The organism is Nitrospira sp. (genome assembly GCA_024760545.1).
Lineage (GTDB): Bacteria > Nitrospirota > Nitrospiria > Nitrospirales > Nitrospiraceae > Nitrospira_D.
Genome location: CP060501.1, coordinates 3,966,019 through 4,081,361 on the forward strand (window position 1 = coordinate 3,966,019; position 115,343 = coordinate 4,081,361).

General features: G+C 55.4%; 107 protein-coding genes, 2 tRNA genes and 3 pseudogenes (2 of these 112 only partly in view). 63 read left to right on the forward strand and 49 right to left on the reverse strand.

The window, feature by feature from the left end:
* The 6 genes from H8K03_18705 to H8K03_18730 all read left to right on the forward strand — a co-directional run.
* Window positions 1-1,409, forward strand: partial view of a pyruvate, phosphate dikinase gene (locus H8K03_18705; protein ID UVT19791.1) — the 3' portion only. 1,390 nt of this gene lie to the left of the window's left edge; 1,409 of the gene's 2,799 nt are visible here — the last part of the coding sequence; its start codon lies off the left edge, out of view; it ends in the stop codon at window positions 1,407-1,409.
* Between the two features lie 26 nt (window positions 1,410-1,435).
* Window positions 1,436-2,524: a bifunctional diaminohydroxyphosphoribosylaminopyrimidine deaminase/5-amino-6-(5-phosphoribosylamino)uracil reductase RibD gene (gene ribD / locus H8K03_18710; protein UVT22544.1), complete on the forward strand. Its 1,089-nt coding sequence runs from the start codon at window positions 1,436-1,438 to the stop codon at window positions 2,522-2,524.
* Between the two features lie 14 nt (window positions 2,525-2,538).
* Entirely contained in the window at window positions 2,539-3,810 is a 1,272-nt protein-coding gene (locus H8K03_18715) for a hypothetical protein (protein UVT22545.1), read from the forward strand.
* Complete coding sequence (locus tag H8K03_18720; protein UVT19792.1) at window positions 3,807-4,622, forward strand: hypothetical protein; 816 nt, start codon at window positions 3,807-3,809, stop codon at window positions 4,620-4,622. Before H8K03_18715 ends, H8K03_18720 begins: the two co-directional genes overlap by 4 nt.
* The gene (locus H8K03_18725; GenBank protein ID UVT19793.1) at window positions 4,619-5,788 is read left to right on the forward strand and encodes an MFS transporter; all 1,170 of its coding nucleotides are present in this window, start codon (window positions 4,619-4,621) and stop codon (window positions 5,786-5,788) included. The genes H8K03_18720 and H8K03_18725 overlap by 4 nt, the downstream gene beginning before the upstream one ends.
* A 158-nt stretch (window positions 5,789-5,946) precedes the next feature.
* Window positions 5,947-6,600, forward strand: coding sequence for a riboflavin synthase (locus H8K03_18730; GenBank protein UVT19794.1), 654 nt, complete (start codon window positions 5,947-5,949; stop codon window positions 6,598-6,600).
* Between the two features lie 46 nt (window positions 6,601-6,646).
* Here the strand turns inward: H8K03_18730 and H8K03_18735 are convergent, their stop codons facing one another.
* Genes H8K03_18735 through acs form a run of 3 tightly spaced genes read right to left on the reverse strand, consistent with a single transcriptional unit; the run spans window position 6,647 to window position 9,289 of the window.
* Window positions 6,647-6,868: a hypothetical protein gene (locus H8K03_18735; GenBank protein UVT19795.1), complete on the reverse strand. Its 222-nt coding sequence runs from the start codon at window positions 6,866-6,868 to the stop codon at window positions 6,647-6,649.
* Between the two features lie 26 nt (window positions 6,869-6,894).
* The gene (locus H8K03_18740; GenBank protein UVT19796.1) at window positions 6,895-7,347 is read right to left on the reverse strand and encodes an IPT/TIG domain-containing protein; all 453 of its coding nucleotides are present in this window, start codon (window positions 7,345-7,347) and stop codon (window positions 6,895-6,897) included.
* A gap of 52 nt (window positions 7,348-7,399) precedes the next feature.
* Entirely contained in the window at window positions 7,400-9,289 is a 1,890-nt protein-coding gene (acs, locus tag H8K03_18745) for an acetate--CoA ligase (GenBank protein ID UVT19797.1), read from the reverse strand.
* 189 nt (window positions 9,290-9,478) lie between these two features.
* Here acs and H8K03_18750 point away from each other — a divergent pair, with 189 nt between their 5' ends.
* Entirely contained in the window at window positions 9,479-10,852 is a 1,374-nt protein-coding gene (locus H8K03_18750; GenBank protein UVT19798.1) for a caspase family protein, read from the forward strand.
* On the opposite strand, the gene H8K03_18755 is transcribed toward H8K03_18750, so the two are convergent.
* Window positions 10,849-11,019 carry a hypothetical protein gene (locus H8K03_18755; protein UVT19799.1) on the reverse strand — a complete coding sequence of 57 codons (171 nt, stop codon included), beginning with the start codon at window positions 11,017-11,019 and terminating at the stop codon, window positions 10,849-10,851. The two genes, H8K03_18750 and H8K03_18755, sit on opposite strands and share 4 nt — an antisense overlap.
* A 146-nt stretch (window positions 11,020-11,165) precedes the next feature.
* On the opposite strand from H8K03_18755, the gene H8K03_18760 reads away from it, so the two are divergent.
* Genes H8K03_18760 through H8K03_18785 form a run of 6 tightly spaced genes read left to right on the forward strand, consistent with a single transcriptional unit; the run spans window position 11,166 to window position 15,773 of the window.
* The gene (locus tag H8K03_18760) at window positions 11,166-11,732 is read left to right on the forward strand and encodes an LPP20 family lipoprotein (protein ID UVT19800.1); all 567 of its coding nucleotides are present in this window, start codon (window positions 11,166-11,168) and stop codon (window positions 11,730-11,732) included.
* Window positions 11,733-11,776: 44 nt separating this feature from the next.
* Window positions 11,777-12,385 (forward strand): penicillin-binding protein activator LpoB, encoded by a 609-nt coding sequence (locus H8K03_18765; protein ID UVT19801.1) that lies wholly within the window; start codon window positions 11,777-11,779, stop codon window positions 12,383-12,385.
* A gap of 15 nt (window positions 12,386-12,400) precedes the next feature.
* Window positions 12,401-13,888 carry a hypothetical protein gene (locus tag H8K03_18770; protein UVT19802.1) on the forward strand — a complete coding sequence of 496 codons (1,488 nt, stop codon included), beginning with the start codon at window positions 12,401-12,403 and terminating at the stop codon, window positions 13,886-13,888.
* Complete coding sequence (locus H8K03_18775; protein UVT19803.1) at window positions 13,885-15,024, forward strand: LPP20 family lipoprotein; 1,140 nt, start codon at window positions 13,885-13,887, stop codon at window positions 15,022-15,024. Before H8K03_18770 ends, H8K03_18775 begins: the two co-directional genes overlap by 4 nt.
* A gap of 31 nt (window positions 15,025-15,055) precedes the next feature.
* Entirely contained in the window at window positions 15,056-15,325 is a 270-nt protein-coding gene (locus tag H8K03_18780) for a hypothetical protein (GenBank protein ID UVT19804.1), read from the forward strand.
* 4 nt (window positions 15,326-15,329) lie between these two features.
* Window positions 15,330-15,773 (forward strand): type II toxin-antitoxin system VapC family toxin, encoded by a 444-nt coding sequence (locus H8K03_18785; protein ID UVT19805.1) that lies wholly within the window; start codon window positions 15,330-15,332, stop codon window positions 15,771-15,773.
* Between the two features lie 28 nt (window positions 15,774-15,801).
* Here the strand turns inward: H8K03_18785 and H8K03_18790 are convergent, their stop codons facing one another.
* The 5 genes from H8K03_18790 to H8K03_18810 form a co-directional block, all read right to left on the reverse strand.
* Entirely contained in the window at window positions 15,802-16,677 is an 876-nt protein-coding gene (locus H8K03_18790; protein ID UVT19806.1) for an HAD-IIB family hydrolase, read from the reverse strand.
* Window positions 16,678-16,682: 5 nt separating this feature from the next.
* Window positions 16,683-17,390, reverse strand: a complete 708-nt coding sequence (locus H8K03_18795) for a hypothetical protein (GenBank protein UVT19807.1) — start codon at window positions 17,388-17,390, stop codon at window positions 16,683-16,685.
* Window positions 17,387-18,712 (reverse strand): glycosyl transferase family 2, encoded by a 1,326-nt coding sequence (locus H8K03_18800; protein UVT19808.1) that lies wholly within the window; start codon window positions 18,710-18,712, stop codon window positions 17,387-17,389. The genes H8K03_18795 and H8K03_18800 overlap by 4 nt, the downstream gene beginning before the upstream one ends.
* The gene (locus H8K03_18805; GenBank protein UVT19809.1) at window positions 18,709-19,953 is read right to left on the reverse strand and encodes a glycosyl transferase; all 1,245 of its coding nucleotides are present in this window, start codon (window positions 19,951-19,953) and stop codon (window positions 18,709-18,711) included. The genes H8K03_18800 and H8K03_18805 overlap by 4 nt, the downstream gene beginning before the upstream one ends.
* 250 nt (window positions 19,954-20,203) lie before the next feature.
* Window positions 20,204-21,865, reverse strand: coding sequence for an alpha-keto acid decarboxylase family protein (locus tag H8K03_18810; protein UVT19810.1), 1,662 nt, complete (start codon window positions 21,863-21,865; stop codon window positions 20,204-20,206).
* A gap of 158 nt (window positions 21,866-22,023) precedes the next feature.
* Between H8K03_18810 and H8K03_18815 the strand changes: the two genes are divergently transcribed.
* Both H8K03_18815 and H8K03_18820 read left to right on the forward strand, forming a co-directional pair.
* Entirely contained in the window at window positions 22,024-23,199 is a 1,176-nt protein-coding gene (locus H8K03_18815) for a class I SAM-dependent rRNA methyltransferase (GenBank protein ID UVT19811.1), read from the forward strand.
* Window positions 23,200-23,441: 242 nt separating this feature from the next.
* A complete protein-coding gene (locus H8K03_18820; protein ID UVT19812.1) occupies window positions 23,442-24,272 on the forward strand; it encodes a hypothetical protein in 831 nt (276 codons plus the stop codon).
* Between the two features lie 76 nt (window positions 24,273-24,348).
* On the opposite strand, the gene H8K03_18825 is transcribed toward H8K03_18820, so the two are convergent.
* A complete protein-coding gene (locus tag H8K03_18825) occupies window positions 24,349-25,740 on the reverse strand; it encodes a hypothetical protein (protein UVT19813.1) in 1,392 nt (463 codons plus the stop codon).
* A gap of 412 nt (window positions 25,741-26,152) precedes the next feature.
* Here H8K03_18825 and H8K03_18830 point away from each other — a divergent pair, with 412 nt between their 5' ends.
* Complete coding sequence (locus H8K03_18830; protein UVT19814.1) at window positions 26,153-26,545, forward strand: hypothetical protein; 393 nt, start codon at window positions 26,153-26,155, stop codon at window positions 26,543-26,545.
* An 83-nt stretch (window positions 26,546-26,628) separates the two neighbouring features.
* On the forward strand, window positions 26,629-27,441 hold the full coding sequence (locus H8K03_18835; protein UVT19815.1) for an OBAP family protein: 813 nt from the start codon (window positions 26,629-26,631) through the stop codon (window positions 27,439-27,441).
* Between the two features lie 805 nt (window positions 27,442-28,246).
* Here H8K03_18835 and H8K03_18840 read toward each other — a convergent pair.
* The 6 genes and pseudogenes from H8K03_18840 to H8K03_18865 all read right to left on the reverse strand — a co-directional run bounded on the left by H8K03_18840 (window position 28,247) and on the right by H8K03_18865 (window position 37,272).
* Window positions 28,247-29,728, reverse strand: coding sequence for a molybdopterin-dependent oxidoreductase (locus H8K03_18840; protein ID UVT19816.1), 1,482 nt, complete (start codon window positions 29,726-29,728; stop codon window positions 28,247-28,249).
* A gap of 222 nt (window positions 29,729-29,950) precedes the next feature.
* Window positions 29,951-30,265, reverse strand: a complete 315-nt coding sequence (locus tag H8K03_18845; protein UVT19817.1) for a hypothetical protein — start codon at window positions 30,263-30,265, stop codon at window positions 29,951-29,953.
* 307 nt (window positions 30,266-30,572) lie between these two features.
* Entirely contained in the window at window positions 30,573-31,841 is a 1,269-nt protein-coding gene (locus tag H8K03_18850) for an efflux RND transporter periplasmic adaptor subunit (GenBank protein ID UVT19818.1), read from the reverse strand.
* Window positions 31,838-35,021, reverse strand: a pseudogene (locus H8K03_18855) (efflux RND transporter permease subunit). The gene H8K03_18850 and the pseudogene H8K03_18855 overlap by 4 nt, the downstream one beginning before the upstream one ends.
* Before the next feature lie 438 nt (window positions 35,022-35,459).
* Window positions 35,460-36,104 carry a response regulator transcription factor gene (locus tag H8K03_18860; GenBank protein ID UVT19819.1) on the reverse strand — a complete coding sequence of 215 codons (645 nt, stop codon included), beginning with the start codon at window positions 36,102-36,104 and terminating at the stop codon, window positions 35,460-35,462.
* Window positions 36,073-37,272, reverse strand: coding sequence for a sensor histidine kinase (locus H8K03_18865; GenBank protein ID UVT19820.1), 1,200 nt, complete (start codon window positions 37,270-37,272; stop codon window positions 36,073-36,075). The genes H8K03_18860 and H8K03_18865 overlap by 32 nt, the downstream gene beginning before the upstream one ends.
* 779 nt (window positions 37,273-38,051) lie before the next feature.
* Here H8K03_18865 and H8K03_18870 point away from each other — a divergent pair.
* Together H8K03_18870 and H8K03_18875 are read left to right on the forward strand one after the other, a co-directional pair.
* The gene (locus tag H8K03_18870) at window positions 38,052-38,963 is read left to right on the forward strand and encodes a hypothetical protein (GenBank protein UVT19821.1); all 912 of its coding nucleotides are present in this window, start codon (window positions 38,052-38,054) and stop codon (window positions 38,961-38,963) included.
* Window positions 38,964-39,475: 512 nt separating this feature from the next.
* Window positions 39,476-40,594, forward strand: coding sequence for an outer membrane beta-barrel protein (locus H8K03_18875; protein ID UVT19822.1), 1,119 nt, complete (start codon window positions 39,476-39,478; stop codon window positions 40,592-40,594).
* Window positions 40,595-40,687: 93 nt separating this feature from the next.
* Here the strand turns inward: H8K03_18875 and H8K03_18880 are convergent, their stop codons facing one another.
* From H8K03_18880 to H8K03_18895, 4 genes are all read right to left on the reverse strand, one after another.
* On the reverse strand, window positions 40,688-41,305 hold the full coding sequence (locus H8K03_18880) for a Slp family lipoprotein (GenBank protein UVT19823.1): 618 nt from the start codon (window positions 41,303-41,305) through the stop codon (window positions 40,688-40,690).
* Window positions 41,306-42,524: 1,219 nt separating this feature from the next.
* A complete protein-coding gene (locus H8K03_18885; GenBank protein UVT19824.1) occupies window positions 42,525-42,851 on the reverse strand; it encodes a hypothetical protein in 327 nt (108 codons plus the stop codon).
* A 1,540-nt stretch (window positions 42,852-44,391) separates the two neighbouring features.
* Window positions 44,392-44,634, reverse strand: coding sequence for a hypothetical protein (locus H8K03_18890; protein ID UVT19825.1), 243 nt, complete (start codon window positions 44,632-44,634; stop codon window positions 44,392-44,394).
* A gap of 249 nt (window positions 44,635-44,883) precedes the next feature.
* Window positions 44,884-45,111 (reverse strand): helix-turn-helix domain-containing protein, encoded by a 228-nt coding sequence (locus H8K03_18895; GenBank protein ID UVT19826.1) that lies wholly within the window; start codon window positions 45,109-45,111, stop codon window positions 44,884-44,886.
* A 120-nt stretch (window positions 45,112-45,231) separates the two neighbouring features.
* On the opposite strand from H8K03_18895, the gene H8K03_18900 reads away from it, so the two are divergent.
* On the forward strand, window positions 45,232-45,951 hold the full coding sequence (locus tag H8K03_18900) for a hypothetical protein (protein ID UVT19827.1): 720 nt from the start codon (window positions 45,232-45,234) through the stop codon (window positions 45,949-45,951).
* Between the two features lie 448 nt (window positions 45,952-46,399).
* Window positions 46,400-46,960, forward strand: a pseudogene (locus tag H8K03_18905) (site-specific integrase).
* A 136-nt stretch (window positions 46,961-47,096) separates the two neighbouring features.
* Here H8K03_18905 and H8K03_18910 read toward each other — a convergent pair.
* The 6 genes from H8K03_18910 to H8K03_18935 all read right to left on the reverse strand — a co-directional run bounded on the left by H8K03_18910 (window position 47,097) and on the right by H8K03_18935 (window position 52,959).
* Window positions 47,097-47,172 (reverse strand) — tRNA-Arg (locus tag H8K03_18910).
* 264 nt (window positions 47,173-47,436) lie between these two features.
* Window positions 47,437-47,673 carry a hypothetical protein gene (locus tag H8K03_18915; protein UVT19828.1) on the reverse strand — a complete coding sequence of 79 codons (237 nt, stop codon included), beginning with the start codon at window positions 47,671-47,673 and terminating at the stop codon, window positions 47,437-47,439.
* A gap of 362 nt (window positions 47,674-48,035) precedes the next feature.
* Window positions 48,036-48,230 carry a MoaD/ThiS family protein gene (locus H8K03_18920; protein ID UVT19829.1) on the reverse strand — a complete coding sequence of 65 codons (195 nt, stop codon included), beginning with the start codon at window positions 48,228-48,230 and terminating at the stop codon, window positions 48,036-48,038.
* 90 nt (window positions 48,231-48,320) lie between these two features.
* Window positions 48,321-49,649: an HD domain-containing protein gene (locus H8K03_18925; GenBank protein ID UVT22546.1), complete on the reverse strand. Its 1,329-nt coding sequence runs from the start codon at window positions 49,647-49,649 to the stop codon at window positions 48,321-48,323.
* A 54-nt stretch (window positions 49,650-49,703) separates the two neighbouring features.
* Complete coding sequence (gene galT / locus H8K03_18930) at window positions 49,704-50,708, reverse strand: galactose-1-phosphate uridylyltransferase (protein UVT19830.1); 1,005 nt, start codon at window positions 50,706-50,708, stop codon at window positions 49,704-49,706.
* A gap of 55 nt (window positions 50,709-50,763) precedes the next feature.
* Complete coding sequence (locus H8K03_18935; protein ID UVT19831.1) at window positions 50,764-52,959, reverse strand: glycoside hydrolase; 2,196 nt, start codon at window positions 52,957-52,959, stop codon at window positions 50,764-50,766.
* A gap of 102 nt (window positions 52,960-53,061) precedes the next feature.
* Here H8K03_18935 and vanZ point away from each other — a divergent pair, with 102 nt between their 5' ends.
* The 3 genes from vanZ (at window position 53,062) to H8K03_18950 (ending at window position 55,452) form a co-directional block, all read left to right on the forward strand.
* A complete protein-coding gene (gene vanZ / locus H8K03_18940; protein ID UVT19832.1) occupies window positions 53,062-53,463 on the forward strand; it encodes a VanZ family protein in 402 nt (133 codons plus the stop codon).
* Between the two features lie 80 nt (window positions 53,464-53,543).
* Window positions 53,544-54,647, forward strand: a complete 1,104-nt coding sequence (locus H8K03_18945) for a phosphotransferase (protein UVT19833.1) — start codon at window positions 53,544-53,546, stop codon at window positions 54,645-54,647.
* Between the two features lie 46 nt (window positions 54,648-54,693).
* On the forward strand, window positions 54,694-55,452 hold the full coding sequence (locus H8K03_18950) for an NDP-sugar synthase (GenBank protein UVT19834.1): 759 nt from the start codon (window positions 54,694-54,696) through the stop codon (window positions 55,450-55,452).
* A 57-nt stretch (window positions 55,453-55,509) separates the two neighbouring features.
* Here the strand turns inward: H8K03_18950 and H8K03_18955 are convergent, their stop codons facing one another.
* The 3 genes from H8K03_18955 to H8K03_18965 form a co-directional block, all read right to left on the reverse strand.
* On the reverse strand, window positions 55,510-56,874 hold the full coding sequence (locus H8K03_18955) for a sigma-54-dependent Fis family transcriptional regulator (GenBank protein ID UVT19835.1): 1,365 nt from the start codon (window positions 56,872-56,874) through the stop codon (window positions 55,510-55,512).
* Between the two features lie 110 nt (window positions 56,875-56,984).
* The gene (locus H8K03_18960; GenBank protein ID UVT19836.1) at window positions 56,985-58,310 is read right to left on the reverse strand and encodes a DUF1015 domain-containing protein; all 1,326 of its coding nucleotides are present in this window, start codon (window positions 58,308-58,310) and stop codon (window positions 56,985-56,987) included.
* Window positions 58,311-58,435: 125 nt separating this feature from the next.
* Window positions 58,436-59,440 (reverse strand): polyprenyl synthetase family protein, encoded by a 1,005-nt coding sequence (locus tag H8K03_18965; protein UVT19837.1) that lies wholly within the window; start codon window positions 59,438-59,440, stop codon window positions 58,436-58,438.
* A gap of 223 nt (window positions 59,441-59,663) precedes the next feature.
* Here H8K03_18965 and gltB point away from each other — a divergent pair, with 223 nt between their 5' ends.
* The 4 genes from gltB to H8K03_18985 all read left to right on the forward strand — a co-directional run bounded on the left by gltB (window position 59,664) and on the right by H8K03_18985 (window position 66,932).
* Window positions 59,664-64,181, forward strand: a complete 4,518-nt coding sequence (gene gltB / locus H8K03_18970) for a glutamate synthase large subunit (GenBank protein ID UVT19838.1) — start codon at window positions 59,664-59,666, stop codon at window positions 64,179-64,181.
* A gap of 222 nt (window positions 64,182-64,403) precedes the next feature.
* A complete protein-coding gene (locus H8K03_18975; GenBank protein ID UVT19839.1) occupies window positions 64,404-65,840 on the forward strand; it encodes a glutamate synthase subunit beta in 1,437 nt (478 codons plus the stop codon).
* A gap of 371 nt (window positions 65,841-66,211) precedes the next feature.
* Window positions 66,212-66,712: a nucleotidyltransferase gene (locus H8K03_18980; protein ID UVT19840.1), complete on the forward strand. Its 501-nt coding sequence runs from the start codon at window positions 66,212-66,214 to the stop codon at window positions 66,710-66,712.
* A gap of 1 nt (window position 66,713) precedes the next feature.
* Window positions 66,714-66,932: a hypothetical protein gene (locus tag H8K03_18985; GenBank protein ID UVT19841.1), complete on the forward strand. Its 219-nt coding sequence runs from the start codon at window positions 66,714-66,716 to the stop codon at window positions 66,930-66,932.
* A gap of 163 nt (window positions 66,933-67,095) precedes the next feature.
* On the opposite strand, the gene H8K03_18990 is transcribed toward H8K03_18985, so the two are convergent.
* Window positions 67,096-67,461, reverse strand: a complete 366-nt coding sequence (locus H8K03_18990) for a PilZ domain-containing protein (GenBank protein UVT19842.1) — start codon at window positions 67,459-67,461, stop codon at window positions 67,096-67,098.
* Between the two features lie 250 nt (window positions 67,462-67,711).
* On the opposite strand from H8K03_18990, the gene H8K03_18995 reads away from it, so the two are divergent.
* Window positions 67,712-67,921, forward strand: a complete 210-nt coding sequence (locus tag H8K03_18995; GenBank protein UVT19843.1) for a type II toxin-antitoxin system VapB family antitoxin — start codon at window positions 67,712-67,714, stop codon at window positions 67,919-67,921.
* Window positions 67,918-68,331, forward strand: coding sequence for a PIN domain nuclease (locus H8K03_19000; protein UVT19844.1), 414 nt, complete (start codon window positions 67,918-67,920; stop codon window positions 68,329-68,331). The genes H8K03_18995 and H8K03_19000 overlap by 4 nt, the downstream gene beginning before the upstream one ends.
* A gap of 13 nt (window positions 68,332-68,344) precedes the next feature.
* Here H8K03_19000 and H8K03_19005 read toward each other — a convergent pair whose 3' ends face one another.
* Both H8K03_19005 and H8K03_19010 read right to left on the reverse strand, forming a co-directional pair.
* On the reverse strand, window positions 68,345-68,509 hold the full coding sequence (locus H8K03_19005) for a hypothetical protein (protein ID UVT19845.1): 165 nt from the start codon (window positions 68,507-68,509) through the stop codon (window positions 68,345-68,347).
* A gap of 157 nt (window positions 68,510-68,666) precedes the next feature.
* Window positions 68,667-70,115, reverse strand: a complete 1,449-nt coding sequence (locus tag H8K03_19010) for a hypothetical protein (protein UVT19846.1) — start codon at window positions 70,113-70,115, stop codon at window positions 68,667-68,669.
* A 412-nt stretch (window positions 70,116-70,527) separates the two neighbouring features.
* Here H8K03_19010 and H8K03_19015 point away from each other — a divergent pair, with 412 nt between their 5' ends.
* Entirely contained in the window at window positions 70,528-71,085 is a 558-nt protein-coding gene (locus tag H8K03_19015) for a hypothetical protein (protein UVT19847.1), read from the forward strand.
* A 143-nt stretch (window positions 71,086-71,228) separates the two neighbouring features.
* Here the strand turns inward: H8K03_19015 and H8K03_19020 are convergent, their stop codons facing one another.
* The 3 genes from H8K03_19020 to sthA all read right to left on the reverse strand — a co-directional run bounded on the left by H8K03_19020 (window position 71,229) and on the right by sthA (window position 74,565).
* Window positions 71,229-72,233 carry a TIM44-like domain-containing protein gene (locus tag H8K03_19020; GenBank protein ID UVT19848.1) on the reverse strand — a complete coding sequence of 335 codons (1,005 nt, stop codon included), beginning with the start codon at window positions 72,231-72,233 and terminating at the stop codon, window positions 71,229-71,231.
* A 168-nt stretch (window positions 72,234-72,401) separates the two neighbouring features.
* The gene (locus H8K03_19025; GenBank protein UVT19849.1) at window positions 72,402-72,884 is read right to left on the reverse strand and encodes a YbaK/EbsC family protein; all 483 of its coding nucleotides are present in this window, start codon (window positions 72,882-72,884) and stop codon (window positions 72,402-72,404) included.
* 277 nt (window positions 72,885-73,161) lie between these two features.
* Window positions 73,162-74,565, reverse strand: coding sequence for a Si-specific NAD(P)(+) transhydrogenase (gene sthA, locus H8K03_19030; GenBank protein UVT19850.1), 1,404 nt, complete (start codon window positions 74,563-74,565; stop codon window positions 73,162-73,164).
* Window positions 74,566-74,762: 197 nt separating this feature from the next.
* Between sthA and H8K03_19035 the strand changes: the two genes are divergently transcribed.
* Window positions 74,763-75,197: a hypothetical protein gene (locus tag H8K03_19035; protein ID UVT19851.1), complete on the forward strand. Its 435-nt coding sequence runs from the start codon at window positions 74,763-74,765 to the stop codon at window positions 75,195-75,197.
* An 86-nt stretch (window positions 75,198-75,283) separates the two neighbouring features.
* The gene (locus H8K03_19040) at window positions 75,284-75,433 is read left to right on the forward strand and encodes a hypothetical protein (GenBank protein ID UVT19852.1); all 150 of its coding nucleotides are present in this window, start codon (window positions 75,284-75,286) and stop codon (window positions 75,431-75,433) included.
* A 72-nt stretch (window positions 75,434-75,505) separates the two neighbouring features.
* On the opposite strand, the gene H8K03_19045 is transcribed toward H8K03_19040, so the two are convergent.
* A complete protein-coding gene (locus H8K03_19045) occupies window positions 75,506-75,922 on the reverse strand; it encodes a hypothetical protein (protein UVT19853.1) in 417 nt (138 codons plus the stop codon).
* Window positions 75,923-76,235: 313 nt separating this feature from the next.
* Between H8K03_19045 and H8K03_19050 the strand changes: the two genes are divergently transcribed.
* The 7 genes from H8K03_19050 (at window position 76,236) to H8K03_19080 (ending at window position 82,335) form a co-directional block, all read left to right on the forward strand.
* Window positions 76,236-77,678, forward strand: coding sequence for a helix-turn-helix domain-containing protein (locus H8K03_19050; GenBank protein UVT19854.1), 1,443 nt, complete (start codon window positions 76,236-76,238; stop codon window positions 77,676-77,678).
* 2 nt (window positions 77,679-77,680) lie between these two features.
* Entirely contained in the window at window positions 77,681-78,196 is a 516-nt protein-coding gene (locus H8K03_19055) for a methylated-DNA--[protein]-cysteine S-methyltransferase (protein UVT19855.1), read from the forward strand.
* Window positions 78,197-78,262: 66 nt separating this feature from the next.
* Complete coding sequence (locus H8K03_19060) at window positions 78,263-78,730, forward strand: VOC family protein (GenBank protein ID UVT19856.1); 468 nt, start codon at window positions 78,263-78,265, stop codon at window positions 78,728-78,730.
* 447 nt (window positions 78,731-79,177) lie between these two features.
* Entirely contained in the window at window positions 79,178-79,495 is a 318-nt protein-coding gene (locus H8K03_19065) for a hypothetical protein (protein UVT19857.1), read from the forward strand.
* A 192-nt stretch (window positions 79,496-79,687) separates the two neighbouring features.
* On the forward strand, window positions 79,688-80,782 hold the full coding sequence (locus H8K03_19070) for a hypothetical protein (protein UVT19858.1): 1,095 nt from the start codon (window positions 79,688-79,690) through the stop codon (window positions 80,780-80,782).
* Window positions 80,783-80,911: 129 nt separating this feature from the next.
* Entirely contained in the window at window positions 80,912-81,811 is a 900-nt protein-coding gene (locus H8K03_19075) for a hypothetical protein (protein UVT19859.1), read from the forward strand.
* Window positions 81,763-82,335, forward strand: coding sequence for a hypothetical protein (locus H8K03_19080; GenBank protein ID UVT19860.1), 573 nt, complete (start codon window positions 81,763-81,765; stop codon window positions 82,333-82,335). The genes H8K03_19075 and H8K03_19080 overlap by 49 nt, the downstream gene beginning before the upstream one ends.
* Window positions 82,336-82,369: 34 nt before the next feature.
* On the opposite strand, the gene H8K03_19085 is transcribed toward H8K03_19080, so the two are convergent.
* On the reverse strand, window positions 82,370-82,831 hold the full coding sequence (locus H8K03_19085) for a helix-turn-helix transcriptional regulator (protein ID UVT22547.1): 462 nt from the start codon (window positions 82,829-82,831) through the stop codon (window positions 82,370-82,372).
* Between the two features lie 162 nt (window positions 82,832-82,993).
* Between H8K03_19085 and H8K03_19090 the strand changes: the two genes are divergently transcribed.
* The 5 genes from H8K03_19090 to H8K03_19110 all read left to right on the forward strand — a co-directional run bounded on the left by H8K03_19090 (window position 82,994) and on the right by H8K03_19110 (window position 90,061).
* The gene (locus H8K03_19090) at window positions 82,994-83,335 is read left to right on the forward strand and encodes a hypothetical protein (GenBank protein ID UVT19861.1); all 342 of its coding nucleotides are present in this window, start codon (window positions 82,994-82,996) and stop codon (window positions 83,333-83,335) included.
* Window positions 83,336-83,388: 53 nt separating this feature from the next.
* The gene (locus tag H8K03_19095; GenBank protein ID UVT19862.1) at window positions 83,389-84,237 is read left to right on the forward strand and encodes an RNA methyltransferase; all 849 of its coding nucleotides are present in this window, start codon (window positions 83,389-83,391) and stop codon (window positions 84,235-84,237) included.
* Window positions 84,238-84,420: 183 nt separating this feature from the next.
* Window positions 84,421-85,629 (forward strand): TolC family protein, encoded by a 1,209-nt coding sequence (locus H8K03_19100; GenBank protein ID UVT19863.1) that lies wholly within the window; start codon window positions 84,421-84,423, stop codon window positions 85,627-85,629.
* Window positions 85,626-86,840, forward strand: coding sequence for an efflux RND transporter periplasmic adaptor subunit (locus H8K03_19105; protein UVT19864.1), 1,215 nt, complete (start codon window positions 85,626-85,628; stop codon window positions 86,838-86,840). The genes H8K03_19100 and H8K03_19105 overlap by 4 nt, the downstream gene beginning before the upstream one ends.
* On the forward strand, window positions 86,840-90,061 hold the full coding sequence (locus H8K03_19110; GenBank protein UVT19865.1) for an efflux RND transporter permease subunit: 3,222 nt from the start codon (window positions 86,840-86,842) through the stop codon (window positions 90,059-90,061). The genes H8K03_19105 and H8K03_19110 overlap by 1 nt, the downstream gene beginning before the upstream one ends.
* A gap of 1,188 nt (window positions 90,062-91,249) precedes the next feature.
* Here the strand turns inward: H8K03_19110 and H8K03_19115 are convergent.
* Window positions 91,250-91,645, reverse strand: coding sequence for a hypothetical protein (locus H8K03_19115; protein ID UVT19866.1), 396 nt, complete (start codon window positions 91,643-91,645; stop codon window positions 91,250-91,252).
* Between the two features lie 982 nt (window positions 91,646-92,627).
* Here H8K03_19115 and H8K03_19120 point away from each other — a divergent pair.
* Together H8K03_19120 and H8K03_19125 are read left to right on the forward strand one after the other, a co-directional pair.
* Window positions 92,628-92,867, forward strand: coding sequence for a hypothetical protein (locus tag H8K03_19120; protein ID UVT19867.1), 240 nt, complete (start codon window positions 92,628-92,630; stop codon window positions 92,865-92,867).
* A gap of 229 nt (window positions 92,868-93,096) precedes the next feature.
* Complete coding sequence (locus H8K03_19125) at window positions 93,097-93,534, forward strand: hypothetical protein (protein UVT19868.1); 438 nt, start codon at window positions 93,097-93,099, stop codon at window positions 93,532-93,534.
* A gap of 234 nt (window positions 93,535-93,768) precedes the next feature.
* Here H8K03_19125 and H8K03_19130 read toward each other — a convergent pair whose 3' ends face one another.
* On the reverse strand, window positions 93,769-94,158 hold the full coding sequence (locus H8K03_19130) for a hypothetical protein (protein UVT19869.1): 390 nt from the start codon (window positions 94,156-94,158) through the stop codon (window positions 93,769-93,771).
* A gap of 1,237 nt (window positions 94,159-95,395) precedes the next feature.
* Here H8K03_19130 and H8K03_19135 point away from each other — a divergent pair.
* From H8K03_19135 to H8K03_19145, 3 genes are all read left to right on the forward strand, one after another.
* Entirely contained in the window at window positions 95,396-95,773 is a 378-nt protein-coding gene (locus H8K03_19135; protein ID UVT19870.1) for a helix-turn-helix transcriptional regulator, read from the forward strand.
* Entirely contained in the window at window positions 95,770-96,240 is a 471-nt protein-coding gene (locus H8K03_19140; GenBank protein ID UVT19871.1) for a glyoxalase/bleomycin resistance/dioxygenase family protein, read from the forward strand. Before H8K03_19135 ends, H8K03_19140 begins: the two co-directional genes overlap by 4 nt.
* Window positions 96,241-96,326: 86 nt before the next feature.
* Window positions 96,327-96,737: an arsenate reductase ArsC gene (locus H8K03_19145; GenBank protein ID UVT19872.1), complete on the forward strand. Its 411-nt coding sequence runs from the start codon at window positions 96,327-96,329 to the stop codon at window positions 96,735-96,737.
* A 77-nt stretch (window positions 96,738-96,814) separates the two neighbouring features.
* Here the strand turns inward: H8K03_19145 and H8K03_19150 are convergent, their stop codons facing one another.
* Window positions 96,815-97,054, reverse strand: a complete 240-nt coding sequence (locus H8K03_19150; GenBank protein ID UVT19873.1) for a hypothetical protein — start codon at window positions 97,052-97,054, stop codon at window positions 96,815-96,817.
* 907 nt (window positions 97,055-97,961) lie between these two features.
* On the opposite strand from H8K03_19150, the gene H8K03_19155 reads away from it, so the two are divergent.
* Window positions 97,962-98,183 carry a hypothetical protein gene (locus H8K03_19155; protein ID UVT19874.1) on the forward strand — a complete coding sequence of 74 codons (222 nt, stop codon included), beginning with the start codon at window positions 97,962-97,964 and terminating at the stop codon, window positions 98,181-98,183.
* A gap of 270 nt (window positions 98,184-98,453) precedes the next feature.
* Here the strand turns inward: H8K03_19155 and H8K03_19160 are convergent, their stop codons facing one another.
* Complete coding sequence (locus H8K03_19160; protein UVT19875.1) at window positions 98,454-98,765, reverse strand: hypothetical protein; 312 nt, start codon at window positions 98,763-98,765, stop codon at window positions 98,454-98,456.
* A gap of 479 nt (window positions 98,766-99,244) precedes the next feature.
* On the opposite strand from H8K03_19160, the gene H8K03_19165 reads away from it, so the two are divergent.
* The 3 genes from H8K03_19165 (at window position 99,245) to H8K03_19175 (ending at window position 100,646) form a co-directional block, all read left to right on the forward strand.
* Window positions 99,245-99,433, forward strand: a complete 189-nt coding sequence (locus H8K03_19165; protein UVT19876.1) for a hypothetical protein — start codon at window positions 99,245-99,247, stop codon at window positions 99,431-99,433.
* 14 nt (window positions 99,434-99,447) lie between these two features.
* On the forward strand, window positions 99,448-99,759 hold the full coding sequence (locus H8K03_19170; GenBank protein ID UVT19877.1) for a hypothetical protein: 312 nt from the start codon (window positions 99,448-99,450) through the stop codon (window positions 99,757-99,759).
* A 575-nt stretch (window positions 99,760-100,334) separates the two neighbouring features.
* Complete coding sequence (locus H8K03_19175; GenBank protein ID UVT19878.1) at window positions 100,335-100,646, forward strand: N-acetyltransferase; 312 nt, start codon at window positions 100,335-100,337, stop codon at window positions 100,644-100,646.
* A 164-nt stretch (window positions 100,647-100,810) separates the two neighbouring features.
* Here the strand turns inward: H8K03_19175 and H8K03_19180 are convergent, their stop codons facing one another.
* Both H8K03_19180 and H8K03_19185 read right to left on the reverse strand, forming a co-directional pair.
* Window positions 100,811-101,344, reverse strand: coding sequence for a hypothetical protein (locus H8K03_19180; GenBank protein UVT19879.1), 534 nt, complete (start codon window positions 101,342-101,344; stop codon window positions 100,811-100,813).
* 182 nt (window positions 101,345-101,526) lie between these two features.
* A complete protein-coding gene (locus tag H8K03_19185; protein ID UVT19880.1) occupies window positions 101,527-101,859 on the reverse strand; it encodes a hypothetical protein in 333 nt (110 codons plus the stop codon).
* A gap of 283 nt (window positions 101,860-102,142) precedes the next feature.
* Here H8K03_19185 and H8K03_19190 point away from each other — a divergent pair, with 283 nt between their 5' ends.
* A complete protein-coding gene (locus tag H8K03_19190) occupies window positions 102,143-102,811 on the forward strand; it encodes a Crp/Fnr family transcriptional regulator (GenBank protein ID UVT19881.1) in 669 nt (222 codons plus the stop codon).
* A gap of 489 nt (window positions 102,812-103,300) precedes the next feature.
* Window positions 103,301-103,702, forward strand: a complete 402-nt coding sequence (locus H8K03_19195) for a hypothetical protein (GenBank protein UVT19882.1) — start codon at window positions 103,301-103,303, stop codon at window positions 103,700-103,702.
* Window positions 103,703-104,133: 431 nt separating this feature from the next.
* Here the strand turns inward: H8K03_19195 and H8K03_19200 are convergent, their stop codons facing one another.
* Both H8K03_19200 and H8K03_19205 read right to left on the reverse strand, forming a co-directional pair.
* Window positions 104,134-104,304 (reverse strand): superinfection immunity protein, encoded by a 171-nt coding sequence (locus H8K03_19200; GenBank protein UVT19883.1) that lies wholly within the window; start codon window positions 104,302-104,304, stop codon window positions 104,134-104,136.
* Between the two features lie 155 nt (window positions 104,305-104,459).
* Window positions 104,460-104,873 carry a hypothetical protein gene (locus H8K03_19205; protein UVT19884.1) on the reverse strand — a complete coding sequence of 138 codons (414 nt, stop codon included), beginning with the start codon at window positions 104,871-104,873 and terminating at the stop codon, window positions 104,460-104,462.
* 196 nt (window positions 104,874-105,069) lie between these two features.
* On the opposite strand from H8K03_19205, the pseudogene H8K03_19210 reads away from it, so the two are divergent.
* Window positions 105,070-105,387, forward strand: a pseudogene (locus tag H8K03_19210) (tyrosine-type recombinase/integrase).
* A 184-nt stretch (window positions 105,388-105,571) separates the two neighbouring features.
* Here the strand turns inward: H8K03_19210 and H8K03_19215 are convergent.
* A tRNA-Phe gene (locus tag H8K03_19215) sits at window positions 105,572-105,647 on the reverse strand.
* Window positions 105,648-105,877: 230 nt separating this feature from the next.
* On the opposite strand from H8K03_19215, the gene H8K03_19220 reads away from it, so the two are divergent.
* Complete coding sequence (locus H8K03_19220) at window positions 105,878-106,147, forward strand: hypothetical protein (GenBank protein ID UVT19885.1); 270 nt, start codon at window positions 105,878-105,880, stop codon at window positions 106,145-106,147.
* The gene (locus tag H8K03_19225; protein UVT19886.1) at window positions 106,144-107,127 is read left to right on the forward strand and encodes a hypothetical protein; all 984 of its coding nucleotides are present in this window, start codon (window positions 106,144-106,146) and stop codon (window positions 107,125-107,127) included. The genes H8K03_19220 and H8K03_19225 overlap by 4 nt, the downstream gene beginning before the upstream one ends.
* A gap of 21 nt (window positions 107,128-107,148) precedes the next feature.
* Here H8K03_19225 and H8K03_19230 read toward each other — a convergent pair whose 3' ends face one another.
* The 3 genes from H8K03_19230 to glgC all read right to left on the reverse strand — a co-directional run bounded on the left by H8K03_19230 (window position 107,149) and on the right by glgC (window position 111,383).
* Window positions 107,149-108,204: a DEAD/DEAH box helicase gene (locus H8K03_19230; protein ID UVT19887.1), complete on the reverse strand. Its 1,056-nt coding sequence runs from the start codon at window positions 108,202-108,204 to the stop codon at window positions 107,149-107,151.
* A 106-nt stretch (window positions 108,205-108,310) separates the two neighbouring features.
* Window positions 108,311-110,170: a hypothetical protein gene (locus H8K03_19235; protein ID UVT19888.1), complete on the reverse strand. Its 1,860-nt coding sequence runs from the start codon at window positions 110,168-110,170 to the stop codon at window positions 108,311-108,313.
* Complete coding sequence (glgC, locus tag H8K03_19240) at window positions 110,145-111,383, reverse strand: glucose-1-phosphate adenylyltransferase (protein ID UVT19889.1); 1,239 nt, start codon at window positions 111,381-111,383, stop codon at window positions 110,145-110,147. The genes H8K03_19235 and glgC overlap by 26 nt, the downstream gene beginning before the upstream one ends.
* 143 nt (window positions 111,384-111,526) lie before the next feature.
* On the opposite strand from glgC, the gene H8K03_19245 reads away from it, so the two are divergent.
* The 4 genes from H8K03_19245 to H8K03_19260 form a co-directional block, all read left to right on the forward strand.
* The gene (locus tag H8K03_19245; protein ID UVT19890.1) at window positions 111,527-111,823 is read left to right on the forward strand and encodes a hypothetical protein; all 297 of its coding nucleotides are present in this window, start codon (window positions 111,527-111,529) and stop codon (window positions 111,821-111,823) included.
* 211 nt (window positions 111,824-112,034) lie between these two features.
* Window positions 112,035-113,363 (forward strand): TolC family protein, encoded by a 1,329-nt coding sequence (locus tag H8K03_19250; protein UVT19891.1) that lies wholly within the window; start codon window positions 112,035-112,037, stop codon window positions 113,361-113,363.
* 40 nt (window positions 113,364-113,403) lie between these two features.
* Complete coding sequence (locus H8K03_19255) at window positions 113,404-114,585, forward strand: efflux RND transporter periplasmic adaptor subunit (protein ID UVT19892.1); 1,182 nt, start codon at window positions 113,404-113,406, stop codon at window positions 114,583-114,585.
* 44 nt (window positions 114,586-114,629) lie between these two features.
* On the forward strand, window positions 114,630-115,343 hold the start of the coding sequence (locus H8K03_19260) for an efflux RND transporter permease subunit (protein ID UVT19893.1). 2,358 nt of this gene lie beyond the right edge of the window; 714 of the gene's 3,072 nt are visible here — the first part of the coding sequence; its start codon is at window positions 114,630-114,632; its stop codon lies beyond the right edge, outside the window.

Genomic DNA, 115,343 nt, shown 5'->3' on the forward strand with positions numbered 1-115,343 from the left:
CTCGGCAGATGGGCAAGGTCTGTGTCGCAGGGTGTGACGCGGTCGAGGTGTTGGACAGCCAAACGGTGAAGATCGGCGCCAAGACGTTCAGGGAGGGAGATTATCTCTCGATCAACGGATCGACCGGCAATGTGTATGAGGGCGATATCCCGGTCGTCGAATCAGAAATCATTCAAGTCATTCAGGGGAAGCTCGATCCAAAAAAGTCCGACAAATATCAACGGTTCGCGACGATTCTGTCCTGGGCCGACGGTTTCCGCAGGCTTCGCGTCCGTGCGAACGCCGACGTGCCGGACCAGGCGAAGATTGCCAGAGGGTTCGGCGCGGAGGGCATCGGCTTGTGCCGGACCGAACACATGTTCTTCGCCGAGGATCGCATTCTGATCATGCAGAAGATGATCCTGGCCCGAACGAAAGAAGAGCGTGAAAAATACCTGGATCAGCTGCTGCCTCTGCAGAAGCAAGATTTCGTCGGACTCTACCGAGAGATGAAGGGCTATCCCGTGACGATTCGCTTGCTCGATCCGCCGCTCCATGAGTTTTTGCCCAAGCGGGAAGAGCTGATGGTCGAGATCGCCCAGCTGGAATTGACGGGAAATGACGGGGCCAAGCTGGAAGAACAGCGTCGGCTTCTGGCCCGAGTCGAGGAACTGCACGAGTTTAATCCGATGCTCGGTCTTCGCGGATGCCGGTTGGGGATCACCATGCCGGAGATCACGCGCATGCAAGCCAGAGCGATCATGGAGGCCGCCTGCGAGCTGGCGAAAGAAGGCGTGAAGATCGTCCCCGAGATCATGATTCCGCTCGTGGGCATGGTCTCGGAGATGAAGTCGCAGAAAGATCTGATCCGTGAAGTGGCTCAAGAAACGACGAAGCGCTACGATGTGAAACTGTCGTACCTGATCGGGACGATGATCGAATTGCCCCGTGCAGCCGTCACCGCCGAACACATCGCCAAAGAAGCCGAATTCTTTTCGTTCGGGACGAACGATCTGACGCAAACCACGTTTGGCTTTTCGCGCGATGATGCGGCGAAATTCATCGACCATTATCGAACCATCAATATTATGGAATCGGATCCGTTCGCCGTGTTGGACCGGGAGGGGGTTGGATCGCTGATGCGCCAGGCCATCGCCGGAGGCCGGCAAACCAGGCCCGATATCAAATTGGGCATATGTGGCGAGCACGGAGGCGATCCGAGTTCTGTGGAGTTCTGCCATGAACTGGGCTTGGATTACGTGAGCTGTTCGCCGTATCGAGTGGCGATCGCCAGATTGGCCGCTGCGCATGCCGCTCTGGCGGAAGCAGATGCCAAGAAGTCCGCTCAACCCGCTACGTCGTCACGAGTGCGGTCGACTAGGACACGACCAAGTCGCCGTCGATCCCGCGTGGCCCGCAAGGCACGGTGACCAAGAGCGATCACGACCTTCGCTATATGACCCTGGCCCTTCGCCTGGCCGCGAAGGGCCGGGGAACGGCAAGCCCAAATCCGATGGTTGGAGCCTTGGTGGTTCGTCAAGGCCGCATCATCGGACAGGGCTTTCATCTTCGGCCTGGAACCCCCCACGCAGAAATTCTCGCGCTGCGACAAGCAGGGCATCGTGCCCGAGGGGCGACGCTCTATGTCACCCTCGAGCCTTGTTGCCACCTGAAAAAACGCACGCCTCCTTGTGTCCCTGAAATCGTCCGGTCCGGGGTCTGCCGCGTGGTCATCGCGATGCATGATCCCAATCCCTCGGTGAAAGGAAGAGGGATCAAACAGCTTCGGCAGAGCGGGATCTCCGTCACGATTGGAGTGGCACGGCCGGAAGCGGAAGAGCTGAACAAAGCCTACGGCCATTTCATGAAGACCGGCCGCCCCTATGTGATACTCAAGGCTGGTATGACCCTTGATGGAAAGCTGGCCACGGCGACAGGGGAGTCGCGGTGGATGACGGGTGTGCCGTCTCGCAGAGAGGCGCACCAGCTTCGCCGCGATGTCGATGCCGTGTTGGTTGGGGTCGGAACAGTTCTGGCCGATGATTCTTCGCTGACCGCGAGAACCGGGGCGCAGTTAGAGACGTTGGCGGCACGGCAACCTATCCGGATCGTCGTGGACAGCCTGCTGCGCACTCCGCTCAAGGCACGGATCCTGACACAACAAGACAGAGCAAAAACCATTATTGCCACAACGGCCGCGGCTCCACGAGTGCGCCGCTCGGCTTTTGAAAAGAAGGGCATAGAGGTCCTCACCCTTCCCTCCGTGCGGGGCCGTGTGTCGTTGACTGTTCTGCTCAAGCTACTCGGTCGGCGCGGTATGATGTCTGTATTGGTGGAAGGCGGAGGTGAAGTGAACGCCGCGATGCTGAGAAGTAAGGTCGTCGATCATATTCGTCTCTACATGGCGCCGGTGCTTCTTGGCGGTCAAGATGCCAAAGGCATCATCGGTGGGAAAAGTCCGGCTCGGCTCGCAGGAACGATCAAGCTGCGTCATATGGTGACACGATCCGTTGGTGATGACATCGTGGTGGAAGGAGATCTGTGACGGCACGGATCAGCATGCTCATCCTGTCAGTGTTGCTTACGGTCGGCATGGGCTCCGGTTTCGCGGAGGTCTCGGAACCATCCACCAAGACACTTGCTTCGCTGATCGATAGATTTCTCGATACGGACAATAGTGATGAGGCGGAACGCTTACTCTTGAGCATTCTTTCCGATAAGAATGCGTCCATCGAGTCGGTATCTCAGATCTTAAAAGCGGGACGAACCTATCAGAGCCAACCTGTCGGCACGCTTCCCGACGAACAGATCGTGGTCCGGGGACGGACGTACCCGCTGTCGATGCTGATTCCGACGACGTATCAGGCGTCGAGAAGCTATGCCTTAGTCGTGTGTCTACATGGATACGGGTTTACTGGAGAAGAGTATTTGGAACGGTGGCGAGCACGGTTGAGCAATGACTATCTGTTGGCCTGTCCCACCTATCCCTCCGGCGCGTGGTTTACAAGGCAGGCCGAAGATTTAGTGCTGGAAACGATCCGGCAAGCTCGCCGACGGTATCATATCGACCCGGATCGGATTTTTCTCACCGGCATGTCGAACGGGGGGATCGGTGCCTGGCTGATCGGCATGCATCATGCGCCGCTGTTTGCGGGGCTTGCGCCTATGGCCAGCGGACTGGATAACGTGCTGATGCCTTTTCTGGCGAATCTCCGCAACACTCCGGTCTATATCATTCATGGAGCGAAGGATCAGGTCATGCCCGTAGACCTCAGCCGGTCGATCGCCCGAGAACTTGATGGGCTTGGCTATCCGTACGTGTACCGTGAGCATGAGCGCGAGCATCCCATGGCCGGAGGCCACTATTTCCCGAAAGAAGAACTGCCGGACCTTGTTGCCTGGTTCAATAGCCGGCGCCGTGAGCCGCTGCCGTCGAGACTGACTCTCGTGCGCGACGCCAGCCACTTTCAGCCGTTCAACTGGGTGCGATTGGAATCGACCGACCCCATCGCTGCGTTTTCAGAAGACTTGGTCGACAAACGTGATGAACGAATCAAGCGTCGTGAATATGCCAAGATCGATGCGGCGATTACCGGAAATAACCGTATCGAGGTGACTGCCGAGCGCGTCCAGCGGTACAGCTTGTTTTTGAACGATCAGCTGATCGATTTCTCCACACCACTGACGGTGATGACGAACGGCCGTCTCTCGTTCGAGGGAATGGTCTCGCCGTCGGTTGAAACCTTGCTGCGGCAAGCCAGATTACGGCAGGACCCTGAGCGGCTCTTTCCTGTCCATCTCACGATCGCTATAGAGAAGCCGGCTTCATGAGCTCCACGCGGCAACTCACACCGCGACACGTAGCGAGCATATTCGCCGTCGTGCTCGGAGCGGGGATTGTTTTGTCGGCTGGACATGGGCAGTCCGAATCCTGTTCATTATCGGCGGTTCATGCTGGACTGGCGTTTCCCGTTCAGCGAGTGGATCCGAGCTGGACGTGCAGGCTGCAAGCCATTATACAGGACCATACAACTGAAAGCAGAGTAGGCCCGGTCCGAGCCGCTCTCTCTGAATCGATGTATCGGCATCTGCTGGACCACCCTCCATTTACCGCGGCGTTGATGAGGCGCCTCAAGCTTGGGTTATACCAGTCAGAGGGCCGAGGCCCAGGTCGCTTCTGGGGTGATGATGGTGAGGGGACCAAAGGCATCGTGGAGCTTGTGTATGAGGATGCCACGTCCCGTATTTATTATCTCGAAGGATCGCACGAGAGCCGGCTGCTCCCGCATGTCACAGGAAAAGCGGTCGTCTTTCTCCGGGCGGACGCCGTGAGCAATGCGAATCGCGAAGAAATGATGGACAGCACATTGGTCGCGTATACGAGGCTGGACAATCGTTTCCTCTCAGGGTTGGTTTCTCTGCTGCATCCGCTTGTCACCCGCATTGTCAAAAGCAGGTTGCAAAAAGGGGTGGAGACCGTCAATAGATTGGGTTTGGCGATGAGACGAGACCCCCAACGCGTATTGGTAGCGGCCATGGATCCGCCACCATTACAAGAGCACCACGTGGCCTTCTTGAAAACGGCGCTCATTCCCCTTCAAGATATCGACAAGGCGATTTCCCGCGACAGATCCATCCCATGACCACTGCTCGTAGTTTCGCGCTGCTCTGCACCGTCGGTGTATTCTGCTTTATCAGCTACAACATGGTGCGCATGCCGGTGTTGGCGTTGTTCGCGGAATCACTGGGCGCCGGACCCGAGCGAATCGGACTGATTGTCTCGGTTTCGACCTTGACCGGCGTCTTTCTGAAGCTTCCGTCCGGGGCATTGTCCGATATCTATGGGCGACGGTTGCTCCTGCAGATAGGGGTCATCGCGTTCGGTGTGCCGCCATTTATCTACCCGTTCGTGTCGGACTTGAACGTCCTGACGGCTCTCCGGATGTTTCATGGTTTGGCGACGGCCATCTTTGCCCCCAGCGCCTTGGCGACCGTGGCGGATTTGTACCGGGAACGGCGCGGTGCCGCGTTGGGCACGTACACCGCTTGCACACAATCCGGTGCGCTGCTCGGGCCGTTCATCGGCGGCTATCTTGTCTATCAAGCGGGCTTCCCTTCAGCATTCGTCACAGCCGGGGTGTTCGGCTGTGTAGCCGGCATCATTTTCTACAGCCTTCACCTCACGCCACCGCCTCCGAGACTCCAAGAAAAAGGGTTAGCCCCTGTGCTGGCCGAAATGTGGAGAGGTTTTGCCGTGGTCGTGCGGAACAAGAAGGTCTTGGTGACCAGTTCCACGGATGCGGCCAAGATGATTGCCAATGGCGCCCTGATGGCGTTCCTGCCGCTGTACGGTATCTCCGTTGGGCTCAACCCGGGAGAGGTGGGAACACTGTTCACGGTCCAGGCTTTCACGTCATTTTTTTCCAAGCCGATTATGGGCCGGATATCCGACCGAGTCGGCCGCCAACCGCTGATCGTTCTCGGCCTGCTGATTTGTGCCGGAACCTTTGTTCTTATCCCGCAGGTTTCGATGTTTCCTCTTATGCTCGTGTTGTCTGCCGGCTTTGGTTTCGGCGAGGCGGTCGTGTCTTCATCTTCATCAGCGCTTGTCGCAGACAGTTCCGAGTTCAAGACACTCGGGGCGGGTATGGGGATGCAGGGGACGATCATGGATATCGGGCACGCCAGTGGACCGTTATTGGCGGGCGTGCTGATTGCGAACCTGAGTTATCCCATGGCTTTCGCCATCATTGCCGGGATGCAACTGGTGGCAGCGGGCGTGTTCTGGGTGGCGATGAAGCGAATGTAAACGCTGCTATCTCGATGACGGCTGCGATATAATTGGCGCGTGATGAGAGAGATTGCGGTTGAAAATCTTGTGATCGGCACGCTGGCTGGTCTGGGGGTCGTTGTGTTGCTTGTGCTGTTCGTCTATGTGGTGAAGCAGATCATTATGAGGAAAGACTGATGTTCTCCGGCATCGTCGAAGAAATGGGCGCAATCACCTCCCTGGGGAAAACGCTTGCGGGAACCAAGCTCACGATCCTCGCCTCGACTGTGATGAGCGATCTCAAGATCGGTGACAGTGTCAGCGTGAATGGAACCTGTCTCACAGTAGTATCGACAAACGAGCGCGACTTTTCCGTGGAAGTCTCGCCTGAAACACTCTCCATGACGACGCTCGGTAGCTTTGCAGTGGGAATGCCTGTGAACCTTGAGCGAGCCATGAGGCTCAACGAACGCATCGGCGGGCATCTGGTGGCCGGCCATGTGGATGGGGTCGGCACTATCCGGGGACGACATCAGGACGCCAACGCGATTGTTTTCACGATCGAAGCCCCTCCGCACATCTTGAGGTACTGTGTCGTGAAAGGCTCGGTGACCGTCGACGGTATCAGCCTGACGGTGAACGAGGTGAGCGACAAAAGCTTTTCAGTGACGATCATTCCACATACGGCGAAAGTGACAACGCTCGGTCTCAAACAGGTCAACGATCTTGTGAATCTTGAATCAGATCTCATCGGGAAGTATGTCGAGCGCCTGCTCCAAGAGCGTGATCAGCTTCCTAAACCCACTATCAGCATCGATAAAGACTACCTGCAGAAACGCGGACTGATCTAATTCCACATTACTGAGCAAACGACGAAGTGGCGGAGTCCGGCTCCATCTAAGGCTGGTTCTTGGCGGAAGCACGGAAGGCAACATGAAGCGCGAGCCCGAGAATGATGGACACGAAAAGCCCAACCCCTAACTGGGCATCGAAGCTTATCGGCCCGATGTAGATCTTGTACAATTGTAAGCCGATGAGGGGGAATGCCACGGCCAGAACGAGACTCAGCAGGTGCCACCTCAGATAGATCGGCTCACCTGGTTTTCTTCCCCACTTCATGCCGAAAGACTCGCCGCGCGGTTCTGCTACTTGAGCAAGAATGCTTTGGAATCTTCGCCGGAAGCTGTTGTGACGGTCACAATCACAAGACCCTTACGACTGATGGTCGGGACGGTGGCCACGATCGTGGACTCGTTGCGCATCGTAAACACGGCGGCTTGACCCGGGCCGAATGACACGCCACGCAAACATTCGGGCGAGCCGAACTGCATGCCCTTGATGGTCACTTTGGCGCCAGGCTTTCCTTCATCAGGAACCAGCTTGGCGATCTGCGGAGCCATGCCGAAGCAGGCTTTCGCCTTTGCGGCGGTTTCGGCCGAGTGAAATTTTGGATCCGCCTTCGGTTTGACGCTCTTGGATTGTGGTGTGGCTTTTGGTTTCTGGTCTTCGGCAAGCGTGAGGTCTGGGGCGATGACTTGCCACGGTAGGGTGAGTGCACCGAACAAGAGTGCTGCTATAAAAATGGTTGGTTGCGCCATTGTGATTCCCTTCAATCAGTTCAGGATAGATCGTGTGTAACTGGTCTGTACGTTACTCCTCGATAGTCGAAATATCTCCCGGGTCTTGTCCCAGCTCTTTTGCTTTGAGCACTCGCCGCATGATTTTCCCGGACCGCGTTTTCGGGAGCGAAGCCACGATGTCGATTTCAGACGGGACACCGATCTTGCCCAATTCCTTCAGGACCTGATCCTTGATTGACTTAATCAAAGCGGGGCTTTCGCTTTCTCCTTGTTTCAGGATGATGAAGGCTTTGATCGACTCGCCGACTGTCTTGTGGGGTTTGCCGATCACGGCAGCTTCCGCGACGGCGGGATGGCTGACTAACGCGCTTTCGACTTCGGCGGTGCCAAGCCGGTTTCCGGCTACCTTAATCACGTCATCCGCGCGACCCATGAACCACAGATAGCCGTCTGCGTCCTTGTGGCAGACATCGCCGGCGGTATAGCAATTGGGGATGGTGGTCCAGTAAGTTTTGTAGCGTTCAGGATCTTTATAAATCGTGCGCATCATGGCGGGCCAGGGTTTCTTGATGACGGCGAAACCACCGGCATTGACAGGGAGGGAATTCCCCTCACGATCGACGACATCGGCTTCAATCCCGAAAAACGGTCGCGTGGCCGAGCCGGGTTTCAGCGGCACGGTGGGGAGAGGGGTGATCAAGATCGAGCCTGTTTCGGTCTGCCACCAGGTGTCCATGATGGGTTTGTCCTCGCCCGTGACACGATGAAACCATTCCCAGGCTTCCGGGTTGATCGGTTCTCCCACGCTCCCAAGGATGCGGAGCGTCGAGAGGTCGAATTTCTTCGGCCAGTCTTCGCCGTAGCGCATGAGCAGGCGGATGGCAGTCGGGGTCGTATAGAAAATCGATACGCCATACCGTTCAATGAGATCCCACCATCGGCCGGGATTCGGATAGTCCGGCTTGCCTTCCGCGGTCAAAATCGTTGCGCCGTTGAGCAGCGGGCCATAGACGATATAGCTGTGGCCTGTAACCCAGCCTGGGTCGGCCACGCAGAAGTATACGTCGTCGTCTTTCAGATCGAACACATACTTCGTCGTCACATAGGTGCCGACCATATATCCACCATGCACATGGACGACGCCCTTTGGCCTCCCGGTGGTGCCGGACGTATAGAGAATATAGAGCGGGGTTTCGGCGTCCAACGGCTCTGCTTCACAAATGGGTCGCTCAGAAGCTAGCCATTCATTCCAGTCAATTTCCTTTGGGGCAGAAAGGGGCGGATTTTGAGTTTGGCGCTGGACGACAACGACGTGGTTGACCGTCGGGCAGGTCTTGAGTGCCTCGTCCACGACGGGTTTCAAGTGGATGGCCTTGCCGCGATCGAACCCGACATCGGCCGTAATCACAACCTTGGTTTCCGCGTCGTTGATACGGCTGGCAAGGGCCGGAGCGCTGAAACCCGAATAGACGACGCTGTGGATCAGACCGATCCTGGCGCAGGCCAGCATGGCGACGACCTGTTCGGGGATTTTGGGCAGGTAGATGGTGACGCGGTCACCTTTCTGGAGACCCAGCTTTTTGAGGGCGTTTGCGCAGCGGTTGACCTGCCGATAGAGTTCGCTATATGTGAAAATTCGTTCCTGATCGTTTTCGCCCACCCAGATCAGTGCGACTTTATTCCTACGCCAGGTCTTCACGTGACGGTCCAGGCAGTTATAGGCAATGTTACATCGTGCCCCGACAAACCATTTGGCCCATGGATAGTCCCATTCGAGGACCTTGTCCCAAGGAGAGAACCACTCGAGCTCCCTTGCGGCCTCACTCCAAAACCCTTCCGGGTCGGCGATGGATTTCTTGTATTCGGTTTCGTAGTCTTTGATGTAGGCTGCGGCTATTGTCTTGGGTGTCGGCCGGTACGTCCGACTTTCCTTCAAAAGGGTTTCGATCTTGTCGCTCATGGCAGAAGGGTCTCCTTCTTCAAGGCCGTCAATCGCAAAGCCATAATTATGGACAAACCTGAGAGCTCCTGCAACCATCCATTTTCTCAGGGACTCTACGTTCGGGCCGCGCCCGGCCTCCCTCTGGCGTTTCTTGACACATGTCGAAGCCGGGGATAGGCTGATTTGACCGACGATGCAAGGCATTGTATGAAACCCCGCGGGATCAATGTGTTGGGCCTTTTTCTGCTGATTGCTCACGTGTTCTGTATTTTCTCGGTCGGCGCCCCCTCCACCGCTGAAGCTCAGTTGGGAAAACCGGAGGGTCTCTACTACAAATCCTGGGCGATCATTATCGGAATCGAGAACTATGTTCTCGCGCCGTCCATTCCGGGAGCGATCAACGACGCCAAGAAAGTCGCCGAGGCATTTCGGCGATTGGGGTTCGACGAGGTGGTCGAACTGTACGACAAAGATGCAAGCGGCCGACGTCTGCATCAGCTGTTGAACGACATGTTGCCGAGAAAAGTAGGGCGCATGGACCGGCTCGTTCTTTTCTATGTGGGTCATGCCGGGTCGATACAAGATGCTGACGGGCAAGATCGCGGATACCTGGTTCCATTGGACGCACAACTCAATAACGCAGCCAAGTCGATCACAGTCGAGCATCTCAAGGAGTTTACAAGGAGGTCGGCTTCGAAACACACGCTCCTCATTTTGGATGCGCCGGTCTATGGGTGGGAAACAACCGAACCACAGGGACTCTCCTTGGAAGGACGAGTTGGCCCGGAGTCGGACACCGAGCGCCGGGCGGTTCAGGTCATCAGCGCGGCTAGTAGAGGAGAAGCCTCCGTCCGCCTCTATCACAGTAGCCGCTTTGTTCAGACGCTGTTGGCCGGACTTTCAGGGTCTGCAGATCTGGACGGAAACGGCTGGCTCATGGCCTCCGAGCTCGGTACCTATATTGTGCAACAGGTCGGTGCGGTCTCCAATGGATCACAACATCCGACAAGTCTACGAATCGATGGTGATGGCGACACCGTATTGATCGAAGGAAAAAAGTCGGCATTTACACTTGGAGCCGGACCCCGGACTCCTTCCGAACGGCAACAGGAGGCAAAGGCTCAATACGAACGTGCCTTTGCGCTGCTGCAGGAAGGAAAGTCGACGGAAGAAGCGGTCGAGCGGTTGGACCGGGCGATTGGGTATGATCCGACCTACGGTGATGCCTACGTGCTGAAGAGTTATGTCCTGTTAGAGGTGATGCCGAACCTTGATGAGGCCCTGAAAGCGGGTCTTCTTGCGGTCAAATACGCACCGGACAACCCGGATTCTTTCTATACGCTGGGATTGATTCACGAAAAACGGAGGGAGTTTGCTGATGCTGAGGCGGCCCTTCAGCAAGCAGTGCGCGTGAACAATGGGTATCAAGACGTCTACTTTGCGTTGGGGACGCTGTACGCTGATCATCTCAATGACCAGCCCAAGTCCGTGGAGGCGTTTCGTCGGTACGTGGAGCTGGGCGGCACACATGCTCGGGCTCATGCCGCCGTCAATCAGGCCGATCACGGTCCGAGGCCCTAGTCGGTCTCACCACCCTTGAGATATCCGAGGCCGATCTTAACGGCTCGCCGTGTGATCTCCGCCCAGCGCTCTTGAGGATAGGCCGAAAGTACTGCGGCGGTTCTTGGATCTTGGATATCAAGGTTAAGAATTCTAATGATGCCGTCTTCAATCTGGATCTCTGCCACAGAGTCTTCTCCTTGTCGATAGCGAGGCCGCACGAAGCGCGCGTTGCGTTGACTGCCCAAAAAACGCATGCTAGCATGATTCGAACGTTTTTGCGCGGGATGTTATACGTACAGCAATTATACTTATTCACCCTAAGGAGGATTGTATGATCAGGTCACAAGCGATTCGTTCAAGACTGGTCGGATCCGGTCTTGCTGTCCTTCTCATCATGGGACTTGTGGCTTGTGGTGGTCCTCCCAAATGGGTTCAGCAGGGGTCAGGGGCATTTAACGAGAAAGATACGAAGGCATTCTATGGCGTGGGGGCGGTAGCCGGGGTACGGAATGCGCCGCTCGCCTGGGACACGGCGGAAAACCGCGGCAGGGCGGAAATTGCCAGGACGTTTGAGACCTATACCGGATATCTGATGAGAGACTACGCCGCTTCGACCACTGCGGGGGATTTCACCAGAAATACTGAAGAGCAGAATGTCGAGAGAGCCATCAAGACCATCACGACCACGACACTCAGCGGAGTCCGTAAGATCGATCAGTATATGGATCCCAAGACCAATACCTATTACGTCTTGACCAAGTTGAGCTTGGAGGACATGAAGAATAATTTGGAGCAGGCCAAAGAACTCAATTCCCAAGTCCGGGATTTCGTGCGGAAGAACGCCGATCGTCTGTTTGAACGGTTGGAGAAGGAAGAAGAAAAGCGCGGTGTACACTAATCTCGACGCATGAGACATCTATTCCTTCCCGGAGGCCTATAGTGATGCGAACATGTCGTCCTTCTCTCGTCGTCATGCTGAGTGCGGCCCTCGCTTTGTTCGGATGCGGACAGGCAACGAAGGTGACTCGTGTCGACGCAGGGGTCGTGACTGATTTGAGCGGCAGGTGGAACGATACGGATTCCAGGATGGTGGCGGAGGCGATGGTCAAAGAGGCGTTGCAATATCCCTGGCTCGGGAATTTTGAAAAGGCGAACCAGCGGCAGCCTGTCGTCGTCGTGGGGACGGTGTTGAACAGCAGCCATGAACATATCAGCGTGCAGACGTTTATTACGGATCTGGAACGGGAGCTCACCAATTCTCAAAAAGTCACCTTCGTGGCAGGCAAGAGTGAGCGCGACGAAGTTCGAACCGAGCGGAAAGAGCAAGCCATTTATGCTCGCGAAGAAACGCAGAAAGCCCCCGGAAAAGAGATCGGGGCGGATTTCATGATGAAGGGTACGATCGCCACCATTCTTGACGAAGTCGACGGAACCAAAGCGGTGTTTTACCAGGTGGATCTTCAGATGATCGACCTGGAGAACAATGCCAAGGTTTGGTACGGACAGAAGAAGATCAAGAAAGTGGTGGAGAAGAAACGCACGGTCTTTTAGGTTCCACGGACGCTGTTGAGCCCACTCTTCCCACGCTTCGTCCACAGTGGTTCGGTGCGGGTGCGCATTACCCTCCCAATCTCCCTGGCCCTATTCCTTGCCGTCCTTGTGCTCTCCACCGGGTGCGGTCCTTCCGTCAATCGCTACCTTCTTATCGAACAAAGCCTCGTTGCCGGTGATCCCCAGCGGGCGGCGGCGATTGTCGAGCAGACCCAGAAGGAATATGGGGCCAAAGGGCGGCTGCTGTACGAGATGGATCGTGGCATGGTTCTGCAGTTAGCGGGCCAGTATCAGCAAAGTTGTGACGTGTTTGAGCGCGCCGAGGAGGAAGTTGAACGTCTCTACACCAGGAGTATCCGTTCGGAAACCGCCGCTTTTTTAACCAATGACAACGCCTTGCCATATGAGGGAGATGCCTACGAGCACGTGATGATCAACGTGGTCAACGCCCTCAACTATGCGGCACAGGGACAACTTCAGGAAGCACTGGTAGAGGCGCGTCGCGTCGATCATCGCCTCAACATGCTGGGTGACAGAGTCACGGATACCGGCAAATACCGAAACGACGGGTTTGCTCGGTACCTCAGCGGCATCTTGTACGAAGCGGCCGGCGACCTCAATAACGCATTTATCGCGTATCGCAACGCGTATGAAGCCTATGGCGCCATGCGGGGATGGTTGAGAATGTCGTCTCCACCTTCTTTGCGCGGAGATCTCTTGCGCACGGCGGAGGCGCTTAATCTGACGACCGAGTTCGAGTCCTACCGGCAAGCATTCCCTGATGCGGCGTGGCAGCCGCTCTCATCCCTGGAGCAACTCGCTCAAGTCGTGATGATCAGTTATAATGGGCGCGCTCCACGAAAAGAGGATCTGTACTTGGATCTACCTATCAGTCTGGATGCGCTGCAGTTGGTCTTGATCAATCGTGGGGTTTTCCAGTCCCCCTATCCGCGAAATCACGCAATGGACGGCGTGCTCTATGGACTCAACGGACGGGTCGTCCGCGTTGCGCTCCCCAGGTTGGTTCCGCAAAAAACGCGGGTGGCGTTTGAAAATATGACACTGACCGATTCGGCCGGCCACTCGGTCACCGTGCGATCGGAACTTGCGCATAATGTGACGGCCCTCGCCGAGAAGAGCCTGTCGGAACGTTTGCCGGCGATCACCGCGAAGGCTCTCGCTCGAGCGGCCACGAAATTCGCGATGGCGGAGGGAGTGACTAGAGGAGCTCAGCATGCCGCAGGCAAGGATGCCGCTCCATGGGTCGGACTACTTGTTGAGTTGTTGGCCAAGGGGTTGGCGGTGGCGTCTGAGGAAGCCGACAAGCGAAGTTGGCAGACCTTACCGGACGAAATTCATGTCGCCAGGACATGGGTGCCGCCGGGTCAGTACCGAGTGTCCATTCAGCCGTCGGGATCGGGAGTGGCCATGGAGCAGAACGGGCAACCGCTCTCGCTTACCGCCGGGCAGACGACGTTCATCATCCAGCGTGTGATGCAATGACGCCCAGTCGCGGATCGGCCTTCAGGCAAACCCTGGCGGTCTTCATCAGTCTGTGCTGCCTCATATCCATATCGGCTGGGTGTGCGTGGTTCGCCGGAAAGGGAAAGCCGGAGTGGGTCGAGGGCCGGAGTTCGGAGTATCCATCTACCCAGTACCTGACCGGCGTCGGCCAAGCCGACAGTCGAAACAGCGCAACGGACCAGGCCTATGCGGCCGTCGCCCGCATCTTCAAAGCGGAAGTCGCGGCGCAGGCGAAAGACTGGGAATCCTATTTAGTCGTTGAGAATCGCGGTGTCTCCAACGCCGAACGACGGTTGGCGATCGACAACGTGACGAAAGTCTCGACCGACAAAGTGCTCGAAAACGTGAGCATCATGGATGCGTGGTACGACACGAACGAAGGAATACACTATGCCCTGGCGGTGATGAGCCGTTCCCAGGCTGAGTCATCGTTAATGGACAAGGTCTCGACGCTGGATCGCGCGATCGACGCCGATGTCGCTGAGGCCCGGCAGACAACCGACAAGCTTGCCAAGGTTCACGCCCTTCGGCGGGCCGGTCGCAATTTGGTGCTGCGCGAGGTCTACAACACAGATTTGCGTGTGATTCGCGTGAGTGGACGAGGAATCCCGTCCGCCTATCGGGTCAACGAATTGTCCGGCGAGCTGGAGCAATTTCTTGCCACGAATCTGGTGCTTGCGGTACAAGTGTCGGGTGATCATGCAGAGCCAGTGGGACGGGCACTTGCAGAAGGGCTTGTCCGTGAAGGATTTCACGTGACGACCAAGACGGCAAGCACGGAAACTGGTTCTGCGGAATTGGTCGTTCGAGGCACGGTCCGGCTGTTTCCCATCGATGTCCATGATCCCTACTTCAAGTATGTCCGATGGTGCAGTGATTTCGAGATTATGGATCCGGTGGCGCAGCGGGTCGTCGGGGCAGTGGCACGAGGTGGAAAGGAAGGGCACCTAACGGAGCGCGAAGCGACCGCAAAGACACTCCGTGTTATTCAACAGGAATTGTCGTCGGATGTGGCCAGGGCGATCGCCTCGCATATCTTCGGCGAGGGCGCGTTGCCCGAGACGGCAGTGATGCCGGCCGGTTGCCCACGAGAAGAATCATCGGTGAGGCGGTAAACGAACATTCTTTCATGAGGAGGCGGCGATTGTGAAAAAGTCGGATGAACTATCAGCAAGTCGAGCTCCACGGAGCAGGGGACGGGGATTGACCAAGTCCGGGCAAAAAGTTTCGAGCCGGCTGGCGAAGCGTCGATTGAATGATCGCCTGAAGGAAGACACCGTGTCTTTCAATAACGGCAATCTAGCCGATACCTTGCGAAAAGAAGGGTATGAAGAGGTGCCGCTCGACGAGCTGCAAGATCGGCTCTCCAAGCTCCAAGGGCCGCTCGCCGAAATCATTCTGAAAGGGAGGGTGTAACGGGATGCCATACTACTATTTTGACTCAACCGCGCTCATCAAGCGGTACAGCATGGAGCGGGGTACCCGCATCGTGAACAAGCTGATGGTGAAACGAGGAAAAGTGGCGATCGTTCCGACGTGGTCAGTGACGGACTTCTATTCGATCCTGTGTGCGCGGGCGCAGGAGGGGCAGATTACGCGGGATGATTGCTATTCCGTTCTCTACAAGTTCGAGATTGAATCCAAGCAAGGGCTCTACCAGTTCATTGCGCCGAAGATGGAGACCTACTTGGCCACCAAGGAATTGGCCTTGGAGTATCCGTTCCTACGATCGCCTCAGGTCATGCACCTTGCGCTGGCGTTGGAACTGAAACCGTTGAGGTTGACCGTCGTCAGCGCGGATATACAACTGTTGGCCGCGTCCAAGACCGCAGGGTTGCACATTATCAATCCGGCGGAAGACTAGCACGTTCGTGCGCGTGGGGACGCCGCGATCATGAGGCTCTGATATTGGCCGATCGGCCGCGGGTTGTCTCGTCGGAGGCTTGGCGTAGAAGTTCCAGCACGGCATGGTTCCATCCGGCAGGACCGATTCCCGGCGCGCGAATGAGGTTCGGCAGATTGATGTCCGGGTCATACGAACCGTCTGGTTTTTGCACCAATACCGGGCGATCAACCGTCAGCAGGAGCGGAAGATCGTTCAAGCTATCGCCGATACCGATGGTTTCCACCTCGTCCGGCAGCTTGTGCAACCGTCCTTGCCGCTTATAACAGCGGAGAAGAATTTCCGCGGCTCGCCCTTTATCGTTGTTTCCGGTCAAGTGAAAGAAGCGCCCGCCTCTCGTCCAACAGAGACCGCGTGTCACGATCTGGCGACAGATTTCCTCGATCAGCTTGGGAGGCCCGTTGACTAAAAAGGGCTCATCAAACTCCCGAAGCATGGCTCGCAGCGCATCTTCACGAGCAAGCCCCGTCTGCGCCATGACTTCGTCGACCGACAGGTCGCCGAATCCTCGCAGCGGCGTCCCGACGGCCTCTTCGATTTGCCTCAGCACATCACGCAGGAGAGCGTAGGGCGTGCCCAGTTCGATGACATGATACGAAGAGCGGCGTCGAGACCGTTCCAATGGGAAGTCAAACGTGCCTTGAGGGACGAAAACCGCCGCTCCATTTTCGGCGATAAAGGGGTCATGGTGATCGAGGCGCTCCCGAAGGGGTTCGATTTCCGCGCGGGTTTTTCCCGAAACGAGAATGACCGGAATGTTCTGGGAGCGGAGAGCGGCAAGCGCCGGGCGTGCTTCGTCGAAAGAGTAGGTGTTGCCGTCTAGGAGACAGCCGTCCAGGTCTGTGAAGAGCAGGTAGCGTGACATAGTGATTAGAGATGGCGTAAGTCTTCGTTGATCTGCGATCTAGAATGTCCGGCCAAGCGTCGCTCCAGAAAATCCTTCGCCAGATCCTTTCCGCCCAACCCAAGGGCGAGCGCCGCAGCCAGGACGAGGCCTCCCCAGGTAATGCCGAACCCGACGACCACGATGTGCTGCGCAATCCCCAACTGTTCAAGCGCCATCGCCACCGTCAATAATTGAATGCCCCAGCGTGTTCCCGCCGCGATCCAGCGGGCCGGCGGTAATCCGGCATTCACGGCGGCGATAAGGACGGCTTGGGAGACAAAGTTTGAAACGAGATAGCCGATGATCCCGATGACCGCCGCAGTGACCAAATGAGGGATATATGACAACAGCGAGTGAGCCGCTTCATTGATCGGGGCGACGTCGAGCGCGCCCAGCGAAGCCGTGGTGGCGAAGATCACGATCAGCCAGTACGTGATGCGACCGATGATATACGATGGATCGGATTTGATGCCTCCTCTCAGGAGGGCGCCGGCAATCCCGATTCGGTCGCAGAGCCGGTCCAAGCCGATGACACGAAGCAGTCGTTCCATCAAGTGTCCGGTTCCGTAAGCCACTGCCAGGCCGACTAATAGGAGGACCATCATGGCCATGATATTAGGAAGGATGGCGAGCACGCGTTCCCCGAGGGTGGTGACGGGTCCGAGTAAGGTATGTTCCCAGGTTGAAGTCATGGCTGACTCCTTTCAGGCCTTGCGCGAGCGGCACCGATGACTTCCCGCGCGTCATGAGACTGAAGCCAACGGGTGACAAGGTATTCTTTCTGTTTCTCGAACGTTCGGCAGAGACATTCGATGAGATGCTCGGCTTCTGCCGTTGTTAGTCCCTGGGTATCGAGCACGAATGATGCGGTTTTCCCCAGATAGAGAGGGGTCAGCGCTTTCAGGAGATGTTCCTGCGGAAGCACGTGTCGATGGTGCGCCAGAGCGGCGTCATAAATGATCTGGGCCCACAGCGCATCAGGAATGCGAAAGTCCCGCATGGGCACGCCTCGGAGACGGGACAGCTGATCCAGTGAATCTTCCGAGAGAATGCGCGACCAAATATCGTGGAGATCTGTGAGCCCGAGGTGAAAGAAGTCCACCATCCGCTCGACATTGACGTTGACCGGCTCGACTCCCACTTCATATTGGAAGCCGAATAGGGGAACCTTTCGAGAGCCGGTGATCGGTAGCCAACCGGAAGCATGGGACTCCATCAAGGCAAACAAGGCGCCGACGACCTGTCGCAACATGGATGAGAGGTCGGCGGCAGGATCCTTGGGGTCATGAATCTTGGCACCGAGAAAACTTTGACAGACCTTGGCGCCGCTCGTGATCGCTTCGGTCGTCATCCAGATATCGATGCCGAAACGTGCCACGTCAGATTCCCAGACATGTTTTTCAAGATAGTGTTGGGCCAGTTCTCCGGTGAAGCCGAAATCCCCGCCGATCGGTTGGCGAACTTCCTGCCCATACAGCGCGCGGGTGAGCGGGTAGGCGATGCTGTTGGTGATGGTCCCGTCGTACTTGTGACGTCGATAATATGGCGCCACATAGTCGTAACCTTCTTTGAGGATGGGGTGCAGGAGCAGTTCCATCCACTCAGGTGTGATGCTGCGCACGTCCGAATCGACGACCGCGCAGGCCGTGACTTTCAATCGCCGAGCGATCTCAAAAATCGTGCGGAACGCGCTGCCCTTGCCGGGAATGCCGTGATAGGGCGTGACGATGCGCTGCAGCGTGCTTTGTCGATCGCTGATAAAGAGCGGCTCCAAATCGACCATGGTATGGGCCACGATCGCGGCGGTTCCATCGGTGGAGCCCCCGTCGGAGTTCACCAGAACGGCGCGATGGCCGCTAAAATATTTGGCCAAGCCCGCGCCGACCGCGCGGACGACATGGCCGACGGTCCCCGCATTGTTGAAGCTGGGAATACCGACCAGGATATCGGCGCTGCGCACCGTTTCCAGGAGAGATTCGGTCTCGGCTGTGAGTGGGATCAGACCGTTATTCATGGGATCGGTTGCCGTGTTTCCGCTGTTGGGTCCCAGGCGTGATCTTGTTCGACGGCGTCCATGAGCCGATGAAAGATATCGGGTACGGCATGGGTGACCCGGCTCCAGTTAGAGATCATAGGTACGCCCAATGGGTCCCCGAGAAAGCTGTCGGTGGCCAACATCATCCCGCGGAGGAACACCTCAACCGCGCGCCGCTCTTCATGGCGGTCAAAGCGCAGACTGTTGATCGCGGCATCATTCTCGTACCGGCTGATGGCTTCTTGGGCTGCCTGGAGGTAGGTGGCCCGCAAGGTCTTGAGCGTGCTTTCCGACAGGACCAACCCTTCGCTGGCCAAGTTGCGAAAGAGAGATTTCGTGATGTCGACGCACATTTTCAACAAGCCCGCATCCGGATTGTGCGTCGACAGCGTTTGATGCTTGTGCTCATACGCATCGGCGATATCCGCCTGGCAGATCCGCCGAAGCGCGCAATTGCGGTACACCTCGGCCAGCATGCCGATTTCCAGCCCCCAGTCACCGGGAATGCGATTGATCCACGCCAGATCACGCACCATCGCGAACTCGCCGGCAAGCGGATACCGAAAACTGTCGAGAAACGACAGGAGAGGATGCGGGCCGACCAGCAACTGCAGGCTGCGGATCAGCGGGGTAATGAAGAGGCGAGTGACACGGCCATGCATGCGGTCCGTCACCCGGCTGTAATACCCCTTGCAGAACTCGTACGCGAGGTTCGGATTGGCCACGGGGTAGCAAAGGCGAGCGAGATACTGACGGTCATAGCTCACAATGTCGCAGTCATGAAGCGCCATCACCTGGCTTTCCCCTCGCGCCAGTACATAGCCATAGGCAGTCCAACATCCTCGCCCCTTGCCCTGTAGACCGACGTCGATCTCATGCGAAACCAATATATTTAGAAGAGCTTGAATTCGAGTTCCGTCATTCCAGATGACACGGACGCGTTGGGGTAGTTGGGAAAAGAATTGCTTGGCCAGTCTGAATTCCAACGCAGAGGCCTGATCCAGGGAAATGACGATTTCATTGATATAACGAACCTCGCTCAGGGTCTCGACGATTCGCTTGAGAGCAGGACGTTCCAGCTCTGCATAGAGCGATGGAAGGACCAGTGCGATTGGAGTCGTCTTCGCATATCGTTCAAGCTCTTCCTCAAGTTGTTCAGTATTGGACTGCCCAAGACGATGCAGAACGGTCACAACGCCATTTTGATAAAAATCAGACACGGTGTCCTCTCTAGAGATCCCTAGTTCCGTGATTATTGCTGAACGCCGGTCGTAAAGCCAGCGGGACGAAATGGAAGTGGATACCTAGGGATTATGCTAGTACAAACTTGTTAAAGAGTGCAGGGGGTATGCCATCGTCGGCTGTGGCTAGACCCTTGGATTCACGTCGTTTCTCGCAGTGATTCGCGTGATTTCAAGGAGAAAGCCATCGGAGATGTAGGGAAAAGGAGGCAGGGGTGAATGGTTTTCCCTATGGTTTATCAGTTGAAAGCTTCTTTCCCAAGCGCCGCGCCAAGCGTACCATCCCCGGGGAACGATCGCGTGGGCTCAAGAGGACGTTGAGGACATGAAGCTGGCTTTGGTCTGCAAAGGCGGCGGCGAGGGTCTGTTCAAACTCTCTTTGTGTGCTCACGCGTGATCCCCTTCCGCCCCCGATGAGATCACAGACTTTTTCATATTGCCATTCATGCACGTCGTTAAATGGCCCTTCCAAGATCTCCCGCTCCGTCGAATAACCGCGGTTGTTCAGAAGGATGACAATCGGAGTCTGCTGGTAGCGCACGCAGCTTGCCAGTTCGGTTCCAGTCATCTGAAAGGCACCGTCTCCCACCAGGACGATCGGCCGCAGACTGGGATCGGCGAACGAGGCCCCTAACGCAGCAGGAACAGCGAATCCCATCGATGTGTAATATGCCGGCGACAGAAACTCGAAGCGGTGGCGGACGTGCAGGTCAGCCGCGGCAAAGAGCGATTCCCCCACGTCGGCAATCACGACGGTCTTTTCGGTCAACACCGTATCCAGATGCCGAAAGAGTCCTTCCAACGTGATCGGCGCGTCCAAGGTCGGAGCCGACGATGCGGCCTCAGCTCGGGCCGGGAGTGACCGCTGGGAACGAGAAAAGGACGGAAGCGGAGATTTCACCAGGCCCTGGACGAAGTCCTGGAACTTGATGGACTCATACCGGTGATGCTTGATCGCGACACGGTCGGCTGTCGCATGGATGGTTCGCCCCTCTGAAAGTAAGGGCGATGTGGCATCCAGATCTTCCACATCGGACAGAATGGATCCCAGGATCAACAGGCAGTCGGAATCATTGATGAACTGCTGAACTTCCTCCCGGCCGATGAGCCCACCGTACACGCCCACATAGAGCGGATGATCTTCCCGAATGATTGATTTCCCGAGCAGGGTGGAGGCGATCGGAATATTGAGTTGCTCCACCAACCGAGCCAGATCGTCTTGCAGTCCGAACCGACCGACTTCCGCGCCGACAAGCATGGCGGGCCTTTTCGCAGAAGCGAGCATGATCCGCACTTCACCGATCGCCTCTTCCAGGGCAGCCGGGTCACTCGGCGTATCCTCGATGCAGATCGGCTTCATCCCGCCGGTCAGGGGACAATGAACCATATCTCTGGGGATCTCGATATAAATGGGGCGACGGTAGCGAAGCAGAGCGGCAAAGGCTCGATCCATCTCTCGTTCAGCGGTTAGAGGATCATCCAGGGTCACTGCGGCGACGGTCATCCGTTCGAAGACTTCCCGTTGCGTGGCAAAATCCCGGACCATATGATGCAAATAGGGTGTGCGAGTTCGTTCAGAAAGGCCCGGCGAACCGGTCAGGAGGACGACCGGCGACCGTTCGGCATACGCGCAGGCAATGGCGTTGACAGTATTCAACCCACCGACGCAATAGGTCACACAGACCGCCCCGATGCCGTTGATCCGGGCATACGCGTCAGCCGCAAAGCCGGCGCAATCTTCCCGCGTCGTCCCGATGTGTGTGATCGGCGACGCTTCGATCAGTTGATAGAGAGACAGCACGTAGTCGCCCGGGATACCGAAAATATGGCGGACGCCCAGGCGATGCAGGCGATCCAACACGGCGGTTCCAATGGTAGCTTTGTCGCTCATGCGTGTGCGTTCAACGGTTGGTAGAACGTGTTGACATCAGGAAAACATACTGACCGCGGTTCGTCAAGAACAACCGGTTGATCAATGGATTGGGACGATCGACCGTACTGAATTTTAGACCTGGTAGAGTCGGATAAAACCTGTCACGATTAGAAACCATGATCTCAACCGCCCAGGTCCGACTCAATTCACCGCACATCCCAGAGGGCCGCCATCTTTGGCTCTATGCCGGTCATCTGAGTCCGGTCACCGGGCAACCGGAGGCGGGTGGCCTGATCGATGTGCTGACAGCTGACGGCCGATTTTATGGACGCGGTCTCTATAGCCCTTCCTCGAAAATTCGAGTCCGCCTCTTGACGTTTCAGGATGAACCCATCGACGAGCGGTTCTGGAAGGGGAGAATTCAACAAGCGATTCGTCTACGAGAACGGGTGGTCACCCATTCTGATGCCTATCGCGTGATTTTTGGTGAAGGAGATCGACTACCGGGCTTGATCGTCGATCGGTACGATCAGTTGCTGGTCATGCAGACTTTATCCGTGGGGATGGAGAGTCGGAAAGACCTCATGGCGGACTTGCTGATTCAGGAATTGAAGGTCTCGAGCGTCTATTTGCGGAATGATGCCAAGAGCCGGCAACTCGAAGGACTGCCCCTCGAACGCGAGTTTCTTCGCGGCAACGGCCCCACACAAGTCCACATCCAAGAAGGCGCCGCCCAGTTTGTGGTTGATGTGGAACGGGGACAAAAGACCGGGTGGTTTTGCGATCAACGAGAGAATCGGCTGGCGGCTGCCAAATTGGCGGCAGCAGCGGAGGTGTTGGAGGTGTTCTGCCATACCGGTGCCTTCGGCATTCATGCCGCCCTCGCCGGGGCCGCGTCGGTGGAGGGTTTGGATGCCAGCCAAGATACTCTCGCCATGGCACGAAAGCATGCCGCGATGAACCAGGTGGAGGATCGGTGCACGTATCGTCAAGCAGATGCGTTCGAAGACATGCGCCGTTTGGTCAAAGCCGGGCGGCGCTATGATCTTGTCATTCTTGATCCTCCGGCCTTTGCTCGCAGCAAGCAAGCCCTGGCCGGTGCGTTAGCGGGATACAAAGATATCAATCTTCTGGGATTGAAACTGTTGAAACCGGATGGGTTTCTCGTGACATGTAGTTGTTCTCATCCAGTCTCAGAGGTGGATCTCTGGAACAGCATTCGCCTCGCCGCGCGCGACGCCAAGCGAGACATCCGGCTCATCGAACAACGGGGCCAGAGTCCCGATCATCCGATCCTCGCCAGCATGCCGGAGACGCGGTATCTGAAGTGTTTTATCGTTCAAGTGTTTTAACAGATCCCCTCATCGGTGCTGAGCGCCCGGTATTAGAAATGATACTCATTGGGGGTGGATTTGAAGGGTGAATGCGTGAAAAGATGGACAATAGGTCTCCACATGCCGTCCAGGGTTTCGCCTGGTTGTTGAGACGCTGAATTCAAGGGTATGAGACGTTGAGCCTGTTCAGTAGGGGGAAGCAAATTGTGTGAAGGGGTCGGAATGTCAGTACAGCAGCGGCGGTTGGTGATATGAGGCACGTGTCACGGTTCAATGAAAGCACACTCGAAGAGTCGAATGACCGATGTGTCAGAATACTCTGGACGGGCGGATGGGATTCGACATTCAGAGTCTTGTACGCAGCATTGGTCGATGGAAAGAGAGTAGAACCGCACTACATCATTGATATTACCAGACCATCAAGCATCCGCGAACTCCAAGCGATATCCGACATAAAGGCCATGCTGAGGACTTCTCACAAAGAAGCCTATGAGAGAATCGCTCCTCTTCAAATCACTCCGGGAAATGAGATTCCTGAAGATCCTGAAATTTCGAGCGCCTGGAAACGGCTGAAGGAAAGAGCCTTCTTGGGGTATCAGTATGATTGGTTGGCCCGCTATGCCAAATCGAAAAACGTAACAGACCTAGAACTCAGTGTGCACATAGATGACAAACTCTATTCGTTCTTGAAAGGGCATATTGAGCAGACTTCGGAAGGAGGATACCGGTTGCAGCGCCGTGTAACCGGAGACGAAAGCATATTCCTCCGATTTGAATTCCCTATCCTCGACTACTCCAAAACGCACATGAGAGAGATGGCGCGACAACATGGGTTTCTTGAGATTCTGGAAAAAACATGGTTTTGTCACAAACCGATAAACGGAATGCCCTGCGGCATGTGCAGTCCTTGCGTCTACGCAGTTGAGGAAGGGATGCGGTATAGACTTCCAAGAGAAGCCATGTTCCGATATCACACGCGCCGCTATAGAAGGGCCATCCGGGCCCCGTTTGTATCGATGAGAAAGTCGCTCTCAGAAGTGAAGGTGCTGCGACGAGTCTACGACTTGTTGCGCTATGGGTCGTCGAACTGACTGATCTCTCCCCCCAAACAACGGCAAGCGAAAAGTAGAACAACCCCTTTTAAAGCACCACCCGACGTAGTTGGGGTCAAAAGATGGTCCCCATGCCCATGTAGCGCCGTTTGGCGTGTTCCAGTGCCCAAGGGAAGAGGTTGAAAAAGTAATTCGGAAAGTGTCGCCTGCCCTTCAGATATAACATCAAGCTGTGCGCGTGAGCTCTCCAGCTGAGTGGAAGCATTCGACCTCGCTCCCACCCGGGCACACCATGGTGCCGTAGCCATCGTGTGTAGTCTTGCATGGACTCATCGGGAAGAAACCCCTCGTCGGAATTCCAAAGCACAACAGCGGTGGCATTCTTTTCTCGACCGAAGAGGTCGCGCTCGACGCCGGCCTCCTCGACGATCCGTCGACAAATCGGACGGTCGTAATCGCCGCCCACACTCCAGGGTTTCATCTCCTCGCCGAGGGACACTCGATGGATGTGCTCGATATTTCGCACACCAAGGAACGTCGCCGGGCAATGGATGAATCCTACCCATAACCGCCACTCACTAAGCGCGAGCCCGGAGGGCGCTCCGTTCCGAACGATGTTCGGTGTCAGATCGAAATCGCCGATGCCCCACACGGTGTCTCCATGGTGCCCGGTCAGTAAGACTCGTCCTTGCAAACAGGATCGCGCCGCAACGAAGTGCACATCCATCCCATACGCGTCGGCGGCAAGAAACGGAACCTCTGCGAATGGCTCCCGTCGCCAGCTTGTCCGGTCGAGCACGATGGCATTCAGACCGAGCCGGGTCGCGATGGTCTCACCGCTATCCGCCAGTCCTTCGCGTCCCTGTGGGAACGTCAGCACCTGCGTATTCCCCATTGCTCGGGCCAGGACGGCGATCGTGGGGGAGTCATACCCTGCGGAAAGGGTCCCCAGAGGGCTATATGGCCACTTGCGCAGGGGATCTGCCATGTTCCGACCGATGGCGCTGAGCGATGTTTCTAGAAAGTTCTTGTACGCTTCGAACGTGTCAAAGCGCCTGTCGCCGAACGGTTTCTCAACTATGTTGAGCGATCGGCCATCCCATCGAAGATTGTGAAAATACGTGAGGCGTAACGGTCCTTGGTTCGTCTGCAGGAGAGGTTGGTACTTGTGAATGCCGTGCTGAATCGAGCGGAAAGTCGAATAGTAGTGATCCGAGAAGGGATCGACCGAAAGATTCAGCGCGGCGCACAGCGCGACCAGAGAATTTGAAACGTAGACATGCTTCCCAACCTGGATGGAAAGCAAGCGATCGACCGTGGAGCCGGAGGACACAAAGGTGATGGTTCTACCGGACACTCGACCTCCGGACCCGAATACGAGGTCCGTTTGATCCAACCGGCCTTCGCCGAACGAACCGTCCCATACCGCTTCCGCAAACCACTCCGGCCTGGTTTCCACCCGGCTACCGTGCGCGAGCACCACGTCGGTTTCGGAACATCGCGCCATCCACGCCAGTGAGGGCCATCCTAGAATATGCCTGAACTGCAACTGGATGCCCATAGATCCCGATATCTGCAATAAGACTGCGCGTTCAAGCGTATGATGGCAGGACGGGAGTGGCGGTAGACGCGTGCGCTCCCTTGCCAAACCGGCCTTTCAGACCATCATTTGGAGTGTACGTTTCGGCCACCTCTACGGGCAAGCTTCTTTTTGGCATAACCAAGACAGCAGCCGGATTCTCCGTCGTGACCTAGGGGGACGGCTAGTACCTTCGTCTTCGGCTCCGACGCTAGAATCGCCCTCGCATATCGCTGAGCGGGCTGTTGCTGTCATCGACGGTAGGCGAAGTCTGAGTGCCATACGAACACGTGAGACGAATAGGGTTATTCCATTGGACTGAGCGGAAGGAGATGAAGTTATGGTCGAAGTAAATTCCATGTATCATTCGCAATCCCGGAGCGATGCGCTGAAGGTGCAGATCGAAAAGCTCGAAGGCCTTGCTCACCACACGGCCGTCCATCCTACCTTCGATCAGTTTGACACGGATACGGAAGAGATGCTGATCAAAATCTATGGGGCCGATCATCGATATGTGGAATCGTACAAATATGCCACCGTGGGCGAGGCCGAAGCGCTGGTCAATTTGCCCGAATCAGCTCAGGAACCATTGACGCGAGACATCCCCAAGAAGGGACTCCAGCAACGCCGGCAGATTCTCCAGACCATTGTGACGGAGCTGGAAGCACTCGAAGCGGAGGAAGCCGAGGTGCTCATCGGAGAAGATCGCGAAGATCCTCCGGGTCCCAGCTAAAGAGCCAGGTTCTCCCTTCGAGGCATACTCGCGCTGCGGAAGAAGCCCCTGCGCCATTCATCTTTAACAACGAGGGAGCTGCCATGCCTTCAATTTCACGTGGCGTGAAATTTCATATCTCTCTGGCCCTCACCTGTGTCTTCGCAGCCTGCGCAGGCAACAACACCGCGTCAATCGTGGGCGTTCCAGGCAAAAAGGTGGTATCGCCACAAGCCCCGCTGATGGAGACGGGAGGGGTTCTACCTCAAGGGAAGTCTCCCATTGACGCCTTGAATATGTATTTGGATGGGTTCCACTTTTACAACGGCCAGATACAGTCACAAGTGGAAGCTCACCATTTCTGCTCCATCATCAACGAAGAGGTGAATCAGTGCGTCATTTTCGACGGGAACACAAAGGACGCCAAGATCATCGGGGTCGAGTACATCATCAGCAAACGGCTCTTTCAGATGCTGCCGCCTGAGGAGAAGAAATTGTGGCACAGCCACGTGCATGAGGTGAAAAGCGGACAACTCGTCGCTCCCGGTATTCCGCAGCAGGCCGAGCACGAGTTCATGCAGAAGTTGATCGGCACCTACGGAAAGACGTGGCACACCTGGCATACCGATCAAAGTCTGGTGCTGCCGTTGGGCCATCCGTTATTGATGATGGGCTTTACCGCCGATGGCCAAGCGCAGGCCGGTCTGGTCGCGTCGCGGGATCGACGCCTCCAGATTCAGAGCAAGGACAAGCGCAAAGACCGAAAAGGCATCGTGGCCCCGCCGATCGCGCCGGGTGCCGATGCCTGGCAGCAGGGACATGTCCTGCAGCTTACACTGAAGTCCCTCAAACAAGATGCCGTCGTGTCCCACCCGGACGATCCAACGAAACGCGCGCCGGTCCCCACACCCAGGTAGGGACTCCTCCAGGTACCTGGACCGTCAAATCACGGGGGATCAAGAAGGACTTGGACTAGTGCGAGGAGTTAGGTCTGCCTCACGAGAGGCTTCGCCTGATGAGCCGCCGGCATGAGCAAGGAATGGAGGCTGAGTAAGATTACTGGAGGTGTTTTTCCGCGGGCATCAATCGAAGAGAGGTTGCGCCTGAATAGCCCGCGGCTCACAGGGAGAAGAAAACAAAGCACTGGAGGTGTTTTTCCGCGCGCGATAGTACCATAAAACGATGAAGAGCGCGCGGTACACGCCAAGCAAGGTATGGTGCGCCCGACAGGACTGAATGTGATGGACCCAGATCCGTCAGCAAGGGAGCGGGGAAGGAAACACTGTAGGTGTCTATCCGTCGGCGCAATGAAGAGAGGTTGCGCCTGAATAGCCCGCAGCTCACAGGGAAAAGAAACCAAAGCGCTGGAGGTGTTTTTCCGCGCGCGATAGTACCATAAAACGATGAAGAGCGCGCGGTACACGCCAAGCAAGGTATGGTGCGCCCGACAGGACTTGAACCTGTAACCCCCAGATCCGTAGAGCGATCTGAAGCTAATGAACCTGAGTCGGCTTGAGTGGGACTGAAGAAGCACAACTCTGCTCAAGTAAAAGGTACTTCCCCACTCGGCTTGTGCCTGAGTAGGCTTGAATTGGATTCACGACCTCAACCAAAACCACAACCGAACCTTAACCGGAACCATAACCAGCGAGTGAACCGTGTGCTTCAGCTTGAATTTTCTACGAAGGATGGGGAAACCCATTACTGTCAGCCACGCCATGTTCATATGGCCGCCACCTTGTCGTAATACTGATGATCTTCTCTGTAGCCCCCTTGCCCGTCCCCAATCGTGGCATAGGTCTCGACTATCTCGATCGCACGAAGATACTTCACCATCTTGTATCCCGTTTTTATTTCGATGCGCAGGCGGCAGGGTGCCCCATGGGGAATCGGCAAAACATTCCCGTTCATCTCATAGGCTAGAATGGTTTGCGGGTCGCAGACATCTTTGAGCGTCAGGATTTCGTAGTAGGTGAGCGGCGCATACTCTTCCTGCGGAAACGCGTGAAAGACCACGTACCGCGCTTGAGGTAGGGGCTTGCACAGCTCCAGGATAGTACTCATCCTGACCCCTCCCCATTCCGCGATGGCGGACCAGCCTTGAATACAATTATGTTTAGTAATTTGCTCTTGCTTCGGGAGCGCACGAAGGTCTGCAAGAGATAGCACCAGCGGCCTCTCCACCAGTCCACTGATGACCAGGCGCCAGTCGAGAAACTGTGTCTCAGCCTGCGCTCTGTACGCCTCGGATTCGGGCGGGTACCCATTTACTCGAAAGTACGGTGAAATGTCTGTTTTCCGGTAGTGCTGTCGTGACCCCAATCGTCCGAAGACAACCCGTATCAGTGGTTCGATGAGGGTGGTTGCACTGATTTGAAACCGTCGTTGATGACGGAGCGTATACACGGTGGCCCAAAGATGAAAGAGCAGGACGCCGATCAAGGCGACTGAGGCGATCCAGAGGGCGAGGGCGATATTTGGATTGGTTGAGCCCAGCACCATGTCGCCGATATCTTCGGGGAAGTGCACGATCACTACCAACGTGAGATGCACCAGGGTATACACGACCAAGGTCATTAACCCTATAAAATGGAGGCTGCGCGCGGCTTGCCGCCCGCCGAAGAGTGTTGGATACCAGGGGAAACGGGCAATAAGCGCGGGCGACATGCAGAGTCCGGTGAGGATCATCAGTGGAGCGACGAGAAAGACCACCCCCGCATAGGTGAGTTGCTGCAAGGCATCATAGGGGTGAAAAGCGCTGTCCGGCGGGATCTGAAACTTCGTATAGGTGAGGATGCTCTCCCACGCTTCGGGCCATACAGTCCAGGTTGTGGGAATGAGCCGTCGCCATTGGCCAGTCACGCTGAGCAAACTGACATAAGTGAGACCGTTCAGTATCCACACTGGAACAATCAGAAAATGCCAATTCCGTGAAGCACCCAGGTTATGGTGTCCCCCGGGGAGGGCGACGATCGAGTTGATATTCTCTGCCTCGTCCATCGAGGTCCAGAGGCGGTCCCTCGGCATCACTTTCTTACCGAATTTGATCCATTCCGTCCCTGGCGTCGTGTCATCGTTCCAGTAGAGTTTTGGATGATCCATAAGGATCTGCACGCCGCTCCGCATCAACAGGAACACGCAAAAGAGATTGATGAAATGGTTGATCCGAAGCCATAGAGGAAACCCTAGCAGCGCCTGATCCATCCTGTTTTCCCTTCTGATTGCACCTAACAATTCATTGATTAGACCTCAGGTTCCCCAACGGACATGGGGTGGACCTGCTTGACCATGAGGAATGGGGCCTGATGACTGGCCTTTCCTTGAATTCTTGACCGATCCGCTTCTCGTGACCAGTTATTCCCGGAATGCTTCCTCCGCGCTTCCATTTGACCCCGCTGCAGATCTTCAGCGGGGTGGGCGATTATGTCACCACGCACCTGCGCAAACGGCATATGCGAATGAAGCCGGCGGCGTGGGGAGCGGGGTGTCATGTGCGGCCTCCATTCGTCTTGCGTAAAGGATCTTCAGTCCGCTGAGTGCCCGGTCTGCTTGATCGGGGGGAAGAATCGTAACAATGACGACATTGATGTCAGGATGAAGGAAGGTCCCGTACACTCTGCCGGTGACACCCTTACCCATGACGTTGCTAAAAATCGTATAGGCTGTAGTGCCTTTACTATGCAGAAACCTCTCTATATCACTTAACATAGAATCCCGAGCCACAATGATGAGAATTTTCATAGTGTATCGTGCCTCCTTGCTCACCCATGTAGTATCAGTCTCTATGACCTAGTCACCGATGCGGGTCAACGCCAGGTCGTCAAGCAACTGTCACTAAACTCATCGTCAGCCCGCTTTACTTCAACTAGGAGGTTCGCCCCGTGCCGTGAGACTGGTGCGACATATTGAGGCGGCTCATAGCGTGGTGACAGGTTGGCCGCCGGGAACCAACTGCAACCCGCCAAAATGTCAAACAGCAATACAAAACCTATGCGCAAAATACGGATACCGAAGCTATAAGATCTATTCAATCGCATTGGTGTATCTCTTATCGGTTAGTAGGAAACGCTTTCGCACTGGCCTCTTGTGACGGCGGTGCAGGTTTCTCCGACTTGATTTGGTCATCCCTGGGTGCCTGCGTCGGCTCGGGGACGTTCATGAGATCGTACCCAGGTTCCGGCGTGACGACACGTACCTTGTTGCCATTCATCAGTGCGGCATTGGGATTGTTGATGATGCGGTCATTCGCGGAAAGCCCACCTCCGACTTCGACAATTTGATCCATGAGCTTGCTTACCGTGATCGTCTTCAAGTTGACCCGGTCGTCCTCCGTCACCACAGCCACTTGCGTACCATGCTCCTGGAACACCAATGCGGTGGTCGGCATCGTGAAGGCTTGACGATCGACCTGCGCCGTGAGGTGGACTTGGGCATAGGAGCCAGGCCAGAGCGCCCGGTCCTTGTTGTCGATTGTGAAGACGGTGGTCGTGGTGCGTGTACTAATATCGAATCCGCGGGCGACCGTCAGAAACTTGAAGTTAAAATGCCGGTTTGGCAATTGAGGTACTGTCACATCGGCGGTCAGGCCCGGCTGGAGGAAGGGCCCGAACTGTTCTGGTACATTGACAAAGAGGCGCAGCTTATCGACGACGGCCACTGTAAACAGATTTGTTTTTGCATTGGGCGTGCTGAGAAGGCCTTCTTTACTGACCAAGTCACCGACGTTGATATTGCGCTGGATCACCACTCCGTCAAAGGGCGCGACGATTTTTTTGAACCCAATGAACGCCTCGATATTCTTGACCTTTTGTTCCGCAGCTCGAACTATCGCCGCCTGAGATTTCATGTTTTGTTCTTGCACCGTGATCGACTGCTCGGAGACCGCATGACTTGAGCGCATCGCGATCCAACGCTGCGCGGTCACCTCGGCAAGATCAAACTTGACACGCTCCGAATCTAAATCCGCATTAGCCTGTCTAAATTCAGCGTCGAGATCTGGGGTGCTGATTTCAGCGAGAACATCGTCTTTCTTCACGAGATCTCCGTAGTCCTTGTGCCATGCCTTCACGTAGCCGGTGACTCTGGCATAAATGGGTGCCTCGAACCAGCCGACGATATTGCCGGGGAGGATGATGCTCTCGGTCGTCGGCACTGGCTGAGGAGAGACGACTGCCACGGTGGGGACAGCGTCCTCGAGAGTTTTCTCGCTCAGCAGCTCAGCGGCGCTCCCACTTTCTAAAATCCGATGGCCAAGATAGAGGACTAACAACAGGATTGCTGCAATGGCAATGTATTTGCCATTAAGTGACTTCATCATGATGAATAGTCCTTTCCCCGCATTAAGTGCTTGCTATAGATGATGGCGTACACGGCGGGTACGAAAAACAAGGTGAAGAGAGTCGCCATGAGCAAGCCGCCGATGACCGCGCGGCCCAACGGCGCATTCTGAGAATAACCGGTCGCCATGGGGATCATCCCGATGATCATGGCCGCGGCAGTCATGAGGACCGGCCGGAAGCGGGTCACGCCGGCTTCGAGCGCGGCCCGTATGGCGTCGCCATGCTCTTGGATTCGTTCACGCGCATAAGACACAACGAGGATAGAATTGGCTGTCCCTGTACCCATGCACATGATGGCGCCCGTCAACGCCGGCTCCGACAGACGTGTGTGGGTCAGGAACAATGCCCACGCGATGCCCGCCAGTGCGCCGGGCAAGGCCGTGATGATAATGAAGGGATCCAGCCAGGATTGGAAATTGACGACGATCAACAGGTAGACCAATACGATTGCGCCGAGTAGTCCGATGATCAGCTCGAAGTAGGCGTCCCGCATCAATGCGGCCTGACCTTGGATGTCAATCTCAGCACTGGGGGGCTTCTCATCCTCTAGGCTGTGGGTAACCTTCTCGACGTTCGCCAGTACGGTACCCAGATCGCGATCTTCGGCAGAAATATAAATATCGATTAGCGGCATGATATTGCCGTGTGTGACTACACCCGGCGTGCCCTCCACCGACAAGTTGGTTAAATTGCCGAGGAGTTGCACATCCTTACCGGAAATATCATTCGATGAGTCGACCGGGACGGTCTTGATACTATTCACACTATTGATAAATGGCTGCGGGGTATAAACATTGATCAGATAGGACATGCCGGTCGAGGGATCGAGCCAGTAGACCTGATCCACCTGTTGGCTCCCGGCGGTCGTCATGAGCAGGTTGTCGGCCATGTTTGAGAGGGTTCTATCGACTCCGAGTCCGAACGTGCGGTTGCCTTCGACCATCATGGTCGGTGTGCGCATCGTCTGCTGGATGACCACGTCCACTGCGCCGGGAATCTCGCGAAATTTGTCCATCAATTTTCGGGCGTACTCATAGTTAAGGTAAATGTCCGGACCATTGACCTGTACGTCGATCGGCGCGGGCGCGCCGAAATTGAGAATCTTGGCGGTCAGATCGGACGGCTGAAACGTAAATTCGGTTCCCGGGTAGCGCTGTTTCAAGCCCTTGCGGAGGGTCTTCCGGTACTCCCATACTGGGGACTTTTCATCTTTCAAGAGGACTGTCAGATCGCAATCCTGAGAACCGATCGTCGGGGTTGGGATGAAAGCGAGGTTGTGCGGTCCGACCGGCAGGCCGCAGTTACTGACGATGTTTTCAACATGACCGGGCAACAACTCCTCGATGCTGTTGGATACCAACGTGGCCAAGCGCCCACTCACCTCGATGCGTGTGCCGAGCGGCGCACGCATATGCATCTGAATGATCCCCGACCGGATCTCGGGAAAATAGTCGCGCCCAAGAAAGAAATAGAGCCCCATCGATGCCACCGCTATTGCAAGCGTAATGGTGACGAAGCCACGGCGACCGGCGATTACCCGCTCCAACAACGCACCATAGCCCTCGCGGAGCCGGTTGAAACGTCGCTCGAATTCTTTCTGAAAGCGGACGAAGACATTGGATGATTGTTCCGCGTCCGGTTGTCCAGGGGGGTGGGATTCATGTGGTTGCGACATGGTGACTCCTCATCATGTATTTCGCCATAGTTGGCACCAGTGTGAACGAGAGAAGGAAGGAGGCGAGCATCGCGATCATGACGGCCTCCGCCATGGGTTTAAATAAATAACCGGAACTGCCGGTGAGTCCGAAGAGCGGGAGCCAGGCGATTGCGATGCAGAGCGTGGCAACGAGCGTCGGAATGACGATCTGATTGGCAGCGTCGATAATGGCCTGCTCCAGCGGCTTGCCCATCTCAAGATGGCGATCGATGTTTTCAATCATCACAATGGCGTTATCGACCAGGATCCCGACCGCCAGGGCCAGACCACCCAGGGTCATGACGTTGATCGTCTCCTCAAGCCAATGCAGGCCGATGATGGCGGTCAGGATGGACAGCGGGATCGAGGTCCACACAATGACCGTGGCCCGCCAGGAACCGAGCAACAACAGCACGATGACGCCGACCAACGCGCCGGCGGTCAGCATTTCATGGAGCACGTCGGAGATCGCATCCTTGACGAAGATGGAGGCGTCGTCGAGAAGCCTAATCTTCACGCCCTCTGGGACGATTTGTTCGGCCCGCGGAATCATCTTTTTGATCCCATCCACCACCGTCAAGGTCGAGGCTTCGGTGCTCTTCATGACGACGATGATGACGGTCTGCTTGCCCTTCACCAGCACCACGTTCTGCTGCACCCGGCCCATGAGGCGCACCGAGGCCACGTCGCGCAGATAGACGAACGCGTTACCCTCCCGCTTGATCGGGATATCGGCGAACTCCTTGATTTGCAGTGGTGACGCATTCGTCTGGACGATCCAGTCCGTGGACTTAATCTTGATATCGCCAGTCGGCAGCACGCGGTATTGCTTCATGAGGACATCGTGAATGTCGGACGGCGTAAGATTGCGAGCGAGCATTTTCTGCGGATCGAGGTTGACCATGACCTGCATGTCCTGTCCCCCATAGGGATGCGGCAGGATGGCTCCGTTGACGGTCACGAGCAGCGGGCGGATTCGCATGTAAGCAAGGTTATAGAGCTCTGCGGGTGTCAGGGTGTCGGAACTCACCTCCAGCATGGCCACCGGAATGGAGGATGGCGCAAGACGCATGATCATGGGCGGAGAAATGTCCGGCGGCAGCGCTTTCACGACCGTCTGCGCAATGGCCGCGATATCCGCTTCGGCCCGCCCTACATCCACTCCGTCTTGGAGAAAAATATTGGTAATACTGCTCCCATAGTAGGAGTGACTATGCATGTATTTGATACCCTCCACGGTCGCGGTGACGAACCGCTCGAACAGGTAGGTAATGCGGCCTTCCACCTGTTGCGGCAGGAGACCGGAATAGGTCCAGACCACGGAGGTGACGGGGATCAAGATGTTCGGAAAGACATCGGTCGGCATGTGTTGGATCGTCATGCCCCCGAACAGCACGATGAGGATCGACATCACTACGAAGGTGTACGGCCGGCGCAAGGCAATCTCAACGATCTTATTCATAGTACGGTTTGACCCTCAGCATTTATTACCGGTAGACGTATCATCGCAGCGTCAACTTCCTGATTATTCACTTCTCCAATTCACTTGTGAACCTAACGTAAAAAGACTGATCATAGGAACTCGTGAATTCCGAAGAAGACAAAAGAAAAATTACGAGGTCAACCGATCGAAGAAGGTCCCTTGCCGGAATTGTTCATTGATGAGCTTGATGGTGAAGTGCCAAGCGCACACCCAAATTCCTGTACCGTGCCCATAGCCCCTGAGCAGTCGATTGACAGCCGAGCAGCGTCAGTCCGTTGTCCTAGTATTCAACGATCCCATGGGACCTAAGGCTGTCGCGATCGAGAAGCCTCTGCCTGGTGAGTGGACACAGATTCGACCGCACAGAATGGTGCCTCGGCGGATTTTATCTGTAGAGCAAGTTGTGAATAATTCTGGCTAGGAGATTCCCATGATCCCGTGGGTCAGGGCATATTTGATCAAATCTGCAGTCGTGTGTAGCTTGAGCCGCGTCAAGATCTGACTCTTATGAAACTCGATCGTCCGTGAAGAAACTTTCAAGAGATTCGCAATTTCCTTCGCTGTCCGCCCCTCAGTCAGTAGTTGCAGGACTTCTCGCTGACGCATGGTGAGGGTATGTGTCTCAGCGGATGGTTCCGAGGATTTTGAGAGAAAGACGTTGAGCATGTCTTTGGTAATCAACGGAGTAATATATGAATGTCCCGTCACAGCCATACGAATAGCTTGTTCCAATTCATCCGCCGCTGAACGTTTGAGCACATAGGCCGTTGCTCCCGCCTCAAAGGCGGACCGGACATATTCCGTGTCCGCGTGCATCGTGACGATGATGATTTTGGCGCTTGGGCAGATCTTTTTGAGTTGAGCCGCCGCATCGATACCATTCAGCAATGGCATAGAGATGTCGAGAATCACAATATCGGGCTGAAGCTCCTTCGCAGCACCGAGCAGCGCCCGCCCATCTTCGACGGTGCCGACTAACTCATACTGCCCTTCGAGAATGCGACGAAATCCTTCTAAGACTAAAAGATGATCATCGGCCAACAGAATGCGCAGTTTCGGCATGGTGCTCTCCGTGAATCAGCGGAATATCAACCCGGATATGGGTGCCGTGTCCTGGCGTCGATTCCACCTCGAACGCGCCCTTCGCTAAGCGTGCACGTTCCTTCATATTCAGCAATCCGAGGTGTCCGCCGGGTTTGTTTGGCTGCTCGATATCAAATCCCACTCCATTGTCGCGAATGGACAGGACGATCGCTTCTTCTTCGAAAATGACCTCCACTTCAACATGTGAGGCGTGAGCGTGCCGTGCGACGTTGCTGAGACTTTCCTGTACGACCCGATAGATGCAAATGGTGATTTCTTCCGGCAGCGCCGCTAAAAGATCATTGTGCACATAGTCACTCCGAATGTCCGTGCGGGAGGAAAACTCCTCGACAAGCCGACGCACAGCTTTTACCAATCCCAAATCATCCAAGATGGATGGATGAAAACGATAGGCTATTTGACGTACATCGTCGGAGACGGCGGTTAAACGTTCGGACACCAGGCGGATCTCATTCCGCATACAGCGGGGATCAGCAAACAACTCTTTCTCGATCCGACGAAGATCCAAAGTGAGCATTGCCAGCCGTTGATTGATATCGTCGTGCAAGTCACGGGAAACCCTACGGCGATCTTCTTCCTGCGCTGTCAGGAGTTGCCCGGCCAATGATCGCAACTCCTCTTGACTCTGTTGAAGCAACCGTTCCCTAGCGTATAGCGCGGCTTCGCTGGCGCGCAGCGACCGTTCCGTCTCCGCACGGTTAGCGATTTCGGTGGTCAATGTCTGGTTGATGGCGGCCAGTTGTTGCGTCCGCGCTTGCACTCGAGTTTCGAGTTCATCATGAGCTTGTTGGAGCTCATCCTCGGCTCTACGGCGATGCAGAAAGAACAGAAACGGCAACCAGATAGCTGTCAGGCTGAACAGACGATTGACCACAACCATCCAAAAGGGTATGCCCGTAATGGACGGACCGAGAACGATGCCGGTCAAGTCGAGCACGGAACAGATTGCCGCAGCAATGAGCGGGTTTTTTTGGTACGGCAACAGTAAAAAGGAAAGGATGGCGAGTCCCCCGTAAAGGACTCCCGTACTGATACCACGTGGAATATAAAGCTGATCAAGACAGAACAACCCCAGGCCGAGTCCGATAATGACAGGCAGCAAGGTTGTGTTGGAGTTCCGAACCATGCAGCGATCCGTCACGTCATCATGCGAAAACCCATCTCAAAGCCGAAACCGTCACCCGAAGAATGACCTGTCGTCCGACATGTAGCATCGACAACAGTACACATCGGCTTCGCCCTACACCTCTTCATGCGCATATTCGGTGCCACGCTCGAAGCCTCTCATTCCTCTATGCCATGGTGAACGCAGATGGATTTTACGTGCACAATGAAAAGATAGCCGAAATTGCAAAGATAAACCTTATAAAGAGTGTGGCAGTATTGCTTTTCTAAACTTAGCGCAACGCCCGGACTAACCACGGCATTTTCCCCGCTCCTCTCTAAATTGTTCACTTGAAATCCAATCGCGCAGGAATACCAATAGGAATTGGTGATTATCGAAGAAGAGAAAGGAATATTATGAAGTCAATCGAACTGCAGTATGGTCTCTGTCAGTATAAGCCGTGCGCTTGGTGTACGAGCACGCTGTGCGGATTGGCTCGGCCCAGTTTCCTACTTGCTGTAAAATAGGATTTGTGGGCAGCCTCACACGGAAATGTATCACCTGATTACTTGATCTCGCCGTTCCACAGTAACACTACAATCCAAGGTTGCTTCTACTTCCGCAACATGAACACTACGGCTTTTGAAGGGGGCTAGAGACTATGGACAATTCTTCATGATGTTTTCATGATTTCTTCATGGACCCTTCATGCTCTTAGAATAAGTTACAGATGTAGAAGAAAAATTAGCACATGATTTCTTTTCGCATGCTTAATCCAGAAATAAAAGGCGAATAACGACATGCCGTTATATAAAACCTACGGTATCCGCTTGTGTTGTTTGATCGTGTTTGCTGTGTTCACATTGGCTCTTGATGCCTGTGGATTGCACCGGACGGTTCTGCTTGAGATGGAGAAGCAAGAACGTCTCGCGCCACAGAAACAACGTGAGAAGGCTTTGGCTCAGATCATACAGAAGGAGCAAGAAGCTCTTGCGGCTCAGAAACCTCTTAGGGTAGGCGAGATAATTCCCCACATGTACGGGCAGGCACTCCTCCAAGGTACGTGGATGGGCAGTGCCTGTAATGAGCGATTCACCATTGAAATCGAACTTGCTACCGCCGGTCATGAGGCTCCTTTCAGTAGGTATGTCGAGCCGGCTGAGGTCGTGGGAACTTTCAGGGCTATTGATCATTCAATACAGTCAGAACTTCACATGATCGAGACGGGACTAAAGGGAGCCTTCAATTATCGTGACGGAGTTCTGAGTATTGAGGCCACGCCAAGACCCGTTATTCCAACAAAAGAGGAAATGGAAGAGGAATACCGCTTACGTGACAACGCCGCAGTGGATATAAAACTTGTTTCACATGAACTGCAGTACGGTTCACGTGGACCATGGGGTATAGAGAATGTGGAGCAGGCGGAAAGGAACAGGAAGGTGTTGGCGGAACTTAAGACGCGGGAGTCACTCCGGCGAAAAGCGATGGCAGAGGAATATGCAGCAAGGGTCGCCGCCGCCAAAGCGGAGCTCGTACCATTCCAATTCTACGTGGCTCGAGATTCGGAAGGGAAGGGTTGGGCAGGCACCATTGATGGCCCGCACTTCGAACGGTGCGAAATTCGTCTCGCGAGTAGACAAGGAATTACAACCGACAAGTTGTCACCCATTACTGGTCAGATCGCACTGAAACGTGCCAAGAATCAGAATTAGGGTTGAAATTGTCGGGTCGCCAGGATACCGGCTCATCTTGCCTCAAAGTATGTCAAGAAGAAGATGTTTCATCCTGCTATTCGAAGGGCATGCGTGACTACGCCATATTGGGCAATGCGATTGCCAATTGCCCGGTTCATCTTTTCGGATATTCAAGGTGGTGGACAATACACTTTGGCTTCCCAACTGATCTGCCGTATGCCTTGCCGACCCCCTCTTCTGTCCACTCGAACTTAATCTGTAGCACGCTCGCGGTTCTGTCGGAATAATAATTGCTGTACAGAACTCGCACTTCCTGCGAATCGCTTAAGGCGAGCCCTTTCGTCGTGGCCTCTATGAAGAGAATTGTGCTGCGTGGATTCAGGATCTCTCTCGTGCTCCGTCGCTCATGTCTACTCTTCACTGCTTTGATTCTCGTTTTTGGATCCTTTCCCCTTACAGATGTAGAGGCCGAAGAAGAACCAAGTCCTATTGTTCATCAGTTCGAGCCTATTCCCAGAGAAGCGGAGAAGATGACAGTGAGGCGGCTCCTGTCGGAAGTGCTGAGGCTGCGTTTCAATGGCTACCTTCAAGGCTCATATTCGCAGAACTTCAACAGTCCGTCCAATCGTATTAATCAACTCCGCATCTTCGACGTCAACTCCAATGAGTTTCGTCCGAACGTGGTCCAGTTGCAGGTAGAGCGGCCATTGAATATAGGTGGTTCAACTCTCGATCAACTCGGCTTTCGCGTTAAATTCAACGCGGGGCGCAATTCGGATTTTATTGGGGGAATGAATCTGAGTACTTGGGCCGACTTTCAGGAAGTCTATGTCAATTATATGGCTCCCCTCGGTCATGGGCTTGAGCTGGCAATCGGACAGTTTAATGCTCTGGTCGGCTATGAACAGGTGGGCAATCCGTACAGCCCGAACTACTCACGGTCCTATCTGTATTTGGGTCAGCCCTTTACGACCGGCGGAATCTCCGCTACGTACGAGTTCAATAAACAGGTATCGCTGTCGATCAGGGCGCTTTCTTATATCAACGCGGCACAAGCAGGTATACATCACGATCCGATGGTGGAATATCTGCTGATGGTCAATCCTTCTGAAAGAGTGAAAATCATGCTCTATGGGTTGTTCGGGCCGAGAGTCGGAGCACCAGGCACGCCGGGAGGGATGCTCATGCTGACCGGCGGGTATGCGAGCTGGCAGCTTGCAACCCAGACATGGGCGGTCGTTGAAGCTTATTACGCAAATCAAGCCAACAGCAGCATGATCAGCTCAGGTCAAAATGCGCGCTGGGAGGGGATGGCAGCCTATCTATTTCATGACTTCACGAACAAATGGGGCATGCGTTTACGAGGGGAAATTTTCGAAGACGCGGGAGGTTTGGTAACCTGTCAGGGAACGACGGCCTATCAACCGAGAGCCAACGTTTGCTTCGGCGCCACATCAGGAGCACCGTCCGCGGCCATTGCACAGACCCTGTGGGAATTTACCCTCACACTTGAGTATAGACCGTTGCCGTCGCTGAGAACGAGACTCGAATACAGGTATGACAAATCCGATCACAATGTCTTTCAACTCGGCGACCGAGCAACAAGCTACCAGCCGACCCTCTCGCTCGATTTCGTATATCTCTTCTGACGAGCGGGAACCGCACATGCTGGAGGTGGTGTGAGATATTCCACCTCCTGGCCTTTTATCAATACTGGTCAAGCACAGCCGTATCAGCCTGTGTTACACCCCGGCAGAATGAGTATGTTTGCCACCCTGCCTCTCGCTGGAGGGCAAAGATTTATCGCCGTCATATGCCAGGCAGAAGGTTCGTTCCTCAGGAGGATGATATCCCATGGGGCCTCCATAATAAGAAAATTCCGCCGCCTCCAATTCTCGGGTATTCCAGATGTGGAGACACTGCGCCTGAAGGTGCGGCACCACTCTCGGAGCTCCACCGATCATTTCTGTACCGCCCTTGTCGGTCATTCCGATAACGACAAGTTTGTTGCCTCTTTGCAACATGCTGGGCTCTGGAAAGCCGTTGAAGGAAATCGCGTACCAGAATGCGTCTCCTCGTTCGGCGCTCTTAGAACTATATGCCGGATGGTTCTCGATGGGCTGCTCCTCGACAAGGAGCACGACACCTTCCGGTTTTCGAATAACTTCTATGATTTCTCCCCCCAATTCCACTTTATGTGAAACAAAGCCTGCGTTCGACGGATGATAGGTTTGCGCCTGCCAAGCAGCGACGTCAAAAGTATGCGTTTCAAGGTTGTTCATAATCTCGGGAGGAAACCTCGGTGTGGTTGTGCAGGCCTCCAACAACACACACATTGCAAACAATCCGATCATGCGCATGGCGAATCTTCTCCTTCTATCGGCATTCCAAAAAACAATACTCGGTGAGAGTGCACCGACCATCGACACCAATGATCTTCCTTTCCCTTGATCTGTAAACGATCATATCGCTCTGATATGAATCGTTCATGATGACATCGTGAAAAAATCTTCACAATAAATCCTGCATAAGCAGTCCACGGTCTGAGTTTTGTGATCCTTGCTATGACGTCTCGCCGGCTGCCTGCCGCAATCGGAAAGTGGGCATTCTTCAAACATGTTCCAAACGTACTGTGTCCGCTGTAAACAAACAGGAACCTGGTATCTGGATAGTGCGAGTTGGAATCCCCCACCGGTTCACGCAGAAGAGCGGTCTCTTATCCAATGATCGGTTCTGACGTACCTCCCACGCCGAAAATCCAGCCGTGAATTACAAAGGCTATACCATTCAGCCCGCCCCTCGGTTTCTTGGTGTGAATCGAATGTATTCATTTCCTGGTCAACGGAGGACGAGCAGGATGACCGTCATTTCGTGAGGACTGGTCGATATACGACATTCGAAGAAGCTACGGCCCAATGCATTGCTTATGGCCAACTCATCATAGATGGCAAGATTCCTGGCTCTTCGGTTAAATGAGTCTTCTCGCGGATCGGAAAGCGCCACCGGAAAGATACGATCAAGGGGACCTTGATGGCGATCGCGGGAGAGTAGAATCGTAAGCTAGAAATATACCGTGGATTAGCGTGAGTTAAATAACGAGGTAGCGCTAAAGGAAAGGTAGAAGGAAGATGTGTCAGTCGGGTTGGACCAACAAGTGGAATGAATAATTGCTGAAAAACCGCGTTCTAGGAACAGCGACACGGATTTTAGCCACATGGCAGTAATGCTCAAAGAAGCGAAACTCCTACTGCCATTGAAGTGGAGCCATGACCGGAAAATCTGATTAGGCCCCCTATCAGGGATCAAGGCCCGCTTGGTAGATGATAATACGTGATCATATCCTTTCGTCCACAATTGTCGCACGCACCTGCTTGTGTGATCGCCCCACGCCTGCGGAGGCTGGCCCAGTAAAATAATATCTCCATTTCACTCTTAAGTGCTATGAACGACAACCTTTCGCGACATCTCGAACAGTACTTAGCCGTCATAGTCATGATTGCGGACTCCTTTCACGCTCAGGATGGTCATGTCATGTGATGCAGTCGTCCTCAGCTCCTGTCAATCAGATCAAGGATGGGCTCAGTTCACCCTCTGCAAGGTGATCGTATGGTCCTGTTCTGTCACATAGGCTTTGACCACGTCGCCGGCTTCCACATTATCCAATTTGGTAGTATTGTCGACATGGATCCTTTCTATTCCACCATCGATGCCATCGATGAAGAAATACTCACCCGCTTTTCTCATTAAGATGCCGGTGATCGTATCCTTCTTCACATGCTCCTTGGTGGTAGGCCTAACTTCTTTCCCCGCCATAGGATCGGATGAATCGGGATCAGCTGCGAATGTCACGCCGATTCCGAAGCACAACAGTCCAACCGTCAGCATCGAGCATAGTCGTGTTTTCATAAAACCTCCCTAAGTATTAGGTCATTGCGCATAGGAGAATCCCATCGAGAACTGGACCTTTGCCAATTGTTCACTTAAGAGACTATCGCGCAGGAATACCAAGAGGAACTCGTAAATTCCGAAGAAGACAAAAGGAATATTACGAAGTCAATCGAAGTGCAGCATGGTCTCGCATTTCAAAATAAGTCGTGCACTTGCGGTGCATAGATGCACCCACTTGGGTCAAAAGGAGCACCTGATAGTCGAACTAGAAACGCCTAATCTTGCTGGAATTGTTGAACTGCTCACTAAGGCGTAAGACTTTTGAAACATGCACTCCCTGCTGAGCCAGCATTTACCGGACAAGATTCCTAAACGAAGAGGAATTGAATCCACTCCAGAGTGTCATGGCTCTGCAAGATTGGGATCTGGTAGCGTTCGCGATCGAAACCGGACTTCGGCAGGGTGACAGTTTTCTCTCCGCTGGGACTGCGTAGATCTTACTGTCCAATGAGTTACTCGTTGAACTCAACAAGCGACTTGCTCATCAGACTACACTTCCGTCTGAATACGACGTGGTCTTCTATTTAGGCACGTTGCAGCGCATTATTGGTCTCGAATGCATCGCGTTTCTGGAACATATTCGGTCTGCCTTTCTGCCAGCTTCCGAATTCGCACGGGAACAGGTTTCGGAAACGTTGTCGTTCCTCCATGAATTACTGGAACGTTTGGAAACGATTGACCGTGACAATCCGTCCTAATCCTTCGTTGCAGAGAACTGAGGAAGGTCCGTGTTGAGGCAGCCAGGGCTCGAATCTCTATCGTACATGCGAAGGCATCGCTTCCCCATGTATGAAATCCGTTGGGGACACTATCTCCGCAGACAGAGACGAAGAGTTAAGTCGTCAACTATGGACAGTTGTCAACTTCGTTTTTCGATCTGTCACTAGATCGCAAGTGCGGCGACGCACACCCGCATTGTTTGATGTCATTAAGGACCCAAGATCTTTCATAAGCTCAGCTCATTGTTACCGCAGATTATCTCAATGGTAAGTGGTGAGACCTGGCTTCTCACATATACTTCAGAATAATCGTAACTTTTTCTTTTCCAATTTCGCGGGAGTATGTGGAAAGGGAAGACGGTCGGTCTACATCCGGAACCTGTAGACTTTTGACCTGCCTAGTCCCTCATGATTCTTCCGTAAGTTTGCATAGTCAGGAAATGACTTGACCTTTTCCGGTGTCTGCATAATAAACTGCCTGCTTGTCTGAACCGTCATGACTGGTCCCCGGCATACCGCAAGCAGCATGCCGGGAGGGTGTGAATTTGACCAGCGTGTGTTTCCTGCAGCCCTTTCTACAGGACTTTGAGCGGGTCCTACCCCGTTCAAAGTTTTGCCTTAGAAAGTACGAAAACGCGCCTTCAGCGCCGCGATTCCTTTATGACTGGGTGGTAGTGATATTGGTACTGATACGGGTTTGGGTATCTGGTACCGGTGATGATAAAGATAGGAGTATTGGTTTTCTTTCATTTGGCGACTTTTCTTTCTTTGCGGTTCAGTCATTGTCCGGCTCGCACTTCGATCAACGAATCGATGACGGAGTAATGCCATGCCACATCTCGCTCCCTGCCGTCATGACCTGTTGTGACTGTCCTTACGCGTGCGAGAAACACCTTTCCTCGAAAGATCTTGGTCGTAAGGCGATCGCGCCGGCTTGGCCGCTTCCCGGCTGCGATCGACCACTGCTGAAGATATTTGCTCGAAAGCGAGAAGCGTCCATTTGAAGGAATAGTGGCTGCCATGAATAGGAGTTGACCGAAATAGTCTCCAGTTTGGACGACGTGAAAGTACGGAAAACTCTACTTCTTCCCCAAAGCTTCTTTTTCTGAGCGCGAACGAATCCGACTTCATAATATCCGTCTGGAATATGCGGGGGCACATCGATCTGACACTCTGGCTCGATATCAGTATCTTCGTCATCCACGACCGGTTCATTCGCTTCAGCGCGATTGAGGGACACCGTCTTTAGTCTTGATGCCATTGTAATTTGATTACGCGGCATCATCGGGCAACCTGTCATCGGGCAATGCAATAGAGATAGGTTCGCGCCGTTCGCCCAACACGCGCTCGATCTCTGATTCCGGAATCACCACGCACCTGCCAGCCTTATGGTAGGCGATCTCCCGTCTGGCAATCTTCTTTCTCACGGTTGCTTGGGCAAGCCCGGTACGACTAGCAAACTCCGGCACTCGGATGTGGCGTTCGATGATCGTCCCCATATCTCCTCCTTGTTCTTAATGATGATGGTCTTGACTGTCAGACTCCATGTAGCTCAATATGTGTCATAATATATATAGATTAATGTGACACATCGTGTTAGATAAAGAATCGAACATATTATGACACGCATTCCATTAAGCCCAGAAGTGCGCTTTCTTCGTATCCCGACAAAATGGGAAATGGATTTCGATAAAAAAGGGGCTCCTCAAGTGGTGAGGCCTACATTACTGGATGCCGTCGCTGGTAACCTGGATGGTTGGGAAATCAGGAATCGGTTTTTGAGATTGCGTCACACGGAGTCTGCGGCTTTGGATTTTCTCCATGACATAGGCATTTGGGATACATATGCGCTCTCCGATAGGCGGCGTCTGATGCCTACGTCTGTGTTTCTTGATGGCCCCTTAGGACTTTGGGATTTGCAGGAAAGATGGCGTAGAAGACTAGCAACACCTAAAAGATTGAAGAGCCTTTTTACACCTCCAACAACAGAGAACCGGTTAGACGCCAGCGATCCATTCTTCGAACTCTCGTTTGGAAATCCATTCTTTGAGCTCACTTTCCGAGTTGAGTGGCAAGCGAATCAGCCAATCGGAGTCATAGAAACCATATCCGGAATTCAACTGCTCAAGGCGACATTGCTCATTGATTTGATGCGCTGTGCCAACTTTAGAATCTGCGCTCGTCCTGATTGTGGAATTCCCTTCAGCGTCACGTCGAATCACGAAAAGAAATACTGCGAATGGTATTGTGGACATATCGAATCGGTGAGACGGCGGCGCGAAGAGGGGAGGCATCAACGAAAGGATCCACGAGATGGCAAGAAAAGGCGGTCGAGATAAGGGGATTTTTCAGCGAAAAGATCGAGCCGGCTGGTGGGTACAGGTCTTCATTAATGGCAGGGCGAAGACTTTCAAGTGCGACACTAAGAGCCAGGCCAAGGTTCTCCATGGCCGACTTCGTGCAGAAATCCGAGAGAAGAGATTCTTTCCTGAACAGTTCGAGAATAAGAAGGACATTACAGTCCGTGCCTGGATTCGACGCTATCTCGAAGGGTGTTCGAATCGGGGAATAGGGAATGAAGAACGATATGGCCGACGCTGGTCGCTCTTGCTAGGTAGAAGACTCCTTCAAGAAATCACAACTGAAGAACTCCGCCGCATTCAGATGAGCATGCGCGCTCGCCGGTTGCGACTGGAGACCCTGAGCAAACGTGGGAAGAAGCCTAAAAGCAGAGGGTGGAGTGATGCAACGATCAACCGTCACTTTTCTTTTCTCCGTCATGTCCTCATGATTGCGGTGAAGGAGGGCTGGATTTCAAGGAATCCTGTCAGCGGAATTCGGTTTTTCCCCGAAGTTAACCGTACAAGATTTTTAAATGAAGAGGAATTGATCAGGCTCCGGGGTGTCATGGTTCCGCAGGATTGGAATGTTGTGGCGTTAGCGATTGAAACCGGACTTCGGCAGGGTGAACAATTTACGCTCCGATGGGACTGCGTAGATCTTGAAAATGGGGTACTCACCATTCCAATGCCGAAAGGCGGGCGGACTAGGCATGTTCCGTTAAGCGGAGGGGCGAAAGAGATTCTTTGCTCACTCGAAAGCTTCCTGTCGTCCCCCTTCGTCTTCCCTGGGCTTCGAGGGAAAAACCATTCCATGGACCCAAGGGCGTTTGAACGACGCGCGTATGAACCGGCGCTTCGGAAAGCGGGGATACGAGGCGTATGCTGGTACACCCTTCGTCATACGGCTGCAAGCCGCCGTATTATGGCAGGGGTGGACCTTGTGACCGTGAAAGAGATCATGGGCCACAGGGATATCGAAACTACCTTGCGATATGCCCACCTAGCTCCCGGGCATCTAAAAGATGGTGTGAATCGAGGGAGCCTCTTTCAGGTAGATGGGAAAAATGAAACCGGAACCTTAACCAGAACCATAACCAAGCAAGAGAGTGTAAAGGGAGAAGGGGTGGAACCTATTGATTTAGTGGTGCGCCCGACAGGACTTGAACCTGTAACCCCCAGATCCGTAGTCTGGTGCTCTATCCATTGAGCTACGGGCGCATGCCTACCCACTGCTGCGGTATGAGTCCTGAGGTACAGGGCCAGCTTGAGGACGATGGTGACGGATGGATTCTCGTCTCAGCACTCAGCGCTTCTGTCTCAGCACGTACCAGAGGGAGTGGTTATACAGTTCCGGGAGAGAAGGGGTCAAGTGAGGATCGGTCCAAATCCGGATCATCGGCAGATGGCAGGTACTGAAACAACTTGGGGGCTCCCTACTGAGTAGGAAGCCCCCAAGCATACTAGGAACCAAGAAGCAGGTGCTTACTTGCCGCCCTTCTTGTCCTTTTCCTCACCGTAGGTGTCGGCATGGCCGCCCTTCTTCTCTTCCTTCTTGTCGCCGAAGGTCTCGTCAAGCTTGCCGCCCTTCTTGTCCTTCTCTTCACCGTAGACCACCACGTGGCCGCTCTTCTTCTCTTCCTTCTTCTCGCCGGCGAACGCAGGCGCGCTGAAGGTGACCGCCACTGCCACTGCCATGACTGCCATCAACATGCTCTTCATTATGAGATACCCCCTGTAAGATAGTTGTAAAAATGTGTGCCATTCGTCGGCACTTGGATAAACACTTCAGCAAGGGTAGTGCCGTTCCGATCTATTCACAACATGAAACATAGTCTCCTGAGGAATCAGTGGGTTACAAAATTCTTCTCATAAAAGCGCGAATGGATTTCCCTACAGAATGCTGTAGCAGAATGGCAGTCGCTTGACTAAACCGCCTCATTGAGAGTGTTGAGCTAGGTGATGCCTAGGCCGTGAACCTGTTCAGATTTGTCCAAAGTACGGCTTGAGGATGAAATGGAAAATGGAGAGATGGAATGTCGTTGTAATGCGACCAGGCTGTGAGGGGTAAGCAGCGCCCGGTCTCATCCGCCCGAAATCACCGGTCGGATTTCGATCTGATCCTTGTCGGAAAGCATCTCGTCCTCGGTCACCAGTTCATCGCCACGAATGACTAAGTGCGCTTCGACGACGAGATTCAAGTCGCGCAGGAGCTCCTTGACTCGTTTGGGACCCTTGATTTCGATCGACCGGGACGGGTGATTCAGGTGTACGTGCATAGGCAGATCATAATCGGTATAGAGATCGGGGGGCAAGAGGTCTGGAGAAACGAGAGAGAAAGCTCACAATCTCAGGAAGAACAATGCGTGCTAGCGCGAAGGTGAAAGTTTGATCTTTGCGTAGTTGAGGCCTTCTTCCAACGTGGCGAATGTCCCGTCCAGTTGGGCTTCGTAGCAGTCATCGAGCAGCCGGCCCATGTCGGGACCCGGTTGGACTCCCAATTCCAACAGGTGTCGGCCCATCACAAGAGGAGTAGGAGTCCGACAGTCGACCTCCAACTGTTTTGCTCTGGTCATCAACCACTCGCCCGCGGGAAACCCGTCAAACGGTTTTGGCGGACGGCCTGCGTGGTCGGCCCGTGCGACCCGCACCAAACGATCGATACGTTTGACCTGTCTGGCGAGTCGGCGAACCGCGCTGTCCGATGCCTTCGCATCAAAAAGCGCGCTGGGGCGGAGATGGTAACTTACCAGAGGGAGCACCTCGTCGATCACGTCCTGCCGGTTCGTCAGCCGCTCCAGAAAGCGTCGCGTCGGAACTTCTCCTTCCGATTCATGTCCGCGTGAGGTTACGCGCCCATACTCCTCAATGGTCGTGTGCGGTTTGCCGAAGTCATGACAGAGTATGCCTAATCCGACGATCAGGTCGTCCTCTTCATCGCCGGTTCGCTCCGCAGCGAACCAATCCAAACAGTGCAGGGTGTGAATCCAGACGTCGCCTTCCGGGTGCCATGCGGGATCTTGTGGACAGTCCTGAAGCGCCGCGAGCTCCGGATAGAAGCGGAGCCACCCGCACTGCCGCAAGATATGCAGGCCTCTCGACGGCTTGACGCCTTGGAGCAAGAGTTTCTTCCATTCCTCCCAGAGCCGTTCGCTCGGTTGTCCGTCTTGAGACAGAGTTTGGCACAGGGCCACAGTCTCCGGTGCAACGGTCAATTCAAAGCGTGCGGATAGCTGCATCCCGCGTAGGACTCGCAGTGGATCCTCGACAAACCGGGGTCCCACGTGGCGCAGGATGTGCGCGCCAAGGTCACTGCGACCGTTGAACGGATCGCGAAGCTCCGTAGTATCCGGGTCCCAGGCCATGGCATTGATGGTGAAGTCGCGTCGCGCAAGCGCTTCGTCGATCGGCATGCCGGGATCGGCCTGTCGTGCGAGGCCAGGGCCGGTTGTGCCGTCGACGAGTGGACGGGAGGGAATGGAAATGTCTATCGGCAGACCCTGCAGCTTGAACACCTCGAAGGCTTTTCCGACGAACTGGACGCAGAAGTGTTCCGCGAGTACCGCGTGGACTTGACCGGGGGGGAGGCCGGTAATTTCGATGTCCAGATCGCGGGGACGTCGGCCGAGGACGAGATCGCGTACACAACCGCCAACCAACCAGGTTCTCCCGCCCCCGCGACGGACCGCTTGTTCGATACGGCGAAGAGTCCCCGCCAGCGCGGGGTCTTCAAGACGAAAACGCGTCGGCACCTAAATCCCTGCTTCGCGGAGAAACTTTGCGGCTTCTTCCGGCGACACCGGATTGATGTAAAAGCCCGTGCCCCATTCGAAGCCGGCAACCTGCGTCAGCTTGGGGATGATCTCCAGATGCCAGTGGTAGTACTCGCCGGTCTTTTCATGGAGTGGGGAGCTATGAAGGATGAAGTTATAGGAGGGGCGTGCCAGGACCTTGTCCATGCGCCGGAGCGATTCCGACAGGATGGGGGCCAGAAATTCGAACTGCGACTTTTGGCTCTCCTCAAAATAGGCGGCATGGCGTTTGGGAAGAATCCACATTTCGAACGGGAAGCGTGGCGCGAACGGGGTCATGCAGATGAACTCAGGATTCTCGGCAACAATACGATCTCCATCGGAGAGGTCTTGCCGGAGGATGTCGCAGTAGATGCAGCGCTCCTTCTGCTGGTAGTGGGTGCGACATCCATCGAGCTCTTCCTGTACGTTGGTCGGGACGATCGGCAAGGCGATCAGCTGGGAATGGCTATGTTCCAGGGTGGCGCCGGCGGAGGCGCCGTGGTTCTTGAAAATAAGAATGTAGCGGAAGCGCAGGTCCTTTCTGAGGTCGAGGATCCGGTCGCGATAAGCCCACAGCATGTCCTCGATTTTCTTGGCCGGAAGATCGGCGAGGCCTTCGACGTGGTTGGGCGTTTCAATGATGACTTCATGGGCGCCGACCCCGTTCATACGGTCATACAAACCGACACCTTCCCGCCCCATGTCCCCTTCGACCTGCAGCGCGGGGAATTTGTTCGGGACGACGCGCACCGTCCAGTTCGGAGAGTTGGGAGCGGCCGGTTGCGGCCGATAGGCCATGATTTCCTTCGGCGTGAGCCGCTCCTGTCCGGGGCAAAAGGGACAGAGGGCCATGGAAATCGGTCGGGCCGGCTGGAGCTTGATAAAGTCGTGCGGGCGGCCGTTCCGTTCGGTGGAAATGATCACCCAGCGACCGACAATGGGATCACGTCTCAGATCTGGCATGATGGCTCCATAAGATTCACAGAGTCCGAGTGGTCAGTGTCGAGCACGATTCCGCTTAGACTCTCCACAGTTCCGCTTCAAATTCTGGACCCGGCACCGTGAGGGCGGCGGGGCGTAGACCAGGATAGCGGGCCACTTCGAGCCCATGCTCCCGGACGACAATCGACATCTGAACCGTATGCCCTTGCTCCAGATGAAGCTCTTTCCAGGGGACGGCCAGCTCGAGAATCGAGCGGGAGGCGATCGATCGATAGGAACCGATTTCCTCCCAGGTTTCCGGCCTGGTCTGGTGAGACAGAAGAAATTCCCCCGGCGAAGCGAGAGAAAAGGTAACCCGAAACGTCGATTGAGGTCCCTGCAACGTGATGTCGACTGCCAGACCTTGCTTCTTGGTGCTGGTCTCGTCCGGATCGAATCGCACCACAAATTGGTCTAAGTTCCACCCGAAGTGAATTGCGGTGAACAGTCCGTCGGCTTTCCACATGGCTCCAAGCGGAGGCTGGGTGTTGATGCGGCCCGCTCCACGCCACTCAAAAAAGTCGGTCACCATGCCATCAATCGTAGGGTTAAGCAGCGCGACCGGATGTTGGACCACATCGGATTCGGAGACCGCCGAGAGGTTACAGATTGGCTGGTTCAATTGAGCGGGAGGCGGCAGACCCATGTGCGTCCAGACATTGCGGAGATGAGTTCGAAAGAGCCGGTCGAACTCCGGTTTGAAATCGGTATCGAAATCGTCCCCGTACCACCAAAACCAGTCGCTGCCTTCCGCGGCGTACAGCTCTCGCCACGCCGCCTGGGCGCGATCAGGGGAAAGATTCGGAGCAAGTTCCATCAACCGTGTGCGGGTGTGACCGAGAAGATCCCACCCGCGATTGTCTTCGTGGTGCCCGATCCAGATCTTATAGTCTGAGTTGATCCAAGAGCCGGAATGGAGGCCGGATAAATGCTGGCTGGGCGGAACGGCCGCGATTGCGTCGGAAATAGTCGAGGCCTGGAGGGCGATCTCCCCGGGCTTCTCCAAATGCTGGCTGGTCAAGCTTTCGTACAGAAGCGAAAGAAATCGCTCACCGCCGTCGTGATAATGTTCCCACGGGTTTTCGCCGTCCAAAATAATGGCGATGACGATCCGATCCTGCGGCGCATCATGGATGATGCCCCGGAGCCGCCGCGTGACATCCTCGGCAGCGGACTCGGGTGTCGTCTTATGGTAGACGAATCCGAACGCGTCGGAGATCTCCCGGTCGCGGAAGAGGATGGTCAAGGATTGTTCGGCTTCGCCGATATGGTACGGTTGGTAGAGGGCTGACTGTCGGTGCCACGGCCGGCCACTCATCGCTAGGGTGCGAGCGAGGATGCCTTCATCGGTCGCCAGCCAGCGCAGGCCGGCTTGATGAACAAGGGGAAGCATTTCTGGACAGACCGATCCCTCGGAAGGCCATAAGCCGGTCGGGGAGCGGCCGAAGGTCTGCTGGTGGAAACCGACGGCCTCCCGAAGTTGGACCGACGCATCCTCAGGCGCACGGAAGCGCGCCGGGAGGGGGAGATCCGGTCTGGCGCGCCGGTTGATGTCCGTATCGATGACCAGCGGCAGAATAGGATGAAAAAAGGGAGTCGTGGTGAGTTCGATTTGTCCCCGCTCCATGAGCGCTCGATACCGAGGCACGATTTCTTGCACAGCAGCGCGTTGGAGCGCCAACATTTCCTGTTTCTCGTCCTCTGTGAAGCCGCGATTTTTCTGGCGCAGCGCGGCCAGTCGGGGATATTGTCGAACAGAGCCGTACCCGAACCAGGCAAGGTTATGCCACACCTGCAGGTCCAACAGCTCTTGCGTGGAAAATTGACGGGCGACGCGGCGCAGATCGTCCCCATGGACCTCCAGTCCACGTTTGACCAGCAATTCATGGTACCGTGGGTAGGGGCGTACCATCGTCGCCCAATTGGCCGAAAAGAAATGCCGGATCAGAAAAGCTTTTTCCTCAAGGGTCAGGCCGGCCGCCGGTCGTTGCGCGTGTTCAAGAAACAGATCGAGCACCGTCCCGGTCGAGATTTCCTGAAGTTGTAAGAGGAGTGATGGGGTAAAATTGAACGTGGATCTGACGTCCGGAAATTGCTCCAGAAGATAAGCCATATCATAATAGGCTTTGGTCGCATGGAGGCGCACCCACGGCATGCTGGCCGATCCCGCCAACGGGTCGGTGTAGTACGGCTGGTGCATATGCCAGAAGAGGCAGACGTGGACGTGCTTCATCGAGAACGATTTCCCTTCATTTTTTGGCAGTATGTCATAGGGAGTATAGGCCTGCAATCAATGAGCCTGATTTTCCATGAACCGCGATTGAAGGAATAGACGATGATCTTCTTGCGTTACTGGGGACCGGTGTGTGCGTATGCGGCGTTCATTTTTTATATGTCATCTCAGTCTCATCCCGAAGAACATCTGCCTTCCTTCATCAAACTGTTCAGTGACAAGGTGATCCATGTCGCGGCCTACGCAGTATTGGGTGCGTTGTGCTATCGGGCTCTTCGTAGCAACCGAAGGGACTGGTGGAGGCATCAGGCGATTCCGGCGGCCATCTTGCTCGCCTCGTTGTATGGGATCACCGACGAAATCCATCAATCGTTCGTTCCTTTTCGGGACTCGAGTTGGCTCGATTGGCTGGCAGATACGATCGGAGGGACGATCGGAGCGATCGCCATGCATTGGGTGTTCAATCTCAAGCCCGTGAACTCCCTTCCGGAAGCCCAATCCTAGCCAACATAACGTCGGCTCGCATTGATCGAATCCGACGTCTTCGTGACAAGTCACAGGACGCTCGCTATAATTTGCCGACTATGCCGACGGCCGACACGACTCCTTCCAAGGCTCCGCTGTCTCCACCGGATCACCGACATATCGCAAAGGCTGTCGAGGCTCACCTCCCTCCGGGTCTCGCCTTGAAGACCGTGACGCCGTTGGCGGGCGACGCCTCCAACCGGCGCTACTATCGAGCGACCCTTACAGGCGGACCGCCGCATTCCGTCATCGTCATGCAGTTGGCTGAACCGGAAGGATTCAAGCAATCTGAAGAGGCAGTGAGCGGCTCGATGCATCCGATCTCAGAGCTGCCGTTCGTCAACATCATGTCGCATTTGGCTAAAATAAATGTCCCCGTGCCCGCGCTCCACTACTATGATCAATCCGGCGGACTGCTCTACCTGGAAGATTTCGGGGATGTGACCCTGGCGGAGGCCGTCAGCCGCGCGGATGCGCCCGGCCTGGAGTCCCGCTATAAGCAGGCCATCAATGTGCTGGTGCAGATGCAGATCAAGGCGACGACGCCGGCGGATCCCAAGTGTTTGGCGTTTCATCGGGGTTTCGACGTGCCGTTGCTGATGTGGGAGTTCGAGCACTTCCTTGAGTATGGGGTTGCGTCGCGCAACGGAACGCCGTTGCCCGACGCGGATGCGTCGGCCATTCGCCGCGGGTTCGAGAACATTGCGGAACAATTGGCCGCCCAGCCGCGCGTGTTCACGCATCGCGACTATCACTCACGCAATTTGATGGTGGATGGACTGCGGCTTGGGGTGATCGACTTCCAGGACGCCTTGATGGGGCCGGCCACCTATGATCTGGCGTCACTCCTGCGGGATGCTTACATTCAGCTCGACGAAACCCTTGTCGACGATTTGGTGAACTACTATCTCGATCAACTGGCCGAGCGGCGTTTCGTTTGGACCAATCGCGCCGCATTCCGGCGCCTGTTCGATCTCACGAGCATTCAGCGGAATCTGAAGGCTGCCGGTCGGTTCGTCTACATCGATCGGGTCAAAGGCAACCCAAAATTCTTGGCCGATATTCCCCGCGTCTTGAGCTACGTCAAACGCAATCTTCACAAATATCCGGAGTTGGAGACGCTCCGGAGACACCTCACCCCCTATGTGCCGGAACTGCAATGACCAGTGAAGAGTAAGGCGTGAGGGTGAGGACGCCTCAGAGGGTCTTATGAAGGCCATGATCCTTGCGGCTGGTCTTGGAACCCGCCTCAGGCCGCTGACCAACACCATTCCTAAACCGTTGTTGCCCGTCGGCGGCACTCCGCTTATCGTCTGGAACGTCCTGCTGCTGAAAAGACATGGATTTGATCAGATCGTGGTCAACCTTCATTATTTGGGTCCGATGATCGAACAGGCCCTAGGCAACGGCTCAAAATACGGGGTTCGGATCGTGTATTCACATGAACCAGTCATACTGGGAACGGGCGGCGGGATCAAACAAGCCGAGCCTCATTTTTCAGGGGAACCGGTGTTGGTCCTCAACGGGGATACGCTCGTGGAATTGGATCTCGGAGCGCTCCGCGATTTTCACCTCAGACGACAAGCGGCGGCGACGTTGGTGCTGCGTGAGGATGCGGACGCTGTCCACTGGGGGTTGGTGGAGGTGGGAGACAAGGATCAGATCCTGCGCATCACGGGAAAAGGCCGCGTTGGTTCCTTCCCAACAGTGCCACGCATGTTCGCCGGGATTCACATCTTGGATCCCCGGCTCCTCCGGCAGGTTCCCAAGGGGGAAGCTTCTTCGATTATCGATCCCTATGTTTCTGCCATCGAGCGCGGAGAAACAGTCCTCGGCTATGATCTGCATGGCTACTGGTCGGATGTCGGAACAGTCGGACGCTACGCGCAGGCCGAGAAGGATGCCCGAGCAGGACTGATCCGCTTGGAAGACCGCTCTCCTCTCGAACCTCGCCTTCCTCGCAGCTGAGCTGGGTCTCGGTCGGGCCATGTCGCTCGGCCGATATCCGATGGCTCGGTGGGTACTCTAATCTTTTTGCTGTTTGAGCAGTCGGGCGAGATAGGTTCGCTGGAGCTTCAGTGATTCGGCCGCCTTCGTCTGATTACCGTCCGCCCGTTCCATCGCACGCGTGATGATGTAGCGGCTGTGTTGTTCCATCGATTCGTGGTAGGGCAGGTCCAGATACGGCAATGCGGGATCATTGTTCCCCCGGAGATTGGCATCATCCGCCAGCAGAGCCAGCATATCCGGCTCAATCGTGTCCTTTGGACTCAAGACGACGGCGCGCGCGATGACATTGTCCAACTCGCGAATGTTTCCCGGCCACGGATAACGAGTCAACGTATCCAGCGTCGCCGCACTGAGCGTCATGCCCGGTCGTTTCGCATCTCTCGCATGGCGCTCCAGGAAGAACTGCGCGAGGGCTGTCACATCTCCCTGCCGCTCACGAAGCGGCGGCAACGTCAGGGTCACGACGTTGAGCCGGAAATACAGATCTTCGCGGAACTGGCCCGCCCTCACGGCCTGCCGGAGATCCTTGTTGGTTGCGGCGATAATGCGGATATTCACCGAGACCGTCTTGGATCCGCCCACTCGTTGGAACTCCCGGTCTTGAAGGACCCGAAGAAGCTTGGCTTGCAGGGGCAGCGACATGTCCCCGATCTCGTCGAGGAACACGGTTCCTCCGTCGGCCATTTCCAGCTTTCCCTTTTGCTGGCGGTCCGCCCCTGTGAACGCGCCGCGTTCGTGGCCGAACAGTTCGTTCTCGAGCAACGTCTCCGTCAATGCGACGCAGTTGATGACGATGAGCGGCATGGCGCTCCGAGGGCTCCATTGATGGATCGATCGCGCAAACAGTTCCTTTCCGGTCCCGCTTTGGCCGAGGAGCAAGACGCTCGCATCGGACTTCGCGGCTCGTTGCGCTGCGTCCACGACAGACCGTACGGAGGGGCTGTTCCCGACGATGGCGGCATAACGGCCGTCGACCTCGGAGCGAAGATACGCGACTTGCCGTTGCAGCGAGTCCCGCTCCAGGGCTTTGCGGATCACGATCAGGAGATGGTCCTTGTCGAGGGGTTTGGTCAGGAAGTCGTACGCCCCTTCTTTCATGGCTTCCACGGCCGCTTCGATGGACCCATGCGCCGTCATGACGATGACGGGAAGGTTCTCCGCCGGTTTCATCTGCGAAAGACGCCTGAGCACGTCGAGACCCGAGAGCCTGGGCAGCGACAGATCCAGCAGGACGAGCTGGGGAGACTCGTGAACGATCTGGTCCAGTGCTTGCTGCCCCTCCGATGCCATGACGGTTTCGTACCCGGACGCCTGTAACCGATCCTCGAGCATCATGACGATGTCGGGGTCATCGTCGACGATAAGAATCTTCGCGTTCATACTCCAGCTCGTGAGGCGTGAGGGGTTAACTGTGAGGCGAGGGTCTCAATGCATTGTTCAGGCGACATCCTATTCCATCTTCCATTATCTGATGCTCCACCCCTTACCCCTCACGCATTCTCCATGACATTGATGACGAGTCCCGTCAACGGCTTGGGGTAAAAGTATGTGGATTTGTGCGGCATCCGTTCGCCGGCCGCCGCGACGGCTTGCACTTCACTGACCTTGGTGGCGTTAAGAAGGAACGCGCCTGTCCCTGTTCCTCGAGCCACCCAATCGAGCGCTTCGTGATCATCTTTCGTGTACAGAATGGCTTCCTGCTCCTGTTGAGTCGGGCAGAGCTTGGTCACGATGAGCTGTTGGAGTAGAGAGACGTCGAGTTTGGTCCGAGGTGATGCCTGCGCAGAGGGCCGATGCGCCGGTTTCAGCGTCAGGGTGACGTATCGTTCATCGCCTTGCCGGGTCAGGCCGAACACCGGCGCGCTCTTTCCTTCTGTCCTCAATGCGGTCAGAAACTGGTGGCGCGCCTGACTCTGTGTGGATGGAGTATAGGGATACTCTCGGAACTCGAACATCTCGCCGAGCGACTGCTTGATCTGGTCCAGGGAAGGCAGTGGAGTGGTTGCAACCCGGTGCGTCGGCAACACCGTCAACCCCGGATCTTCAAGCTGGGAGAGCAGCATTAATACTGAGTCGTAAGGCTGGAGCCCGGCCGGAGCGCTGTCCTGTTGTCGACGGAGTTTTTGATAGTTCAACGCGGTCTCATAGCGGTGATGACCGTCTGCAATGAACAGCGGCTTACTCCGCATCGTATCGGTCATCTGTCCGAGGATGGCCTCATCGGTCACGGCCCACAGGCGTTCGCGGCAGCCGGCATCGTCTTGAAAATCGTAGAGGGCGGGTTTGCCTTTTACCTCGGCTTCCAAGAGTCCCATGATGACACCGAGCGGATCGGAGTAGAGAGACCAGATCGGACTGAAGTTCGTCCGGCAGGCTTCGATGAGGTTCAGGCGATCGGTTTTCGCCGCGGCGCGCGTGTTCTCATGCGGATAGATATGCCCGGAGTCCAGGGCCTCCAGCTTTGCCAAGGCCAGGAACCCTCGTAACACCTTCTTGGGCGCATCCGGCGCTGAGTAGGGAGGGCTATATTCAATAGTGTGGTAATAAACAGCCGGCCGCTCATCGCGTTTGAGGATGCCGTCCTTGATCCAGGCCTGAAGCGCAGCGGCTGCTCGGGTATACCGGTTATGCGCGGGGCTATCACCGGTCTGGTCCAGCCCCAATTCCATGCGGATGATATTGTGGGGATGCCGGTCGTGGAGCCGCTTCTGCCCTTCCGCATCGATGATATCGTACGGTGGAGCGATCACATCCTTGATGGCGCCCACAATCGTCTGGTCGAACAATGTACCCTGAAATGGAAAGATCTGTGACATGAACAGCCCCTTTGCAGTGTCGCAACAGCGACGATGGTTTGATGGTTACAAGAGCGAGCGGGGTTCTTTCGCCTACGCCGTGCCGCTCCCACGGCCCAGCGTACGTCCGGCTGGCGGAAAGGCAATTACCGATCGCGGGTAATCATGTAATCAGCGGCGACCGACAGCGCACGCCGCGCGGTACTATCGTCGAAGCGATCGAGTTCATGCTTGGCGGCGGCGATATACGCTCGGGCGCGATCCATCGCGTAGGTGATCGACCCGAAATCGGCCATCAGCAAAAGAATGCGCTCTAGATCGGACGTGCTGAGCGTCCGAGTTTCCATTCGATCTTTGATCATCTGTCTGTCCTGCTCCGAACAGTGCTGCAGCAGGTGCAGGAGCGGCAGCGTAGCTTTTCCCTGGCGAAGGTCCTGTCCGATCGTTTTCCCGAGTGACTCGCCGTTCGCGGTATAATCCAACGTATCGTCGGCGACCTGGAACGCAATGCCGAGGTATTGACCGAAGCGGAACAACGCATTCTGCTGTGTCTCCGAGGCTTCGGCCAGGATGGCGCCCATTCGGCAGGAGGCGGCGATCAATCCGGCAGTTTTGTGCTCGACGATCTTGATGTAGTCAATCTCCGGCATCGAGGGGTTTCCGTTGTAATACAGCTGAAGGACCTCACCTTCGGCCATTTTTTTACAGGCATCGGCGAGGACCTCATTGATTCCCTGACTCTGGAACTCAACGACTTTGCACATCGCCTTGGTATAGAGATAGTCGCCGACTAGAATGCTGATCTGGTTTCCCCATACCTTTCGAGCGGTTCGCCTGCCCCTTCGAATATCCGCGTCATCCACGACATCGTCGTGTAACAGGGTCGCGGTGTGAATGTATTCCACAATACTGCCCAGCTGATGGTGCTCGGACCCCGGATACCCGCAGAGGCGGGCCGACAGGAGTAAAAGCAGGGGTCTGATGCGCTTGCCGCCGCCGCTCAAAATATGGGCGGCAACGGTGTTGACCAGGGTGACGCTGGAGTCCAGGTTCTTTCGGACCCGATCTTCAACTCCATCCAGCTCGCCGCGATAGGCTTCCCACACATCGGCCATGCTGTGCAGGGTGGCAATTACAGGACCTTGTGTCATGCCGCGGATGGTATGGCAGCCGAGGAAATAAAGTCAAGCAAATGACGGCGATAAGAACACGCAATCTTGACAGAAGAATGACCCATCCAGTAAGGTCTGTCCCACCGTGACATTCGCCTGAGAATCAGCCTGAGGACTATGGGGTTCAATTCACCCGAAGTTTCTCTCGCGCGCCATTCTCCATTCAATAGGAAAACGCGTGATCTTTGAACGAGATAGACACATGAATCTTCCCGGTTTCCCCCGTCAGCAAGGGCTCTATGATCCCCGGCATGAGAAGGATTCCTGTGGGATCGGCTTCGTCGTCAACATCAAAGGGAAGAAGTCCCACGACATTGTGCAGCAAGGGCTTCAAGTATTGGAGAATCTGACTCACCGCGGAGCGCAGGGATGCGATCCGTGCACCGGGGATGGAGCCGGTATTCTGCTACAAGTCCCGCACACCTTCTTGAAGCGGGTAGCCGGCGATGCCGGCGTGTCATTGCCCGGGGAGGGTGAGTATGGGGTGGGGCAGTTGTTTCTGCCGCCGAATGCGGATTCCCGCCGGTTATGCGAGCGGCTGTTCACTGAAATCATCGCTGAAGAAGGCTTGCGCCTGCTTGGCTGGCGCGATGTGCCGGTCAAGAGCGATCAGATTGGCGAACAAGCGCGAACCACAGAGCCGTTCATGCGGCAAATTTTCATCGCGCGCGACGCGTTGAACGAGGCCCAGTTCGAACGAAAGCTCTATGTGGTCCGCAAGCGGATCGAACAAGCGGTGGAGGAGTCGGCGATTCAAGGACGAGAACACTTCTACGTGTCGAGCTTGTCGGCCAATACCATCGTCTACAAGGGGCTCCTGCTTCCCCATCAAATGGCGCCGTACTACCAGGATCTCACCGACGAACGGATGGTGAGCGCACTGGCACTGGTGCACTCGCGATTCAGCACGAATACCTTCCCCACGTGGCCGCGGGCGCATCCCTATCGGTATGTGTGCCACAACGGCGAGATCAATACGCTGAAGGGCAACGTCAATTGGATGAAGGCGCGTCAGGGCCGTCTCCACTCCGAACTGTTCGGCAAGGACATGGAGAAACTGTTCCCGATCGTCTCCGAGAATCAAAGCGACTCGGCCTGTCTGGACAACACGCTTGAATTTCTGCTGCTCGGCGGACGCTCCCTGCCGCACGCCATGATGATGTTGATTCCCGAACCGTGGGTGGCGAATTCACAAATGGATTTGGATCGCCGGGGCTTCTATCAGTATCACGCGGCGATGATGGAGCCGTGGGACGGGCCGGCAGCCGTGTGCTTTACCGACGGCAAGATGATCGGTGCAACGCTGGACCGCAATGGACTCCGCCCGTGCCGCTACCAAGTGATGACGGATGGAACGGTCGTGCTGGCATCGGAAGCCGGAGTGCTTCCGGCCCCGGCGAAAGACATTCGGATGAAGGGCCGGCTCATGCCCGGACGCATGTTCTTGGTCGATACGGTACAGGGCCGGATTATCGATGATGAAGAGATCAAGGCCGATATCGTCAAACGGAAGCCGTACCGCAGCTGGGTGACGCAATACGGTGTCTCGCTTGACGAACTGCCGGAACCGTTGAACGTGCCGCAGCCGGATCACCCCACGATCAGGCAACGGCAGCAAGCTTTCGGCTATACGGTGGAAGAGTTGAAGATGGTCATCACGCCCATGATCGTCAACGGCGAGGAACCGGTGTCGTCGATGGGGACCGACACGCCTCTGGCGGTGCTGTCGAATCGGCCGCAGCTGTTGTTCAAGTATTTCAAGCAACTCTTCGCCCAGGTCACGAATCCGCCCATCGACCCGATTCGTGAGCAGCTGGTGATGTCGCTGGTCACGAACATCGGGCCGAAGCCCAATCTGATGGATGAGTCGCCCGAATCGTGCCGGCGGATCAAGGTGCAACAACCGATTTTGACGAACGCCGATCTCCAAAAGATCCGCGGAATTTCGGACCCGAACTTCAAGAGCAAGACGCTCCGCATGTTGTTCCGCGTAGCCGAAGGGGCGGACGGTCTTGGCGCGGCGGTCGACGAGCTATGCCGGGAAGCGTCGCAGGCGATCAAGGAAGGGTACAAATTCTTGATCCTCAGCGATCGCGGAGTCGACGAGGCCTGGGCACCGATTCCCAGCCTCCTCGGTATTTCGGCTGTCCACCACCACTTGGTGCGGGAATGCTCGAGAACTGAAGTCGGACTCATTCTGGAAACCGGGGAACCGCGTGATGTGCACCAATTCGCCTGCTTGATCGGCTACGGCGCCGGAACGATCAACCCCTATCTCGTCTTTGAAACGCTCGTCGATATGGAACGCGACGAGTATTTGCCGGAAGGGCTCGACGCCCAAACAGCTGAAGGCAAGTTCATCAAGGCCATCAATAAGGGCCTGCTCAAAATCTTCTCCAAGATGGGCATCTCGACCGTGCAATCCTACTGCGGGGCGCAGATTTTCGAGGCCATTGGGTTGAATCACGAACTGATCGATCGGTACTTTACGGGAACGGCGTCGCGCATCGAAGGGGTCGGCATCGGCGAGATCGGCGAGGAAACGTTACGCCGGCATCGGACGGCCTACGAACCGGCGGCGATCCGCCAACTGGATTTCGGCGGAGAAGTTCATTACCGCATTCAGAGCGAGCATCACAATTGGAATCCTGACACGATCTACAAACTGCAGCATGCCAGCCGCGCGAACGACGCGAAGACCTACGCGGAATTCGCCCAACTCGTCAACGATGAGAGTCAGCGGCGGTCGAACTTGCGCGGTCTGTTCGATTTCAAATTCGCGGGCCAGCCGATTTCCATCGACGAGGTGGAGCCTGCCAAAGACATTGTTAAGCGCTTCAATACCGGCGCGATGTCGTTCGGGTCGATCAGCAAGGAAGCGCATGAAACGCTCGCGATCGCCATGAACCGGCTCGGCGGCAAGAGCAACACCGGGGAAGGCGGTGAAGATCCCGAGCGGTTCAAACCGCTGCCGAACGGTGATTCGAAGAACAGTTATATCAAGCAAGTGGCCTCGGCCCGGTTCGGTGTGACGGCGCATTACCTGGTCAATGCGCGTGAATTGCAGATCAAGATGGCGCAGGGCGCGAAACCGGGTGAGGGAGGACAGTTACCCGGACACAAGGTCGATGAGAATATTGCGCGGTTCCGCTATGCCACGCCGGGCGTACAGCTGATCTCGCCTCCGCCGCATCATGATATCTACTCGATTGAGGATTTGGCTCAGCTGATCTTCGACTTGAAGAACTCGAATCCGGAGGCTGGTGTCTCGGTCAAGCTCGTCGCCGAAGTCGGAGTCGGGACCGTGGCGGCTGGTGTCGCCAAAGCCCATGCCGACAAAGTCCTGATCAGCGGTGATTCCGGCGGCACGGGCGCGTCGCCGTTGTCGTCGATCAAGTATGCCGGTATTCCGTGGGAGCTGGGGCTGGCGGAAACTCACCAAACACTGGTGCTCAACGATCTCCGCGGACGTATTCGCGTTGAAACGGACGGACAGATGAAAACGGGCCGCGACGTGGTGATCGCCACGCTGCTTGGCGCCGAGGAGTATGGATTCGCGACGGCGCCGCTCATCGTCGAAGGCTGCATCATGATGCGCAAGTGCCACCTGAACACCTGTCCCGTCGGCATCGCGACGCAAGATCCCGAACTGCGGAAGAAATTCAACGGCAAGCCGGAACATATCGTGAATTACCTGTTCTTCGTCGCCGAAGAAGCGCGGCAACTCATGGCGAAGCTCGGGTTCAGGACGATCAATGAGATGGTCGGCCGGGTCGATAAGCTCAAAATCACCAAGGCGGTCGATCACTGGAAAGCCAAAGGGTTGGATCTTTCGCCCTTGCTGGTCATGCCCGACGTGGGGCCGAACGTGGCTCGCTATTGTGTGCAAAAGCAGGATCACGGCCTTGATCATATTCTCGATAACGAGCTGGTGGAGCTGTGCCGGCCGGCGATCGACAAGGGCGAAAAGGTGAATGTTCAACTGCCGATCCGCAACGTGAATCGGACGACCGGCACAGTTCTGTCCAGTAAGATCGCCAAGAAATACGGCCTGGAAGGTCTCCCGGAAGATACGATCTCGATCAAGTTCAACGGGTCGGCCGGCCAATCCTTTGGGGCGTTCCTTGCGCGAGGCATTACGCTGACCCTGGAAGGGGAGTCGAACGATTATATCGGGAAGGGATTGTCCGGCGGCAAGATCATCGTGTACCCGCCGAAGGACGCGCTCTACGATCCTGAAGAAACCATTCTGATCGGGAATACCTCATTATATGGCGCGACGCAGGGCGAAGCGTATTTCTATGGACGGGCGGGCGAGCGGTTTGCCGTTCGAAACAGCGGGGCGCATGCCGTCGTCGAAGGGACGGGCGATCACGGGTGTGAGTATATGACCGGTGGCGTGGTCGTGGTGCTCGGCGGAACAGGGCGCAACTTCGCGGCCGGGATGTCCGGGGGCGTCGCCTTCGTGCTGGATGACGGCGGGACATTCCAAAGCCGCTGCAATACCGGCATGGTTGAGTTGGAGCCGGTCACGACCAAGGAAGACAAACAGCTGCTCCACGGATTGATCACGAAACACTTCATGTACACCGGCAGCCGGAAGGCCAAGCAGGTCCTCGATGCATTCGATGCCACGGTTCCAAAATTCGTGAAGGTGATGCCGGTCGATTACAAACGCGTCATGGAAGAACGGAAGCGTAAAGCGAGCGCCGTGCATTGAACCGGGTGGTCAAGCGCGCGTACGAGAGACCAGATACGAAAGGCGAACGACGAGTAAGACATGGGTGATCCAAGTAGGGTAAAGCGCACGTCCATGTGGAAAGGCCTGCATCGGCAGGCTGGGAAGGGTGGGTGTGAAAGCGCGCAGGGTTGGGCGGGTGAAATTGAGGGTTTCCCAGTCAATCGCCAATATATGATTCGAGGGGGACAAAGTTAAGTAGCCATGGGTGACCCAAAAGGCTTCATGAAATATGCCCGTGAGGGCCCGAAGCGAAAGCCGGTCGAGTTGCGTGTGCTCGATTGGAAGGAAATGTACGAGCCGATCGCCGAAGAGAAGCTGAAGACTCAAGGCGCGCGCTGTATGGATTGCGGTGTGCCGTTTTGCCAGGGTAACACCGGCTGTCCCGTGGTCAATCTGATCCCGGAGTGGAACGATCTCGTCTATCGCGGCCGCTGGAAAGACGCGCTCAAGGCCCTGCATACGACGAATAACTTTCCAGAGTTTACCGGCCGTCTCTGTCCCGCGCCCTGCGAAGGGGCTTGTGTGTTGGGTATCAACGAAGATCCGGTTTCCATTCGCATCATCGAATGGAACATCGTCGATCGCGGCTTCAACGATGGACTTGTCACTCCGATATTGCCGGTCGTCAAAACCGGGAAAACGGTGGCGATCGTCGGCTCCGGTCCGGCGGGGCTCGCTGCCGCGCAGCAACTGGTTCGGGCCGGCCATGACGTGACCCTTTTCGAGAAAGCCGATCGGATCGGCGGTCTGCTTCGCTACGGCATTCCCGACTTCAAAATGGAAAAGTGGGTTATCGACAGGCGATTGGAGCAGATGAAGGTCGAGGGAGTGAAGTTTCAAACCGGCGTCGCGGTCGGAAAGGACATCACCGGCGAGCAGTTGCGCAAACAGTTCGACGCCGTGGGTTTGACGCTCGGCGCCGAACAGGCCCGCGAGCTGCCGATTCCGGGAAGAGAACTCAAGGGCGTGCATCTCGCGATGGAATACCTCACCCAGCAAAACAAGCGCACGGCAGGCATTCCTCTCAGCGATGAGCCGATCACCGCGAAAGGCAAACGAGTGGTCATCATCGGCGGGGGTGATACGGGATCCGACTGTCTCGGGACCACGCATCGCCAAGGCTGCGTCGAAGCGCATCAATTTGAGTTGCTATCGGAGCCCCCGCCGCAGCGTGCCGAGTCAACCCCTTGGCCGCTCTGGCCGATGCAACTGCGCACGTCGCATGCTCATGAAGAAGGCTGTGATCGGCAATGGAGCGTGTCCACGACGAAGTTTACCGGCCACAATGGCCATGTCACCAAGCTGCACGGGCATCGCGTGCAGTTCAGCAACGGCAAGTTCACGCCTGTTCCCAACACCGAGTTCGAGATGAACGCCGATCTGGTGCTGCTGGCCATGGGGTTCACCGGTCCGATCAAGAACGGCCTGCTCGATGACCTGGGTGTGAAGTATGACGCGCGTGGGGCTGTGACGGTCGACGGGAACTTCATGACCAACCTTGACGGCGTCTTCGCCGGCGGCGACACGAAACGCGGCGCCTCACTCATCGTCTGGGCCATCGCCGAAGGGCGAAAAATGGCGGCGGGTATCGATCAGTATCTGCATGCCGGAAAATCCGCGAAGGTGTCTGTGAAATGAAAAGAAAGACGAAGACCACGTCGAAGCCAAGAAGAAAAGCCTCCAACAATATGTCGATCGAGGAAAAGCTGCATCTGATAGACGAGCTCTATTTGAGAGCGGCTCAGGATGGATCTCTAGAACGATACCGACGAGAAAGAGAGAAAGGAGTCGAAGAAGTCAGGCGCAGATGGCAACTCCTCAAAGAACGGTTACTCCCAAATCCTTCCCTTAGTTGTTAAGCTATCTCATTCACTTTCTAGAGTTTTCCGGTCCATGTTTTTGGTCGCCTGTCCTGCTCTCCTCGCGGTCCCGAGCGTCCCTTGTCGGTTGATTTGAACGGAAACCGCTAGCGGGCTGCTATATTCGTAAGCATCCGCTAAAATAGCCTCGTGTCGGTCTTCGAACCCATATTCCAAATACTCAATGCGGCAGAAGTTCGTTATGTCGTAGTCGGCGGCCTTGCGACCGTCATGCACGGATATGCCCGAGCAACAGCCGATGTGGATTTGGCCGTAGATCTAGCGCCAGGAGAAGCTACGAAGATGATTCAAGCGCTAGTGGCGAGAGGATTTCGCCCGCAGGTGCCGGTAGCTCCTGAGCAATTTGCGGATTCTACAGTTCGAGAAGTATGGCATCGAGAGAAACATATGCGAGCTTTTTCACTTGTTGATCCAGCAAATCCGATGCGAGTGGTAGACTTGTTGCTCAAGCCGGAGGTGCCATTCGAAGAGCTCTTGGCCCGTTCTCAAGAAGTCATGTTGAATAAGATAAAGATCAGAATTGCTTCGCTCGATGATCTAATCCTTTTAAAACGACGGGCCGGAAGACCGCAGGATCTGGCGGACGTTGTGCAGCTGGAAGCTATCCAACAGCAAAAGGGAAGCCGTTAATATGGTTGAAAAGTCCGTGGTGTCCTCACAGGAGACGCAGCCAGCAGACTGGAATGCCGATGATCAGAATCTGCTTGCTGCGACACTGTTGGCGACTCCAGTTCAACGCCTGGCCTGGCTGGAGGAAATTCTTCATTTGGCGTACGCGAGCGGCGCGTTGAAGCCGAGACGATTCATCAGCAAAGGAGAATGGGACGCGATGGGATCATCGTCGGAATGATCGTCTGAGCCATAGCCGAAGGCCGAAAAATGGCGGTAGGAATCGCTACCTCGGTTTGAAAGTCATCGAGCAATTAGTGAAGTAAAGCCGGGAGTTCTGTCACGCTACATGATTGGTTTGAACAGCTAAGAAGCTTTCAAGAACGATTGAAAGGAAAATGTGCTTACGCGGCGACGGTACTGAGGGGCACTTCTTCATGCTCAGTGTGATCGGAGGTGACAGAAGCTTCACGACCTTCGATCAGATCCAAGACTCGCTGACGGTCGCCTTGGGCGTAGCGAAGGAACTCGATGCCGACCTGATTGTCTTTGGTCCAACGAACGATTGAGACTTCGACGGCCAGAGGAGATTCCGCGTCTGGGGTTTCGATGTGCAGCGCGAGGTAGCTCCCCGGAGTCAGGGCGACACTGCTTTGCATCCTGCATCCCGTTAGTGAGAGATTGAACAGAATTCCCTCACCTGCGCCGTCGTCGGTCTGGACGCTGGCGGGATACCGCACATGCATTCTCGGGCTACTCCGTAGCCGCATACGTGCCTCCGTGCTATTGTCCATATCGGTAACGCCAAGGAAAACTTGAAAGCGGCTTGGCTTATTTGGCTATTAACGTGGCGCTGACGGAGCGACTGTGAATACGAGTCTGGTGCGTGGCGCCCGTCTGTTGCGTTTGACATGCTTCTCCGCCCTCATCGCTTCACACACGGAGTTTTTCTCCCCTTGTTGTGCTTAAGGCGAGTGTGTATTATGATGGAAATCATACACATTATGATGCGGAGGGCCTATGCGTACCAATATCGTGATCGACAATAGTCTTATGCGACAGGCGATGAAGGCGACGGGTCTTTCAACCAAGAAGGCCGTCGTAGAAGAAGGCCTCCGATTACTGATCAAGGTAAAGGGGCAGGAAGGCATTCGCCGCCTACGTGGAAAGATCATATGGGAGGGTGATCTCGATACGATGCGCGAAGGCCGGATCAAGGTAGCTTCATGATCATAGTCGATACGACGGTCTGGGTCGATTACATCCGGGGTACGACGACACCTCACACCGTATGGCTCGAATCCCACTTGATCAGCGAACGACTAGGGCTTACCGATCTGATTCTTTGTGAGGTGTTGCAAGGAGTAACCAACGATGACCAATTCAAGGCAGTGCGGGGAGAACTTCTGAGGCTCGCCGTCTTTGAAACAGGAACTGTTGAATTAGCCATTCAAGCGGCTGCGAACTATCGGAAGCTTCGCGCCTCCGGTAGAACCGTTCGAAGGACAATCGATTGTCTTATCGCTACCTTTTGCCTGATTGAGGGCCACACATTACTTCACAATGATCGCGACTTTGACCCATTCGAAGATGGGCTTGGATTGAAAGTTGTGCATCCAGAGAAAGGGAACGGCAATTGATCATTGATCAGCATTATCCCCGCGCAGCCCAAAAGCTTTTCATGGTGACATTGCCCACTTGAGAGAAAATAAAATGGTAGGGAGTCTTTTCTAGCCCTGGAACAGTATTCGCTTCGCGGCGAGTGCCGCGAAGCGAGACATCAGACTTATCGAGCAACGTGGCCAGAGCCCCGACCATCCGATCCTCGCCAGCATGTCGGACATGCGGTATGTGAAGTGTTTCATCATCCAGATGCCTTAGCGGATCAGCCTTACGGTAACTCAGCGTCAGACGCTGTGCATGAGCATCAGGTATCTATGGCCTTTTTAAAAGGCAACATCTCGCGCAGTTGGGGTCAAAAGATGGCTCCCATGCCCATATAGCGGCGTTTGGCGTGCTCCAGAGCCCAGGGAAAGAGGTGGTCAAAGTATCTGGGACCACTGATAACGCGCCACCCCCCAGGCAGGCGCGATGCCATCCCATGCGCTTGTCCCCGCCAACTCGGCGGGATCATTCGCCGTCGTAACCAGCCTGTCGCATGGTGCTGTAACCATCGCCTGTAGTCTCGCATGGACTCGTCGGGAAGGAATCCCTCGTTGGGGTTCCAGAGCACGACCGCGGTTGCGTTCTTCTCGCGAGCGAAGAGTTCTCGGTCCACACCGGCCTCCTCGATGATCCGTCGACAGAACGGACGGTCATAATCGCCGCCCACGCTCCAAGGTTTCATGTCCTCGCTGGTTGAAATGCGATAGACCTGCTCGCTATTTCTCACCCCGAAGAACAACACGGGACAATGGATAAATCCCACCCATAGCCGCCATTCGCTAAGGGCCAGTCCGGTCGGATCTCCCCGAACGATATCTGGTGATCGATCGTGCGGGTCGATGCCCCATACGATGTCGCCATAATACCCGGTCAACAATACTCTTTCCTGCAAATGGCACCGTGCCGCCGCGAAGTGTACCTCTTCCCCATAGGCATCGGCGGCAAGAAACGGCACTTCCGCGAACGGCTCCTGTCGCCACGCGGTCCGGTCGAGCACGATGGCGTGAAGACCGAGTCGTTTCGCGATGGGCTCACCGCTATCGGCACGGCCTTCTCTTCCCTGCTGAAACGTCAGCACGTCTGTATTGCCCATTTCGCGGGCCAGCACGGCGATCGTTGGAGAGTCATACCCTGCGGAGAGAGTCCCCAGCGGGCGATAGGGCCACTTGCGAAGTGGGTCCATCATGTTTCGACCGATGGCTCTCAGCGAGGCTTCCAGAAAATATCTGTATTCTTTGAAGGTATTGAAGATTCGGTCACCGAGCGGCTTCTCTGTCACGTCGAGCGATCGGCCGTTCCATCGAAGATTATGAAAGTACGTGAGACGTAGAGGGCCTTGCGTAGTGTGAAGGAGACCTTTGTATTTCTGAAGGCCGTCGACAATCGACCGGAAGTTCGAATAGTAATCGTCCGCGAGGGGGTCGACGGAAAGATTCAGTGTGGCGCACAGCGCGACCAGAGAATTGGAGATATAGACATGGTTGCGTACCTGGATGGACACCAAGCGATCTACGGTGGAGCCGGATGACACAAACGTCACAGTGCCATCGGACACTCGCCCGCCAGACCCAAATACCAGGTCCGTTTGATCGAACCGGCCTTCTGCGAATGGACCGTCCCAGACGGCTTCAGCAAACCACTCCGGCCCTGTTTCAACCCGGCTGCCGTGCGCGAGAATCACCTCGGTGTCGGAACATTGTGCCACCCAGGCCAGTGACGGCCAGCCTAAGACATGTCTGAACTGCAACTGGATACCCATATGTCCTGTGATAGGACCCTGCTCCTATTGTGTAGCGCACTTTTCGCGGATGGATGTGTACTGGATCTCGCCTGTTGGAAAATGAGCAGGAGCGCTGCACCCCTTGGCAAACAAGCACGTCAAGCTTGGAGTGTACGTTTCCTCCGCCTCGACGGGCAAGCCTCCATATTGGCAACGCGACCAAAATTGCGACCATCCGATCCTCGCCAGGATGCCGGAAACGCGGTATCTGAAGTGTTTTATCGTGCAGGTGTTGTAACCTCTCGCTATGAGTGAGCCTGACGGCGTCTTTCTCGATTGCTCATGCAATCGAGAAACCGCTTCTTCTCCTTGCGACACTGCCTCCTTGACTCCACCCTGCGAACCGCCTAGCATGCCGCCGCTCACTTCTATGAACGCAAAGGAGTTCGTCATGAAATCATATCGTCTCGTTGTCAGGATGTCCGTATTGTCTGTAAGCATGCTCAGTCTTTTGTCTGTCGGCTGTGTCAAACCAGTGCCGATGGTCGCCATTCCTGGTTCCGATGCTTCTCCACCGACCCTCGCCTGGCAGACCTACAACGTGGTGACCAAAGAGCGAAAAGATATTGTGCAGGACGGGCAGACAGTCGAGGTGGCGGCGAGCGATCAGTATGTGGTGACGTTTGCCGTAGAAGATCAGGAGAGCGGCGTGAAAGATGCAACTCTGACCGGACATGTCCAATTTAAGTGCGAGTTGGGCGGGAAGGTCGTCGAGGAGAAGAATTTCGATCTGGAGCCGCAGGAAACCAAGACGCTTCCGAACCATGAGAACCAGGTCGCTGTGAGTGCGGCGTTGACCTATGTCGTCGAGTTCAACAAGCGGGGGTGCAAGGAACTGGAGACGTTCGGGGGAGGCACGCTGTCTCTGACGGGGAAGGGCCACAACTCCGTGAACGGTGGGGGAATGAAGACGCTGCGTATGAATTTGAAGCGGCAAACAGCGCAGTAGCGCCGGGAAGAACTAGTTGCCGGACATGTCTGATGGCTTAAACTCCATCGCTTTCTTTTCGGCTGAAGCCCGCGGGAGGTTCTACGAGGACCTAGAAATGGATCGGCGGCTGACGTGGTGAGTCAGCCGCCTTCCCTTGAAGATTATTGCTGAATAGCCGACAGGAGCCACCGTCCATCCCGCACGCGCATGAAGGTCCAGACTTCGCGAGATTCACTCGACGTTTCCTCATTGCCCTCAACCAGATAGCCTGGTTCTCCGCGTGGGATCGTCGTGGAGACGGTATAGTCGCGGGCGTTCCAGCATAGATCCACGGTCGCGTAGTCCGTGGTGTCTTCGGACCAGGCTTCACGCACGTCTCCCTTGAGCAGCTCTACTCCTTCGACGTGATTGTGCACTCCTCGACTGTTGTCTTCGGCCAAGGCAGTGCTGAAATAGCTGAGCATTTCCGGCGTCAAAGAACGTCGCAATGCCGCCACATCTTGCGCACTCCAGGCGGATTGAATGTCGGTCAGCAGTTGCTGAAAGACTGCCTTATCCTCGGTGGTCACAGTGAGGGCATCGGTTGTCGGCCTATGGGTGGTGGCGTTGGATGAAATGTCGATGAGACTTCCCCTCATGGCCGAGTTGCCTGAGAGTCCGGTGAACACCGGCGCGGGTGTGCGGCGGACTTTTTTGAAATAATAGAGCACACCGGCTCCGACCATCATCAGCAGCAAGAGCAGTCCGAAGGAGTTAGATGATGATGCTGGCTCCGCATCCGTGGTCTGGGCGATGCTCTCCGTCGCGCCAAAGAGCATATGACCGATCCAGGTTCCGGCTAACCCACCGGCGATTCCAGCGAGCAGCGGATTGCGTTGCCACCATGAAGGAGAAGTGGCCGGGGCGGACTGACCGGTTGGGCTGTTTGCTGCGTGAGGCGGTGGAGCGGTTGACGGCTTGGGAGTGGTGGATTGTTCAATGGGCTTGGCGCCATTGTCTTGATAGGTGCGGGATCCACGGCTGCCCATCCCCATTGGCGAGGTTCCGCCGCGAGAGGCGCCCGAAAAACCTCCGCCCGATCCCCGCGCCTTCGCGAACGAGAAAGTCGGCATGCCGACGAGCGAGGCGATAAGACAGATCGCAATGAGGTGTGAGCTTTTCACCATGGGGTTTCCTTTCACGACAGGCTAGGACGCGTTGATCGATATCGGCTCATCCTAGCAGCTTTGAGCCAAGAAAACCTGAAATTTGCTGCTGGGATGACCACATCGAGCGACGACCGAGCTGCACCGCTTTTCAGACTGGGTGCGCTAGGAAGGAACGCCCAAGCCGGATCAACACGTCGCCATAGGCGCGCGGTGAAATTCCGCCACGGTGGGAAACACCAGCGCGGCAAAATCCCAGTATCGCATGCGGATTGCCTCTGAGTGAGTGCCCCCTTCAAAGACGATTTCCTCGTCATGTGTGAGGGACCGATCGACATAGACCGGAAGGCCATACAGAGTTCCGAGAGGGGGCATCGCGCCAACTTCACAATCCGGGAAGAGCTGGGTGATTTCTTCTTCGGTCGCGAGACGGACGCGGTGGGTCCCGAACATCTTCCGCAGGCACGGCACATCCACCTTCCAGGTGGCCGGCAGCACCGTTGTGACGAACCGCTCTTTTACCTTCACGATGACTACCTTGGCCATCTCCTGTTCCGGTACACGGAGCGTCTGTGCGACGGCAAGAGCCCGGAACGTCTGTGAGTGCGGCAACACATCATAATGAACGTGTTCACGATCGAGATGCGTCTTCAGCGAGTATGGAATGGGCATAATCGTACCTCCTGTGGCGCCTGACCTCCAGACGGAGGTCGCTGGTGAGTAATACATGTAGGGCAGTGCCTGAAGAGGACGGGATGATCGTCGGGATGGGGCTCATAACTACGCCTCCATCTAGATCATGATGACCGGCAACACACGATGACTATATTTCGCTGATTATATTCCGTTTGAAGGAGCGTGCACAACGATTATTGAAAATCCGGCCGTTCTTTTTTACTGATGATCGGATCGCAAAGGGGTGTGGTGGGAACAGCGCCCCGAGACCGGCTTATCTTGGCTGAGGATGATGGTGTAGCCGATTCAGACCGTCGAGGGCCGCGGTGCGGTAGCACTCGGCCATCGTGGGATAGTTGAAGACATTGCGCACGAAATACTCAACCGTGCCTTCATAGGTCAGGACCGATTGTCCGATATGAATCAATTCAGTGGCTCCCTGGCCGATGATATGAACGCCCAGCAGTTTATGTGTGTCGCGGTGAAAGATCACTTTCAAGAGACCGTGGAGTTCACCGCTGATGTGGCCCCGCGCCATTTCTCGAAAAAAGGCTCTTCCTGAGGCGTGCGGGACGCCTGAGGCGGTGAGTTCCTCCTCCGTCTTTCCGACCATCGAAACCTCGGGAATACTATAAATGCCGTATGGAATCACTTTTATTTCATGCTCGTCGGATACTTGAAGGGCGTGGCAGGCGGCGAGGCGGCCTTGCTCCATCGCCGTCGCGGCAAGGGCTGGAAAGCCGATGACATCGCCGGCTGCGTATATATGGGGAATCGTGGTCTGGTAATGGGCATTGACTTGGAGTTGTCCTTGCCGGTCGGTGACGAGGCCGATCGCGGCGAGGTTCAAGGCTTCCGTATTGCCGACCCGCCCCATGGTGTACAGCAGCATGTCAGCCGTCACCGTTTCACCGGGGTGGAGTTGAACCGTGGGGCGCCCGGCTTCGTTGACGGCGATGTCCAGGTGTTCTTGTCCGAGCCGGATAGCGACGCCGTTGTGTTGCATCTGAGTGTCGAGCGCGCTCGCGATTTCCAGGTCGAGGAACCGCAACATCTGCGTTCTTCGATCGATGAGAGTGACCTCGATGCCGAAGGCGGCCAGCATCGACGCATATTCAGTTCCGATGACACCACCTCCGACGACGATGATGCTCGCCGGATGCTTTGTCGTGCGCAGAAACGTGTCGGAGTCGAAGATCGTCACGTCGTCGAAGGGAATCTCGGAGGGGCGTCGCGGCCGCGATCCGGTGGCCAGGACGATGACCGGGGCATGGACATAATCGATCTGCCGATCCGATCGTGCCACGCTCAACGTATGCGGATCGACAAAGCCGGCGGTGCCCTGGATGATCTCGATGCCGTTACGCTGCAATTGATCGGTGATCACGGCGATTTCGGTCTCGATGACCTGATCTTTGCGCGCCATGAGGTCGGGGAGCGTCAGCCGTCTGGTCAGTTCCGCGCCCAGCTGGGGTAATCCTCGCCGAACCAATCCATGAATGTATTCGATCGTGTCTTTGAGCGTCTTGCTCGGTAAGGTGCCTGTATTGAGAGACGTTCCGCCCAGTTGCGAGGATTTCTCGATCAGGGCAACGCGCTTCGACAGCTTCGCTGCTTGGACTGCCGCCTTTTGGCCGGCTGGTCCGCTTCCGACCACCAGCATGTCATACGATTTCATAGAAGATCTTGGAACGTACCTTTCGTCGGTGCTTACGATATCCTGACGACTGCTGCTCGCCAAGAAAATTGCGGATTGTTTGAAGCCAGTTGGGAGGGGCGGAGACTGTTCAATCCGATGCCATGGGTCTGCGAGTCGGTGGACTGCTTGAATCGTCGCAGGGCAGGTTGTATGGTAAAAGCATGCCTCGGTTTCGCATGATGATATGGTCTCTGGGGATAGCCACTCTGATCGGTGTAAGCATGGGTCTACCCTTTTCCCATGCGGGTACAGGCGGAGACGGAGGCGCGATCGGGCCGGCAACGTCCAGTGTGACGGCGCCTGTGCCTCTGTCTACAACAGCGGAGACCGGAAAATTACAGGAACCATCGGCGTCCATGCCGATGGAGGGCACGTTGATCCTGCGTACTCTTCCGACTGTGTCGAGACAGCTCTCGGTGGGGGGAGCGACGCTTATGCCGTATGTCGGCGCTGGGTTCGGAGGGGGCTATGCCACCGAAATTGATCGCTCGCTTACGACTTCCCTGTCCGCTCCATCTTCCTCCTCCAACCTCTCCGATACCGGAATGAAAGGCCTGGCCGGGCAGATGATCCCGAATGAAGTCCAGTTAGGCATCCGGTTTCCGTTTTAATTTAGGTTGAGACTTGCCCGGGCTACCGGTCTGTGAGACTCATCAACGCGCGTGTGTTCAGAACATAGGAGAAAAGAGGAACTGCTGTGAAAGAAGGGTATCGGTTGGTCGTTGTCGACAAAGACGGGGTGTTGGTCAGCGAATTCCAATTGACGAAGAACGCACTAGATCAGCCGGCGGCGTTTGTCGCCGCGCTGAAAGCATCGATCGAGTCCGTGGAAGAAGAGGAGCCCTGAAGATAAATCAGGCTAGTACCGCCGTACCGACATGGGCGGGGAAGATCCCTGCCCACATCGTCTCGCTCACAGTTACTTGCCTACTTTCAACAGCCAGCCATCGGCTTTGTCACAATCGTTGGGTCCTTTGGCGAAAACTTCGACCCGGATGTAGCTGCCTGTCACGGTGGCGGGCAGTTTACCCTTGACCAGATACCCGTTCGTGATTGTGGTGACAGTCACCGGGACCTTTTCCTCCTTGATTTTCACAGTGATGCTTGGCCAGTTGGTGGTTTTGGATGCAAGAAATGAAAATTCTGATTTTGGCGCCACCTCTACATTATTCTTCTCCGCAGAAAATGGAGTGGGCGTGAAAGCAGAAAAATACACTTGAGTACACGGGTCTATGCTGCCGGGGGAGTACGGACTGGTGTCATATGCCCAGGCTTGACCGACGGTACCATAGACCCCTATTGCCACAACGAGCCGTAGAATAGTTCGCAGACTCACGGTATGCCTCTCTATAAAAGTGTGGTGGATGAGTAAATCGGTCTCGATAAACGGGCCGTATTGTAACTCCTGCGCTAGAAAAAACAACCCCCCTCCGCGCCTCTCACCGGCGATCTTCCTGCGGTGACCCCGCTTCAATTACTTGGTCGTGCAGTTATTGTGTGCAGTCTTGGAGTTGCTGCCTGCCGGGGAACCCCATTTGGGACGGTGGACGGCCCGTACCGTGCCGCTCTTTACTCTAGGTTTCCCACTCGGATCGTCATGTCCGAAAATGGCGAGCAGGGTGTCACTCGCCGCCGCTATAATCACACCTATGCTGCTCGATGCTGTCACCTGTTACCGCGCGCTGCTGGCGCGTGATGCGCGCTTCGACGGACGCTTTTTCATCGCTGTCTCATCCACGCATATCTATTGCCGGCCGATCTGTCCGGTCAAGCCGCCCAGGCTCGAGAACTGCCGATTCTACCTGAGTGCCGCTGCAGCCGAGGTCGACGGCTACCGGCCTTGTCTGCGTTGTCGTCCAGAACTCGCACCGGGCAATGCGAGCGTGGATGCGACCACACGCGTGGCACAGGCCGCGGCGAGCCTGATTGAGGATCGTGCGCTCGACTCCGACGGATTAGTAGGGATCGCATCCAGTCTCGGCATCACCGACCGGCATTTGCGACGAGTATTCAGCGCCGAGTTTGGCGTTTCGCCCGTTGAGTTTGCCCAGACACAGCGTCTGCTGCTTGCCAAGCGTTTGCTGGCCGATACCGGTTTGCCGGTCACCGAAGTCGCGTTCGCGAGTGGATTTGGGAGCTTGCGGCGCTTCAACGCGCTCTTCAGACAACGATATCGCCTCCAACCTGGACAGTTGCGCCGGCGCGTGAATGGTCGGGCAATGCCGGTTACCGATGCTCTGAGTTTCGAACTCAGTTATCGCCCGCCCTATGATTGGCCGGCCATGACGGCGTTTCTCGGTGCACGGGCGATTGACGGTGCTGAAATGCTTGACGGGCCCCGTTACCGGCGCACCGTGCGTGTGACATCGGAGGGCAAAGACCATGTCGGATGGATCGAGATCGGACCATCACCGAAGAAGCCGGCACTCCATGTCGCGGTCTCTTCATCGCTCGCCCGGGTTCTGCCGCCATTGCTTGCGCGCATCAAGACGCTCATGGATCTGTCCTGCAATCCGACGGAGGTTGCAGGCGTGTTGGGAAAGTTGGCGCAGCGTCCCGGTATCCGCGTCCCGGGTGCATTCGACGGATTTGAAATCGCGGTGCGTGCGATTATTGGACAACAAGTGACCGTTGCCGCGGCGCGGACCATCGTAGGTCGGTTCGCTGACGCGTTCGGGGATCCGCTCGAGACGCCGTTTGAGGCATTGACTGTGGTGTTTCCATCTGCGGCACGTGTGGCTGACGTGGCGGTCGGCCTCATCGCGCGTCTGGGGATGCCGGCGGCACGCGCACGCACGGTGATCACGCTCGCGCGTGCGGTCGCGGACGGTGGCCTCGTCCTGACGCCTCACGCAGATCTCGACGAAACGCTGGAGCATTTGCGCGCGCTGCCCGGCGTGGGGGAGTGGACGGCGCAGTACATCGCTATGCGGGCGCTTGCCTGGCCGGATGCATTTCCTCATACCGATCTCGGCGTCATGAAGGCGCTGAAGGAGAAAGATGTGCGCCGCGTGCTCGAAGCCGGTGAAGCCTGGCGGCCATGGCGCGCGTATGCCGTGATGCAGCTCTGGCATTCACTGACCAAGGAGTAATCATGCCGTACTACGACTACTATCAGAGTCCCCGTGGACGCATGTTGCTGGTTGCCGATGACCACGCGCTGACGGGTGTCTATTTCACCGGACAGAAGTATCACCCTCGTGTCGACAAGGAGTGGAAACGAGCGGGGCGGCATGCGCCGTTACGCCAGGCGAAGCGCGAATTGGCCGAGTATTTCGGCGGCAGGCGGGCGCGCTTTACGGTCAAAGTCGCTCCGTACGGTACACCGTTCCAGCGCGCAGTGTGGAAGGCGATTGCAAGTATCAGATTCGGCCACACCATCGCGTATGCCGAATTGGCGCAGCGCGCAGGGTACCCCGGGAGTGCACGAGCAGCCGGTGCCGCCACCGGCCGCAATCCAATCAGCATCATCGTGCCCTGCCATCGCATCGTCGGCTCGAACGGTTCGCTCACCGGTTATGCCGGCGGTTTGACGAAAAAGCGCGCGCTCCTGGCCTTGGAAGCGGGGTCGAAGCTCACGTGCCATACGTGCGAGACACCCTCTCTGTGAGGAGGCCTGGCGTCAATCGGCATACTTGTTGAAGCGTCCCCAACCCAGCGATGAAGGAGGTTGTCCATGGCAGCGAAGGTGAACGCAATTCCAGCGGGCTATGAAGGCGCAACGCCGTATCTCATCATCAACGATGCAGCTCGGGCGCTTGAGTTTTATGGGAAAGCCTTCGGAGCTTCGGAAATCATGCGCATCCCGACCCCGGATGGAAAGGTCGGACATGCGGAGATCAAGATCGAGACTGCGATCGTCATGCTGGCCGACGAATTTCCGGACATGAATTGCAAGAGCCCTCACTCGCTTGGTGGCTCGCCGGTGAGCATCATGGTGTACGTGCAAGACGTGGATGCATTCGTGAAACGAGCCGTGGCGGCCGGCGCGAAAGTGATCAACCCGGTTGAGGATAAATTCTACGGTGACCGTTCCGGCAGCCTGGAAGATCCCTTCGGACATCACTGGCATTTCGCCACACATGTCGAAGATGTGCCGCCCGACGAGATGGCGAAACGAGCAGAAGCATTCAAGAAACAATAGGGCGGGGCGTAGCGTTGGAGAAAAGGTCTCCGAGCTTGTTGCAAGACCATATCGCAATACGCCTGGATCCACAATCGGGCAATCCTATAAGCCGTGCGCCAGTAACACCTCCCCCGCCTTCATGCCTCGTGCCGGAATGACACGGCCTCCTGCCGAAAGTGCTCTTACTGAGTCCCCACCCCATCAGAAACACGTGGATCTATCGATAGCTCGCTAGTTAAATCCGATTAAATATCTTTCTCCTGTGCACGATCCATCTTCCAGCACTTTCGTATAGGGCCATTCAAAATGGCTCTAGGAGCCGATTTATAAGAATTGTCTCTTGACAGATAGCTGAGAGCGCAACTACACTCACGCCACTTTGTAATTAAGAATAGACACGTGAGTGTTTAAGCTTACTATATCTATTCTTCAGATCTCTCGCCCACTGTCAAGGAGCGTGCGTTGATGAGCGAGCAGAAAGAGACGACCATTGCGTTAAACATCCGGTTGAAACCTTCTGATTCTTCGGCCCACCCCCGTGCAGCCAACTACACCAACGTCGGGATCGCGCAAAGCCTCGCCTATCTGGATTTCGGCTTCATCGAGCCAGCTTTCCTTGCCGCGATTGCGAAGACGGCAAAAGACGGCCTGGCGGCTCCGAAAGGCATCGAGGGGCATCTTGTCACGCGCGTGGCTCTGGACGTTGGCGCACTCACACGCTTGCAGCAGCAGATCCAACAAGTGTTGGGGAGCTTGGGAGCAGCGCAGAAACCGAAGGCATAAGACAAGAAGAGGATGTGGATGAGACACGCGCGATTACACGGCCTGATCCTATTGGGGGTAGAAGAAATGGGGTGTAGCAGGAAGAGGAAAGAAACTCACCCATTTATCTTCATTTGGCAGCGGGTGTTTAAGGCTATAGGGATACTCGTAGTTGTACTTCTCCCCATGGCAATACTGGCCATAGGGGGGTGTATGAATTCAGCACAAAGTGGGCAAACGACTCCCAATCATTCAGAGATATCTCCCCTTGAAACTGATCCAGCGAAGGGACGAGATTTTCGAGACATCAGCGTCCATCCCAATGGAGAAGAACTCCTCTTCACCGAATGCGTCTATGATCCGAAGGTGGAGCCAACCGGTGACTGCTATGTGTTGCGCTATCGTCTCGCCACGAAAAGTCTATACCGGTATGCCCTGCCCACTGGATATGTCTATCAGACAGCCAGCCTTTCACCGCACGGCCATTTTATCGTCCTGAGCCGGGTACCCAAAATCGGTATCAGTGAGGACGCCGTTCGGCAAGCGCACGATCAGTCCGAAATCGTACACATGAAGGTCGACGGCACTGGGTTCCGTGTAGTACCCCTTGCCAAGGGGTACAAGGTGGGGCCCATTATGTCGGATGATGAAACGCGCGTGGCCTATTGGCGCTCAACGCTACGGCCCCCGGGGAGCAAGACGTTCTCCAGTCATTTTGATGTGTGGGAAGTCGATCTCAAGACGGGGCAGGACCGGTTATTTGCTGGCCAGTTTAAGTTTTTCGACCGCAGCGGGCTGCAGTACCTGTCCCAAGATGAAATGCTTGTCGGTGCGGATGGACCCAGCCAATATGCACAGGCCATATCTAAGTATTGGGCCAAATACAATCGAAGCGCAATTTACCGTATCGCGCGGGGCATGCGTGCGCTTCCTGAGCCGACGCTTACTGAGGTGGAGGGAGCTCAGTATCCCTCGAGCGATCGAGCCGGTAATCTCTATTTTCAGGGGCAGCGACCTGGCATTTCGTTGTTCAGGAAAGATCGGCACGGCGAGATTCAACAGTGGGGGTGGCCTGTCCGGTATGGCCCCGGGGATTGGGGAGGGGGCGGGTGGTATGACCTTGTGGCGGATCCCGGAGGGTCCTTCATTGCCTTCGTCTACAAAATTAAAGGAACCCTTGCTCGGGATGCGAAACGAAGGCTGGGGCTGCTGATCACGCAGACCTCAGAGTGGCGAGACTTGAATATTCCCGCCCTACAGGCCAGCCAACTCATTCCGGTCACTGCAGCGGAGTTATCATCCAACTGAAGGGGAGCGAAGAAGGAGACGAACTCATGGCAGAGCAAAACGGTGTAATGGCACAGGTCAAGCTTGGCATTGAGCCCTGTGTGAGTGATTGTGGGTATGTACGTCATTCATAAGAAGATGAGGACGACAATGCAGGTTGTTGCTTGTAATGCGCTGATCGTCGTGACTGCGGGTGTGCTCGCGATTGGTTGCGGCGAATTCCCAATTCCCTTCATCCCTTCTTTTTCTGCAAAGGATCTTGCCATGGCGACTGAACGCCCATCAGAGGAGACGAAACCTCCAACGTGGACCATCAAACATCGGTTGCACCATGACTCGGGGGTCACAGCAGTGGCGATGAGCCCCAACGGACGGGAAGTGTCAGCCGGCGGCATTCTGAGTCCGACAATCAGCGTGTGGAATGTCGAAACAGGTGCTCAGATCCGTGTGCTGAAAGGGTTGAAGGGCAGCACACAAGCCCTCGCCTATAGCCCGGATGGACGGTTCTTTGCCGCCGGTCGCGGGATGATCACATCCGCAGATACCTGTGTGTTTGTCTTCCAAGCTGGAACCGATACGATTCTCCAACGGCTTGAGCCGCCGCCCATCGTCACGCGTGATGCGCCAAAGGGGGTCGGAATGGTGGAGTCTCTGCAATACAGTCCGGATAGTCAGTTCCTGGCTGTGGGGTTTGTCGGGGGAGCCATTGGAATATTTGAAGCCGAAACTGGAAACCTGAAAGAGGCTTTTCACGCACCGACAGCCATCGATGGACCCCTCGCCTACAGTCCAAGAGGGAGGTACCTAGCCATCAGTGCGCGCTGGACAATATCATCACCGGAAACAGCGGCAATAATACGCTCAACGGGGGGGCCGGGAATGATCGGCTGGATGGCGGGCGCGGCAACGATACGCTGGAGGGAGGAGTGGGTGACGACACCTATGTCGTCGATCAGGCGGGCGATGTGGTTCGGGAGCTTGCGAACCAAGGCACCGATGCGGTGGAAAGCAGCCTCACCTACACGTTGGGCAGCCACCTTGAAAACCTGACGTTGACCGGCACCGCTGCGATCAATGGGACGGGCAACTCCGTCAATAATACCCTTCGGGGCAATAGCGCCAATAACACCCTCACAGGCGGGGCGGGCAACGATACTCTCGACGGCGGAGACGGGAGGGATACGTTAATGGGTGGCAAAGGCAGCGACACCTATCTGATGGGGCGAGGCGCAGGTAAGGATTTCGTTCAGGACACGAGTGGTTCGGCGGATACGATTCGCTATGACAGCGGAGTGCAGCCCCTGGATCTCGTGATCAGTCGCCAAGCCAACCATCTGAGGCTCGCCCTCCATGGCTCGTCTGATCAGGTGACCGTCGAGAATTGGTATGGTGGGACCACGAATCGAATCGAGACGATCCAGGCCGGCACTGGGCAGCTGCTGCTCAGCACACAAGTCGATCAATTGATTCAGGCCATGGCGGCGTTCACGCAACAGTCCGGCCTCACATGGGATCAGGCCATCGAGCAGCGGCCTCAAGAGGTGCAGGCCGTGTTGGCCGCGAGTTGGCAGTAGAGATGAGTGAGACGTTCAGCCTCAGAGAGCTGATTTAGTCGCTGGGGGGTTCGAAGTGGCCTGAGGGACGTTGCTGCCAGGGGACGGTTGCCTGCCGAGATTGTTTCACCAAACTACGCAAACTCATTTCAGCGGCTCGTAGGAGTTTTGGATCGCCGGCTTGCATGAGCGTCGTCAGGAGAACATAGAGGGATCGATCTGTACGCGATCCGGCCAAGATACGATTGGTCACCGGATCGGTCTGCGAAGTGTCCGGTTGTTCACCCTCGTCCACGTCTGTGAACAGCTGTGTAAAGGACCGAGGGTCGTCGAATAGCCAAGCTGGAGGGATGCCAAGCACACCAGCGAGCGCTTCGAGTGTACTGATGGTCGGATCCATTTGGCCCGATTCAATTTGTTCGAGGAGCGCTGAGGAAATGCCGGCTGCGTCTGATAACGATGTGAGAGAGTAATTTTTCGAGAGTCTCCACGCTTGGAGAGATGGTCCGATCGACATCGCGCGATGATACACAATGGTGTGTCCAGCTTCAATAAATCAGTCTCCAGTTTCAATATTATCGTTATTTGTCAATTACTTAAGAGGCGTTTCGATCGGACGTCAAATCGGGTATAATGCGCACGCGAGATTTATGTGTGGAGTTGAAGGAGGTGGAGATCCATGTTGGGGACGGATATTCGCGGTATCATGGCTGAGGAGGAAGAGGTCCAGCGCCGGCAAGATGCCCTTAAGTCTCTGATGACGATGCGGGCAAGGCAGCTTCGAGAATCGTTGGACGAGCGAATCAAACGGGCGAGGAACTGTGGAGATTGGACCCAGCTTTCCAAGGCGGAGTGCGCAAGTCTTCACAAGCAAGAGAAGGCCCACTTACAGTCTCAGCTTGAACAACTCCAGTTCGAGCAAACACGGACTCGAGGAAAGCTGACCGCGCTGAAGCGAGCCAAGGCGAGGGCTCAGCGTATTCGTGCTGCAGAAGCGGCCTCCGAACGAAGGCGCCGGTAGTTGACTGATTCATCCTTCTTGACGATATTTCCCGCAGCGTGATGTCAAGGGGTATGGTGGATGCAGTGTCGCATCTGCTGGCTCTGACCCGTGCGCAGAGCTCTCTGATCCGGCAACTTCTTCGGGACAAGAAAACCAGGTCGAGGGAAGGAGCTTTCGTCGTCGAAGGCGTCAAGTCTTGCCTCGATCTGATTTCTCGGCACCCACAATCTATTCGTAGCCTGATTGTATCTCCGCGTTACCTCTGTGTGGAAACTGACGCAGACCGGCAAACACGAGCCAAGTTGCTTGGTCGTCAGTATATGTGTCCGGACGCCATCTTTGAAAAGCTGACCGAGGTTGATGTACCACAAGGCATGCTGGCTGTTATCCAACAGCCTCGGTGGGATGAGGCACAGGTGTTCACCCAATCAAGAGTATTGGGAGTTTATGCGGACCGCCTACAAGATCCGGCGAATGTGGGAGCCATCATTAGGACAGCCGCGGCACTAAATCTGTCCGGGGTGTGGTTGAGTGCTGATTCCGCCGATCACTTGAGCCCCAAAGTCGTCCGTGCCACGGCCGGCACGATTCTCAGTCTCCCCGTTTTTTATACCAAGGACATTCGGACCTTCTCTTCGAACGGATGCGACATCTATTCGGCACTTTTGCCTTCGGCTGACAGAGTCTCGATCAGGACGATTCGGAGGGTTCCCCGCCGTCTCGTGATTGCCGTCGGAAACGAGGGAGCGGGGCTGGCACCGGACGTGGTGAAGGCCTCTCGGGTTACATTTTCTATCCCGCTGGCTCAAGGAGTGGAGTCGCTGAATGTTGCCGCAACGGCGGCGATCTCGGCGTTCTACTTCAGCGGGTTACCGCTCGACTCCAAGATCACATCCGAGAAACCGCAACGGTTGGTGTAGATATTTGAAAATAAACCGCATTCAGCCTACTATGTGTTGATGTCTCAGATCTTATGGGTGAAAGTCTCAGATATTACCGGCTGAAGTCTCAAATGTTATGGGTGGAAGTCTCAGATGTTTAGGCAGGAGAGGATGATGAGGCTGGTTCTCATGCTAATTTGCGGGATGAGCCTAGGACTTGGTGTGGCAACGGCTTCCGCCGAAGCTGTGGGACAGGTGTATAGCCTCGATATGATTGTCGACTTGGTCTTGGCAAGGAATCCCATCGTCTCGTCGGCAGAAGGCAATATTGAACAGCAGAAAGGGCATCAGACGTCGGCAGGCGCGTACCCCAACCCGACAGTGTCCAGCAGCGGCGGCCACGGGAAGCTTAAAGACACGACCGTGGGCCCACCGGAAAATATTCAGTCACTCACCGAATACAACGTGACGATCGGACAGCCCGTCGAATGGCCGGCCATGCGAGCCGCCCGGCAACGAGTCGCGGATCTCGGATTGGCGACGGCCAACGTCGGCATGTCGGAGACTCGGCTGAATCTGGCCTCGCAGGTCAAGGTCGCATTCTACGATCTGCTGCTGTCCCAGCAGGATTCCGATCTGGCGCGTCTGAACCTCGACATCGTCGAGGGTGTGGCGCGGATCGTCAAGGCGCGGGTCAAATCAGGCGAGGCCCCGCAATTCGAAGCGATCAAGGCGGAGGTCGAGGTCCTGAAAGCTCGGCAGCTACTCGCGCGGGCCGACAATCATGTTCGCATCAGCCGCGTCGTCGTCGACACCTTGACCGGGGGTGCACTCGGACCGACCTATACGGTCCATGGCGAGTTCAGGACGATTCCTCGGGATTTACAGATTGAAGGTTTAATGGCTCGCATGATGGAGCAGCATCCGACGATCCAGCGCCTGCTGAAATCCGTGGAGCAATCGGACTGGAAGATCGAATTCGAACGGCAGGCACGGGTGCCGACGGTCACCGTGAACGGGGGCTATTGGCGAGAGATGGGGCGAGAAGCGTTTCAAGGCGGTCTCTCTGTTCCGGTGCCGCTCTGGTACCGGCGTCAGGGAGAAATTGCGTCGTCGCTGGGAGCCAAACGGCGTGAAGAAGCGGAATTGCTCCGGACACGCAATGAATTGGGACGAGCCGTCTATCAGCATTATCAGGATGTCCGCACGACGGCAGAATTGATCGAGGTATTCGATAAAGGGTTGTTGAAACAGGCTCAGGAGGCTCTGAGGCTCGCGCAGTTCAGTTTTCAACAGGGCGCATCCAGTCTGTTGGAAGTGCTCGACGCGCAGCGCGTACAGCGGCAGACGTTACTGGATTATGCGCTGGCGCGGCGCGACCTCTCCGTCTCGCTGGCCAGACTTGAGCAAGCTGTAGGGGGAGGGCTGTGAACGTCTTGTTCGATTCGATACGAACTTCTTCGCCATCCGTCAGTCGTGGTGTTCGGGGGCTTTTGCTCGGTTTGATGGTGATGGAGGCGGGTTGTGATGGAACGCCCAGCGATGTGGTGGCCAGTAGGTCGCCCGTCGCAGTGTCCACGCCGGGTGTCATCACATTGTCGACGGAAGAATCGTCACGTGTAGGGCTGATGGTCCAGCCGGTCGCACGCAGCGACTTTCGAACCCACCGGGATTTCCCCGCGATCGTTCAGCCCAATCAACGGAACATGGCGGAAATTACAACCTTGGTTCGCGGTCGAGTGGTCGAGGTGTACGCGGACCTTGGCCAAGAAGTCAAAGCGAACGCACCATTGGCGATTCTATACAGTAGTGAATTGGGCCTGGCTCAATCGGGTCATCTGAAGGCGCAAGCCAAACTTCATGTAGCGGAGCAAGCCTATAGTCGCGCCCAATTCCTTCTGGAGGAAAAAGTGATCGGCGAAGCGGAAGCGCAACGGCGGCATGCAGAACTGCTGAGCACTCAGGCCGAGGCCAATGAGTCGCGCGATCGACTGAAGCTGCTGGGAATGAGCAATGAAGAACTTCGCCGTCTCGACCGCAGCCGGGAGATCCGATCCGTCGTGCCGATTGTGGCACCCTTCGCCGGCCGTATCATCGGGCGCAACCTGACACGCGGAGAAGTCGTTGAGACTACCGAAAAGCTGTTCGTGATCGCGGATCTATCGGAGGTCTGGGTTCAAGCCAACATCCCGGAGAAAGACATTCCTTTCGCCCATTCTATTCATGCGTCAGGCGGCACGCAGGTCGAGGTCCGTATCAATGCCTATCCCAACGAAGTGTTTAAGGGGACGATCACCTATGTGGGAGACGTTCTGGATCCTGTGACGCGGACCATGCAGCTCAGGCTTGAACTGCCGAACCTGGATGGACGGCTCAAACCAGAAATGTTCGCGACCATTCGCCTCTTTTCCGAAGCGCAGCCGGACCGATTGGCGGTGCCGGAGGCGGCGCTGCAACGCGATCAAGGTCGAACGTTCGTCTTCGTGCAACGCAGCGCGAACGAGTACGAATTGCGCGAGGTCCACGTGGGCGAATCCAACGGCACGCTCACCTCAATCCTCGGCGGCCTGAACGAAGGGGAGCCGGTCGTGACGAACGGTGCCTTTGTCTTGAAGTCCGAGTTGTTGAAGAAACCCGTCTGATGGTCTCCCGCCTCCTCGACATCTCCCTGCGTCAGCGGATGCTCATCATCATCTGCGCGCTCATGATCGGAGCCGGAGGTATCTATGCCTTCCGGACCATTCCGATCGATGCGTTTCCCGACGTGACCAGCGTGTTGGTGCAGGTCGTCACGAAGGCACCTGGCCTTTCGCCGGCCGAGGTCGAGCGCTTAGTGACGTATCCGATCGAGCTGCAACTCACGGGTGTGCCCTCCCTCACGGAGATGCGCTCCCTCACCAAAGTCGGTCTGTCGCTCATTACGATCGTGTTCGATGACTCCATGGACATCAACCTGGCCCGCCAGCTGGTGCTCGAGCGACTGCTCGAAGTCGAGGAACAACTTCCATCCGGAGCGAAGCCGATGCTCGTGCCGAACAGTACGGGATTGGGCGAAGTATTCCAATATTACTTGGAGGCGCCTTCTGGATTCACTGCCGGTATCGACTCCGAACACCAAAATTTGATCGAGCAACGGACGATTCAAGATTGGGTGATCCGGCCTCTCTTGAAGAGCACGCCGGAGGTCATCGATGTCAATTCAATGGGAGGGTACGTCAAGCAGTATCAAGTGCTGGTTGAACCGGGCATGTTGCGAAAGTTCAACCTCACGCTTCGTGACGTGTTCGACGCGGTGGCCAGAAACAACGCCAATGCCGGCGGCAATATCCTGGAAAAACACGCGGAAAAATACATCGTGCGAGGGATCGGACTGATCCGCTCCCTTGAAGACATCGAACGGATCGTGGTCAAGGAAACCGGTGGAACTCCGGTCTATGTCTCGGACGTCGCTCGGGTGCGCGTCGACCATGCGGTGAGGCACGGCGCAACGGTTTTGGATGGAAAACGTGAGGTGGTCAGTGGAATCGTGCTGATGTTGCGGGGCGGGAACGCGCGGGATGTCGTGGAGGGTATCAAGGCCCGCATCGAAGACATCCATGCCAAGCACTTGTTGCCGAACGGGTTGCGCATCGTGCCGTTTTACGACCGTATCGAACTGATCACCGAGGCATTGAACACTGTGTACAAGTCGCTGGCGGAAGGTGTCGTGCTGGTGGTCGTCGTATTGTTCCTGTTTCTGGGGAACATTCGCAGCGCGCTGATCGTCGTTGGCACCTTGGTCTTGGCGCCGCTTGCCACGTTCATCGTGATGGGGCAAATCGGGTTGACGGCCAATCTGATGTCTCTGGGGGGGTTGGCCATCGCGATCGGGATGATCGTGGATGGGTCGGTCGTCGTCGTCGAAAACGTCTACCGTCATCTGTCGCACCATTCAGCCGCGGCCACACCCAGGCTGCAGCTCATCATGAGTGCAGTGAAGGAAGTCGGACAACCGGTTGTGTTCGGCATTCTCATCATTATCCTGGTTTTCTTGCCCCTTCTGTCTCTCCACGGGATGGAAGGCAAGATGTTCAAACCGCTCGCCTATACCATCATGATCGCCCTGTTGGTGTCGCTCCTGTTATCGCTCACGCTCTCTCCGGTCCTCTGCTCATTGGCTCTGACGCAAGGCAGTGAGGAAGATCCGTGGATCGTCCGGCAAGCCAAGCGTCTCTATGCCCCTGTGCTTCGCTGGGCTCTTGGGCACCGGACCGCGGTGGTGGTGATGGCTGTGAGCGCCTTGATCGGCGCGCTGGCATTGGTGCCGTCATTAGGGACTGAATTCATCCCGATTCTGAACGAAGGATCGATAGCCCCACAAACCATTCGGCTTCCCAGCGTGTCGCTTCCCGAGTCCATCGAAATCGAAAAGCGCATGCAGCAGGCGATCATGGAGTTTCCGGAAGTGGAGATGGTCGTGTCGAAAATCGGCCGCACGGAATTGGGGAACGATCCCCAGGAGCCGAACGAGAGCGATCCCGTCGTGCGGCTCCGGCCGTTGGATCAATGGACAACGGCGCGGACCATGCCTGAGCTCATGCAGAAGTTTCGTGAACGTTTGACCAGCGTCTCAGGAGCGACGTTCCTGATCAGCCAGCCGATCCAGCAGCGGGTCGATGAGTTGATCTCCGGCGTCCGTACGGAAGCCACCGTCAAGCTGTTCGGCGATGATTTGGAGATGTTGCGGAACAAAGCCCAGGAAATTGCCGAGGTGTTGGAAACCGTCCGCGGTGTTCGAGACATCAAGGTGGAGCAATTGTTCGGACAACCCTACCTCACCATCGATATCGATCGCAGCAAGATTGCCCGCTATGGGATCAATGTCGCCGATGTGCGGGAAATCATTACGACCGCCATTGGAGGAGAGGTTGCGACTCGCGTGTATGAGGGGCAGCAACGGTTCGATTTGGTGGTCCGGTTCCCCAAACAGTACAGAGACAGCGTCGAGACCATCAGCAACATTATGCTCAATGATCCAGGCGGTGGCCTTATTCCTCTGGCAGACCTGGGGACCGTGCAGCTGGAAGAGGGGCCCGGCCGTATCAGCCGCGATCAGCTTCAACGTTATGTCTCGATCGGATTTAACACGCTGGGGCGTGACATCGGCAGTCTGGTCGCCGAAGCGCAGCAGAAAATCGAGCAACGCGTGGATCTCCCTACCGGCTACAAAGTCACGTGGGGCGGGTCGTTCGAGAATATGGAACGGGCCATGGCGAAGTTGCGGATCATCGTTCCAATTACGATCGGATTGATCTTTTTTCTGCTGTATTCGACGTTCAACTCGCTTCGGCAGGCGGCTCTGATCATTTTGAATCTGCCATTTGCGTTGATCGGTGGCGTGGTGGCGCTGTGGTTGACGAAAGAGTATCTCAGCGTGCCGGCGTCCATCGGGTTCATCAACCTCTTCGGTGTGGCGGTGCTGAACGGCATCGTGCTCGTGTCCTACATGAATAAGTTGCGCGAAGACGGCCACAGCCTGGATGAAGCAGTCACGTCAGGAGCGCTGCTTCGGTTGCGTCCCGTCTTGATGACTGCGCTGGTCGCACTGTTGGGTCTCGTCCCGCTCGCATTCGCACAAGGTATCGGGTCGGAGGTGCAGCGTCCATTGGCGATCGTCGTCATCGGTGGCCTCGTGAGTTCGACGCTGCTGACCTTAATCATGCTGCCGGTCCTCTATCGATGGCTGGAAGGGCAATCGGTTGGAACCATGCATCGCGGCGACCCGCGAGGAGGAGCGATGCTTGACCTCCATGACTCTGGAACTCCTCATGGAAACGGTGAGCCGAAACTTTCTCGCTATCCCGGCGAAATACCATCGACGTGATGCGTCAGTCCTGAAGTGTGTGGAGACACAACTGTCGGCAATCGCCCACAAATATATCGAGATGGCAGCAGATGATGGCAAATCTACAATTCCTCGCTGATCAAGGAGCTGAGGAATGGAATGTCGCAGGGATGCGATTGAAGGGCAATTTTCTCTTACATATTGAGAGGTTCCTTCACCACAGGCATGGGTTATTGAAAAATAATACCCCTCTTTGGGGGGATGGATGTTTCAGTCACTAAACATTAAAAATGTGATGTAATAGATAGGAAAATTGAGCAATAAAACGCATTGATCAATCTACCCGAGATCACCCGTCTCTGGGTGCAAGATGAATCTCTTGGCTATGCAATTTCTACAGAGAGGCTGACAAGGCTCGTTGGGTATCACTACTGCCGCGCTTATGTCGCCGGCTCCCACACAGAACACATTTCGGATTGAGAGACTGGCTGGAAATTTGGAGGAAAAGGATCATGCCGGACTATAAGCATCGCTGGATTGAGTTGACTCCTAGACGGGATAGTAACGATGGGACGTGGCGCTGTCAGTATATGGTTATTGAATTCAGACAAACGTCCTGGGGGTACCGCCAAGGATACCCTGACGGAATCTTCGCGTCCCGTGATGCTGCCATATCGGCCGCACTGGAAGAGGCGAAACGTATCGTCGATACACTTGAACGCCCTGCCCAAGATCCACGGCCAGAATCTGGCTCGGTTCTCGAAACCTACGCCAATAGGATGGGAAGACTCTTTGCTTGGGCTCGCTGATCGCTGGTGAGTGTTCGCTCGTCATCTCGCGGACGATTTCCTGCCACGACATATCTATCCGGTTCACCGATTCCACAGCTACATACGGAATACGACGGTGTCAGCCGATCATGCTCGGACATCAGTGGCTAGTGCGAGCAGTCACGAAACGACTCCCATCCAAACCAGCCCAGCGCGACAATGAGAAGCAGAATGAGAAAATCCATGAGGCACCCCTGTTATGATTCGAACAGGTTTGAGTTATTGGTTTGGTTTATTCTGGGGCACACTATTGAGTGTCAAATCGGACCGATCATGAGAACGAATTTCCTTTCTTGTGCGTGTCGACTCTGCTGATCCGATTCGATGCAGTGTACTCACAGACCTGAATCTCAGCTTCTGACTTATCAACTCTCACGCCCAACTAGTACTCGACGAGTCAATTCGTTCTTCCCAGATACCCATCTCGTCGGGCATCTGCCACAAACTGAGCGGTGGTCGATCGCACCGCATCTTCGAGATTATAGGTGAGGACATTCATCCAGGAAAATGGGATCAACGCAGCCCAGTAGAATTGTCGCGCGGTGATGTCGTATGTGTATGTCTTTGTACGCAGATCTCGTTGACTGACTCGGTAAGAGAATTCCCACCCGCCTTCATCAATGTAAAAGGGAAAGACGAAAGAAGTATTGGATGAGAGCCGCCCGAGCACCTCGCCATACCAATGCCACGGATACGGTTTCTCTTGAACATGGACCACGATTTCCGTCCTGGGCCATGTCGTGTAGACGACATCGCTGCTACAGCCTGCGGCATGTTGCAGTGCGTCTTCCATGGCACGAGCCACATTCGGCGGTGACAAGGCACCGTTAGAGGTCCATTGATATATCCCTCCCCATGTCGACATTGCACGGCCTTCGGTCATACCATATGAAAACTCAATGGTCTGATGACACGGAACGGATGCAGCTGTCTCAGGCATGCTGGGGATCGAATGCATGGGGAAATCACGATAGGTCACGATACAACCGGAGAGGCAGACCAGCGGTACGAGAAGAAGGCGACTGCGCATTCTCATGGATGATTCAGTGTTGCTTCCGCACTCCCGTTTGACCAACCAACACGGGGCTCTAGCCGTGGAAACTTCGTCTTGATGCGGAGAGCTTATCATCATTCTAGGCAAGGAGGTGCTCGTATGACCCTAGTCAATCCCCCAGGGACACCTAACGGGATTTGGTAACAGATGGCATTCACGGTTGCTGACTCTTCTTGTAGATGAACACCACCGCACCCACCAATGCAAGGATTCCTACACCGAGTGTCCAACAGTTTGCGGCATCCATAGAATTCCAACATACAACCGGGAGATGAAGGGTGAGTTAGAAGGACATGAGGATCTCCTCATGAAGGTGGAGTGTAAACGAGAGTGGCAACCGTATCGCTGGGTCAGTCGGTTAGAGAGCAATGGACCCTTGACGATTCAGGCCCTAGTCGAGAGATGGGATGCTCCCAGTACCGGTGGTGACATGAAATCGGTAGCATGTCAGTAGAGGAGAGCAAGGGAAACATTGTGAAACGGTAACGGAAACGTATCGATAACATGATGTAAACATTGCGCTGTTCGATGAGGGCTCCGTCCTTGATAAAGGACGGAGCTTGCTTTTTGGCGTTGCCGGAACAATCACGTCGTTTTCATCATTCCCCCTGTGTCCTCTAGTAGTTTTCCTAGCTGTTCGTATTTCTCCATATGAACTATGGTGTGACTCATTTAACAAACATATTGATGTGTGTAAGAGAGAGTACGGAAGGAGGATCCTATGATGAGAGCCAAGAGCCCACTCGTTCAGCAGACGTTGGCGGGGATTACGCTCATCCTCGTTCTCGGTGCTCTAGCGATGGTCTGGCCCGTCATGATAACCCTATTTCTTGGTGTACTCCTGCTGATCCAATCTTGCGGCGCCGAACAAGAGATTGCGGCGCTGGTCTGGACCGAGGTTGGTGAGTGGTCGATCTTCATCGACTCTCTTCGGCGACCCGGGCTCTTGGCGATTGTCTAGTGAGAAGTTCGGGCAGGGCCTTCGATGCCGAAAGCATTCTGCCGGGAGGGTAGGAACTCCGGGAAGATCTGAGCGCGAACACGGACGCCAAGCCAGGGCCGATATACCGAGCTGCGCCGGCAAGTTGAAGTGCGCTTAATACAGCCTTTGTAATTCTCTCACCAAATTTCGGGCAGATCGAGTCTTGTTTTGACTAGCTACTCGGCATAGCGCTTGACCGGGGAGCTGCATGTCCAACGAGTTGTGGGGACTACAGGCTTCCAGGTTCTGCAATCTGTCAGATCATTTCACGTTCATCAACCTCACTGCACTCGTTTCGTCACATATCCCGGCACTCAGGCTGCGCGAGGTCATGCCGCCGGACTGGGCATTGATTTCTCCCTCAGTCTGGCGCCACTTGACCCGTTCATTGAGAGAGGATTCTGAGGAGTATTCGTTGCGAGAATTCCTGATCCTGCGCTGGTGGCAAGATGGGCGGTTTGTGGAAGTTGGGTCGGAACGGGAAAAACGGCGTATCGCGCTCTTCTTTGGCGACGGTGGCTCGTATTATGTTGAAGACCTCCGAGCCCGAGCCGCCATGCTGGACCTCCTCGAGTCGGATATCAATCTCATGAGTCAAGATCTCGAACGGCTCCTGGGGGAAATTCTGTTACAAGATGCCTCGTGAGGAGATCGCTTCCACTGAAGCTCGACGATCATATAGGATACTTCCTAGATTTTCTTGGTCCAGAGTGTGTGTTCCCTGGTTGTTTGCTGCTAGTCAAAAAACCGATGGGAGGAATGACGGTTGTTGGGAGGAGGGGAGTTAACCACGACCGATTGCAACTCGTCGATCAGGACGATAAGCCATTCAAAACCAGTTCGCTGACCGCACGCGCAGTACTCGACTTTCCTGCCAGTTTTATTGCACCACTTCGGCCTTCTCGGACTTGCTCAGCGGATACAGCATTTCGTTCTTAATAAAGAATCGAAACGGTTGCTCACCCATATAGTTGCCCCACAAGTTCTTCGCATTGATCGCCACCTGCACAAGATAGCCAAACACTGGGGGCTTTCTCGTTCCGGAGAGATACACGTAGCTTTTCTGTGGCTCTCCCACGAATCGATAGCGCGCGGTGTATGGATCGAACAGAACACCTTCCATGTAGTCCTTCACGGCATTTTGGTAGATCTGCGGATCTGGGACCGTTCCGTAGTCGGCACTCGCAATCTGCTCTGGAGTGACAGGTGTGACGCACCCTAGCGTGCAGAGGAGAAACAGTGCCGCGAGACTTGCCGGACAGATCTTCAACGGGGAACCCTCGCCGAATGAATAAGGCGCGATTGGTGAGCTAGCCGGCTTTATTCTACGAGGCTCTGGGTTGACCTACAATAAGCGCCATCGCCTCGACCGATTCGACTATTTGCTGCTTTGATCATTGCGCGACGCATCATGTAAATCGTCAGCGGGTGTCGCGGGATCGGTGATCGATGACCAAAACGGTATAACGAACAAACATAAGCAGGCGCTATGTGCACCGCCGCAATATTTGCTCCCAGTATCGCGAAAAGCCAGATCTGCATCCGGCTCACACTCCCCCGTGCCCCTCTCGCTTCATGAATGCAACCGCTCAGGCAGCTTTCGGGATGTCCCTGCTTCGCTCGGTCGATAACCCCTGGATGAATTTCGCACTGAGCCTGATCGGGAGAGGCAACGCGGCTAGGCGTCCGTACCGGTCTTGGGAATGATTGGAAACCACGGTATCCGACTGGTGTCTATAAGCAGATTACTTGCGGACTTTGAGTCAAACTTCTTGCGGCGCTTCCATTTGTTTTTGACAGTGTGGCGGGGCTTAGGGTGCTTCTTGGAAGGCATACTTCATTATACCACGGAGCCGCCTGTGCCTCTCGAACATGAATCTTCCATGATGAGTTCGTGAACACTTCTTCATGGATCACTCATGTCCTGATAGCCGGGCGCTCTGAACTGTAGTCTTTCTAAGATGTGGAGAAGGTGGGAAAGGAGCCACAGATAGACAGTAAGGATAATGCACTGGTCACCAGGCAAGAAGCCTAAGGAGTCCGTCCGGTGGGTGATCCAAACGACTTTCCTTAGGCCGCCAACAGGCGAGATGTCGGGGTAGACTGCTTCGTCTGTTGACCTTTCTTGTGCCTGACGATAGCTGCGATCACTATACATCCTAGAGATGAAGAGAGTATGAATTGCCCATGAAAAAATCTTCATCAAACAAGGCGCGGTCTGGAAGAATGACTTAGATCAAAGTGCTCACCCAAACGCCCTAGCCCACAAAAAGAACCTATGAAACCGTCCCGGGGTACAACCGCGAGACGGCCCATAGGCTACCCGTCGAGAAACTTAAACAGGCCGAGGAGGTTGCTGAAGTCATTGATAGGCTGGGCGATTCTTTCATTACCCCTTCTCTGAACGGATTAACCTCTCCAGCCTTGCGCCGGAGGGGATTTTTAGAGGGGTCGGTGCAGGAATGGGATGCTTGACAGGATGATATTATGTCTATTACTCTAGACATATGGACATTCATCAAGCTCTGGTTGCTTTCGATGCCCTCTCACAAGAAACTCGGTTGCAGGTGTTTCGTCTGCTCGTGAAACACGGGCCGGAAGGAACGCCGGCAGGAACGATTAGTGGGGCGTTGAATGTCCCGCACAATACGCTGTCCTTCCATCTCAATCATCTGCACAACGCTAAACTGATCTCCTCCAGACGCGAAGGGCGGTCGATTATCTACGCGGCCAACTTCGACTTCTTCAACACGCTCATTCAGTACATGGTCAAAGATTGCTGCAGTACCCAGTTTGCGAGCATCCGCTCTGACAAGAAGCGTGGCTGCTCGATCATTGAACTCTCAGATTGTTGTACATCTCAACCGAAGGGGGCACGATCATGAAACGCTTTCATGTGCATGTCGGCGTGGACAATATCGATGAGGGCATTAAGTTCTACAGTGCTTTATTGGGCACCGCACCCATCAAAATCAAGGCGGATTACGCGAAGTGGTTGCTCGATGATCCTCGGGTGAACTTTGCCATTTCCACCCGCGCGCTTACGAAAGGGGTTGACCATCTCGGCATTCAGGTTGAGGAAGATGGGGAACTCGCGGAAATTCGGGAACGATTGAAGAGTGCTGCTCTCTCGTTGTTCGACGAGGGCGAAACGGTATGCTGCCATGCCAAGTCCGACAAGTCTTGGGTACACGACCCGTCTGGCATCCCATGGGAAACCTACAAGACAATGGAAGACGTACAGGTATTCGGGGAGTCACCTGAAGTGCAGGGAGCCTGTTGTACTCCCGACACAACGGAACAACCTGCGTGCTGTGAACCATCTGAAAAGACTGCCGGGTGTTGCGGTTGATGAAGAGAGTCCTTGGTGATCTGCATTGGTAGCTTATGGCCGCTCGATCATGGCAGAAGCCTTGATGCGCACTGGTTTGGAATGGCATGAAGCAGCGAGTACTCTTTCTCTGTACGGGGAACTCAGCGCGTAGCCAAATGGCAGAGGCGCTTCTCCGTCACTTGGCGGAAGACCGTTTCGAGGTTGCAAGCGCAGGGACGAATCCAGCCGGGCTCAATCCCATGACGGTCGTCACCATGCAGGAAATTGGCGTCGATGTATGTCAGTATCGTTCGAAGCATGTCGAAGAGTTTGTCGGGCAGTCGTTTACCTACGTCATTACCGTCTGTGATCGAGCCAAGGAGTCGTGTCCAGTCCTTCCCGCGGTCTATAAAGCGCTGCATTGGCCATTTGATGATCCCGCTGCGGCCTCGGAAGAAAGCCGACCAAGGCACTTTTCCCGAGTGAGAGACGAAATCGCGGCTCAGATCGGCCGATTTCTAGCAGAAGTTGGGTGATCCAATCAGCTGAGAACGAGTGCTCTCCAAGCGCCACATTAAATTGAGTACTCAGAGGTCATAGCCAACCGGGCTGGCTATCCAACCGATGAACCGGGAATCTTGCCATCAATGATGAGTTTGCCATAGGCAATGCTGAGGGTCGCAGCTTCGTCCTCTGTCGCATACACATCAGCCGTGAAAAATGGACACACGATCTGCTCGTTGTGTTTAGTGGTCCACGAAATGCGAAGGCTCAATCCCCACATGCCAATCTCCGCGAGATGTCGAGGTGCGGGCTGAATGGTGAATCCTCTGTAGGTCACCGCTTTGGTCATTTGCTCTTGGCTGTCTACTTTCTCGGTAGGTCTTTGATCGAGGCCTCGACCTCAGTGGCTATCGTGGGCCCGCGCCAGAGTGAGGCATCTCCAAGGCCATGTCCCGGGACTTTCCGCTGAACTCATTTCGGTCGCTGTTCGACCGTCTCACCATCGAACTCTTTAACCATACTGAAGAACTTTATGGAGCCACGAGTATCGCGATGCCCCAAACCAAGAGCAAGATTGCGACAATGATCATGAAGAGTTGCACATCGCTCAATCGCTCCATGGAGGCCCTTATCTCAGGGGATGAATCGAATAGAAAGGAATGCCCCAGCAAGGAGCGCGCCTGGGGGAATCTCATGGAAATCCAAAGGTTTCCAAAAGCGACCGCATCTACGAAGTGAATCAATCTGATTCGTATAGAATAAAAATGGATTCAGGGCGCCTGCATCAGCGGAGCGCCATCTGGAGTGTTAAGGATACTGCTTGGCGGGAACGGAAGGGGATTACTTAGCCGTGAATCTGGGTCAGCCTGGAATCCGATAATAGGTAAGACTTTCGGTCCGCCCACATTTATCGCACATTCCATCTTGAGTGACCGCGCCATGCCGGCGAAGACTCGCCCAGCTAAACCGTATTTCATTTTCGGTCCTGGGTCTTAACACCGACAACATACCGGAACATCTGGAACAGTATTTGTCCGTTGTAGTCATCATTGACTCTCCTTTCCAAGGCCGTTGCCTTGGCCCCTTTAGAGAGGATCCCCAGACTAATAGGCCTTGATCGGCCGTAGTACTAGGAAAAAGACTAGTGACAACATCTCCCTCATGGCCCTGAAAAGACCGCGTCACTGGAACACTCAGAATTGTTTACAAAACAGACCAATTGAGGAAAGCTTTCCTGTGTCTTGGAGGACACAGGGATGCAGGACAATCCCTCAAATTTCCGCACGATCAGGCTGACTCCCGGTCAAGAAGCCGATGGAAGCTGGCGTTGCCAGTATGCGATTCTTGAAGACGGGAGCACACCGTCAGACCAACGAGTAGGGTATCCCGAGGGAACCTTTGCGACACTCGCCGAAGCGGTGGCTGCTGCAAGGAACGTCGCGCAACGCATCATCGATTCATTCAAACCCACTACCTAATGTTCAAGTGGCTTGGTGGGAACCCGTCGATACAAGAAACCTCAGCGTCCACTAACAAATATCCATTTGCCCTCACCTGCTTCTACGCACCCGTGCTGAGACCCAGACCACCGGCGTTACTTGGTGGTCCGACAGCCCGGATGGTTGCAGGGGCAAGCGGTTCCCTCGGTATGGGCGGAACGGCATTCGTCAGAGCAGAATTCTTTTCCCGCTTCAGCGAAACATTTACATCGAGGATGGGCGCATGTCTTCTCGGTCATGGCTGTCTCCTCAATTCGCACGCTGCAACGTCGTCGTATGGCCTTGGTCCGTCACATAGGCTTTGACCAGGTCGCCCGGCAGCACTTTGTAGAGCTTCGTACTCTTGTCGACCTGAATCTTTCGGTCTATGCCGTCCTCATCTTTTATGTAGTAATGCTCTCCCACGATATTCATCAAAACTCCCGTGATCGAATCTTTCGTGAGGCGCTCTTTGATGGTGGGACTGGCTTCTTTTTCCGCCATGGGATCTGCTGCGTGTGTCATGCCGATTCCGGAGCCCAATAGTCCGACCACAAGCATGGATAGTATTCCTGTCTTCATATGACCTCCGTGTAGGTTTCACATAGCCTTGCATAGGCTACGTGTATCCGAAGCTGGGAATACACCTTGGACAGACCATTGGTTAAAAACGAGATAGTGTGGTGGTGTAACGAAATTATCAAACCCTTCGCCCCTCGAGCACGCATGACAATGAGACACCCTCAGAACCCTTGAGGCAGTGAGCGCGTAGTCCGACCCGTCTGAGGTTTCCCATCCAATCAGGGGTAAACCGCACGAGCATGCTGTGCGGAAAGTGAGTATCACAGGCGGAAGGACCAAACTGCCATCTATGTTCCAAGTGTGCGACGAAGCTGAATGTCTCCCTGCTCTCAGCGTTGTTGATGGCGGTCCTGCTCCCTCGGTCCGCCTCTTGCAGAAGCCCGAACGGATTGAAACGTTGTCGAGGCTATTCGGCAGGGGTTCCTGCTAGTCGACCGATTGTCATCCAGCGAGTCGCGATCTCAACGAAGGGGGCGACCATGAATCTGCGCTGGTTCAATGTTCTAGGATTTGTGATGTTGTTCCTCGCGCTCTTTCTGAATGAAATCGTGTTCTTGAATGTGTGGCACGGGTCCAATTTCTCCTTGGTTGCTGTCGCGGTCGCATATTATGTCGTCGCAATTGGGCTCTCACTCTGGGGAGGCTCACATCGCCCGCAGAGAGGCTGACCCCAAAGAGATAAATGTCCAGCAGATCTTGCGAGGAACACAATGAAACCTATGGCACCGCCATCGTGAAAGTCCGCTTCTACGAACTCGCGCTCGACGGATCTGGTGATCAAGAAGTTGGGAGCATTAGCCTCGAGGGAGGACTCCTCGTCGTGAATCCGGAGAGCCGGCTGATTCTGACACGCTTCATCGAGAAGCCTCTCATGGTCCATGAGAAAGGGAAGTCTGTCCGTCTCCATCCGCTGAAAGAACCCGAGGCCTTTCTGCGTGCCTTGTCACGTGCGATCCACGACTCATACCTCTGGGCCGGTCCTCTGGAGGAATGAGCCATGCGCCTTCGCCGGCGAAATGTCCCGTTCCTTCTGTTCGTGGCTCTGATCATTGTCTTCATCGTGTATTTCTTAAAAGTTGTCGCCTGACATCATGAGATGAGGACGTTCGAACCGATTTCGCGTGCCCGTATGCTCAGGGAGGCTTTGTTATGGGAATAGTCAGATTGCCGCAGTGTGTGACGTTCCTTTGCAGGACATGTTGGGCCGTTGAAAACCAGAATAAATCACCTCGATCTAAAAGGGTGGCGCTCGGAATTTGCCATGAATGTGAAACCATAAATTGGCTGTATTCTCATCGAGCAAAGCCTGCGATCAGGCCGAAGACGTAACCCCGGACCATTGCGGTCAGGGAGACTGCCATGCTACCACCGAATCCGAAACTCCTCTGCCAAACGTGCTTTTTGGATATCAAGCCCATCACCGCACTCCCGAAGGTCTCGTTTTCCATCGGTCGATGCCAACAATGCGGCATTAAACCGGCTCGCCTCTTCTTGGCAGAGAGCGGTCGCCCAAGGTCCCAATAAGCCTCACCCTGGCCTTCCCACGTCCACAGTTCGAAAATGTTATTGATGGATACTCAACAGGAGTTGCAAGCCATGATCCCAAACAATCAAGTAACCTATAATGAGGCTGAAAAACGCTATGAAATGACGTTCGGCAACCTGGTGGTTTACGCCAATGTCCACAAGGATAAGAATACGCTCTATATAAATTACGTTTTTGCGCCGCAGGAATTGCGCGGGAAGGGTGCGGCCGGGGAATTCATGGGTAAATTAATGGAAGTGGTGCGCGAAGAAAAACTGAACGCAGTGCCCATATGTGGCTATGCCGCCAGTTGGCTCCGGCGACATAGTGAGTATCAGGATTTGATTTCTGATTAGTAAGATCATCGTCTTGCTGAATCGGTCGGCAAGGTGCCGATATATGCGCTTTCCCCTTCGCCGGCAGACCCTTCTATTCAAGATCTGCAACGTGATCTTCCAGAATCTTCGGGACGTATTCCGCCAATAATGCGTGTTCCAGTGCTGCCGCACCGTGAGGTTGTTTATGTGTCATTACTGTACCGGTCGGCAATCTCCTTCGGCTGACGCCGCAGCCAGCGCCTCCACGGGTTTTTTTCGAACCGCTCGCGAAGCCATTCCTCATCCCAGTATTGGGCCACGATCGGATCAAAGTCGAAACGCTCGGGCAGCAGTCGCCAGTGACTGATCTTCCGGCGGACAAAGGTGCGCGGAGCCCGCTTCCTGCGGCACCAGGTATAGATCACTTCATCCTCGCTTGGGCGATAGATCTCGACGACCCGTCCCGTAACCACGCCGGATTTATCTTCGTAACGGATCCAGATCGGCTGGCCGGCCTCGAACGCATGGCGTTCGTCCTCGGCTGTGAATAGCCGACTGTGCGTCTCCGGCATGTCGACCAGCTCAGCAGGTTCCACGGTGAGATTGGACCCCTTTTGCGATGGCGTGTCGTGGTGATGCGGGCTGGCGCTGCCTTGGCGCTGACGTGACGAGCGGCGAAATCCCATCCACGCACCCCAGCCCATCACGACAATGAGACAAAGAATGAGAAGGTCCACGCATCCTCTCCAACGGATATTTGCCCGCCTAAATACGGGCAGCTTCAGGTTCAAGATCTAGATGACGACGGATCGATGACCAGTCACGCGGCTCTTCCTCGCGAGCCTTCGTACACGAGGCTTGACAGGATCTTCCCGGTCAGAACCCGGTGGCCGATGCATATATGTAGAAAGGGGAGAGGTTAGGTCAAAGGCGGATGAAAGACCGAAGTGGCCAACACCGGTAAGTAGGGGATTGGATGCCCGACGATGCAAAGACGCAGCGCGTTCGAGGGACGTAATTCAGGTGCGAGAGGCAGGACCAAGGGATCTCCGCAGATTGATCCCGTGAGCATGTCGGAAGTGGTGAAGAGGCTCAACATGGTCACCGGCAGGCCGAACATCTGCACCAGTACACAGACGCACAGCATGACGACGAGCCACAGGGTTCCCCATGGAAGAGTAACAAGATGGGTGGTGCCGAGGGACAGAATCGAACTGTCGACACCAGCCTTTTCAGGGCGTAAGGAAAACACAATAAATCAACCACATAGAAGGAAAAAGGCGTGACAAATATACCAATCCATGCTCTTCAAGATCAAGGGCTTACAAGGCGTGGCGCCACTTTAGCCACTTTCTATATCTACTACTAGGGCTACGCGTGTCCAGAGGTCACACTGGTAAATCGTCGCCGTAAGCAGTAAGCTGAGAATAGTATTTGCTTGATAGAAGACTCTCACGCGAGAACAAACCCGTGAAGCGGTAATCTGTCACATTCCTGGCCGGCTCGGTCGCTCGAAAAAGGATGAAGGGCGACACATGGCCCGCAATCAAACGCCATTCAATCTGGACACCTTCCTCAGTCAGGCCGGCCACGGCACCACGATTATCTCGTCCTCCCCAAAACAGATTCTCTTTTCACAGGGCGCTAAAAGTGAGGCGGTATTTTATATCCAGGCCGGCAAGGTGAAAGTGACGGTGGTGTCTGAACAGGGTAAGGAAGCCGTCGTGGCAATCCTTGAGCCGGGGGCTTTTATCGGAGAGTCCTGCCTCGTGGGACAGACGATTTGTCCGGCCACGGCAACCACCATGGGAGACTCCCGCCTTCTCCGCATCGACAAAGCCGTCATGCTCCGCCTGCTTCAGGAGCAGCCCCAGTTCTCCGAGGCATTTACGTCGTATTTACTGGTGCACTCGATTCGAGTCCAAGAGGATTTAGTGGATCAACTGTTTAATTCCAGTGAGAAGCGGCTGGCGCGTGCGCTGCTGTTGTTGGCCCACTTTGGCAAGGAGAGTAAGCCGGAGACGGTCATTGCGAAGATCAATCAGGAAACGTTGGCCGAGATGATCGGCACCACCCGCTCTCGCGTCAGTTTCTTTATGAATAAGTTCCGCAAGCTGGGGTTCATTGATTACAAAGGCGGGTTACGCCGGAACAACGGATTGCACGTGCATAGTTCTCTCCTCAATGTTGTGCTCCACGACTAGAATCTTCATCTGATTCCGCTTTGTTGAATCAGTAGCGCCAGGCCGCATCCTGCCCATCTAGTATTCGTTCCCTTGAGCATTTGTGAACAGACGGCAGCCGGCCCTTCCATTATGCTTTATCCATAATGGAGAAGGTGTGGATGCAGATAAGAGGCTTGGTTCCATTCGATAGGAATATGCCTGGTGCGTCATTGGGCGCGGAGGGAGGATGTATGCTCTGCCAACGCTGTCGAGGACTCCTTGTACAAGACACCTTCGGTGAATTGAACATCAAGACCAACTCCCTAGATCCAGCCACACGCTGCATCAGTTGTGGGTGTATCGAGGATGCCGTCGTTCGTGCCAATCGCTTTCAGAGTGTGGGGAGAACGCGAGGGATCTCGCGCAGGAAGCCTGCCTCTCACGCGCCTGTCTCGATGCGATGAGCGGATGGTACAGGTCGATTGATGGGCATTCATGAACATGCCATTTTGAATGAAGGAGGGCTCCATGTCTCTGTACATACTTATTCTTGGAATCGTGATTGGATTGCCCGTGTCATCCTTCGCTCAATTTGAGGATAGAGGTGAGTATGTGGAGGTGTCGAAAGGTGCGAGGTTGTGTTCCAATAATAGCCTAGACATCGCGAGCGCGTTCCTCGATCCGGAAAAGCGTTTCTGGCGCGTCACGAGCAAAGCGCGGACCAACGGCACGCAAACCGTGGACGCGTATGTTCTCGAAAGCTCATACAATCGCCAAAGCGGCGAGACCACAACCAAGCCACGTCAATACGATGATGGTTATGCCACCTTGTTCAAGAGGGTCCTGGAGCATGAGGGCATGCTGGTGATGGTCAGTCCAAAAGATGGTCAAGTTGAAGCGACCGTCGTGATTTGCCCAAAAAAGAAATAGCAGTCTCCTCCGTTGAGCCCCCCCTGCATGTACCGGACTTTTGAGAGTTTTGGCTGTAGACAGACAATCTTCGTTAGGGAAGAAGGGAACATGGACCATGGGGCTCTTCTATCGTTACAGCAGAGTGTGCTGGAAATGTTGGATCGTTGAAAACCCGAATACACCGCTTCCGGCCAAAGGAGCTTCGTTCGGAATCTGCCGTGAATGCGGAACTATAAATTGGCTCTATGCTCATTGAGCGGAGTCTGCAATCCGGCCAAAGACCGAACTCTGAGCGTCTCCGGGTCAGAGAAAACTTGCCACTCCGCCAGGGTGAATTGTAGAAAATTGTGCGTAGGCTCAATGGCCAGGCCAGTCAACCGCGGAGTTCGGCACCGCCATCACAGCGAACCGGCTTAGGCCTCGCCGTGCATCCTTGTTAGACGGGCATATCATGCCCGCTCCGGTTTGTGGATGGCCCATATTAGGGCGCTGATCCATCCGATTCCAGTCCAGCCCAGTATGAAATTGAGTGCGCAAATCGCAATCCAGTTATCATGCATTCGTACCGCAGCGACGATACTTGGGATGAAGTAAACGATCAGGCCCCCCGGTGTTTGCATAATATACTCTTCGTAATTCGGCATGGTCCGCACAGGAGATGCTCAGGTTCCCCTTGTCTCGAATCCTTACGCTTGTCGGGTTATACGCTTCGACTCCTTATATCTGGACCGAGCCCAGCATGACTCCCTGACAGAGCGTCGCAACCATCGACTTCTCATGAGGGTTGAGTGCTGCGTGTCGGGGAGGGGACGGCGAGCTCTTTTGAATCGATGAGCCGTTGCGCCGCTTGCAGCGCTTTCGCCTCCGCGTCCGCGTAAGAATAATTCCCCCCGACCACAAACCCCTTGGGAGACGCTGCCTGTGTATTCCCGAGTTCAATCACTAAAAAATGGCATCCCCAGTGTCTATCCTGTTCTCCGAGCGTCAATCTGATCGAGCGTCCCTTATAGGTATGAATCGATGTGGGAACTACCTGGACATAGACAAGAGGGAGATCTTTTGCATCGCATTCCGCACAGAGACCGATGAAGCTTGGGATGGGAGGCAGAGTCGCGTCATCATCCGACCTCTGCCGCCAGCATGCTCGACAAATCCAAATCACATTGGGAGGTAGTGGGGGAGTGTGCATGATAGCTGCCTCCTGCTCGTACACCCTCTGCGGCCATCGTCGCTCGGCCGTAAGGCATTCGGGTTGTGCCAGCACACCATTGTTTTGTGAGGCTCGGGCGGACAATAGCATCGCTGTCAAACGACGAATGGTCAAAACTGAACGCTTATCAGCTGATTAATGGAATCCGTCAGCCCTAGACTTTTATCCAACGAAACTGGCAGGCCTGGTGAAAGCAGAGTGCAAACTAACCCCCTCGCGCCTAGAGCGGGATGCTGAAACGAGAATCAAAGGAGTCCCAAAGATTGTGCCACTTAATGGGCTAGCCTGTGAAACTCTTCAAGGTGACCTGCCTAGAATCGGAGGACGATTCTTCGGTCAATGGAAGGATGGCAACTCATTCAAACACAGTTGGATTCGGACCTGCGAGGGAGCAGGGGTGCACAATCTGCGCTTCCACGATCTCCGACATACGTTTTCAACATGGCTCACGCAATGCGGTGTCGACTATGCAGTGATTCAAACGTTGAAAGGGGAGCCATTGCCCGGTTCTGCCAAGTACTGCATTCACAACTGGGAAAGCCGATTGCGCGATGCAGTCGTGCGGTTGGAAACCTTCACGTTGGACGTTCTGTCCGGTAAAAAAGTGGCCCAGGTGCCACTTACTGCCACTCAAGTGCCACCTGCCTATGACGCGGAATTCCTAAGTATGCGAAATGTGGTGCCGAGGGACAGAATCGAACTGTCGACACCAGCCTTTTCAGGGCTGTGCTCTGCCAACTGAGCTACCTCGGCACGGGAGAGTTGCGATCGTACAGCGATTGATCGTTCCAACATGTGGAATCAGCAAAATCGCCGGACGCATCTTACCAAGGTGGATGATCAGAGTTCCACATGTTTTGCACACAGCGGAGACATCGGTTCAGTCGGCGAGAGAGAGTGAAAAAGTCTATTCAGTGAGCATGGTGTCGGGTATGATCGGGTGGTCGGTTCGGTTGAGTTATCTTTTTGCAGAGGAATACGTCATGGCATCCGTTCATCTCGTGAAGGGAGAAGAGGCAGTTCCTGTTGTCATCCCGAACAGCTCCACATCTCCTTGGACGGCTTGGAGCTATATCGCGGCGAGTGCCGTGTTGCTTGCAATCATCGGCACATGGCTGGTCTGGTTCTCCGCATTCATTCAACGGAATCTGCAGGAGCAGGATATTAAAGCCGCCTGTGGACGAGCCATGCCGGACCAGACTGAACGATGCTTCGATACGGTCGTCATCCAGCGTGGAGGCGTCCGGCGGTGATCCGAACACGTGAGGTGCCAGGATGGGTCTGCTCGGCGGTTGCCTTCATGGTGTTGGTGATTCCGGCTGTCTCCGCCTGGGGGCAAGATCCTGAACCGCAAGCGCGGCCGCGATTGGAGTTATCCGTCGGATCATGGCTGTATACGACAGGCGAAACCATGTGGAGCCATGATGCGTCGGGGCTGAATCCCGTGCTCGGTGATCCAACATCCAAGCTGACGTTTAAGGACAGCGATACTCATATTCTTGACGTTGGAGCCAAATTCAATCTCGCGCGTCGCTTTTACCTGCAAGGGCATTTCGGCTTCTCGGTGGATTTTGATCGAGGGTCGCTGACCGATGATGATTATTTGGTAGGGCAGCGATTATTCTCTCGCACGAGTAGCGACACCACGGGCAAAGGAACATGGTATGTCAGCGGGAATGCCGGATATCGGGCCGTCGACTTTTCAAATGGCCGCGGACATCTGGATCTCCTGGGCGGCTTTCAGTATTGGAGAACCACGTACGAAGCGACCGGGATTAGCCGGCTCAGCTGCGACTCGACTGTGCTCACCTGTGGCCCGACTTCCCCAACATTACCCGCGATCAAGAACACGACCCATTGGATCACTCCTCTACAAATCGGCGGACAGTTCGAATATGAAATCGTGCAACGAGTCAGTGCCAATGTGAAGATGCTCTTTTCTCCCGCCAGTGTCGTGTTCAATGAGGACATCCATTTTCAGCGGGATGATTTGCAGCAGGATCCAAGCTTCTCGATGTGGGGGGTGGGAGTAGGCGCGAGTATTGAGCCGTCCATAAAGATTATGCTGACTCGTCGACTTGCGCTGACGGCGGGCTATCGCGTCATGTGGAACCGGACGTACTACGGGAGATGGAAAGTCCATGCCCTTGGAGGCGATACTGAAACGGCTCCCCTCACTGAATTGCAAACCTTCCGCCACGGTGCCACGGTCGGCCTCACCGCATCCTTTTGATCAATTCGGATCGTAACCTGGCTAGCGTCTTGTGCGTCCGGACGGCAGGGTTTCATCTTCGTATTCAAGAAAGAGGCGCTTGGCCTCCGGATGAAGCTGATTGGGGTGCCCGTATGGAATTCCCAGCGTCCGGAAGAGCGGAGTCAGTTTCCCATTTGGGTGTAAGTAACCGGCTCTGAGGGGGACCGTGCGTTTGCCGTGGCGCACCAGCCGGCAGGTGGTAGTCCGGATTGAGGTCAGCCAATCGGCAATATCCTGAGGATTGCCGATCGAGGCGGAGAGCAACAGCAGTCTGGCCTGCGATGGGCAAAAGATGATGGTTTCTTCCCACACGACTCCTCGCTCCGGATCGGCGATATATTGCGACTCATCCAGGATCACAAGTCCCAACGTATCCAATCGAACATCGATTTCTCCGCTCGCGGCATCATAGAGCAGGTTGCGCAAAATCTCCGTCGTCATGATGAGCAGCGGCGCTTGACCGTTTTCTTGGCGGTCTCCGGTGAGAATGCCCACTTTGTCCGGGCCGAAGATCCGGGAAAACTCCGTGTACTTGGTGTTGGATAAGGCCTTGAGGGGCGATGTGTAAATGACAGTGCGATTGTCTTCCATGGCCCGACGGGCTGCCTCGACCGCGACATAGGTTTTCCCGCTTCCAGTCGGGACACTGATCACGACGTCGGTTTCATTCAGAGCGGACAAGGCCTCGCTTTGCCAGGGATCCGGCACGAATGGTTGCGGAGGAGGAACCCCGATGCCTTCCAGCCAGCCCGACAGTGAGACGGACGACTCGGAGGATTCCGGCTCCGCCCCCTGTATGGACCTCTTCTTGTGAGCGATCGCTGGAGGGCGATGGATGGGCGGCGACGTTGGTTCTGGGCGAGATTGCCGTTCTCCGATCAGTGCCTGCAGGTCGGATTCGAAGCCTGCACGATTGTGGCTCGAGTGTTGAAGAAGCAGCTCGATGATGCGCCGCTTGCCGGCACGGAAGTGCCGATGGATGCGGCCGCGCGCAAGGCGATGCAAGAGGCCCACGGGCTGCTGTGCGAGAAGTTGTTCAAGTTCGTCGGTCGTCATAGTTTTCTCGACAGAGGTGAAGTGGAACGTGTGAAGCGCACGCGGATCGGAGAAGGAAAGCATGTGCTTGCGAACGACCCTTCACGAGCGATGAGCAACGTTTTCATTATGGCAATTCTTCCAAGACGCCACGGCGGATCAGCGTAATCGCGTTCGCGGCACAATCAGCCAGGCCGGGATGAGTGTGTTTCAGCGTCTGAATCTGCGACAGAAACTCCAGGGTTCGGGCAAGCAGACGGTAGATGTCGCCTTCTGCCATGGTGGTCAATCGGCAAAGCCCGATCCACGTGAGGGTAGGATCGGCGACCCAACGTTCGGCCAAGGCTGCGACGTCCGCGCGCAGGAGGGGAGGGTCTTCATACGGAGATAAACTCTCCGCCAATTTGCGAACCTGCCCCAACAGCGAGCTCAGTCCGGGGCTGATGCGCGGAAAGGCGCCGGGACGGTCGTCATCGTGGGCCAGACTGGCCATGATGCCCGTGAGGAGGGACGGCTCTGCGCCTGTGAAGGCTTCGGCACGGATCAGTTCCGTAATCAACAGCGAGTGATCGATACGGATGAGCCTGGCCCATTCGCCTTCAGTCGTGAGTTGGGCCGCCAACGTGAGATACCCAAAGTTCTGGAGCACTTCCACGCGCTCTTGGAAACGATGCCATAAACTGGTCCGCAGCGCTTGAATGGATTTGATGTGGCGCTGCTGTTCCTGGCGAAGCCGCGAGGCCGTGTGGAAGTCTTTCTGGCAGGCTGCGCGTGAAGAACACGTCGGGCAGGGAAAATCACCCAGCGATTGCACGATCGCATCGGGCAGCGGCTCGCTGTGGGTCGGTACGAGAATGGGAAGGACGGGCAATCGCGTCGGCAGTTCTTCCAGCTGATAACTGAGCCGATCAAATGCTTCGGCCGAACACCAAGGGTACATCGGAATCTCTTCGCATTCGTACACGCGGTCATAGACTTCTTTAATGCTTGTGGCCGGGCATTCGGTGACGGCGTTGTCCGGTCGCAGGACGGTGAGCATGGAGTTCTTTTGGCCTTTGCTCCGATATTGCCGGAGCACAATTCCGCGTCCTTTGGTGAGCCCCACCACGCGCCCCGGCGTCAAAAACGGCAAGCGAGCCGAGATTTCCGGAGACTCCGACCGGTGAATCTGATGCCGCGTGGGGCGGTGTCTGCGCGCATGATCGAAGGTTTGCCACTGGGTGATCCAATCGGTGCAGACGCGGGGGCCGAACGGTTCCAGTTGCACATGGAGCACGTCCAGTTTTTGTTCGAGGAGTTCGGCGCGCTGGTTGAGCTGGAATTGCGCGAAGCTCTTGGCCAGAATCCCTTGAATGTGCTCATGAGGATGGGCTTTCAAGAGGTTCAAGACCATCGGGTAGCTGATCGTGAATTGGCTGTCGATCGCCTCGGGCTGTCCGGTCAAGCCTTTGGTCAGCACCGCCAAGTCGATATAAGGAGACGGAGTCACGACCGCAAACCCGACGAGATCCTTCCCGCGGCGGCCGGCCCGTCCGGCGATCTGCTGAACTTCCCCGATCGTCAGGTCGGTGAAATCGCGCGACTTGCGGATGCTCGATTGTGTGATCACGACCGTGCGAGCCGGGAAATCCACACCTGCGGCCAGAGTCGTGGTCGCAAACACCGCATCGAGATGGCCCTGCCGCATCAACTCTTCGATCGCGATTTTCCAGGAAGGCAAGTGCCCGGCGTGATGGGCGGCGACGCCGATCCGCCGTACGATGGGAAGAAGCGGGTGTTCCGCAATGCTGGGATGCTGAGCCGTGACCCGTTCGAGCGTTCCGGCAATGGCCTCTTGCCGGATCGGCGGAAGGACGATGTCGGCATGATCGAAGGCCTCCATGGCTTCGTCGCAGGCCCGGCGTGAAGTGAGGAACACGATTGCAGGTGTGAGGTGCTTCTGGCGGAGGGCGGTGACGAGATCAACCGGATGAATCGACGGCGGCATGCAGCTTCATTCCCTTTGAGATCACGACGAGACCCGATTCGGTGACGGTGAACCGTTGAGCATCGGCTTCGCGATTGTACCCGATTTCCGTGTTGGGGGGAATCGTGACACCCTTGTCGATGATGGCGCGCTTGATACGGCTATGCTCGCCGATCATCACGTTCTCCATGACGATGGATTCGCGAACATCGGCATGGTCTTGCACGCGGACATTGGGAGACAAGATTGAATTCTGCACCCGTCCGCCTGAGATGATACACCCGCCGCAGACGATCGAATCAAGGGCGACGCCCATCCGGCCTCCCTGATAATCCTGCGCGAAGACAAACTTGGCCGGCGGAAATTGCCCTTGGTAGGTTCTGATCGGCCATTCAGGGTCGTACAGGTTGAATTGCGGATCGACGGCGACCAGATCCATATTCGCTTCCCAGTAGGCATCGAGTGTGCCGATATCGCGCCAGTATTTGATGGCCTTCTTATTGGCGTCATGAAATTTGAACGCGTACACCCGCCGTTGCTCGATCATTCGCGGAATGATGTTTTTCCCGAAGTCGTGCGCGCCGCCCCCTTGCGCGTCGGCAATCAGGTGTTCGCGGAGCGCTTTCGTGCGGAACAGATAGATGCCCATCGATGCAAAGGCGTGGGCAGGATCGTTGGGAAGCGGAATGGGGTTCGCCGGCTTTTCATCAAAGCGGGTAATCCGATAATCCTCGTCCACTGCGATGACGCCGAAGCGGGTGGCCTCCTGGACCGGGATATCGATGGCGCCGACCACCGCATCCGCGCTCTTCGCGATGAGCCAGTGGTACATTTCCGCATAGTTCATCTTATACACGTGGTCGCCGGCGAGGATGAACAGGAACTCGGGATGCTCTCCGTCGATCAAAAACATGTTCTGATAGACGGCATCGGCGGTGCCCCGATACCAATCTTCGCTGATACGCTGCTGAGGGGGAACGGAGGCGATATACTCTCCCAGTTCAGCGTTGAGAATATCCCAGCCGACTCGGATATGACGATCGAGAGAATGCGACTTGTACTGAATGAGAACGGCGATCTTACGGAGACCGGAATTGAGGCAATTGCTCAGAGTAAAGTCGATGATTCGGTATTTGCCCCCAAATGGGACCGCCGGCTTCGCGCGTTGGTCTGTGAGTGGGAAGAGTCGCTCGCCTTTGCCGCCGGCCAAGACCATTGTAAAAATGTTTTTCACTGGTAAATTCTAGCAGGACCGGCATGAAATAGAAAGGAAGCTGAATCGTTGACTTCCCGATCCATGCGGATAATACTAGACCAGATCCGGTTCTACTCGTCGGTGTCCACAGCGTGCGAAGTATCTGAAGCAAAGGAGTCAGCATGAAGCGAGATGTCGTGGTCGCCGCACTACCTCGGAGCACCAACAGTCGCGTGACAAAGCTTTCGGCGAAGCCCTCCTCCGGCCAGTTGGACGATGTGGCGTGGCGTCTGGAGCGGTTGGAAGGGCAGATGCAAAAACTGTCCGAACTCGTTCGGGATCATGCTGAAGATATGGATCGTCTGGTCAGGATTGTCGCAGAAAACAGTGAAATCCTCCGTCGACAGTTGCTTCGCAAGCATCATGAAAAAGTTCGAGTCAGAAAGCATCTTCGCGCGGCCGACTCCAAGTTTGAGTAGTCGTGTATCCTCTGGTTCATGTCCTGCCGTCTTCATCCCAATGCGGTCCCTATCGGAGCTCGTGGTGATCGGATAGCCGTCATCCTTCACAAGTTGGTTGGAACGGACGGCTGTCGATGCGTGTGATGCGTGGGTACAGACTCGCGCTGAGTTCTCCAGTCTGGCGCGATATTTGTTGCCCACGAGAGAGCGAAGAAGCGTAGGATACGCTATGGCTCGATGTCCGGCGATTTCCTTCTCCTGCCTTATTCTGATGCTGTGTAGCCTTGCCCTCAATCAAGAGGTGGTCATTGCCGGGCCGCCGATGGGTGGCGATTCCGGCAGCGCCTTCAAGGCCGTGTCTTCACCGCCGCCGATGTTGCGGTTGAGCCTGGAAGAAGCCATCAGTTTATTCCTTCGGCAGAACTTCGATCTCCTGATGGCCAAGTATGGGATCGAGTCGAGTAAGGGACGGGAAATTACGGCAAGACTGTTTCCGAACCCGTATGCATCTCTCGGCCTGGAAACCTCGCCGGTTCAAGGTCGATCGCTGGCAAACAGCGGGCAAGTCTATCCTCAAATTCAGCAGTTGTTCGAACTGGCCGGAAAGCGGGGCTATCGGATCGAGAGTGCCGCATTCGGGACCCAGTCGGCAGAAGCGGCCTTTGAAGACGCTGTTCGGCAGCTCAGTTTCTCGGTGAAAGACGGGTACTATCGCATACAACTGGCGCGGCGCCGGCTGACATTGGCGGAGGAAAACAGAGACCGCTTTTCCCGAATCCTGGAGGTCAATACGGTCCGATTCAAGAAAGGGTACATCGCCGAGGTGGACCTGATCCGTATCCGACTGCAGTTCATCGATTTTCAGTCGCAAGTGATTCAGGCGATTCAAGAAGTCGAATCGGTCCGTTCCGATCTGCGCCAGTTGCTGCGAATCTCCCCCGCAACCCTCATGGAGCTCACGACGGATCTGGAGTACAAGCGGGTGGATCCGAACATCGTCAAGCTCCGCAGCATGGCCTTGGACACTCGTCCCGATGTCCGAGCCAAGCGGCTCACCTTTTCACAGCGCGAGGCAGAGCTGAGGCTTGCGAGGGCCTACCGCATTCCGGACGTCACGGTCGGAGCAGGTTATGCCGTTCAAGGGTCGAAGGGACCGGACAACTCCAACCAGATGGCTTTCAGTCTGGGTTTGCCTTTGCCATTGTTCAATCGCAACCAGGGCGGTATCATGCAAGCAGAGGCGGCCCTAGAGGTTGCGGAAGCCGATCTGGGTAAGACGTTCAACCAAGTCGAGAACCAGGTGGACACCGCGTATCACAATCTTATTCAAAGTCGCCGGCTCGTCGAAGCGTTTCTCAGCGAAGTCCTCAACGACGCACGGTCGACGTTTACAATCGTGGAGCATGCCTATGAGCGAGGTGGGGCGACCCTGCTGGATTTGCTGGATGCGGCGCGGACGTCGAGGGCCATTCAGCAAAGCTATTTTGAAGCGTTGTTCAATTACCAACGGAATGTGATTCAATTGGAAAATGCCGTTGGGCAGGAAATCACGTCATAATTTAGCGACCCACACCCAAGGCCAACAGTCAGATCCAAAGATGAAAAACTTTTCGGGGTGTTTCCCCAAGTCTTCTCTCGGCCTTCTCTCGGCTTTAACCCTCAGCGCCATCATCCTGTTACTTTCAGCCTGTGGCCAGCGCGATCAACCTCCCAAACTGGATGTGGACGCACATCCGTCAGCCAAGACCGGAGTGTCGGCCGGTATGGGCTCTCATGTCGAGACGATGGTTGTCGAGTTCAATACGTCTCGGCAAGGGTTGTTCCTCTCGGGCAAGATCGCCTATGGCGAGGATAAGTATTCACGGATTTCTTCTCCGTTACAGGGACGAGTCGTAGAAGTCAGGGCTCATCTGGGAGACCAAGTAAAGGCAGGGAAAGTCCTGCTTATCGTTGACAGTCCGGACATTGCACAGGCGTACTCGGAATATGTCAAGGAAGACGCGGACTTGCAATATGCGACTCGAGCACAGGAATTGGCGAAGGATTTGTACGAAAACAAAGCGCTGCCTCTCAAAGATCTGAAACAGGCTGAGAGCGAGTTGATCAAGGCCAGGGCGGAGTTTCGCCGGGCAAAAGAGCGATTGCTTTCGCTCAAGGTCGCACCGGACGAATTGAATAAGCCCCTCGATAAACAACAAGTCACCTCTCTCTTTGAGTTAAGAAGTCCGCTTTCCGGAATCGTCGTGGAGCGCTCCGTGACACCGGGCCAGTCGGTGACCGGAGATCCAGATCATGTGCTCTTTACCATCGCCGACCTGGACATTCTGCAAGTCGTGGCCGATGTCTATGAACGGGATCTCGCGCTTGTGCGGGAAGGCCAAGCAGCCGTGGTGAAGGTTGAAGCCTACCCGGACGTTGACTTTCCGGCCAAGGTGACGGCCATCGGGGATGTGGTTGATCCCGCCTCCAGGACGATCAAAGTTCGGGCTCACGTGAAGAACGAAGCCCACAAATTGAAACCAGAGATGTTCGCCCGGCTGCAGCTCAATGTGAGCGACACTGGGCAATTTCTCACCGTGTCACGGGAAGCGGTGCTGGAAGCGGACGGCAAGCAGTTCGTCTACGTGGTCGAAGATGGACCTCGGTACGTCAAGCGGGAAGTGAAGACCGCGAATATCTCTCCGGACCAGGTCCGCATCGTGGAGGGGCTGACGCAAGGAGAACGGATTGTGACTAAAGGAGCCGTCTTGATCAAGGAACAACAGGTCAGAGGTACGTAACAAGGTCTCTGTCCTTTCGTTGCTCGACGAGGTCCCGTGAATCCATGATTGCCAGAATTGTTGAGGTGGCGCTCGTTCAACGGTTCCTGGTCTGTGCGTTTGGGTTTCTGCTTTTATTCGGTGGTCTCTACGCATTCCATCTCCTGGACATCGAGGCCTATCCGGACCCATCCGCTCCAATGGTGGAGTTGATCACCCAATTCCCCGGATACTCGCCGGAGGAAATTGAACGGCAGATTACGATCCCCCTTGAAGTCGCATTGAATGGAACCCCCAAACTCACCGATATCCGGTCGCTCTCGATTTTCGGCCTCAGTGACGTCAAAGTGTATTTCGATTTCGACGGCGACATCTTTCGAGACCGTCAGGAAGTGTTGAATCGTCTGAACTCGGTTCAACTGCCTCAAGGAGTGCAGCCCATGGTTTCTCCTTGGTGGGCGATAGCCGAGATCTACCGGTATGAGTTGACGGGCTCACAAACAACCCTGACGGACTTGAAAACGATTCAGGACTGGCAGCTCCGCCGCGAGTTCAAGCATCTGCCGGGTGTCATCGACGTGACGACGTTTGGCGGCACGACGAAGGAATATCATGTCGATATCGATCCAGGAAAACTCATCAGCTACGGTGTGAGTCTTTCTCAAGTCCTGACGGCGCTGGCGAACAGCAATGCCAATGTCGGCGGCAACTATTTGACGATTGGCGCGCAGAGCTACAACATTCGCGGGTTGGGACTGATCACCGATCTCAACGACATT

Coding starts and splice junctions, on each gene's coding strand:
- ribD (UVT22544.1), top strand. CDS start 1,436: ATGACCCTGGCCCTTCGCCTGGCCGCGAAGGGCCGGGGAACGGCAAGC.
- H8K03_18715 (UVT22545.1), top strand. CDS start 2,539: ATGCTCATCCTGTCAGTGTTGCTTACGGTCGGCATGGGCTCCGGTTTC.
- H8K03_18720 (UVT19792.1), top strand. CDS start 3,807: ATGAGCTCCACGCGGCAACTCACACCGCGACACGTAGCGAGCATATTC.
- H8K03_18725 (UVT19793.1), top strand. CDS start 4,619: ATGACCACTGCTCGTAGTTTCGCGCTGCTCTGCACCGTCGGTGTATTC.
- H8K03_18730 (UVT19794.1), top strand. CDS start 5,947: ATGTTCTCCGGCATCGTCGAAGAAATGGGCGCAATCACCTCCCTGGGG.
- H8K03_18735 (UVT19795.1), bottom strand. CDS start 6,868: ATGAAGTGGGGAAGAAAACCAGGTGAGCCGATCTATCTGAGGTGGCAC.
- H8K03_18740 (UVT19796.1), bottom strand. CDS start 7,347: ATGGCGCAACCAACCATTTTTATAGCAGCACTCTTGTTCGGTGCACTC.
- acs (UVT19797.1), bottom strand. CDS start 9,289: ATGAGCGACAAGATCGAAACCCTTTTGAAGGAAAGTCGGACGTACCGG.
- H8K03_18750 (UVT19798.1), top strand. CDS start 9,479: ATGAAACCCCGCGGGATCAATGTGTTGGGCCTTTTTCTGCTGATTGCT.
- H8K03_18760 (UVT19800.1), top strand. CDS start 11,166: ATGATCAGGTCACAAGCGATTCGTTCAAGACTGGTCGGATCCGGTCTT.
- H8K03_18765 (UVT19801.1), top strand. CDS start 11,777: ATGCGAACATGTCGTCCTTCTCTCGTCGTCATGCTGAGTGCGGCCCTC.
- H8K03_18775 (UVT19803.1), top strand. CDS start 13,885: ATGACGCCCAGTCGCGGATCGGCCTTCAGGCAAACCCTGGCGGTCTTC.
- H8K03_18785 (UVT19805.1), top strand. CDS start 15,330: ATGCCATACTACTATTTTGACTCAACCGCGCTCATCAAGCGGTACAGC.
- H8K03_18790 (UVT19806.1), bottom strand. CDS start 16,677: ATGTCACGCTACCTGCTCTTCACAGACCTGGACGGCTGTCTCCTAGAC.
- H8K03_18795 (UVT19807.1), bottom strand. CDS start 17,390: ATGACTTCAACCTGGGAACATACCTTACTCGGACCCGTCACCACCCTC.
- H8K03_18800 (UVT19808.1), bottom strand. CDS start 18,712: ATGAATAACGGTCTGATCCCACTCACAGCCGAGACCGAATCTCTCCTG.
- H8K03_18810 (UVT19810.1), bottom strand. CDS start 21,865: ATGAGCGACAAAGCTACCATTGGAACCGCCGTGTTGGATCGCCTGCAT.
- H8K03_18815 (UVT19811.1), top strand. CDS start 22,024: ATGATCTCAACCGCCCAGGTCCGACTCAATTCACCGCACATCCCAGAG.
- H8K03_18825 (UVT19813.1), bottom strand. CDS start 25,740: ATGGCGCGATGTTCCGAAACCGACGTGGTGCTCGCGCACGGTAGCCGG.
- H8K03_18830 (UVT19814.1), top strand. CDS start 26,153: ATGGTCGAAGTAAATTCCATGTATCATTCGCAATCCCGGAGCGATGCG.
- H8K03_18835 (UVT19815.1), top strand. CDS start 26,629: ATGCCTTCAATTTCACGTGGCGTGAAATTTCATATCTCTCTGGCCCTC.
- H8K03_18840 (UVT19816.1), bottom strand. CDS start 29,728: ATGGATCAGGCGCTGCTAGGGTTTCCTCTATGGCTTCGGATCAACCAT.
- H8K03_18845 (UVT19817.1), bottom strand. CDS start 30,265: ATGAAAATTCTCATCATTGTGGCTCGGGATTCTATGTTAAGTGATATA.
- H8K03_18850 (UVT19818.1), bottom strand. CDS start 31,841: ATGATGAAGTCACTTAATGGCAAATACATTGCCATTGCAGCAATCCTG.
- H8K03_18860 (UVT19819.1), bottom strand. CDS start 36,104: ATGCCGAAACTGCGCATTCTGTTGGCCGATGATCATCTTTTAGTCTTA.
- H8K03_18865 (UVT19820.1), bottom strand. CDS start 37,272: ATGGTTCGGAACTCCAACACAACCTTGCTGCCTGTCATTATCGGACTC.
- H8K03_18870 (UVT19821.1), top strand. CDS start 38,052: ATGCCGTTATATAAAACCTACGGTATCCGCTTGTGTTGTTTGATCGTG.
- H8K03_18875 (UVT19822.1), top strand. CDS start 39,476: ATGACAGTGAGGCGGCTCCTGTCGGAAGTGCTGAGGCTGCGTTTCAAT.
- H8K03_18880 (UVT19823.1), bottom strand. CDS start 41,305: ATGCGCATGATCGGATTGTTTGCAATGTGTGTGTTGTTGGAGGCCTGC.
- H8K03_18885 (UVT19824.1), bottom strand. CDS start 42,851: ATGAAAACACGACTATGCTCGATGCTGACGGTTGGACTGTTGTGCTTC.
- H8K03_18890 (UVT19825.1), bottom strand. CDS start 44,634: ATGGCAGCCACTATTCCTTCAAATGGACGCTTCTCGCTTTCGAGCAAA.
- H8K03_18895 (UVT19826.1), bottom strand. CDS start 45,111: ATGGGGACGATCATCGAACGCCACATCCGAGTGCCGGAGTTTGCTAGT.
- H8K03_18900 (UVT19827.1), top strand. CDS start 45,232: ATGACACGCATTCCATTAAGCCCAGAAGTGCGCTTTCTTCGTATCCCG.
- H8K03_18915 (UVT19828.1), bottom strand. CDS start 47,673: ATGAAGAGCATGTTGATGGCAGTCATGGCAGTGGCAGTGGCGGTCACC.
- H8K03_18920 (UVT19829.1), bottom strand. CDS start 48,230: ATGCACGTACACCTGAATCACCCGTCCCGGTCGATCGAAATCAAGGGT.
- galT (UVT19830.1), bottom strand. CDS start 50,708: ATGCCAGATCTGAGACGTGATCCCATTGTCGGTCGCTGGGTGATCATT.
- H8K03_18935 (UVT19831.1), bottom strand. CDS start 52,959: ATGAAGCACGTCCACGTCTGCCTCTTCTGGCATATGCACCAGCCGTAC.
- vanZ (UVT19832.1), top strand. CDS start 53,062: ATGATCTTCTTGCGTTACTGGGGACCGGTGTGTGCGTATGCGGCGTTC.
- H8K03_18945 (UVT19833.1), top strand. CDS start 53,544: ATGCCGACGGCCGACACGACTCCTTCCAAGGCTCCGCTGTCTCCACCG.
- H8K03_18950 (UVT19834.1), top strand. CDS start 54,694: ATGAAGGCCATGATCCTTGCGGCTGGTCTTGGAACCCGCCTCAGGCCG.
- H8K03_18955 (UVT19835.1), bottom strand. CDS start 56,874: ATGAACGCGAAGATTCTTATCGTCGACGATGACCCCGACATCGTCATG.
- H8K03_18960 (UVT19836.1), bottom strand. CDS start 58,310: ATGTCACAGATCTTTCCATTTCAGGGTACATTGTTCGACCAGACGATT.
- H8K03_18965 (UVT19837.1), bottom strand. CDS start 59,440: ATGACACAAGGTCCTGTAATTGCCACCCTGCACAGCATGGCCGATGTG.
- gltB (UVT19838.1), top strand. CDS start 59,664: ATGAATCTTCCCGGTTTCCCCCGTCAGCAAGGGCTCTATGATCCCCGG.
- H8K03_18975 (UVT19839.1), top strand. CDS start 64,404: ATGGGTGACCCAAAAGGCTTCATGAAATATGCCCGTGAGGGCCCGAAG.
- H8K03_18985 (UVT19841.1), top strand. CDS start 66,714: ATGGTTGAAAAGTCCGTGGTGTCCTCACAGGAGACGCAGCCAGCAGAC.
- H8K03_18990 (UVT19842.1), bottom strand. CDS start 67,461: ATGCGGCTACGGAGTAGCCCGAGAATGCATGTGCGGTATCCCGCCAGC.
- H8K03_18995 (UVT19843.1), top strand. CDS start 67,712: ATGCGTACCAATATCGTGATCGACAATAGTCTTATGCGACAGGCGATG.
- H8K03_19000 (UVT19844.1), top strand. CDS start 67,918: ATGATCATAGTCGATACGACGGTCTGGGTCGATTACATCCGGGGTACG.
- H8K03_19005 (UVT19845.1), bottom strand. CDS start 68,509: ATGGTCGGGGCTCTGGCCACGTTGCTCGATAAGTCTGATGTCTCGCTT.
- H8K03_19010 (UVT19846.1), bottom strand. CDS start 70,115: ATGGGTATCCAGTTGCAGTTCAGACATGTCTTAGGCTGGCCGTCACTG.
- H8K03_19015 (UVT19847.1), top strand. CDS start 70,528: ATGAAATCATATCGTCTCGTTGTCAGGATGTCCGTATTGTCTGTAAGC.
- H8K03_19020 (UVT19848.1), bottom strand. CDS start 72,233: ATGGTGAAAAGCTCACACCTCATTGCGATCTGTCTTATCGCCTCGCTC.
- H8K03_19025 (UVT19849.1), bottom strand. CDS start 72,884: ATGCCCATTCCATACTCGCTGAAGACGCATCTCGATCGTGAACACGTT.
- sthA (UVT19850.1), bottom strand. CDS start 74,565: ATGAAATCGTATGACATGCTGGTGGTCGGAAGCGGACCAGCCGGCCAA.
- H8K03_19035 (UVT19851.1), top strand. CDS start 74,763: ATGATGATATGGTCTCTGGGGATAGCCACTCTGATCGGTGTAAGCATG.
- H8K03_19050 (UVT19854.1), top strand. CDS start 76,236: ATGCTGCTCGATGCTGTCACCTGTTACCGCGCGCTGCTGGCGCGTGAT.
- H8K03_19055 (UVT19855.1), top strand. CDS start 77,681: ATGCCGTACTACGACTACTATCAGAGTCCCCGTGGACGCATGTTGCTG.
- H8K03_19060 (UVT19856.1), top strand. CDS start 78,263: ATGGCAGCGAAGGTGAACGCAATTCCAGCGGGCTATGAAGGCGCAACG.
- H8K03_19065 (UVT19857.1), top strand. CDS start 79,178: ATGAGCGAGCAGAAAGAGACGACCATTGCGTTAAACATCCGGTTGAAA.
- H8K03_19070 (UVT19858.1), top strand. CDS start 79,688: ATGAATTCAGCACAAAGTGGGCAAACGACTCCCAATCATTCAGAGATA.
- H8K03_19075 (UVT19859.1), top strand. CDS start 80,912: ATGCAGGTTGTTGCTTGTAATGCGCTGATCGTCGTGACTGCGGGTGTG.
- H8K03_19085 (UVT22547.1), bottom strand. CDS start 82,831: ATGTCGATCGGACCATCTCTCCAAGCGTGGAGACTCTCGAAAAATTAC.
- H8K03_19090 (UVT19861.1), top strand. CDS start 82,994: ATGTTGGGGACGGATATTCGCGGTATCATGGCTGAGGAGGAAGAGGTC.
- H8K03_19095 (UVT19862.1), top strand. CDS start 83,389: ATGGTGGATGCAGTGTCGCATCTGCTGGCTCTGACCCGTGCGCAGAGC.
- H8K03_19110 (UVT19865.1), top strand. CDS start 86,840: ATGGTCTCCCGCCTCCTCGACATCTCCCTGCGTCAGCGGATGCTCATC.
- H8K03_19115 (UVT19866.1), bottom strand. CDS start 91,645: ATGGAAGACGCACTGCAACATGCCGCAGGCTGTAGCAGCGATGTCGTC.
- H8K03_19120 (UVT19867.1), top strand. CDS start 92,628: ATGATGAGAGCCAAGAGCCCACTCGTTCAGCAGACGTTGGCGGGGATT.
- H8K03_19125 (UVT19868.1), top strand. CDS start 93,097: ATGTCCAACGAGTTGTGGGGACTACAGGCTTCCAGGTTCTGCAATCTG.
- H8K03_19135 (UVT19870.1), top strand. CDS start 95,396: ATGGACATTCATCAAGCTCTGGTTGCTTTCGATGCCCTCTCACAAGAA.
- H8K03_19140 (UVT19871.1), top strand. CDS start 95,770: ATGAAACGCTTTCATGTGCATGTCGGCGTGGACAATATCGATGAGGGC.
- H8K03_19145 (UVT19872.1), top strand. CDS start 96,327: ATGAAGCAGCGAGTACTCTTTCTCTGTACGGGGAACTCAGCGCGTAGC.
- H8K03_19150 (UVT19873.1), bottom strand. CDS start 97,054: ATGACCAAAGCGGTGACCTACAGAGGATTCACCATTCAGCCCGCACCT.
- H8K03_19155 (UVT19874.1), top strand. CDS start 97,962: ATGCAGGACAATCCCTCAAATTTCCGCACGATCAGGCTGACTCCCGGT.
- H8K03_19160 (UVT19875.1), bottom strand. CDS start 98,765: ATGAAGACAGGAATACTATCCATGCTTGTGGTCGGACTATTGGGCTCC.
- H8K03_19165 (UVT19876.1), top strand. CDS start 99,245: ATGAATCTGCGCTGGTTCAATGTTCTAGGATTTGTGATGTTGTTCCTC.
- H8K03_19170 (UVT19877.1), top strand. CDS start 99,448: ATGTCCAGCAGATCTTGCGAGGAACACAATGAAACCTATGGCACCGCC.
- H8K03_19175 (UVT19878.1), top strand. CDS start 100,335: ATGGATACTCAACAGGAGTTGCAAGCCATGATCCCAAACAATCAAGTA.
- H8K03_19190 (UVT19881.1), top strand. CDS start 102,143: ATGGCCCGCAATCAAACGCCATTCAATCTGGACACCTTCCTCAGTCAG.
- H8K03_19195 (UVT19882.1), top strand. CDS start 103,301: ATGTCTCTGTACATACTTATTCTTGGAATCGTGATTGGATTGCCCGTG.
- H8K03_19200 (UVT19883.1), bottom strand. CDS start 104,304: ATGCAAACACCGGGGGGCCTGATCGTTTACTTCATCCCAAGTATCGTC.
- H8K03_19205 (UVT19884.1), bottom strand. CDS start 104,873: ATGCACACTCCCCCACTACCTCCCAATGTGATTTGGATTTGTCGAGCA.
- H8K03_19220 (UVT19885.1), top strand. CDS start 105,878: ATGGCATCCGTTCATCTCGTGAAGGGAGAAGAGGCAGTTCCTGTTGTC.
- H8K03_19230 (UVT19887.1), bottom strand. CDS start 108,204: ATGACGACCGACGAACTTGAACAACTTCTCGCACAGCAGCCCGTGGGC.
- H8K03_19235 (UVT19888.1), bottom strand. CDS start 110,170: ATGCCGCCGTCGATTCATCCGGTTGATCTCGTCACCGCCCTCCGCCAG.
- H8K03_19245 (UVT19890.1), top strand. CDS start 111,527: ATGAAGCGAGATGTCGTGGTCGCCGCACTACCTCGGAGCACCAACAGT.
- H8K03_19250 (UVT19891.1), top strand. CDS start 112,035: ATGGCTCGATGTCCGGCGATTTCCTTCTCCTGCCTTATTCTGATGCTG.
- H8K03_19255 (UVT19892.1), top strand. CDS start 113,404: ATGAAAAACTTTTCGGGGTGTTTCCCCAAGTCTTCTCTCGGCCTTCTC.